Here is a 115,343-nt window from a genome sequence, read left to right on the forward strand (position 1 = left end):
ACCTCCATTAAAATCATAACTGATACTTACGATTTAGAGAGGTGTTTTTTATCGTCTCATTCTCAGGGTTCACTCCACTAATGAAGTGGTAGTTTTTTATTGGAAAATAGAAGTTTGTACCTTACATATTCCATCTGTTTTTAGCATAAGTAATTTTTGTTTTAAACGTATAGCTGAGATTAATTTTTTGTAAAACTTGTCGAAATATAGTTCTATATAACGAATCATTTGTTATGATAGATATGCTGAGAAAATATGAAATAGGGAGAGGAAAATAGCTGTGAAGAAATTGTTAAGTGTCTTTTTATCATTATTACTATTACTATCATTTACTGGAACTTTAGCACAAGCAGAAGAAACTACTTCTATGTCGGTAGAAAAAGCAATTCAAGTATTCAAGCAGCAAGGGAAAACGAAGGAGATAGTGGAAGGATATATTGTCGGATATACGCAAAGTCCTTCTAAGTACACGAAGGATCCGGCTAAGTTTGACGACACAAATGTGGCAATTGCCGATTCACCAAACGAAACAAATCCAGATAAAATCATGCCTGTTCAGTTGCCAAAAGGCGATGTGAGATCGGCAGTGAATGTGAAAGATCATCCTGAAAATATTGGGAAGAAAGTTAGCTTAACAGGGACGCTTGAATTATATTTTAGTAGTCCGGGTTTAAAATCAGTAACAGCTCATAAGTTTCAAGGGGAAGAACAAAACCGTGTTAGCGATGTAGTGGCTTCACCTGGGGGCGGGGAAGTTGCGAAAGGAACAGCGGTAACATTAACAACGAATACAGAAAGAGCAACAATTTACTATACGTTAGATGGTTCTAATCCTACAAATAAAAGCGTTCGCTATAACGGACAAATTGTAGTGAATGAAAATAGTGTAGTGAAAGCAATCGCAGAGAAAGAAGGACTTACTTCTTCGGCGATTTCTACATTTTCATTTATTATCGTAAATAATGAACCAGTTCGTATTCATGATATTCAAGGGAAATCACATATTTCTCTTTACAAAGGGAAGAACGTATACAATGTGGAAGGCGTTGTAACAGCGCTTGATAAAAATGGTTTTTATATAGAAGACAATCAGCCGGATAATGATCCAGCTACTTCAGAAGGTATGTACGTATACAAAAAAGATGCAAATGTAGCAGTTGGAGACCTTATTCAAGTTGATGGAGAAGTAGAAGAATATGTTGGGCCTGGATATGCAGAAAGGTTTGAAACAGACTTAACAACGACGGAAATTAAGGCGAGTCGCGTTGCTGTAATCGCAAAAGATCAACCTTTACCAGCACCCATTGTACTCGGAGAAAACGGTGTGAAAATTCCTGATCAAATTATCGATAATGATGCATTCGGTTTATTTGATCCAAATGAAGATGCAATCGACTTTTATGAAAGTATAGAAGGTATGCGCGTTACGATGCCAACACCAAAAATTATTGCACCTCAGAAAAACGGAAATTTATATGTAACAGTAAAAAATAGCGGGGATAAAGTAGTAACGAAATATGGTACACCTCTTTTAGATGAAAATCAATTAAACCCAGAGCGTCTTTCTGTAAAAGTACCTCGTGATTATGTAGCAAAAGTAGGAGATACTTTCACAGGAGATATAACAGGGGTAGTAGGATATGATTACGGTTCGTTCCGTATTTCGCCAGTGACGGAATTACCATCTGTAGTGGACGGTGGGTTTAAGCGAGTAGGGGCAAATATTCAGCCACGTCTTGATAAATTAACAGTTGCTACATATAACATTGAAAACTTCTCAGCAAATAAAAAAGAAACGACGGACGAAAAAGTAAAAGAGTTAGCGTATTCTATTAAATACAATTTAAAAATGCCAGATATTATCGGTGTAGAGGAAATGCAAGATAATAATGGATCAATTAATGATGGGACAACAGATGCTTCATTAAGCGCAAAACGTATCATTGATGCAGTTCTAGAAATTCGCGGACCGAAGTATGAGTATGTAGAAATTGCGCCAAGCAACAATCAAGACGGGGGAGCGCCTGGAGCTAACATTCGCGTCGGTTTCTTCTATAACCCATCACGTGTGAAATTAGCAACAGTACCGAAGTTACTTGATAAAAATGTAGTTCGTATTGGAGACGAAAATGCATTATTTGATAGTACACGAAAACCGTTAGCAGCAGAATTTACATTCCAAGGACAAAACGTTGTTGTCGTTGCAAATCACTTAAACTCAAAACTAGGAGATGCAACGCCATTTGGAAAAGTGCAGCCGCTCGTATTAAAGAGTGAAGAAAAACGAATTCAATTAGCGCAAGAAGTAAATCATTTCGTACAAGGTATTCAGAAAAAGAATGCAAATGCACCTGTTGTTGTATTAGGTGATATGAACGATTTTGAGTTCTCGAAACCACTAAAAGCATTAGAGGGAACAATCTTAAAAGATATGCTAAACACTGTGCCGAAAGAGAATCGTTACACGTACATTCATGAAGGGAATGCACAAGTGTTAGATCATATTTTAGTAACGAACAACATCGCACCGCACACAGTTGTAGACCCAGTACACTTAAACTCAAACATTATGAAAGAGCATGGACGTGTAAGCGACCACGACCCAGTACTTGCTCAAATTGATTTGAAGAAAGCTTCTTAAAGTGAGAGAACGCTTAGGTAACTAAGCGTTCTTTTTTTGTTTTTGCATCGTCATTTAATTACAAAGAGGGAATTCCTTTTTTTGTAATCTGACGATATAATTAATCGAATATTCTGTTTTGTAGAAAGGGAGGTGTAGATATATGGTAGCCCAACTAAATGGGAAATTAATGAATCAACTAGCGATTTTTTTGAGTGTTTTTATATTGATTCAGTTTGTAGCTGATGTAACAGGTCTTACGCAATCACTAGGTATTCATTATTTAGGTACAATAAGGCAGAGCATCACTTATACAGCATTTGGTTTAGCTGTGATTTTTACTATATTGGGTATGAAAAAGGAATTAAGTAAATATGCAATTATTTCTTTATGTTCGGCGATAGGAATACAAATAATTTATATAGTTGTTATTGTAGTTTTATGGATGTTGGCAGGGACACCGTAAAGTATTGTTCGTTTTTTTATAGAAAAACCTATTATTATGAAGTGCACCTCCAATTGTTAGACACGGTCTAACAATTGGAGGTGCACTTTTATTCCGATTATTAGTCTTCACCAATCGGGCTTTTACGAGCAGTTGATTTCCCACCTGACTTCCTTGTATTCACTGAATTTTGAGGTGGGCATCTAGCTATTTAGAGCTTGATTTCTGTGGGGAATTTTAGGGTTTCTTAAGCAAACCGTAGCGGTGGTCATTTTATTTGGAAAATAGAGTGTAACTAATTGCAAAAGATTATATATAGAAACTCTTTTTTGTAAAATTCATGGTAAAATTAATTGAATATTCAGGTTTATAAAAGGGGGGGCAACGATGCAGGTACAACTAAATGGAAAATTAATGAATCAAATCGCAATCTTTTTTAGTAGTATCGCCATGCTTCAGTTTATAGCTGAAGTAACAGGATTTACGCAAAATTTAGATATTACGTATAACTTAATAAATACAACAACGTCATATATAACATTTAGCTTGGCAGTGATTTTTACTTTAATAGGTGCAAGAAGAGAATTGAGTAAATATGCAATTATTTTATTATGTTTAGTAGTAGCTATTAAAGCGATTTATTTTGTAGCTGTTGTTATTTTATGGGGATTGGCTGGTACGCCGTAAATGAATAAAAAACCTAATTTCCAAGAAGACATGAGGAAATTAGGTTTTTATGCTTGAAACGCTTTTCTACACCGATCCCTTCTTTGCAATCTTCTTTTGTACCTTTTTCTATCACGCTGTACGCCTTTTATATACATGCATAGGCTGAAGAAGAAGAAGAAGGCACATTGTATCGTTAATATATACGATGACATGCCCTGTAACGGTTGCTTTGGATCATATAAATGAATAGGTGCTCCGCCTATTGTAGGGAATATCGTATTGAGCAGGACGTAAGGAATGGAGGTAACTGCAAATGGAAACAGAATCGCCATATAGTCCTTTTGTGACCATGCAGATGCAGCAAGTCCTAAAAGAGCCATTAACCCTGCAAATAAAAAATTAATTCCGATATATACAATAATATAAGTGATGGGGGAGCCGTAATATAAGTTTGCGAACATCCCGTTGTCATTTATAATACCTGAACCCGCTGCGGGTGCTCCGTTTGGAATGGTTAATTTGCAAAATAATAATGATAAGATAAATGGAAACGTATAAAGAAGTCCTCCGCAAAAAAATGTAACGATATATTTCGTTACTGAATAAGGAAGTAACGAAATTTCTTTACTTATAAATGTCTTAAAACCATCTGATTTATCTGAGTTGTAACTTGTACTAAAGGGGATACTTGCAATAACTGGCATTAATAATAAATAAACATCCATTTCATTGTCGCGAAATCCAATCCATTTAAAAGCCGTTGTTACAAACGCATCCGTTCCGTCTCCAATATAACGAATTACATAATAATAATGATAGATAGAGATAAGAGCTAATCCACTAAACATAATAATTAAAGAAACACGATTACAAAAAGCTTGCTTTATACTTAAACGAAGCGCACGCATCATGACTGAAAAAGCCTCCACTATTTTGATAAACTTGTCTATTTTCTATATTACTATTAATTGTAAAGATTTTCTTGTTTTTTTCATTTGATTATTTGAAAAAAGGGAAATTTGTTGTCGTTAAGTAAGGTTTATCTATACATCTTAAGAATACCTTTTCTTTTTTTCTTTCCTTCTGATACACTATGACAGTATTATATGAATGGACTGGAATTTTTTCATACTGGGAATAATTAAAAAAGAGAACTTGTATAGAATGTGAGCGTGTGGTAATATCAAATATGTACTGATTGACTATATTATCCAATTGGTCATTTTTGGAGGTGACGATGTGGCGATAGATCGAAAACGTTCTATTATTGAAGCTGCAACAAAGTCTTTTTCAGCGTTCGGTTATAAAGCAACAACGATGGATCAAGTAGCGAAATTAGCGAATGTAGGAAAAGGAACGATTTATACTTTTTTCAAAAATAAAGAAGAGCTATTTGGCGAAATTATTTCTAATTTAATTACAGAAATGAAGCAAGTTGCAGAAAACGCAATTCGTTCAGATGTTTCATTTTTTGAAAATGTACATAAAGCATTATATAGCATCTTGGAATTTAGAAAAGAACATCAGCTCATGATTAAGTTAATTCAAGAAGAGCGAGATATGGGAACGAAAGAAGTACAAGAAGTGATGCAACAAGTAGATGTGGAAATCGTTTCTGTCATTCAATCGTATTTAAAGATTGCGATTGAAAAAGGTGAAATTAGCAAATGTGACCCAGAAATTACAGCATTTATTATGCTTCGCCTATACGTATCACTCATTTTTGATTGGGAAAAAAATCATGAACCGCTAGAAAAAGAAAAAATTGCAGAATTATTTGAACTTTATTTATTAAAAGGATTGTCAAACTAAGATAATCCTTTTATTATTATAAAAAGTGACCAATTGAACAAAGTAGTCATATATTTATTTTAGGAGGGATAATATAAATATTCACTTCATAGTAAGGAACAGTTGCATAGTATAAATTCGGGGATAAGGCATATGTATGAATAAGTATAGCCTTTTTGTTTGGGTGAAAATGACTAAATGAACATTTTAGTCATTTTGATAAAGGGGGAGAAATGATGAAATGGAATCAGTTACTTCGTAAAGAGTTTACTGAAATTATGAAAAGCAAAAAAATATTAATTCCAATTATCGCGGTTCTATTCGTGCCGATATTATATGCGGGTATGTTTTTATGGGCCTTTTGGGATCCGTATGAACAGTTAGATGATTTACCAGTTGCGGTAGTCAATTTAGATAAAGGTGCAGTATTTGATGGAAAACCAATTGAGGTCGGAAAAGGGCTCGTAGATAACTTAAAAGATAATACAAGTTTTAAATGGGAATTTGTAAGTGAAAAAGAAGCGAAAAAAGGAATGGAAGGCAGAAAATATTACATGTTAGTACGCATTCCTGATGACTTCTCAAGTAACGCTACAACGTTATTAAAAGATGATCCGAAACCATTAAACTTAGAATACATTCCAAACGAAAGCTTAAACTTCTTATCTTCACAAATTGGTGGAACAGCCATTGAAAAAATTAAAGGTGAAGTAGCAAGTACGTTAACGAAAACATATGCAGAGAAAATGTTTGATTCTATTCAAGACGTCTCAAAAGGATTAGCAGATGGAGCGGAAGGTGCAAATAAACTGCACGACGGATCAAGTGAGCTGCATGATGGTTCAAGTAAAGTGACGGATGGCCTTCATACACTTCGAGGGAAGTCTGGGGAGATGAGGGATGGTGTAGGGAAACTATTTGATGGATCTGGAAGAGTGACAGTAGGTTTAAATACGTTAAACGGCAAAACAGGTGAGATGCAAATAGGTATCGGAAAATTAGTAGATGGCTCCGGAAAAGTAACAGATGGTTTACATGTATTAAATAGCAATGCAGGTATCGGAAAATTAGTAGATGGCTCTGGAAAAGTAACAGATGGTTTACATGCACTAAATAGCAATGTGGGTATCGGGAAATTAGTAGACGGCTCCGGAAAAATAACAGATGGTTTACATCTATTAAATAGCAAAACAAGTGAATTGCGTGATGGATCTGAGAAAGTGACCGGTGGCTTGAACAAATTAGTAAGTAAATCCGGTGAATTAAAAACAGGAACAACTGATCTATCAAATGGTATGGGAAAACTTGCTGAAGGGAAAAGTCAATTAGAAAAAGGGTCTCAAGAAATTCAAAAGGGATTGCAAGATTTAAATAGTAACATACAAAAGTCTGCTGCAGGCTTAGAGGAAATGCAGTCGAAAGTTCCTTCTATATTGAATACAGTAAATGAGAAAATAGATGGAGCTGGGGCGAATGTAAATCAGTTAAATGAACTTACACAATCAACAGCAGGAGATGCCAAAAACGCAGCGCAAGAGGTAGCGAATTTACAAAAGCAAATTGAAAGTTTACCAAAAGAATATCAAGAGCAGTTACAACCATTCATAACAAGTGCTGTAAAAAGTACAGCGACAGTTCAGCAAAAAGCTGCCGGAGTAGCAGGTGGAACAAATAAATTAAATGAAGAAGTAAAACAATTAAAAGGCGAAATAGATCAAAAAACAAGTGGATTGCAAAACAAATTACCAAATCCAGCAGGGGTGAAAACTCTAGCAGGTAGTATTGAGAAACTAACGAACGCACAAAATGAATTTGTTAGTAAGTTTCATGGATTTGGTGAGGGATTAGATAATGCAAAAATAGGTGCTGATAAATTAAAAGATGGATCGGTTCAATTAATTGATGGCGTAACGCAATTACAAAGCGGATCAGGAAAAGTGACAGCAGGATTAGGTCAATTATCTGCAGGAGTAAATCAATTAGCAGATGGCTCAAGCCAAGTAACAGGCGGTTTAGGTACATTATCTGTAGGCGTAACGAAATTAGCGGATGGCTCAAGCCAAGTAACAGGCGGTTTAGGTCAATTATCTGTAGGCGTAACGAAATTAGCAGACGGCTCAAGCCAAGTAACAGGCGGTTTAGATACATTATCTGTAGGAGCGGGCCAAATGTCAGGCGGAATAACGCAATTAGAAAATGGTTCCGGTCAAGTGACAACAGGATTAAGTACATTATCAACCGGCTCAACCCAGCTAATCGACGGCGTAAATAAACTAGCAGATGGCTCAGGAAAAGTAACAGATGGCCTCGTAAAAGTAAACGACGGTTCAGGTGAACTTGCTGAGAAGCTTGGCGAAGGGGCAGAGAAAACTGGTGAAGTGAAAGGGACGAATAAAACATTTGATATGTTTGCAAACCCTGTAAAAGTAAAGACAGAGAAACTAGCGGAAGTTCCAAACTACGGAACTGGATTTACACCGTATTTCTTATCACTCGGTTTATTCGTTGGGGCATTACTATTATCTATCGTATACCCATTACGCGATACAGTAGGAGTTCCAAAATCAGGATTTAGCTGGTTTATTAGTAAGTTCGGCGTACTACTATCAGTCGGTATTATTCAAGCGATAGTAGCAGATGTTATATTACTGTTCGGATTAGGTGTAGAAGTGCAAAGCATTCCATACTTCATACTCTTTAGCATCGTTACAAGTTTAGCATTTATCGCATTAATTCAATGTTTAGTAACAGCATTCGGTGATGCAGGGCGATTTATTGCCATCATCACATTAATTATTCAGCTTACAACGAGTGCCGGAACATTCCCACTAGAATTGATTCCGAAGTTTTTACAACCATTTAATACGTGGTTACCGATGACATACTCTGTATCAGGATTGAAAGCAGTCGTATCAAGCGGAGACTTTAACTTCATGTGGCAAAACATAGGAATACTCATGATCTTTATCGTCGTATTATCACTTGGAACAATCGCTTCCTTAACTTGGATGCACAAACGACAATTTAGAAATGTTGTTGAAAATCAATCGATTGAAGTTTAAAAAAAGCACCTTGTAGGTAAATATTTATAATAACGAAACATTGGAATGAAAAGCCTGTATCAATAATTACTCAGTGATTATCGATACAGGCTCTTTTTATTGGATCTGTTCATAAAGATTGTTGTTACTAGAGCATTTTTCTTTTCGTTCTTTCATTCCATTTTTATTCTTTTTAATGCTAATTCAGCTGCCATTTTCCCGTTATGTTGTCCGTGTTCTTTAACCCAATTTAGTTTTTCGCTAGCTGGCACGTATCTATGGAAACCTAGAATTTCAGCCGCTCTCTCTTGTATCCACATATCCGATTCGTCCAAGAGGGGAAGTATTTCATGCAATTGTGTGTAAGGAGTTAAAGCCATAATTGAAAATAAATATTGAGCTCTTTTTTCTTCCGTTAATTCAGGTTTTTTAAGAAGGTTTTTCAATTCTTCAATGGCTTATACATCTTGCTGTAGTTGCAGTTCATCCGTATTTTCTTTGGAACAAGGATAATCTTTAACTTCTAATTGCAGTCTAAACGAAAGAAAAGGACTTACAGCAATTTACAGAGAAAACTAGAATAGGAGAGTTGATATGATGAAACAAAAATCTTGCTTCTATTTTATAATATATCCACTAATCACCTTCTTGGTTTATACACTATATCCGATTTTATTTCACAAAAAAGAACATACGAGCATGAAGGATATATTGGGAATGATTGTAACGTATTACATTTTAATTAGTGGATATTACTTTATTGATTTTTTAAGTGAAAGAATAAAGAAAAACGGTAAAGAAAAACAGTAAAGTTTCATTATTTAAAAGCTGATGGAGAATAACAAAATGACCGAAAGCGAAATGAAATTTAGAGATACGACCATTCGTAACTTTTTCGATAAAGAGGATCGTTTAAAATCGATTCCAGGTCAAAAGAAAAAAAATTAGTGTTATTAGAACATTTGATTAGCAAGTTAAACGTTGAAAATCAATATACAGAGAAAGAAATGAATGTGTTCATAAAACAATATCATGATGATTTTTGTACGATCAGAAGAGAGTTTATCGTGCACGGCTTTATGAATCGGGAGGATAATATGTACCATATAAACGGGAGAGAAGTTTGGACGAGGTGGGAAGAGTTATAAATGTAATAAGGAAGGGGGATTTTCTTGCAAGTTAGTAGTCTTATGTTTGAAGTAATTTCGAGGATATTCACTTCGTCAACTCTGCAATTCAAAAGAATTTGTTATTTGGAATGAACATCCCCCCTGGCCAATTGAAATGGCAATACAATCGAACAGGAAATAGAAGTTAATGAGTGCTGTAGATTGGCTCAACGTACAATATCCGTATTTTGACGTCAGGACCTAAAATAGAAAATAGTGAAAAGTTATTTTATATATTTATAATGAAATGAGAGTCTGATGCTTGATTATTCATAAAAAAGGTACCTTAAGATGTCTCTTCTTTATTTTTAAAAGGGCCTGCTCAATTCATGCTAAAAAATTATGGAAAAAACACTCTTATAAGAGTGTTTTTTCTTTATGAAGATGTAGCCACACAAAAGCACTTATTTATGAGGTTTTGCGACATACCCATCCCCACATAATGAAAATTTCACCTGTTTATAGTTAGTACTGAAAATTCGGCTCATCCTTTTCGTTTTAGAACAAGTAATATTTTAAGTTGATAGATGTGTAATATCACCTACAATGTAACGAAAAAGTGAATTTAATGACGTTAATTCTACTTTCGTTTCATTTCATTTAAAAATATTACGATTGTATTACAAAAACTGTTGATTATATCTAAGTAGCGTAATATAATACTGTTTGTGGAAATAAAAACAAAAATTATTCATTATTTGGGGGATATGGAAAATGAAGAAAGTTATTTTACCAGTTTTAATGTCTGCTATGGTTATAGTTCCGGCGGTATCACATGCTGAAAAACAAGATAATGTAAAACAGACTACTGCAAAAGCAGAGCAGACAATTCAGCAAAGTGGTTGGGTAAAAGTAGGGGATACATGGTATTTCTATGACCAAAAAGGTATGAAGAAAACAGGCTGGTTACAAGATGGTGGAAAATGGTACTATTTTGATGGTAATGGAAAAATGCAAACAGGTCATATTGTATATCAATATGAGGGTTACTTACTGGGAGCAGACGGTACAATGTATGCCAATGAAGGTTGGATTCAGTATGGTGGAAAGTGGTATTATGTACATCAAGGTGGAAAGCTACATTACGGATTGCTTGAATATAATGGGAAAACTTATTTTTTAAATCCAGATAATGGGCAGATGTTTACGAAAGCTTGGATTGGGGAATATCATACAGGCAATTATTTTCTCGAAGATGGATCAATGGCAATAGGTTGGACTTCAATTGATAATAAGTGGTACTATTTTAACGATAAGGGGCTTAGTTATAATGACTGGCTAAGCTATAACGGAAGCTGGTATTATTTTGTAGGTGGTAAGATGCAAACAGGTTGGGTACAAGATAATGGAAAATGGTACTACATGAATACAGACGGCACAATGAAAACAGGCTGGGTAAAAGATAATGGAAAATGGTATTATCTGAACTCAAATGGCACGATGAAAAGTTCAGAAAATGGATGGAAAGACTGTTGGTTAGATGAAGGAGGAAAGCGCTACTTTTTCGATGACAGTGGTGCTATGCGTACAGGGAAACTAGCTGAAGGCGGCACTTCATGGTATTTTAATCCAGATGGATCTATGGTGACTGGATGGGAAATAGTGGATGGTGACTGGTATTACTTTGATGAGAAAAGTGGAGCGAATCATGAAGGTTGGTTAAACTACAATGGCAAGTGGTATTACTTTTATGATGGCCCAATGACAACTGGTTGGGTACAAGTGAATGGCACATGGTACTACTTGAATGAAGATGGAACGATGAAAACAAATTGGTTACAAAAAGATGGAAAATGGTACTATTTACAATCCAATGGTGCAATGGCAGTGGGCAAACATTTCATTAATGGAAAATGGTATTCATTCAAAAATGATGGCGTTATGATGTAACAAAGATTTTTAATTGAATAAATGACAATAGATATCTATTTTAAGATATTTCTATGATGAAAAAAACACCTGTGAAGGTGTTTTTTTCATCTTTACAGTTAGTTATTACTTATTCCTCTTATTCTTGCACTTTTCGTTTTCACTAGTTTATTAGCGAGCATGGCTGGATTTATGCAGGAAATATCTAAACTGTAAGGATATGTGGGAAGTAGAATTATAAAACTTTTGTTTCCAATCTTTCTTTCTGACGAAGATGATGTGCAAAATGCATAGAAATGAGCTGAAACCATTCTGCCGCATTTAAGTAACCAAGCCCAGGGTGTTCGACTTTACAAGCACTTGGAATAGAAGTAATTGTTGGTTCAATGTCTTTAACAACTGTAATTAATTTCAGAAAACGCTCTTGTACTTCTTCTTTGTTAATTGGATTTTCTGGCGTATATCCAGGATGATTTGGTACTTTGATTTGTATGTCTGGGAAAGCACCAAGTTTATATACTTTTTCACCCATATCCGTTTTTTTGTTAGTTACTGATGGTGTTTGGCCTTTACATTTTGTGATTGCATCTAATTGCATGTATGTGGAAGCAATTAAATGATTATACATTTGACCGAGAGACCATTCCTCACTAGAAGGCTTCATCCTAAATTGTTCTATAGAGTACTTTTCTAATTCCCCTATGTAGTACGTTGCTAACTCTTCAAAATTCTTCATATCACTAACTCCTTTTTATGAAACTGTATTTGTTACTACCTACTATAAAGAAGTAATGCTGACAACATTATGTCAGTAGTGAAATATAAAAATTAAAGTTTTAACATTTTTTTTGCTTCATCACGGATTTTCTCAGAAAGAATTTTTGGCTCAAGTACTTGCACTTGGCTCCCAAAGCTTAATACCCACTGAAATACTTCGTCTATGTTTCTTGATTTCAAAAAGACATGGAAACCATTATCTTTATGCTCGTATGAATCTATAAAAAAGTATCGTGACTCAATAATTTTATGTGCAATATGAGATGGAAACAATAAATGAATCGTAACAATACGATTGTTTTCAGGTTGATAGTCTTGTAAAGAAAAGTCTTTCGGTTTTGTAAAAAATTCTTGTTTTTGCTGTAATGTATCCATACGGTCTAAACGAAAATTACGTATTTGTTTCCGAAGTAAGCAATGAGCAACGATGTACCAAATTCCTGAAATATTGACTAAACCGTAAGGATGAACAGTCCGCTCTATTTTTGTGGTTTCTCTTGGCTTACGATAAGAAAAAGAGATTGCTTGCTCGTTTTGAATTGCTTCTTGTAGCAAGAAAAGTTGGTTCTCTAGTTTTTCTTCCTCGGCTTGCTGGTTTGAAAATATAGGAGAAAGGAAACGGAAAGTACCTCGTAACCCCTCAACTTTCTTTTTTTGATCAGTAGGGAGGATAACCTCAAGTTTCTCTTTTGCCGATTGTGCATGTGCAGAAAAAGAAGAAGTGAAAGTTTTCTCGATATAATCACCGCCTAATAAAAGGGTAACAGCCTCTTCAGGCGTAAGCTGAATGGGTGGTAAGAAATATCCATCCATTAATGAGTAGCCGTGGCCGGGCATTGCAAAAATTGGGACACCAGATTCACTAAGTGCATCCATATCTCGATAAATAGTTCTTATACTTGTCTCAAATTTTCCAGCTAAACTTTGTGCTGTAACAGTTTGTTTTCTTTGTAATTCAATTAATATCGCTAATAAACGATCCGTTCGATTCATGAAATATCATCCTTTATTTTTATAAATATGATCACTGTAAATTTCTAAAAGTAATACATTTTCCCCTACTATTAACAGACTTTTCCCTATGTATAATATTAATATAGTAAAATCATAACAACCTATATTGCAGTTTCCAATAATATACTATATAATCAGGATAAGAAAACGTTTTCATGCAAAGGGGGAGAATTTCGTGTCGACTATCGAGGACGTGGCGAAATTAGCGGGGTTATCAAGGACAACGGTTTCTAGGGTGATCAATAATCATCCATATGTTTCAGATGAGAAGAAAAAAAGGGTTCAATTAGCAATGAAGCATTTAGGCTTCGTTCCTAATTCTGCGGCGAGAAGGCTTCGTAAACAAAAAACAGAAACAATTGCGGTGCTTGTTCCAAGGATTACAAATCCTTTTTTTAGTAGATTTATTGAAGCAATCGAGATTGCTGCTTCTGAGCATAAATATAAACTGATTATTTGTCAAACAAGATATTTACCAGAAAAAGAGATGGAGTATTTACAATTATTATCTACGAAACAAGTAGATGGGATTATTCTATGTTCACTAGAAAATCCATGGGAAGATGTAGAGCCGTACTTACAGCACGGTCCAATCGTGTTATGTAATGAATATATTGAGGAAGCAAATGTTCCAACAGTGAAATTTGATCATGCACAAGGAGCATACATAGCTGCCAATCATGTATTAGAACAAGGATATCGTAATCTTATTTTTTGCCGTGGTAACGAAACCAAAGTTGTTAGCCAACAGCGGAAAATGGGCTTTTTACGTGCAATAACTGAGAAGAGCCGCCAAGTAGAAGCGATTGATTTTCTTGAAAACGCTTTCTCTTGGGATGATGGGAAGCGAATATTCCATGAAGTATTAAAGGACAAAAAAAATCCTACCGCGATTTTGGCAGGAGGCGACGAGGTTGCAGCTGGAATTATCTCAGAGGCGAAACGCCATAACTGGAGTATTCCAGAGGATCTCGCTGTTATCGGTTTTGATAATCAAATTTTATCGCAGATTACAGAACCAGGTATTACGACAATGGAACAGCCAATTGATGAAATGGCTCGAAAAGTTGTCGACCTGATGATGGATAAAATCCATACGAAAAATTATCGTAAAAAAGAATTGTATGAGTTTGAACTGGAGCTCTTGGTGAAAGGTTCAACGATGAAGGATACGATGTTATTAGCCTAGTAGACTATGTCTGCTAGGTTTTTTTCTGTTCACAAACTACTATTCTTCGTGAACGCAATCGTCACATTTATTATGGTACGCTTCGTGTTGCTCATCAATTTCCTTCCCACAATGCGCACAAGTTTTCGTCGGTAAATTTCTGAAAAACTCCATTGGTTGATCGATCATGTCAATCCCTCCATTTCCATTTCTTACTATCATTGTATTAGTACAAGGAACAAAAGTCAACAACTGTTTTATAACAAAATTGAAAATTAATGAAAAAGTTTAGGAAATGGATTATAGTTAACAATGTAGGATGTGAGTAAAAAACTTTCTCAAGTACGAGAAAAACTGCATTCCTACTCGGTTTTAGAAAGGATGGATACATATGAAAATGACTGTTGTCGGCTTTTGGGGCGGCTTTCCAGAAGCGGGAGAAGCAACGTCGGGGTATTTGTTTGAACACGATGGTTTTCGTTTACTTGTAGACTGTGGTAGTGGTGTACTAGCACAGCTTCAAAAATATATAACACCATCTCATATAGATGCAGTTGTACTTTCGCATTACCACCACGATCATGTTGCAGACATTGGGGTATTGCAATATGCGAGATTAATTACAAGTGCGACAAAGGGAAAACTACCGGAATTGCCAATATACGGTCATACGTTTGACGAGAATGGATTCCATTCTTTAACGCATGCACCGCATACGAAAGGAATCGCGTACAACCCAGAAGAAACACTTCAAGTTGGACCGTTTTCTATTTCATTCTTAAAAACTGTTCATCCTGTTACATGCTTTGCGATGCGTATTACAGCTGGTAGTAACGCTGTAGTATATAGCGCAGATTCCAGTTATATTCCTGAATTTATTCCATTCACAAAAGATGCGGATCTTTTCATTTGTGAGTGTAATATGTATGCACATCAAGAGGCTGCAAAAGCAGGGCATATGAATAGTACAGAAGTGGCAAGTATTGCGAAAGATGCGAATGTAAAAGAACTTTTATTAACGCACTTACCGCATATAGGAAACCCATCTGATTTAGTAACAGAAGCAAAACAAATTTTCAGTGGCCATATTACGTTAGCTCATAGTGGCTACGTATGGAATTCATGAGGTGATACGATGTTATTTATTGATAATAAAGGGATTACAGATCCTAGAATAAACTTAGCGATTGAAGAATATTGTGTGAAGAATTTAGATATTAACGAAACATATTTACTGTTCTACATTAACGAACCTTCGATTATCATTGGTAAAAACCAAAACACAGTAGAAGAAATTAATGCAGATTACGTAAAAGAAAAAGGTATTCATGTCGTTCGTCGTCTATCAGGCGGAGGTGCAGTATATCATGATTTAGGAAACTTAAACTTCAGCTTTATTACGAAGGATGATGGAGATAGTTTCAGCAACTTCAAAAAATTCACAGAGCCTGTAACGAAAGCGCTTGGTAAATTAGGCGTAAATGCAGAGCTAAGTGGTCGTAACGACATTTTAGCTGAAGGTAGAAAAATTTCAGGTAACGCGCAGTTCTCTACGAAAGGTCGTATGTTCAGTCACGGTACGTTACTATTTGACTCTGAAATCGATCACGTCGTATCGGCATTAAAAGTAAAAATGGATAAGATTCAATCAAAAGGAATTAAATCAATCCGTAGCCGCGTTGCGAACATTACAGAGTTCTTAAACGAAAAAATGACGACAGAAGAGTTTAGACAACTTCTTCTAGAAACCATTTTCGAAGGTGAAACAGAAATTCCAACGTACGAATTAACAGAAGCGGATTGGAAAGAAATACACAAACTTTCTGAAGAGCGCTACCGCAATTGGGATTGGAACTACGGAAAATCTCCGAAGTTCAACTTACAACATTCGCACCGTTTCCCAGTTGGACAAGTTGACGTTCGTCTTGAAGTGAAAAAAGGAACAGTAACAGAATGTAAAATTTACGGTGACTTCTTCGGATCACTAGATGTTCATGACATTGAAGAACGCTTAACAGGCGTACAGTTCGATAAAGATGCATTCACTGCAGCTTTAGAAGGCGTAGATATCGCACGCTACTTCGGTAATATTACAACAGAAGATTTCTTACATTTATTCTTCTAAAAATGGGGGAGGCTGTCATAAAGGGCAGCCTCTTTCTTTTTGTGTGGATTGACAGGTTTTGTCGGTAAGTCGATATAAATCGAGTTGCGCTGATATAAATTGAATTGTGCTGATATAACTGGGAAATTGTTCATATAATTTCATTTACCATAAAACATAAAATCACAGGACATTTGCCCCTCGTAAAGGAATATATATATTCAAAAGGAGGTGGATTGATATGAAAAGGGTAATGTGCGTTGTATTATTGCTCAGCTTCCTCATCGGGATGACAGCGTGTAACAATGAAACCTCCTCAAGTCGTACAACTTTATCTATTGGAAAACCAGCGAAGGATAATGTTATATATTATACGCATACGGATAACAAACGAAAGATAGATGATATACAAACTATGTTTCAAAATAAGAAATGGAAAAGAAATGAAATGTTTAGTACTGTTGGTAAAATACCAGATGTTGTCTTGTCTATAGATGAAGACGATATAGGGTTACCGACACTATATGTTACAGTGTACTTTCATGAAAATGGAGCGGACGCGATAAACTTGTATGGAGAGCATACAAGTTTAAATAAAGAAGAACTTGAAAAGCTTAGAGAAAAGATAGGTGCATATTATCCTAAAATGATTTCTGTCCTCGTTTAATAATTTGCTGGCAAGTGAAAGTACCTTATTTTCCCAAAGTTATTCAATAGGAAGCACGCCGTGTATATGCAGTTAATAGGATATTACTTGCCACTTTAATTTTCTTTTAATATAATTAATTTAGAATTTTTAAATATTCTAAATTTTATAAAGGTGGGGTTTGTGTGAATCTCGTTCAATCTTTGGCTGAAACGGCAAAAAAGAAGGGGGATAAACCGGCTTATGTTTTTATGGATCAGTCGGTCTCATATGACCAATTAAACAAAATGGTCACAAGGTTTTCTAGCAATTTAGCAGAAATGGGCATTGGAAAAGGGGACAATGTCGCATTAGTTGTTGGGAATTCACCACATTTTTTAGTCGGTTTATACGGAACAATGAAAGCCGGGGCAACTGTTATACCAGTTAATCCAATTTATACAGCAGACGAAATGCATTATATTTTACAAAATGGAGATGTAAAAACAATCATCGTACTCGACGTCCTTCTACCTGTTATACAATCTCTTACAACAAGACTTCCTTCACTAGAGAACATCATCATATGCGAAACCTCATCAGATTTTAATCATATAGAAACCGAAAAAATGAAAACGTTTACTAGTTTTATAGGAACTGGAGATGCGACTTACGAAGGTCCGGAACTAGATGAAGAAGATGTAGCGGTTATCCTCTACACTTCAGGCACAACTGGAAAACCAAAAGGTGCTATGTTAACACATAAAAATTTATATAGTAACGCAAGCGATGTGGCGTCGTATTTACAATATACGGCCGATGATCGCGTCGTTGCGGCACTGCCGATGTTCCATGTATTCTGTTTAACAGTTGCGGTAAATGCACCGATTGTGAACGGGGCAACGATTTTAATGTTACCGAAGTTTAGTCCGAAAGAAGTGTTCCGTATTTGTCGTACGTATGAACCAACGATTTTTGCTGGTGTACCGACAATGTACAATTACTTATATTTATTTGAAGAAGCAAGCGCAGAAGACGTGAAGACACTTCGCCTTTGTATTTCAGGTGGTGCGTCAATGCCTGTTGCTCTTCTGCAAAACTTTGAAAAACGTTTTGACGTAATTGTTTCAGAAGGATATGGTTTATCAGAAGCATCACCAGTTACTTGTTTCAATCCGTTAGATCGCCCGCGTAAACCAGGGTCAATCGGCACAAATATTTGGCATGTAGAAAATAAAATTGTGAATGAACTTGGGGAAGACGTACCAGTCGGCGCAGTCGGTGAATTAATTGTTCGTGGACCTAACGTTATGAAGGGTTACTATAATGCACCAGAAGATACAGCTGCGACATTAAAAGATGGCTGGCTATATACAGGAGACTTAGCGAAAATGGATGAAGAAGGTTACTTCTATATCGTTGATCGTAAAAAAGATATCGTCCTAGTTGGTGGTTATAACGTCTACCCTCGTGAAGTAGAGGAGGTACTATATACGCACGAATCAGTAGCTGAAGTTGTCGTAATTGGTGTACCAGACGAAAACTTAGGAGAAGCAGTGCGTGCTTTCGTCGTTCTGAAACAAACGAACGTAACAGAAGAAGAGCTGATGCATTATTGCACGTTACATTTAGCAAAATATAAAGTGCCAATGAGCATAGAGTTTTTAACAGAATTGCCGAAGAATACGACGGGTAAGTTGTTAAGAAGAGCTTTGAGAGAAAAAGCGATGCAAGTGTAAGAATGGGGGCAACCAGCTTTATGAAGTTGGTTGCCTCTATTTTTTTGCATTGGTTAAGCTATGACGCCATATATTTAAACCGTAATATGACTAGTAGGGAGGAGATATACATGGAGCAGAAGGAATTACGTTTGCGGCGAGTGCAATATCTTATTTGTGACATTATGGATGAAATGAACGCTGAAAATGAGAAGAAAAACTTAGAAACACTGCAGAAAGTAATTGACCAGCTTTCAGGAACAATTGGTGATTTAGTAGATCCATCTGGTACGTATTCAATTGATTATTTGGAGAGGAAAGTTCATACAGCGCACTATTTATTATTTAAAAATGATCGTAAAGCATATTTGTGTAATAAATAAACATTCATCATTTGATGGGGTGTTTATTATTTTTGGTATTTATTGATAATTATTATCAATAAAAGGATGAGTACAATGGGTTTAAGACGATAAATTAATCTGCTTATAATTGTACTTATAAATAATAAAGCTCGAAATAAAAGCCTTGCTACACGTTTGTAGTAAGGCTCTTTACAGTTGTTTTGTTCTTAATGAATGAAAGCACCTGCCACTTTTTAGTTGGAAAAGTTACTCATTAGAAGTGTTATTAATCGCTTGAATAGCAAGTTCCAACGATTTAATCCTTCTTTCTAAAAGAGTTCTTTGAGGACTACCAACCTTTGACTTAACGTAAATTTTTTCAATTGATGGAAGCAAACCGGTAAGAACATTGCGAGCTTCTGCTAAATCTTCCTGGTTGTAATGATGAAGTTTTTGATTCCAAACACTATCTAGCATTGCTAAGCCGATACAAGCTGCCTGGAGGCGTTTCTTTACTAACGTAGTATTTGAGCCTTTCTGAGTCATTTGTGACAAGGCACTTTCGAGTTTACGGATTGTTGACTGTAAGGATTTTATTGATTCCTCTTTATGTAAATCTGATACGTTTTCCATGTTAGTACCATCCTTTCTTCGTTTTTAAATGATTTTGTTTAATACGTGATAAAATCGTTAAGGACAGAAACTTACTCGCAATATTTTAACATAAATAACGAACTTTCTTTGAGAGGGAGTCTTAAAGAGCTAGCTCAATTGTTGAAAGTAAGGTAACGAACTATAAAAACCGAACCGTCATCTAAGTGGCGGTTCGGTTTTCTTTATTTTTTCTCTACTAATTTTTTATTCTTCCAATCTAGTGTAAATGATTTATTAAATGTTTTTTGATCAACATCTTTTACGTTGTTTCCAACCCAGTTTGCAGTTCCAAATGTGTAGCCTGGACGAAGTTGATAATCGTCGGTGTGCTTTGTATAAGCGACTTGTAAATTAGATTGATCTGTATTTTTTTCAGAGATAACAACAGCAATCATACCAGGAGAGAAACCGCTATTTGTTAATGCTGGAAGTTGATCCATCGGTATTAAATTACCTTTTGCATCAGATTCATATAGGAATGTGCGAGAGTACATGAACAGTTGGTTCCCATATAAAGAATGGTAGGAATCACGTGTGTAAATACCCCAGTTTTGATTGTTATATCCGTTAAAGAATACGTTCCATTTTACGGTTTTGTTTGTTTGGTCAATTAAATTTGTTTTATAACTAGTTTGTTTATAGCTTACAGAGTCAGACCAAGTTACTTGACCAGTTGCACCAGCTTCACCGCTAGGTCCATTAGGCGTTGCAGAAGCTTTAACAGAACCGCCAAGTTGATAAGAAACGCTAGATGTTACAGTGGTTTCTTCTACAGCATTTGTAGGTGCTACGTTAAAGAAACGAGCGCTGTTATCTTGAAGGTTAAATGCAACATCATATTGTGAAGGATAACGTAATGTTGCACTAGCACCAGGGATTGGGTAGTTATCAATAGGTGCATCACTTATAGTAGGATTTGCTTTTAGAAAACTACCAGTTGTATTAATAACGGCAATCTGTTTATCCGCGCTTGGATCATCGATAAAAGTTACCTTTAAAGACATTGTCATATTATCAGCTTGATCATTATTAAATGTATTATAGCTCGTATGTGTTTTTGCGTTTTGTCCGATATCTGTTACAACTTGTGATGTTGTTTGAGCATAAGCAGCAGGTGTTGAAAGAGTTACAGCGCTACTAGCAAAAACAGCGAATAATGCTAAACATTTTAAGTATGTTTTAGAACGTTTCATACAATCACTTCCTTTTGTTTTTGTCGATATATGTCGTATTATGTGTATATCGTAACATGGAAATAAAAAGTAAATGATGATTATGCATAATTGCATAGGTGAGTTATGAAGGAAAAAGATAATAGAAGTTTATCAATCCTTATTAAGAGAATTGCTGCAGTTTTATTTTAAATATTCCTCATTATCAATTTTGCCTAACACGTAAGATTCTAAAATGCCCATTACAGCAGTTCCTAAAAATTTTAAAACGATGTGCTTATCAATGTTTTTATTGTGAAGATTGCTGTGCTTAATATTTACGTTAAACGTGCATAACAAGTTATAATAGAAGAAATCAATAAGGAGGCTAGCTGTGAAGAATCTTCGTTATTTCAATATATTTACTATGTTAATTATATACACGCTACTTATGTTTTATATCGGCTGGAACGGATGGGTTTGGCTTCATGCAGTATTTGGCTGGGAGTCCTGGGGGTATTATGCTTTCGTAGTCGGATTTATTTCTTATGCGTATATTCTCGTGCAAGTGTTTAAGTTTCTCCCATTCCTTAGAACGATTGGTTCAATTTGGTTTGCAGTCATACAATACGCGCTTATGTTATTGCCGTTAGCTGATATCACAGTCTTTCTTTTACGGTTTTCGGTTGAGAAAGAAACAGCAATTATTTGGACAGGGGCGGCTGTGTTAGCTGCATTTATCTTTATCTTTGCATATGGAGTATTTAATGCGTATAGTCCGGTAGTAAGAAAATATGAAGTGCACATACCGAAAAAGGTGAAGGGGCGCAAAAGTTTACGTATTGCGATGGCTTCAGATATGCATTTCGGTAAATTGTCTGGTGTTTCGCATTTAAAAAGACTTGTCCGTCACGTAAATGAAATGGAGCCTGATATTATTTTACTGCCAGGTGATATTATCGATGATCATCCAGGAGTGTTCATTCAAAAAAACATGGGGCATATAATGAAACAAATGAAAGCTCCATTAGGCGTATATGGCGTTTTAGGAAACCATGAATACTACGGCAGAGCGGTTCCGGAGTTTTTACAAGAGATGGATAAGATTGATATTCGTATTCTTTTAGATGAAGGGATCACAATTGAAGATGACTTTTATCTCGTTGGAAGAAGAGATAAAACAGAGCGAGATCGCCAAAGCTTTGAACAACTTATGAATACAGTGGATAAATCGATGCCTGTTATAGCAATGGATCACCAGCCATTTGAGTTAAAACAAGCAGCAGCGGCAGGTGTAGACTTATTATTATCCGGTCACACGCACCGCGGACAAATGGCACCAAATCATATTGTAACGAGAAGAATGTACGAGCTAGACTGGGGATACGCACAAAAAGGCGCATTCCACGCAATTGTTTCTTCTGGATTCGGATTTTGGGGACCGCCGCTTAGACTTGGTAGTAGGTCGGAGATTGTGCAGGTAGAAGTTACGTTTGAATAAGGTTAAATAAAGGGGATATACATGATTAATATGTATAATCCCTTTTATTTTTTATTTCGTAATCGCGACCTTCACTTGAATATAATCTCAATTAGTTGTTGTGGATGTGCATTAATTAATCCATGAACAATAATAATTACCCATACCTTGCGATAACGCGCCCACAAATATCCAAGGAATAGACCTACGATACCATGGTTTACAATAACCGTAGCTGTATCAATATCCCAATGACCAGAGCCGTGTAATGCAATATGCCAGCTCGCCCATAACAATGATGTAAGAAGTATAGCCGGCCAAGTACCTAGTAATAGTTCCAAACGTGTTTGCAACCAAACTCTATAAAAAAGCTCTTCCAGTACACTATTTATAAGAAATCCTACAAGTAAAATCGTGGGTTCCATTCTCGCTGAAACAAATGGTGTAGAGAATGTAGAAAAGAAGTTGAAGTACCCCCAGATTATAATGACAATCAGTGGTGTAAACCGATACCATCTATTATTTCCTGTTGATTTTACAGGCTTTGGTCGTTCTTTTTCGGGGTTAATTTTATAAAACAAAAGAAGCATGAATGGAGTGAATAATAATAAAACAATTTTAAATATCATAAACCACAATTGTAATGTCATCCCTTCAAAGTTCGTGGTAAGGAGACAAATTGTGAAGAGGAAGCCACTCAAGAATAAAATAACAGTTTGAATTATGATGCGCCTCGGTTCAAATTGTTGAAGGGGATTATAGTTTTTATGGTGAGATGGTAAGAAACGAACAAGGAGTATACCGAAAATAACAGGAATCCATTTGTTCCAAAAAGGCAGTGTGCCCGTATGATCCCCACTGTAACGAATGTTTGTTTCTCCGATCCATATAAGCCAAAGAGATGAAAGTAAAATAAGAAGTATAATGATTCCACCAATGAGCTTCCCCGCTTTTGGAAAATAACTACCCATAGTTATCCGACCTTTCATACTATAATGGTGAAGCGATTTCCAATTATTTCTGTTTTTAAATGAGTATGCATTTATAAATCTATTAAAACAAAAAAGAAGAACTGTAGAAATATTTTAATTTTTATGATTTAACTTGATGAGAATAGAGGACCGCTTTTTTGAAAACAGAACGTTCATATTGGAATGACAGAATAGTATATTTACTCTTCTTCAAAAAAGAGATACTATAAAAAGACTCTGCTTGAAAAGGGGGACTGTAAGTGATCATATCAGATGTACTATACGGAGAATTTGAAGTAGATCAAGTGTTAGAAGAATTAATTTTAAGTAAACCAGTGCAAAGGTTGAAGGGGATTCATCAAGCCGGAGCAAGTTACTTAATGAATGAGAAATGGAATGTAACACGATTTAATCATTCAGTTGGTGTTATGTTGTTAATAAAAAAACTAGGTGGTTCGGTAGAAGAACAGATTGCTGGTTTACTGCATGACGTATCACATACTACTTTTTCTCATGTAATAGATTACGTTTTTGATAATATGAATGAAAGTTATCATGAAGAGATATTTAGCTCTGTTGTGAAAAACTCAGAAATTCCAGCAATTCTTTCAAAGTATGGTTATAACTATGAAGATATTTTGTTAGATGATTCGAAGTGGACGTTACTGGAAAGATCCGCGCCGGAATTATGTGCAGACCGGGTGGATTACACATTACGAGATATGTATACATACGGATATGTTTCTTTAGAAGAAGTTCACAATTTTTTATCGGATGTCATCGAAGTAGATGGGAAAATGGTTCTTCAAAATATCAAAATGGCAGAATGGTTTACAGAAACGTATTACAAAGAAGTAATCGATTTCTTTATGCAACCAACTAATATTTACGGAAATGATATGTTAGCTAAGACGTTAAAGTTAGCTCTTCATAAACAAGTTATTCATGCAGATGATTTTCTTCTTGAAGATCATGAGCTTATAGTAAAATTGCAGCTATGTAACGATTCAGAAGTACATGCTTTATTAAGAAAAGTTCATCCAAATGTAAAAGTAAGAGAAGATAGAAGTGAGTATGATTTACATCAGAAAAATAAAGTCCGTCTTATTGATCCGCCATTACTTCGTGAAGGGAAAATCATTCAGTCATCTGTCGTATCAGAAAAAATAAGAGAGATGAGCGATATCGCTTATGAAAAATCGGTGAGAGGGATGTATGTGAAAGTGATTTCGAATTAAAAAAGAAGTAGCGCATCGTTTCTAGAGCGCTACTTCTTTTTTTAATGATCAAACCAATTCCAAACCTCAATATCTCCAAGAGTCGCATAACGTACGTGCGGGGAGTTTTGTAATTTTAATAATTCTTTCGACGGGCCGGTAATGACAATGCCATATACTTTTACGCCGTTATCTTTTACATATTTATAACGTTTATCTAAGTTTAGTTCTTTCTCAGAAAGCGCAGCTATTTTGCTTACTGTTTTTTTATGGATAGAAAGGACGCGCATCATTTCGATTACTTGATCTTCTTGCGTTTTCTGCTTGTCAGTATCATTATCGAGAAATCTTACATGTTCTGGAAATCCTATAGCTTCTCCGCCATGTAGGATATAGTCATCTACATTTTTTCTGTCTTGCCCTGTATCTAAAGCGTACCATACAGGAGTTGGAGGGAGTTCTTGTGCTTCAAATATGCTATATAAAAGCGGTTCTAATTCTTTTAAAGTGTAAGATTTATCAAAAGAAATTGCTACTTCTGCAACGGTTCCATCATGTACTTTTGCAAGTGTATCCCATACTTTTTTTGAGGAATCCTTTAAATAATCACCCTGCTTTGTTTTAGGATGAACAAAGAAGAGTTTTGGTTGATAGAACGGATTCATCCAAGTTTGTTTCGTGACATCTACAGATGATAAGAAGCTTTTTGTTTCTACTGTACCGAGTGGCATTTCTTTTTTACCGACGGTTCTTACTAAATCAAAGCTGCTGTTCGTACGGAAAAAAGCTTCTACACTTGTTCCGCCCCCCATAACGCGGCTATTTGGGATCGTTGCTTCAAGTGCAAGTGAAGGAACCTCTCTAATTTCTTCTAGCCTTTTATCATTATTAGCTTGAAAATAAAAGGCTGATAATACCCCGCCGATTATATATATAACGATGCAAATGGATAATATAAAACCAAACGTTTGTAACCGATGTTTCCACTTAATTCTCCAAAAAGGAACTTTAAGATCTTTTGGCGGTAATTTTTTCTTTACGGGTTCACTCTTCGTAAGCAATTCATCTAAATGAGCTTCACATTCTGCACAAGTTTCTATATGACTTTCTAACTGTTCTTGCTCATCACGTGTGAGCGTTCCTTTTTCATATTTCTCCCAAAGTTTTTTAAACTCTGCACAACCCATCTGTATCACTCCTTTATGCTTTTTGCTTCTTTTCGTCCGCGGTGTAATTCAATTTTCACTTTCGCTAATGAGAGACCGGTCATTTCTGCTATTTCCTTATAAGAGAATCCGTAGTAATCTCGTAGTAGTAGCACGTTTCGTCTTTCGAGCGGAAGTGAGGATAAACGGTCTAACCAACTAGTAACCTCATGTTTTACGAAATATGCCTGTTCTGTACTTGGCACGTTTGGTAAATGGAATTCTGCAAATTCAGTTGTTTTATATTTCTTTTCTTTTCGATACCAATCGATAAAGGCGTTGTAGGCAATTGTAAATAACCAAGGTCTAATTTCTTCTCCTTTGTAATAGTCAATATGGACGAGCATTCGGTAAAATGTTTCTTGCATAAGATCTTCCGCGTAGTGGGAATCTCCGGTTAGGGAGAGAAGATAGCGAAATAAATCATGCATATGATCTGAATAAATGTCTTCTAATGATTGTTTGCGTTTCACTAATTTCCCTCCCTTCATACATAACAACGAAATACATATAAAAAAGTTACATTCGTTTTTAAAATTATAGTAAAAAACGTCAAGAATTGGATAGGATTCTCTTTTATCATAATACATATAAGGCGGGTGAACAGAGATGGAAAGCTATGAAACACAAATTCAAAGGTCCATTGATTATATTGAGGAAGATGTAATGGAAAAACAGACGCTGCGTAATTTAGCTCGCATTGCAGGTTTTTCTGAGTCGCATTTTCATCGTGTATTTCAGGCGTTAGTAGGTGATACGGTAATGGAGTATGTTCGAAAGAGGAGGTTAGCCCGGGCAGCTTATCAACTTTCTCATACGGATGAAAAAGTTATTGATATCGCATTTGAGCATGGCTTTCAATCTCACGAAACGTTCACGAGAGCCTTTAAAAAATTATTTCAAATGACACCGAGTGAATATCGAAAACAAGAAATAGAAACACCGATGTATTACAGCGTGAATGTAAAGCAAAGAAAATTAAATCCGTATTTAGGGGGCATACAAATGGAATATCGTATTGTAAATAAACCAGAATTTTTAATGGCAGGTTATGAACTGAAGACGACAAGTAAAGAAGGAAAAAACCATCAAGACATTCCAGCATTTTGGCAAGAATATTTACAAAAAGATCTTGGAACGACAATTCCGAATCGTAAAGATACGAGTCAATGGGTAGAGCTTGGATTATGTACTGATTTTAATTTAGAAACAGGGGACTTCACTTATATTATCGGAATGGAAGTTACAGGCTTTGAAAATGTACCAAATGAAATTGCAAAGCGTACATTCCCAGCAGCAACATATGCCGTATTTACAACACCGAAAGTTCCTCATGCAGAAATGGTGTCGTCTATTCATCAAACGTGGAATGCAGTATTCTCAGAATGGTTCCCGCATTCAGGATATGAACATTGCGGCGTTACAGAGTTTGAACTATATGATGAGCGTTCCCACGAAGATAAGAGTGAGTTCGCTCAAGTAGAGCTTTGGATACCGGTGAAGAAAAAATAATAATAGGGTAAAAGCGAATCATTGGGAGATGGTTCGCTTTTTAATAAAGGGGGAAAATGGGAAGATGTTCAAAAAACTAGAATGTGTATCTATACATACGAAGGATATAGAGAAGTCGGTTTCTTTTTATAAAGAAATGGGAATGAAGCAAAACTGGATTATAGAAAGAGAACTAGAAGAAGGGGTTATTTGGACGTTAATAGGATTGAAGTTTCTAGATGAAAAAAGTTCGGAGTTAGTAATAAGTAATCATCCGGATATTAATTTTATGGAAGTCGAAGTATTAGTAGAAGATGTACAACAAACGTATGAAAGTTTAAAAGATAATAAAGATGTAAAATGGATTCGTGAACCATTTCCAACAGAATCAGGACATGTTGCGGTAATGGAAGCGCCTGATGAGAATGTGTTTGTGTTAGTAGGGAAATAGGAGAGAAGACATAGTAAAAATTAACATGGACTTCGTCAAAAGCTTGAATATTTAAAAGAAGAGTTAGAAATACCATACCCATCGGAAGATATAGAAAGAATTGAAGAGGAATATAAGACAGATTCTTTTGTGGATGATTTTTACAGTTATACGTCATTAATAGATGGGAATTTGAGTTATGTTCTTTTTTCTAAAAAAATTCTGGAATTACAAAGAGAGTTGTTGTATAAAAGCTTTTTACAAGCGTATCCAGAATATTTATTTATAGGTATATGGAACAATATGTGGAATTGAATCGCCAACTAAGCATATATGAACAAATCCGGAAGTTATTAATTGTTATCATAGAAGAGTATTAAAGAAAAGGTGCTTTTGTAAAGCACCTTTTTTATGAACGAAACGGAAATACAAGAACAATCGTCGTTCCTTTCCCGAGTTCACTATCAATAGAAATTGTCCCGTTATGGGCATGAACGAGCTGTTTCGTAATGGCGAGACCAAGTCCAGTTCCGATGTTGCTTTCTTCTGTATTAGTCCCTCTGTAATATCGCTCGAATAAAAGTTCTTTCGTTTTATCGTCCATTCCTTTTCCGTTATCTGAAATAGATAGTGTAAATGAATTTACATCCTGCGAAAGCTTTACGATTACATTTGTCGTTTCATTATTATGTTTCACAGCGTTGGCTAGTAAGTTTTCGATAATACGCTGGAACCATTTTTCTTCAATGAAATATTGAATTTTATTTGAGCTCGGTACGAATTCAATATTTTGATTTTGCAGTGTCGGATTATTAATAAATTGTAATAATACTTTTTGGACGAATTGATTCATTTCAATGTTTACGTGCTGGGCAGGAAGGCTGTTATTTTTTAATTGATACGTTAAGCTTAAATCGTCAATTAGTGTAGTCATATATTGAGATTTCTCTTTCATAACGCTGCCGAATTGCTGAATGTCACGATCAGTCCAGTTATACTGCTTTGATTCTAGTAATAATGCGTAGCCATATATAGAGCTAAGTGGTGTTTTTAAATCGTGCGTTAGACCGGTAATCCATTCTTCACGTGTTTGCTGCAGTACTTGCCTCATCGCATCATTTTTTTTGAGTGTAATTGAAAGGTGCTCTAGTGAGCTAGTAACATCTCTAAATAAGCGAAATGACCATTTTTCTTTACCAGATCGCCTGAATCGAACTGGTTTTCCTTTTTTACTAACAGGCTCTTCATATTTTCCACCAGCGATATTTTTAAGCCAACGCATTGCGTGTAGTAACGGTTTCCCAAACTTATTTCCGTACCAAATAGATAGAATGACTAAATAAACAAAGACGATAAGAAGGATTAATCCACATCCAATTAGAAACTTCTTAGTAAATATATCCTCAATTTCATCATCTGGGTAGTAGCGTTCATTTTTTGCGGTAATGACGAGAAGCTGACCGCTATTTGCATCGTAAAAGCTAGACGTGTTTTCTTTATGATTCCACGGTTCTTTTTCGTTAAGAGCAGTCTGTATTGTTGAAAGTGTTTTTTTCTTTCCAGTCGGATAGGAAAAAACCTCTTCGCCATTATGATTAAATATTTGCATTGTTGCTTTTTCTTTAGAGAGTAGCTGTTTTTCTTGTTCCGTTAATGTGAACGAATCTGTAGATACAGAAGGGTGTTCTTTCTTAATTGTTTTTAGTAATGCATTACTTTTTAACATACCGCCATAAATAACAAGTACGTTCTTTTCTTCTACTTCAATTTCCCAATATGTAAATGTATAAGGGCTTTCTATATGATTCTGTATATGTGCGAGTAAAGATGTTTTCGTATAAGAAGTTGGGACATCACTTGGTGTATTAAATTGATAGAGGACTTTGCCGTTTTCTTCTACAATCTGAATCCAATCATTTTTCTCTTTAATTAAATCTGTTACTTCCTTTTTTAACGTAATATCGCCATCTTCTGAAGAGATATATCTTGAAATTGTAAAACTATCAGAATCCGGAATATTAGGTTCGTATGAAATACTAGTAACAAGAAAAATTAAATAAGTGAAAGCAGCGACTACAGCAATAAGTAATGTAACTAAAACAAAAACGTGTTGCAGTATAAATTGGATGATAAGTCGTTTATTAAGATTCATATTGTCACCCTACTTTGTAACGAACTTATAGCCAAGTCCGCGAACAGTTTTTATGTATTCTGGTTTACTTGGGTCTTGTTCAATTTTTTCGCGTAGCTTTCGAATGTGGACCATAACAGTATTGTCATCGCCATTATAGGCGGGTGCTCCCCAAACTTTTTCGTATATTTCTTCTTTCGAAAATACGTAGTTCGGATTCTCACAAAAGAAGAGTAGTAGTTGAAACAGTTGAGCGGAACATTCGACAACGTGTCCATTTACTGTAAGTTCTGCGGAATGTTGATCAATTTCAAATCTCCCAAATGAAATGGAGTGTGCTTTTTGTTCGCGTGGTACGGTTTGTTTCATATGTCTTCGAAGTTGTGCTTTCATACGAGCTACGACTTCTAATGGATTAAATGGCTTCGTAATATAATCATCTGCACCGTATGAAAATCCAGATATTTTATCTAGATCAGATGCCTTCGCTGATAGGAAGAAAATCGGACAATCTGTTTGTTGGCGAATAATTGGACAAATATCAAAACCAGATTGTCCAGGAAGCATGACATCTAAAATAATTAAATCGTAATTGTTTTGTTCGATGAGAGATAAAGCTAATTCAGCTGATGTTGCAGTTGTAATATGAGAAAAACCTTCTTTTTCAAGAATGGTAGTTAGTAGTTGTAAAATTGCTGTTTCATCATCGACGAGTAATATATTTGCTTGATACATAAGAATCCCCCTTAATTTCCTCGAATATCATATCATCTTTTTGTAACATATGGAATTTTTAAGGAAAATTTAAGGTTTTCTTTTATAAAAAATTAAGAATCAAATGATATGATAAAAGTAACATAGGGGAGGAGATGAGTGTGAATCCGTTTCAAATGATGCGAGCTAGATATTTTTTAATTGTATTTGCACTATTAATTTTAGTAGCGAGAAGTAGTGAAAAATTGCTAGAAAGTACATTTCATATACAAAATTCATCTTTTATAAATATACTTATATTTTATATCCTTCCGATTGCATGGATTTTTTATGAGTATAGAAAGCACCGTGTTTCATTTTCATTATTTCTTAATAAAAATGAAACATTTAACTTGGTGCAAGTTATATACATTACGATTATGTTGTGCATGTTCAGTTACGGGTATTTGATTTTGTACATGTACAGCTTTGCATGGATTACACCAGATTTTATTATGAATGCTTTACACGAACCGATTATAGATAGTGCCGGGGGATATATATATCAAATTATTATGGTTGTATTTATCGCACCTATTATTGGGGAATTTGTTTTTCGTGGATTTTTACTTCAGCGCTTTGCTGCGAAATGGGGAACGAGTATAGCGATGATTGCAGTGGCACTTTTATTTGCGATATTACATGTCGATTTTCTCGGTGCTGCCGTATTTAGTATCGTATTATCAATCGTATATATTCGTACGAAAAGCTTACTCATGCCAATTGCGATACATATGTTAAATAATACATTTGTACTTTGTGCATCGTTCCTAGTAAGTAGAGAAAAGATCATGAGTTTTGCAGATTTCTCAAACTATACGACGTTCTTTCCAGGACTGATTATTTTTATAACAGGATTAAATTTAGTACTCATCTTTTTATTTGTTAACCGCAAATACTGGAGTAAAGAAGTGCCAGTTATATACGCAGAGCAGGTAAAGAGTTTTGCAGATGTAGTGGGTGATAAATGAGACGAAGAAAACGATTGAAAAAATATTGAAAGACACTATAGATGCTACGTCTATTACAGATATGTGTGATAAAGGCTTTTGTCATAGGCTTTTTAACCTGTAGTAGATACAATTGTGTTTCCGGAGTATTACTTATTTTCTAGTACTCATTTAAAAGAAAATATTATTTCTCTTCTTATTGTATTAGGGATTTTAATAATATTCGGTCTAATGTTAGAAGCAATGATGAAGCGTATCTTCAGAAAAAATGAAGAGAAGCATGTGCGGGTTCATAAAGTATTCGCGAAAGTAATGGGAGCTTTCCTTTTGTTTTATGGTATGAAAACAATCATTTACTTTATAGCTTTGAGACATCTTTAATTCTAAATTTGAAAGGAATGTATAAAATTATATGAATGAAACAATATCATCAAATAAGTTTTTTTATTTGATTTTACTTAGCATAGTGCTAATAACGACAGTAAATGTTATTCTCCGCTGGGAGGAAGCCTACTTTTTCATATATTTAGCGCTCCATTTATTAGGGGTCTTATGTATAAGTGGTGGCATGGTTACTGAAAAAAAGGGTGGCGAAAGTGTTAACTATATGTGTGTGATCGGTCTTGTTTTACTTTTAGCTGTACAAGGTATTATGAAATATAGTTCTTTTTCTGTACAAGATTTCAGTTTGTTAATAGATGTACTGCCTTAAGGGGGATAAGTACTTATGTTATCGAAGAAACAAATAGGGTATATATTTGTTTTAGTAGGTTTTTTTACGATTATTATAACGACGCTATTTTTTCAAGACTATGAATATGTAAAATATGTAAAAGGCGCTGGTTTAATGTGCTGGTTTGTAAGTGCTTTTCTTATTCCGAATTATGAACCGAGGAAAGTGTCTAAAAATAGGTGAAACTCTTCTTATGTAGAAGAGTTTTTTTTATCCCGCATTAACGGGCAGTAAGACCCCCACCTCAAAATTCAGTGACAGCAAAGAAATTAGGCGGGGGATCAACTGCCCGTAAAAGCCCGATTGGTGAAGGCTAATAATCAGTGGGGGATAAACAAAACCTCCACTGATTAAAGTTTCACTTTATGTAAATAGAAGGCTCTCGAGCAATTCTCGTAATTAGCTTGTTCTAATTTAGCATGTACGAACTTACAATAATAATAGACAGGCAGCATAGAGGAGGGAATAGCGTGAGGAAAGTTATTGGGTGGTCGCTTTTTTTGTACGTTGGATTTGCGTTGCTTATATATTGGTATTTATTTGGATGGAATCATGAACTCATTCCGGACATGTATAAAGGTACGAGTGCGGATCCAGAAACGTTTATGAATGCAAGGGAGCTTACGCTAAGCCAAGATTATTCGCGTGTGAAAAATTTACTGTTCTTTTTAGCGACGCCTCTTGAATGGATTATTTTATTATTTGTACTCGTGCTCGGTATTTCAAAAAAGTTTGAGAAATGGTCAAAGGAAACGACTAAAATAAGTGTCTTACAAGTTGCGATTTATTTCTTTTATTTATCATTACTCACAACGGTACTGGCATTACCGATGCAATGGATTGGGCGTAAAGTGTCGGTTGATTACGGTATTTCCACGCAAAGTACACAAAGCTGGATAAAAGATCACGTTATCGATTTTTGGGTTAATTATGCGACGATGTTACTCATTGTTACAGTTCTTTTATGGCTCATCCGTAAATTTCCGAAGAGATGGTGGCTAGCAGGATGGGCACTCTCTGTACCGTTTACAATTTTCTTAACGTTCGTGCAACCTGTTGTAATTGATCCACTTTATAATGATTTTTCAACGCTGAAAAATAAGGAATTAGAAACGAAAATTTTAGCGATGGCAGATAAAGCTGATATTCCATCTGAACATGTATATGAAGTAAATATGTCGGAAAAAACGAATTCGTTAAATGCATATGTAACAGGAATTGGAAAAAACCTTCGTATTGTAATGTGGGATACAACACTTCAGCAATTAAAAGATAAAGAGATTTTATTTATTATGGCCCATGAAATGGGACATTACGTAATGAAACATATATATTGGGGCGTTGGGAGTTATATTTTACTATCGTTTATAGGTATGTATGTAATTAGTCGAATTTTAAATTTGTGTATTCGAAAATGGGGAGATACGCTGCAAATTTCAAAAGTGGCATGTTTCTCGATTTTACCTTTATTTTTCTTAATTTCTTCTGTACTATCCTTTGCATCACAACCAGCAACAAACTACGTTTCACGAATAGAAGAACGCGCGGCGGATCAATACGCTTTAAATATGACGAAAGATGGGAAATCAGGTGTGAAAACTTTTCAATATTTATCAAAAACAAGTTTAAGTCAAGTGAATCCACCAGCGTTAGTAAAATTTTTCTTATACACACATCCACCAATTTTCGAAAGAATTCATACGTTTGAGCAATATGAGAAACAAAAAAACAAGAAGTAGCGGTTATGCTACTTCTTTTTTATAGAAATATAAGTTTGATATTGGGAATATTTATCATTGCTTTTTATTGTGATTTTGTAAATAATAAGCTATAAAATTCTAAAAATCTATATATAAAGGAATAAAGGTGGAAATATGTATTTTTTACAAAATTTAAAAGTGAAACATAAATTATTCTTACTTATCTCATTAGCAGTTTTGGGCATGACAATTATGAGCTGTGTAGCAATTAATTCTATTAATAAGATTAAGCGCGATACAGAAATTGTAGTAGATGATTATCAAAATTCTGCAGTTATATTAGAAGGAATGCTTCGTACACAAAATTCACTAGAATATAACTTACTAGAATTAATTACAACGTCACAAAATGAGGGGACAAATAAAGAAGGGATTATTAGTAATGTTGAAAAGGATCTTAAAAAATATGATTCTTTATTAAAAGAATATGATGATGGAGTTAATTTAAGTAAGCAAGAGGATGAGCTGTTTCAGAAGATGAAGAAATCTTTGCCAAGTTATATGGAGACATATAAGAAGTTGTTTGACAAAGCGAAGGGAACAAATGAATCTCAAATGGTAAACGAATTTCAAAAGGACTTAAAACCGAAGGGAGTAGAGTTAGCTGGTTATGCTGTAGATATAGAAACTTATGTTTCAAACTTAGCTGAACAAGTATTTAAAGATTCTCAAAAAATGATAGATCGCTCTGTTATTACCTTTATCATTCTTGCAGTAGTTACTACAATCATTATATGTATAGTAAGTTATATTATTAGCAAGCTTATAGTTGCTCCTTTACAAACGGTTAGTCGTATGATGGAAAGAGCAAAAGAGGGAGATTTAACTGTACATGGTGATTATAATGCTAAAGATGAATTAGGTATATTAGTAAGTGATTTTAACGAGATGATTGCAGGGCTAAGAACAAATATGCAAGAAGTAGAGAATAATATTCAGCTTTTATTCCAACATGCAGACGGAGTAGTATCTGCATCAGAAGTATCTAGCGGTGCAGCAAAGAAAATCACTATGGATATTGAAGAAGTTGCCAATGGCGCAGAGAGCCAAATGCAAGCAATGGAACAGACTGCGGGTGCGATGGAAGAGTTGACACAAGGAATGCAGAGCATAGTGAATACATCATCCTCTGTAAATGAATTGTCTGCTCAATCAGCATTAGATGCAGAGAGTGGTAACAAATTAATGAAACAAATGATTCAGCAGATGGATACAATCCAAAATTCAGTACATAGCGGTGTGAAACAAGTAGAGACGATGAAAGAACAATCAGAAGAAATTGTTAAAATCATTGATGTTATGCAAGGTATTACCTCTCAGATTAACTTATTAGCATTAAACGCCGCAATTGAGGCTGCACGTGCTGGAGAAAGTGGTAGAGGATTTGCAATTGTGGCAGATGAAGTACGAAAATTAGCAGAACAATCTAGTGATTCTGCTAAACAAATTGAGAAGCTTATTACTCAAGTTATGGGAACAACGAATCATACGGTACATATGATGGGGAAAGTAGATAATGAGGTACAGGCAGGTACACAAGTAGTAATGCATACAGAAAAAGTATTTGGAACTATTACAGAAAAAGTGCAGCAAGTATCTGAGCAAATTCAAACGGTATCTATGTCTACAGATGAAATTGCAGCGAGTAGTGAGGAGATTTCTGCTTCTACAGAAGATATGGCGCAAATTTCTCAAAGATCATCTGATCGAACTGATAGGGTAAAAGAGTCTATTCAACAGCAAGAAAAATCTGTTCAAGAGATTTCGACTTCAATTGAACATCTGCACAACGTAGCAGGAGGACTAAAACAGATAGTTTCCCAATTTACTCTTCAAAAATAGTAGAGTATATGTAAGTCTTTATAAATATATAGACCTCTCAATACATATAAAAAATCATCCTGTGGAATACAAAAGGATGATTTTTTATTATGAAAATTTTGTGTGGATGTCACTCGTTATATTCTAGTTTTTTACAATTTTTTGATTGTAATATATAATAATAAGTAATGTTTTTAGAATTTTTAGTTTTATAAGAGAGTGATTGTAGGAGGAGAGAAAGGGTGTACAATAAAAAATCAATGCCGGCTATAAAAATGATCCTTTCGATGTCTATTTTCGGATCAATTGGATTTTTTTCTGTCCAAACAGGTTTACCGTCTTTTGAATTAGTATTTGTTCGTTGTATTTGTGCAACTATATTTTTAGCGTTATGTTGGTTAGTGACAGGACAATATAAAAATGAAAAGTGGAATAAAAAAGAGATTGTGCAAATATTAGCGTGCGGCGTATTTCTCGTTTTTAACTGGGTATTTCTATTTAAAGCGTTTGAAGTTATGTCAATTACAATTGCAATTTCTGTCTATCATCTCGCTCCAATTATCGTATTAATGATTGGGAGTATCGTATTTAAAGAGAGGCTAACAGCGTTTGCCGTTATGTCCATTGTCATTTGTTTCCTCGGCACGGTTTTAGTAGCTGGAGTAGATGGAAGTGTGTCGCTCGAGAAACTCATGTCCTCTGGAATGGTATGGGCACTACTTGCAGCGTTATTTTATGCTTTTACGACTTTATTAGGAAAAGGAATCAAGCATACGAGTGCATATGCGATGACATTTGTACAAACGTTTTTAGGTATATTTTTATTGTTACCATTTGTGGATTTCGGACAGTTTCAAGGTTTAACAGAGACGAACTGGATGATGATAACGGCAACAGGACTTATACATACTGGGTTTGTATATTACTTGTTTTTTGACAGTTTAAGAGATTTATCGACGAGACTTATTTCTGTATTAGTGTTTTTAGATCCTGCTGTAGCAATTTTGTTAGATACGGTCTTTACCGGATTTAGACCGACTAGTATGCAAGTTGCAGGGATTGTCCTTATTTTTGTAGGAATGGCACTCACTTTTCGTAAAGGAAGAGAAAAGGAGCTATCGGTGAAGGGAAGTGCTACCTCTGAAATGTAAAGTTGTATTTGATATAATTTCATTTTTAATTTTGGAAGATGTTACGAAAAGGCCGTTGTTGTATAACAGTGGCCTTTTTTGTATGGAATAGAGCACGAAAGAACGGCGTTTTCAAAAAAAATGAAATGAATTTTCAAAAAAAACTTCCTTTTCTGAAGATTTGTTATATAATATAAAACATAAAATCGAATCTGTTATAAAACAGTTTAAGAAGGGGATGCTAATATGTCGACGCAAACTTCACGGGTTACATTGCCCGGAGAAATGTTACCAGCGTACAACGAAATATTGACACCTGAGGTGCTTAGTTTTTTAAAGGAACTACATGAAAATTTCAATGAGCGCCGCACAGAACTATTACAAAAACGTGTAGAGAAACAAAAAAGAATTGATGCAGGGGAGTTTCCGAAGTTTTTAGAAGAAACAAAGCACATACGTGAAACGGATTGGACAATCGCCAAGCTTCCGAAAGATTTAGAGGATCGCCGCGTAGAGATTACTGGACCGGTAGATAGAAAGATGGTCATTAACGCTTTAAATTCAGGAGCTCATCTTTTTATGGCGGATTTTGAAGATTCGAATTCACCAACTTGGGAAAATGCGATTGAAGGCCAAATTAACTTACGAGATGCAGTAAAGGGAACGATCTCACACAAAAATGATAAAGGAAAAGAATATAGATTAAATGATAAAACAGCTGTACTCATTGTGCGTCCAAGAGGATGGCATTTAGAGGAAAAGCATATGCAAGTTGATGGGAAAAATATGTCCGGCAGCTTAGTGGATTTTGGTCTGTATTTTTTCCATAATGCGAAGGCGCTTTTAGAAAAAGGAAGTGGCCCGTACTTTTACTTACCGAAAATGGAAAGTTATTTAGAAGCGAGATTATGGAACGATGTATTCGTATTTGCTCAAAAATACATCGGTATTCCAAACGGAACAATTAAAGCGACTGTGCTATTGGAAACGATTCATGCTTCGTTTGAAATGGATGAAATTTTGTATGAGCTAAAAGATCATTCTGCTGGCTTAAACTGCGGAAGATGGGATTACATTTTCAGCTTCTTAAAGGGTTTCCGTAATCATAATGAATTTTTACTGCCAGATAGAGCGCAAGTCACGATGACGGCGCCGTTTATGCGCGCGTATTCTTTAAAAGTAATTCAAACATGTCATCGCCGTAATGCACCAGCAATCGGAGGAATGGCAGCACAAATTCCGATTAAAAATAATCCAGAAGCGAATGAAGCGGCTTTCGAAAAGGTGCGTGCTGATAAGGAGCGCGAAGCTTTAGACGGTCATGATGGGACTTGGGTTGCCCACCCGGGACTTGTACCGGTTGCAATGGAAGTATTTAATCACATTATGAAAACGCCGAATCAAATTTTTAGGAAACGTGAAGAAATACGTGTTACAGAAAAAGATTTATTAGAAGTACCAGTGGGAACGATTACAGAAGAAGGTCTTCGCACGAATATTAGTGTAGGTATTCAATATATTGCATCTTGGTTAAGTGGACGGGGAGCAGCGCCAATTTATAACTTAATGGAAGATGCAGCAACTGCGGAAATCTCCAGAGCACAAATATGGCAATGGATTCGTCATGAAGGCGGAAAGCTAAATGATGGCCGCAATATTACGCTCGAATTAATGGAAGAATGGAAAGAAGAAGAATTAGTAAAGATAGAAAGAGAGATTGGTAAAGAAGCCTTTAAGAAAGGGAGATTCCAAGAGGCGACAACATTGTTTACAAACCTCGTTCGGAATGATGAGTTCGTACCATTTTTAACATTACCGGGTTATGAAATTTTATAAAGTGAAAAGGGGATGGAATAAATGAAAAACGAAAGAATCGATAAATTACAAGAGAACTGGGAATTAGATACGAGATGGAAAGGAATAACACGTCCGTATTCAGCTGAAGATGTAATTCGTTTGCGTGGTTCGATTGATATTGAACATACAATAGCACGCCGCGGTGCTGAGAAGCTTTGGACATCGCTTCATACGGAAGATTATATTAACGCACTTGGTGCATTAACAGGAAACCAAGCGATGCAACAAGTGAAAGCGGGATTAAAAGCAATTTACTTAAGTGGTTGGCAAGTAGCGGCTGATGCAAACCTTTCTGGACATATGTATCCAGACCAAAGCTTATATCCAGCGAACAGCGTACCAGCTGTAGTAAAACGAATTAACCAAACACTTCAACGTGCGGATCAAATTCAGCATATGGAAGGAAGCGATGATACAGATTATTTCGTACCGATTGTAGCAGATGCAGAGGCTGGATTTGGCGGACAATTAAACGTATTCGAGCTTATGAAAGGTATGATTGAAGCGGGTGCATCAGGTGTACACTTTGAAGATCAATTATCTTCAGAGAAAAAATGCGGACATTTAGGTGGAAAAGTATTACTGCCGACACAAACAGCGGTACGTAATTTAATTTCCGCACGCCTTGCTGCGGACGTAATGGGAGTGCCGACAATTATCGTTGCAAGAACAGATGCAGATGCAGCCGATTTAATTACGAGTGATATCGATCCGGTTGATAAAGCGTTTATTACAGGAGAAAGAACACCAGAAGGATTTTATCGTACGAAAGCAGGACTGGATCAAGCAATTGCACGTGGTTTAGCGTATGCACCGTATGCAGACCTCGTTTGGTGTGAAACGTCTGAACCAAATTTAGAAGATGCAAAACGATTTGCAGACGCAATCCATAAAAAATATCCAGGGAAATTACTCGCTTATAACTGTTCACCGTCATTTAACTGGAAACAAAAATTAGATGAAAAAACGATTGCGAGCTTCCAAAAAGAAATCGCATCTTACGGTTACAAGTTCCAGTTCGTAACACTTGCTGGATTCCACTCATTAAACTACGGCATGTTTGAATTAGCACGTGGCTATAAAGACCGTGGTATGGCAGCATATTCTGAATTACAACAAGCGGAATTCGCAGCAGAGAAACACGGTTACTCTGCAACTCGCCATCAACGCGAAGTAGGAACAGGTTATTTTGATGAAGTAGCACAAGTCATTACAGGCGGTACTTCATCAACGACAGCGTTAAAAGGTTCTACAGAAGAAGCTCAGTTTACGAAATAAAAGGAAGGTGATCACAATTAAGTGATCACCTTTTTTATTACTCTTTATATAAACTGATAACATCTTCTCCCGTTAAATATATTACGGTTACTTTTTTATTATCCTTCTCATAAACTTTCATTCCACCCTCTGCAAAAGTTTTATCCCATCCCTTTAATTTTATATGTATTTGATACCATATAGATAAACCTGATTCAAAACAATCGCCTTTATATACATACTCACCTATCTCCTCAGTAGTATGAATTAATTTAGCTTCATAAGGTATAGGGAATCCTTTAATTTCAGAATCAATGGTCTTATTAAAAACTAGAAGGTATGTTAACGTAATAATAGTAGCCAATAACAAAAATAAAATCTTTTTCATGTATGTAAATCCCCCATGGCAAACGGCCTTGTAATTTTATCCCGCTATTTGCGGCAGTAAGACTCCCGCCTCAAAAGTTGGCTGGAGCAAAGAAGTTACGTGGGAGATGCACAAAACCCTACTGATTAAAGTTTCCCTTTAACTAGTTGCATTATAATATAATATTTTTATAACGTGATTTTAATTATTATAAAATTTTTGTGAAACGAAAAAATGGGCTGAATTCTCTTACATAACTATAGAAAGCTAAAATTTCGTTAGGGGGTATCTCGAGATTTTAGCTTGATAGTGATGTGATAGTTCCGGTAGGAAAAGAAACGATATGAACGATTATTCGGATATATGTAACACAACTTAAAATATATTTACGATTCGAAAAGATATATCGATTTACTAACAAAAATAGAAATAATATTAGATCCACTCTTTCCCATGCTCACGAATAAACGTCATATCTTTTTCATAATGATCTAGATGTCCTTCATCAATCATTCTTTGGAAATTTCCGTCTCCTTCTTGTGCTTTTCTTTTCACATATGTACATAACCCTTCTAAACGTAGTAACACCATTTCGAAGTAATCTTCGTCCATATCTTTATCGTAGGACTGAGCAAACAACTTCACTCTTTCTTTAATACGACCTGCGTGTTGCGATGAGTCGTAATGAACGGCTTCTCCTGATTCTGTATAATACACTCGACTTAAAGGTACACAAGTATAAAGCGTATAAGCGATATCCCACATTCTTGGACCAGGAGCAGCGACGTCAAAGTCAATAATACCGACTGGCTTTTCATTATTGAAAATAATGTTATATATAGCAAAATCATTGTGGCATAAAACCTCAATGTTATGTGGGGTATGATCCATCGGTTTCCAATCATCTAATAACGGAAAGTCACTTACAGCATCATGGTACAGACGGAGCATCTTTGCGATTTCTTTCAGCACATCATTAGACCACATGAATTCTTTTAAAGGATAATTGCCTGCGTCGCCTTCTATAAATGATAAAATCTCTCTATCTTTTTCATCTATGCCCAAAAACTTTGGGGCATAATGAAATCCTTTGTTTTCTAGATGACGTAATAGCTTATGAATTTTTTTACTGTCTGGCTTTAATTCCCGCCGAACAGTATTTTCAGAACGATATACGTTTGAGACGTTTCCCCCTGTTAGCTTTTCTTCTTTTTCGTAGTTTGACATGTGAAAATTCCCCCTATAATTAAAAAATCCAATTCCAAATAGTGAATATACCGACAATAGCAGAGAAAAGAAGGAAAGCAAGGAATACTAGACACCCAAGAGAGAGTAACTTATCTTCCCATGTTTCTTTATATTCATATACTAATTCCTCTGCTACTTTTTTTTGTACTGGAGATAAAGGCTTCTCTTTATACAATTTCTTTATCTTGCTAGAATCGCCTTTGAATTTTAAAGCACGCGCAATATGATAAGGATCATTTCCCATTGATTTTTCAAATAATAAACATGATTCATGCATAATATCTGTTTTATGCTCCTCTAGATACCAATAACGTCCAGCCATTTCTGGATATTGTAATTTATAATAAATGTCTCCGAGTTGTTTTCGAAGATGTAATTCATTTGGATATGTAAAGATGAGACCATGTAATCTTTCTCTTGCCTTTCCAAGATTATTATTTTCAATATCCTCCTCAATTCTCTTTAATGTTTTTTTAGGAATTTTGGTTGTCATGAATTCCTCCTTATATAGAATAGAGATAATTTTATTTTATAAGAAATACTAAAAATTAGAAATTCTATTTTCAAAAAAGATTGTACATTTTATTTTAAGTATGCTATGATGATGTCAGTTGAATAGTTAAATTAAGCAATCCATATATTATCAAGTGCCGAAAACGAACGAGAAAAAGTATGTGAGAACTAGTTTATGTTTCGTGTTTGATAATGTGTGGATTCTTTTTTTATACAGGAAGACTAAAATAATTTGTATTTTCTTAGGAGGAAATAATCATGGCAGTAACAGGACAAGTAAAATGGTTTAACAACGAAAAAGGCTTCGGTTTCATCGAAGTTCCAGGCGAAAACGATGTATTCGTACATTTCTCTGCAATCGAAACTGAAGGTTTCAAATCTTTAGAAGAAGGTCAAAAAGTTAGCTTCGAAATCGAAGAAGGCAACCGTGGACCTCAAGCTAAAAACGTAATCAAACTATAATTTTATAGTTGATGATGGAAAAAAGGATGGCTCATGCCATCCTTTTTTTGTTGTTGAGATATATGTAAATGAAGTTGTACTCGACGTTTATAGAGGTAATGAAGAAGAGTAAAAGGCTTTCCAAAAAGGAAGGCCTTTTACTCTTCTTTCCCTGCTTTTTTCTTCTCGCGTTTTTTACATTCAGGACATTTCGATTTACGAAATGGTTTAGCGAAGAATAGCAAAATGAAAAATAAACCGAATATAATACTAGCTGAGTTTTTCACGATAATGACGCTACTATTTTTCATTTGAATCGATGGTTGGATCTCTTTTTCTTCCATAAGGGCCCTCCATATATTGGATTTATATTTTAATTATAGCAAAGTTAATTGTTGTAATGATGTAAAAAGAGGAAGAGATAATAAATATTTATAGGTAGTATAAATGCTGTTTTTATGGTTATAAAACTATTTAATTTATATATTGTGATTTTATTGTTTGACAAATGTTTGATAAATGATAAAAAATTGTAAAAAAGCGGAACCTGTTACCTATTTCCTTTTCATAGGTGCTAAAATTATATATGCAGCTGCTAATATAAATAGAAAATGAAAAAAGGAGATAATAGGATATGGAAAGTAAAGTAGAACGCTACGTCGAAAATTATGTTGTAACTAAAAATACAATGGCCTTACTTCCTGTTATTCTAAGTGAAAAGAAAATTGTTACGCGAGTTGTTGAAATGGAAGATTCTTTTTTCGTATTTCAAAAGCCTCTAGATATTATAGAGAGAAGTTGTCGTAAGCATGGATCTAGTTTTTTGGGCAGAAAAGAAGGAACGAAAGAGTTAACGCATATTACACATAAAGCACCGATTGCAATCAGTCCGACAGATCAACTTTATTTTTTCCCTACTTATTCTTATTCTAGAAAAGAGTGTGCGTGGCTGTCGCATTTTTATATCGAAAGTAATCGAGAATTAAAAGATGGAAATCTTATTATTCGATTTATAAATGGCCTTGCTGTGAAATTAGAAATATCAAAAAGTAGTTTTGAAAATCAACAAAATCGTACAGCGAAACTGCGTACAGAATATGAAGATCGAAAGAAGAAACAAGGAAATCCTTGTTTTAAAGAAATTGATAAAAGAGATGAATCAACATTAAGACCAGCTTATGAGAAAGTGTATTTTGTTAGGGAAGAAGATGTGTGAGAGGAAAAGGATGAGGAGACTCATCCTTTTTTTATTTCATTATATATACAGTTTACACTGTAAGATTCATAAATAAAACGAGCGAGATGTACAAATATATTGTTCTTTAATGGAACAATATAATGGTAATTTCCTTATATATATTTAATGTAGTGTGAATATATATCGTTTTATATTTGTGGCATACATGATACTTCTTTCTATATAGGTAGAAATACCCTTACGTGCAGTAAGGGTATTTTTTTGAAAAAGACGAATTATTACTTTCTGTAGTTTCTGCTTTTTCATCAAACGTAACCGTTAAGTTACAATTTGTGTATAGTGTCTAAATTATCTTCATATCCTGTCGAATATTGAAAGATTATCATAGCTAAATAATGAAGGAATTCTAATGAAGGACATGGAAACTTAATAATTACATCTCCATATGTCGTATCTACCATTTCCTCTTTCAGAAAAGCAATGATACAGTAGAGGTAGTAATTAGAGTAAAGGGGTAAAGTGTAGAATGGATTTTCAGTCAATCAAAGAGTATTTTTCACCAGAAAATATGGATCATATTGTTGAAAGTTATAAGGCGTTCGGACCGCTTCTTGGCATCGGTTTGCCGATGATAGAGGCGCTTATTCCAGCATTACCACTTATTGTGTTTGTACTAGCGAATGCTGTTGCATTTGGATTTTGGCTGGGTTTCCTTTATTCATGGCTTGGATCAGTAATCGGTGCTATGCTTGTTTTTTTCATTATCCGCCATTTTGGACGAAGCCGTTTCTTTTCTTTTGTAAATAAGCATGAGAAAGTGCGCAAGGCAATGGGGTGGATTGAAAGGAAAGGATTCGCGCCAGTGTTTGTTATATTTTGTTTTCCGTTTACACCGTCTGCGCTTATAAACGTTGTAGCTGGTTTATCTCGCATTAGCGTAAAACAGTTCGGACTTGCGCTCGCATTCGGAAAGCTTGTGATGATTTTTATTTTAACGTACATCGGTCATGATTTAATGTCGTTTATTCATAAGCCGGTGAAATCAGTTATTGTAGCGATTGTTATTTTTATTTTATGGTATGTCGGTAAAAGAATTGAAGTAAAGTTAGAACTACATTAAGAATAGTCTTCTTTGTCCCACTATTTGAGGGCAGTAAAACTTCCTCCAAAAAATTCGGCTGAAGCAGAGAAGTTAGGTGGGGATCAATCTGCCCGATCGGTGCGGGATGAACAACCCCCCCACCGATTAAGTTTCACTTTATAAATGCAAGCTTCATTATTAAAGGGTAAGGGGAGAAGCGGATGAAGAAAACTTTGAAAAAAGAAGGCCTAGAGTGGATACGAACAATTTTAATTGGTGTACTATTAGCTGTATTTTTTCGAACGTTTTTCTTTTCAACGTACGTTGTAGAGGGGAAGTCAATGATGCCGACATTGCAAGATGGCAATATGCTCGTTGTAAATAAGGTGAGTTATCAAGTGGGGGACTTGAACAGATTCGATGTCGTCGTTTTTCATGCGAATAAAAAAGAAGACTATGTAAAGCGAATTATCGGTTTACCTGGAGACCATATTGAATATAAGCATGATAAGTTGTATATAAACGGTCAATTTATTGATGAGCCTTATTTAGAGAAGTACAAGAAAGAGATAAATGGAAGGCAACTAACAGGTGATTTTACATTAGAAGAGTTAACGAAAGAAAAGGTGGTGCCAGCTGGTCATATTTTTGTAATAGGCGATAACCGCCTTGGGAGCTGGGATAGTAGACACTTTGGCTTTGTGAAGGCTGATACAGTTGTCGGTAAAGTCGATTTACGATATTGGCCAATTCAAGAGGTGCAAACGAATTTTTCAAAAGGTTGATATAATGAAGTAGAAGTATAGAAAAGACAAACAACTCCGTTTGTCTTTTTTCGTGTACTATAATACAATTATAGTAGCAAACTAACGTTCGTTGTGTAAGTGAAAGGTGGGGTTACATGTCACTTCGATTGGTGATTGGTAGAGCGGGAAGTGGAAAGAGTACACTTTGTTTACGAGAAGTGCAAGAAGAGTTAAAACAGCGCCCGAGAGGCAAAACAATATTATATCTTGTGCCAGAACAGATGACATTCCAGACGCAGCAGGCGTTAATTGAAAGGGAGGATGTAAGAGGTTCTATTCGGGCACAAGTTTTTAGTTTTTCACGATTAGCTTGGAAGGTGTTGCAAGAAGTTGGCGGAGCGAGTCGTCTTCATATTGATGAAGCGGGTGTGCATATGTTACTTCGTAAAATTGTAGAATCTCGTAAAGATGGATTATCGGTGTTCCAAAAAGCAGCGGAGCAAAACGGTTTCTTTGAACATCTTGGCAGTATGATTGCGGAGTTTAAACGTTACAATGTGACGCCATCTAACGTATATGAAATGTGGCAACAATTAGATGCGCATAGTAGCAGTGCTGAGCAAAAGTTATTAGCGAATAAAGTATATGATTTACAGATATTATATGATGATTTTGAACGTGCTTTAATCGGGAAGTATTTAGATTCAGAAGACTATTTACAATTGCTAGTGGAAAAGCTTCCGCAGTCTGAGTATGTAAATGGTGCTGAAATTTATATAGATGGGTTTCATTCATTTTCTCCGCAAGAACTTGAAATTGTAAGACAGCTCATGATTTGTGGAGCGAGAGTCACAATTACGTTAACGATAGATGAAAAAACATTAGCGCAACCAGTGAATGAACTGGATTTATTTTATGAAACAACGTTAACATATGAAAAAATAAAACAAGTAGCGCGTGAAGAGAAAATAGAAATTGAAAAAACAATTCCACTTATGGAACAACCGCGTTTTCATTCTCCGGCATTAGCTCATTTAGAAACGCATTATGAAGCGCGTCCGAATGAAAAGTATTATGATGAAGCAAGTGTAACAATTAGTACAGCGGCGAATTTACGAGCTGAAGTAGAAGGGGTTGCTCGTGAAATTCGTAGACTTGTCGCGGATGAAACGTATCGTTACCGAGATATTGCAGTACTTCTTCGTAACGGGGAAAGTTATTACGATGTGATGCGAACGTTATTTACAGATTATAATATTCCACATTTCATCGATGAAAAACGCCCGATGTCACATCATCCATTAGTAGAGTGTATTCGTTCTGCCTTAGAAATTATTAGCGGGAATTGGCGTTATGACGCGGTGTTTCGCTGCGTGAAAACAGAGCTTTTATATCCATTAGACGTAAGGAAAGAAATGATGCGTGAAGAGATGGATGAGTTCGAAAACTACTGTTTAGCGTACGGTGTACAAGGGAAGAGATGGACTTCTGAGGATCCGTGGATGTATCGCCGTTACCGTTCACTTGACGATACAAACGGAATGATAACAGATATTGAACGTGAAATGGAAGAGAAAATAAACAGGCTGCGTGACGTTGTAAGAACGCCAGTTATTCGCATGCAAAAAAGGTTAAAGCGTGCGGGAACAGTGATGCAAATGTGCGAAGCGGTTTACTTATTTTTAGAAGAACTTGACGTTCCAAAGAAGTTAGAAGAATTACGTATACGTGCAGAAGAGAGCGGAGATTTCTTATTTGCAACAGACCATGAACAAGTATGGGAAGAAGTAATGAGCCTTCTTGATACGTTTGTAGAAATGCTTGGTGAGGAGAAGATGTCACTATCTATGTTCACGGACGTTATGTCGACAGGACTTGAGGCACTTCAATTCGCTAACATTCCGCCATCATTAGATCAAGTATTAGTTGCCAATATTGATCATTCCAGGTTATCAGATGTGAAAGCAACGTTTATTATCGGCGTAAATGAAGGAGTTATTCCAGCAGCACCGATGGATGAAGGGATGCTTTCTGATGAGGAAAGAGAAGTTCTTGGTGCGGCAGGAATTGAACTCGCGCCAACGACGAGACAAACCTTATTAGAAGAGCAGTTCGTTATGTATCAGATGGTAACGAGAGCGTCTGAGAAATTATATATTTCATGCCCACTTGCAGATGAAGAAGGAAAGACATTACTTGCATCTAGCTTTATTAAGAAAATAAAAAGAATGTTTCCTAATGTGAAAGACTCGTTTGTTACGAATGACGTAAACGACTTATCGCGTTCGGAACAAATTTCATACGTAGCAACGCCAGAAGTGACGTTATCTTATGTCATGCAGCAACTGCAAACGTGGAAGCGATACGGATTTGAAGGGAATCTAGATTTTTGGTGGGACGTCTATAACTTCTACGTCACTTCGGATGAATGGAAACAAAAAAGTAGTCGCGTGTTATCAAGTTTATTCTATCGAAATCGTGCGCAGAAACTAAGTACGGTAGTAAGTAGAGATTTATACGGAGATAAAATAAAAGGAAGCGTTTCTCGTATGGAACTCTTCAACCGCTGTGCGTACGCTCATTTCGCGCAGCACGGTTTATCGTTAAGAGAGCGTGATATTTTTAAACTAGATGCACCAGATATCGGTGAACTATTCCATGCAGCACTGAAGAGAATTGCAGACAGGCTATTACGCGAAAACCGCACTTGGGCGGATTTATCAATAAAAGAGTGTGAGCATCTTTCTGTTTTAGTAATAGAAGAAATCGCACCGTTATTACAAAGACAAATTTTATTAAGCTCAAATCGTCATTTCTATTTAAAACAAAAACTACAACAAATCATTTTCCGTACGTCAATCATTCTTCGTGAACACGCGAAGTCGAGCGGTTTCGTACCAGTTGATTTAGAGGTGCCATTCGGTATGGGCGGTACTGGATCGCTTCCGCCGATGGAATTCTCATTACCAAATGGTGTGAAGATGGAAGTTATCGGCCGTATTGACCGTGTGGATAAGGCTGAAGATGAAAACGGAACATTCCTTCGTATTATTGATTATAAATCAAGTTCAAAAGCGTTAGACTTAACGGAAGTGTATTACGGATTGGCACTTCAAATGTTAACGTATTTAGATGTCGTTACTACAAATGCACAAACGTGGATGAAAAAAGGCCACGCAGCATCACCTGCTGGTGTACTGTATTTTCATATTCATAACCCGATTGTTGAAATGAAAGGTGACGCATCTGAAGCTGAAATTGAAAAAGAAATTTTAAAGAAATTTAAAATGAAAGGCCTCGTACTAGGAGATGCTGACGTTGTTCGTTTAATGGATAACAAACTTTCAACAGGAAGTTCAGATATTATTTCTGCTGGTCTGAAAAAAGACGGTAGTTTTAGTGCGCGTTCTAGCATTGCAAGTGAGCAAGAGTTTAACGTACTGCAAAAATATGTACACCATACGTTTGAAAATATCGGAAAAGACATTACAGAAGGTGTTATTGATATTGCTCCTTACAAAAAGGGGAATAAAGCGGCATGTACGTTCTGTAACTTCAAATCTGTCTGTCAGTTTGATGAATCACTTGAAGATAATCAATTCCGTACGTTAAAAGATATGAAAGATAGTGAAGCGATGGAGAAAATCAGAGAGGAGGTTGACGGAGAATGATAGAAAATTGGCCTAAAAAACCAGAAGGTAGTCAATGGACAGATGACCAGTGGAAAGCCGTTGTAGCGAATGGACGTGACATTTTAGTCGCAGCAGCAGCTGGATCGGGAAAAACAGCAGTATTAGTTGAACGTATGATTAAAAAGATTATTAACGAGGAAAATCCAGTCGATGTCGACCGCCTGCTCGTTGTAACATTTACGAATGCAGCGGCGCAAGAGATGAAAAATCGAATTGGAGAAGCGTTAGAAAAAGTACTAATTGATGAGCCAGGATCTCAGCATGTAAGAAAACAGCTGAGCCTATTAAATAAAGCATCTATTTCAACGATCCATTCATTTTGTTTACAAGTAATTAGAGGGTATTACTACATGCTTGATGTTGATCCTCGTTTTCGTATTGCAAATCAAACAGAAAATGAGTTGTTCAAAGAAGAAGTGCTAGATGACATATTAGAAGAAGAGTATGGAATCGAAGATAATAGTATTTTCTTTGAATTAGTTGATCGCTATACGAGTGACCGTAGTGATGATGACTTACAAAGAATGATTTTAGCGCTTCATACAGAATCAAGAGCGCATCCAAATCCGGAAAAATGGCTCGATAAATTAGTAGAAGCATACGACGTGGAAGGAAAGACAATTGAAGATTTAGTGTATGCTTCTTACTTATTAGAAGATGTGAGATCCCAGCTTGAAACAGCGGAACAACATATTCGTAAAGCAACCGAACTCGCAATGCTTCCTGACGGCCCGGCGCCTCGCGTTGAAACCCTACAAGCGGATGCAGCTTTACTTGGAATGTTATCATCAGCAGCTCGTGAATCGTGGACAAGCGTGTATGAAGCGATGCAAAACGTATCGTGGCAAACGTTAAAGCGTATTAAGAAAAGTGATTACAACGAGGATGTTGTAAAACAAGTAGACTCTCTTCGTAATAAAGCGAAAGATGAAGTGAAGAAATTACAAGAAGAGTTATTTAGCCGCAAACCTGAAAGTTTCTTACGAGATTTTCAAGATATGCATCCTGTATTAGAAAAACTCGTGAAGCTCGTAAAAGTATTTACAGAGCGTTTCCAAGCGATGAAGCGAGATAAAGGAATGGTTGATTTCACAGATTTAGAGCATTTCTGTTTGCAAATTTTAAGTGAACAAAGTGAAAATGATGAAGTGAAGCCATCAGCGGTAGCGCTTCAATATCGTAATAAATTTGCAGAAGTACTAGTCGATGAATATCAAGATACGAACTTCGTACAGGAATCCATTATTAAATTCGTAACGAAAGATTCTGAGAGTGAAGGGAACTTGTTCATGGTTGGTGACGTAAAACAGTCAATCTATCGTTTCCGACTAGCAGAACCAGGCTTATTCTTAGGAAAGTATAAACGCTTCACGCAAGAAGGATCGGGCGGCGGAATGAAGATTGATTTAGCGAAAAACTTCCGTAGTCGTCATGAAGTACTAGCAGGTACGAACTTTATTTTTAAACAAATTATGGGCGAAGAAGTTGGAGAGATTGACTACGACGCTGACGCTGAATTAAAACTAGGCGCTAGTTATCCAGAAGGTGAAGATGTAGCGGCTGAATTATTATGCATTCAGCAAACGGAAGAAGAAGTACTAGAGGGTGAAGAAGGTACGGAAGTCGAAAAGGCGCAACTGGAAGCTCGTCTTATGGCGCAGCGCATTAAAGCGATGGTCGATTCAGGTTATGAAGTGTATGACCGAAAAACGGATAGTATGCGACCAGTGCAATATCGTGATTTCGTTATTTTACTTCGCTCTATGCCGTGGGCACCGCAAATTATGGAAGAGTTAAAACTACAAGGAATTCCAGTATATGCAGACCTTGCGACTGGTTACTTTGAAGCGACAGAAGTAAATATTATGATGAACGTATTCCGCGTTATTGATAATCCGATGCAAGATATTCCACTTGCAGCAGTACTTCGTTCACCGATCGTTGGATTAAATGATGAAGAACTTGCGACGCTTCGTGCCCACGGAAAGAAAGGGTCATTTTATGAAGTAATGAGCTCATTCTTAAAAGGTGCACCGCTTGAAGAAGAACAAGAACTTCATGAAAAACTAGAATGGTTTTATAACTTACTGCAAGGATGGCGTGAATTTGCGCGCCAACAATCACTTTCTGATTTAATTTGGAAAGTGTACGGTGAGACAGGGTATTATGACTTTGTCGGCGGTTTACCAGCTGGAAAGCAAAGGCAGGCAAACTTGCGCGTATTATATGACCGCGCAAGGCAATATGAAGCAACATCATTTAGAGGATTATTCCGCTTCTTACGTTTTATTGAACGTATTTTAGAACGCGGTGACGATATGGGGACGGCGAGAGCTCTTGGTGAACAAGAAGATGTTGTTCGCATTATGACGATTCATAAAAGTAAGGGACTTGAGTTCCCGGTCGTATTTGTAGCTGGACTCGGTCGTCGTTTTAATACACAAGATTTAATGAAACGTTTCTTACTGCATAAAGACTTCGGTTTCGGTTCACAGTTCATTGATCCGCGTAAACGAATTAAATATACGACATTATCACAGCTTGCAATTAAACGTAAAATGAAAATGGAATTAATTGCGGAAGAAATGCGCGTATTATACGTAGCTTTAACGCGTGCAAAAGAGAAGTTAATTTTAATCGGAACAGTTAAGGATGCAAATAAGGGAATGGAAAAATGGCTCGATGCGAGGGAACATAGTGAATGGTTATTACCAGATCACATACGTGCTGGAGCGTCTTGTTATTTAGACTGGATTGCACCTTCATTATATAGACACCGTGATAGTGAAATGCTTCTTGAATTAGGACAAGGAAGTATTCCAGATGAAATTTACGGGTATGACACTAGCTGGAAAGTAGAAGTTGTGGACGGTAACACGCTACTTGCACCAGAGCCAGTTCAAGAAGAGAAACAAGAGTTGTTAGAAGCACTTCGTGAGAAAAAGGCTGTGCCGTTACAAAGTGAACGAAAAGAAGAAGTGTACGATAGGTTAATGTGGAAGTACGGGTATGAGGAAGCAACCTCTCATCGTGCGAAGCAATCTGTTACAGAAATAAAGAGAAATTATCAATCTGAAGAAGGTAGCGATAACGCCTTTATTAAAAAACTACGTGCACCAATTAAAACACGTCCGCGCTTTATGGAGAAAAAAGGATTAACGTACGCAGAGCGTGGGACGGCAGTCCATGCCGTTATGCAACATGTTGATTTGAAGAAGCCGATTACGGTTGAAGTTCTTCAAGAACAAATTGCTGGAATGGTAAATAAGGAATTATTAACATTCGAGCAGGCGGAAGAAATAGCGATTGAAAAAGTAATTTCATTCTTTGACAGTGACTTAGGTAAAAGGGTATTAGCGGCGAAAAGTGTTGAGCGTGAAGTTCCATTTACGATGATGCTATCAGCAGAAGAAGCATATCAAGATTGGCGAGGGAATAGCGGGGAATCGATTCTTGTCCAAGGGGTTATCGACTGCATGATTGAAGAAGAAGATGGTATTACTCTAATCGATTTCAAAACAGATACGATTGAAGGTAAATTCCCAGGCGGATTTGAACAAGCAAAACCAATTTTAGAAGATCGCTATAAAGTGCAGCTTTCGTTATATGCAAAAGCACTCGAGAAAAGCTTACAACATCCTGTGAAAGAGAAATGTTTATACTTCTTTGATGGGAATCATGTTGTGAATATTGAGGAATAGACAACAGAAAGGGGCTATAAAAAATGGCAACGTTAAGAACTTGTGAACAGGGACACGAGTACTATAAAAGTAGCGATTGTCCAACTTGCCCAACCTGTGAGAAAGAGAGAAAGCCAAAAGAAGGTTTTCTCTCTCTTCTTTCAGCACCAGCAAGAAGGGCATTAGAGCACCATGGTATTCACACTGTAGAAGAGCTCTCAAAATATAGTGAAAAAGAAATTTTAAAACTGCATGGTATGGGCCCCGCATCTTTACCAAAGCTTAGAAAGGCTTTGGAGGAGGGCGGATTATCATTTAAATAAATGGTGATGTGATGAATAATTTTCAAAGAAAAGATCCGTTACTATTTCATATAAAAAAGAGGTGTCACCTATAGGAGACACCTCTTTTTTATGCCGTTCCAATCTGGTCTTGATCTGCCACATCAGAATCAAACGTATTTGTTGCACTAACGCCGTTAAAAGTGTTGACGACAAATCCGACATTAGAAGCTCCGGACCCGTTATAAGCTTTCGTGTTTTCTTTCGGAGACACGTTATAAAAATCTCCTAAATTGAAAGAACCGTTACTGTTTTGAACGACGAGATTTCCAACAACCGAAGGCATACCATCCACCTACTTTACTAAGCTTTTTAATTACTATATGAATTATTGAGCGGAAGGTTCATCCGTAATATATTGGCGGATTTGCATAATACGAGAGTTATTAAAAACATAATCAACATTTCCAATTTGAAAGCAACCAGAATTTAAAAGTGTTCGCAGTTCAACGTTATTTACTTCAATAAAAGGGCATTCATTTATAATATTTAATTTGACATCTGTCGTTCGCTTTGGGATTGTAATGTGTTCATCTGTAAAGATTTCAAATGCATCTAAGCGACCTTCACCTTTTATATAACAAGGGATTTCCCTGTGGACGGCAAGAGCTCTACTTTTTAATTCCATTTGATTTGCATCTCCAACTTGAAATACGGCAGCAATCCCTAAAGAAATAATAGAAACATTTTGGACAATAGACACATGATGTAACATAATTTCTCAGTCTCCTTAACCTGGAGTAGGAGGGACATCTGTTACTAATGGTACAAATGGACCCTCTGTAACAGTTTCAAACGGTGTATCAAGAATAGAAGATAAAATGAGGAAATTTGCATCCCCAATTAAAAAGAGAGCGGACGAGGATACACCGTTCATTTTAATCTGTCCGACTTTTAACTCACGATTTACAACGTTAAGATTCATACATACTTACTCCTTTCGGAAATTTCCCGGTATGTGCTGAATAAAGGATAGAAAGGCTTTGTCGATATCTTGTTTCATTGCTTGAATAATGAGGTCTCGTAAATAATCTGGATCTGTTGAAATACCTTCATATGATTGAGCTTGTGATAAATAATAAGGAAGTCTATGCTCCATCTGTTTTTTTATGTCATCAACCATCATTTGTCGATACATTTCATCAAGCGGTGTTCTCTCTTCTTGTTCAAAATGGAGAATTCGATTATATGCTTCTTCATCTAAGTAGCGATGCATTTCTTGAAGGATACCTTGATAAAAGTCAGGGTTGGTGTCAGTTTCAGGATTGACCTTCAATGTTTCTGTATCAACTTGAAAATCTTCAATTTGTTGTCCTTTTGTTGAAAATGGATTTAAACCAATATTTAAAGTGCCATTTAAATTTTCTACTTTTAATTGATCGAATTTGTATTCCACTTTTCCTATAGAAGAGGAGGGGCGACTTTTTAATTCATTAAGCTCTTCTTGTAATTGGCGGACTTGATCTTCTAGGCTAAGGATGGTTGCTTGTTGTATTTGGAGAGCTTGCTGAAGTTGGTGTAAGTAAGTATATATATCTTGATTCATTTTGTGAAACCTCCTTTTCAATAGGGAGGGTAAATATATTCCTGATATATATTTATGACAAGGATGTCTTAAGAAGAACTATTTGATGGTTTGATAGAAATAATTTGTCCTTTCGCCTGTAATGGGCGAAGAGGCTCTGTAAATCCACCCGTATTTGAAAATTTAGATAGAGCTTTAATGCTTCCGGCTGTACCAATTTGGAATACAGAAGAAGTCGTAATGCTATCGATTCTAATACTGTTAATGATAATACTTTGGTTCACGTAAAAATTCAATGCAATTGCCTCCTTTAAGTTGAACCAATTATCGCTTGATCGATTACATCTGAATCATTGACAGTCGTTGCGCTTTGATAATTGTAGACAGAAACATTATCTCCAACGTTAAAAGAGCCGGCCCCAGCGAAAGCACGTGAATAACTAATAGGCCTAATCGCAAATACATCTCCAATGTGAAAAATACCACTTGACCCAATATTGACGATACGAATATGTCCGACCATAGCTGGCATATAAAACACCTTTCGTTTTTAAAATTTTCTTTTCTACTATTGTATGGGCGTTTTCAATAAAATGTGTGTTTTTTTGAAATAAAAGAAACACACACGTTATTGCGTGTGTGTATCGAGTGTTTGATTATGGTGAAAATTCGTATGTACATGCCAAATTACATTTAAGAGCCTGTCCAGTTCTTGGCTACAATCCACTGTTTTTTGAGAAGTCATTCCGTAGCGTTCAGCAAAATAGATCATTTTTTCACGTTTTTTTTCAATAGCTTGCTCAAACATTGAAATCGGCTCCATCTCTAAATGAAATTTTTAGTATATATGTAGTACATATTATACAAAAATCGCATAAAAAAGAAACAACTTCGCTAAAAAAAGTAAAAATTCTACAATTTATGTCAAATAATGAATGAGTAACGAATAAGGCGTGAGAAGAATATTGTAAAAATTAGCGTGCATGAGAAGGTTTTTTTCTTATAGATGCGAATACAATTAAATGGTATGAGTTTTAGGATGGAGAGTGGAAATATTGCGTTTTGTAACGGCGAAGAAAGAGGAAAAGGTATTTGTAGGTATTGTAGACGAAGAGGAAGAAAAAGTACTGCACTTAAGAGAAGCGCAAAGACAAAAAGGGGAAAAGGTTACGATTCCGATTACAATGTTAGAGTGTATTGAAAGAGGGACTGAATGTCTTGAGAAAATATGTGAAATTGTACATTGGGCAAAGGAAAATGAAGGGGTAGCGTATTATCCGTTAACAGAGGTGAAAATATTAGCACCAATTCCAAGGCCAAGAAAGAATATACTTTGTGTTGGGAAAAACTATCGTGAACATGCAATCGAGATGGGCGGAGTAGAGTCTATTCCGGAAAATATAATGATTTTTACGAAAGCACCAACAACAGTTATTGGAATTGATGAGAAAATCAATGGGCATTCCCACGCAACGAATGAACTAGATTATGAAGGGGAACTAGCTATTGTTATTGGTAAGCGCGGGAAGCAAATAAAAAAAGAAAAAGCGCTTGACCATGTTTTCGGATATACAGTTATAAATGATGTAACCGCTCGTGACATTCAAAGGAAACATAAACAGTTTTTCCTTGGAAAAAGCTTCGATACGTTTTGTCCGATGGGACCGTATTTAATGCATAAATCAATGGTTGAAACGCCGAACGCATTACACATCGAAACAGTAGTAAATGGAGAAGTAAGACAAACTTCAAACACAAATAAAATGATTTTTTCAATTGAAGAAATTATTTCAACTATAAGTAAAGGGATGACATTAGAACCAGGCGATATTATCGCAACAGGAACGCCGTCTGGTGTCGGAAAGGGCTTTACACCACCGAAGTTTTTACACGCTGGTGATGAAGTGGTCATTACAGTAGAGGGAATTGGTACTTTGCGAAATGTAGTGAAATGAAGAAAAAAGCTATCTTGTATAAAGATAGCTTTTTCTATGGTCTCGGGTTATAGAGGTAATCGATAACGGCAAAAGTGTAAAGACCAATTAATGCAAGTGTACAAATGCCAAATAATATAACCGCAAGTGCGCTTTTTTCTCGTCCAAATCCAATAATAGTAAGAATAACAGCAGTCCAAAATGATGCTTTCAGTAGTGTGAGTGTAGTAGGAGTTGAGTAATGAAGCCATGTTGTGGAAAGGATGAAACCAAAGAATGTAACTAAAATAAAAGCTGTAGCTAAATAGTTAATATGTTTACCATATCTTAATAGCATGTCGCACCTCCTTTTATGGATTAAAATACAGAAAATTTAAATTTTATTTTAGTATAAATCACCATAAAAAGAAAGAGGTTGTCCTAACGTGTAGGACAACCTCTCTATCATTACGATAATACAGCTTTAATTTTTTGGAATGCCCACTCTAAATCTTCTTCAGAGATTACTAGAGGTGGTGCGATACGAATTACATTTTCGTGTGTTTCTTTACATAATAGACCAGCTGCTTTTAGTTGTTCACAGTAAGGACGAGCTGGCTCGTTTAATTCGATACCGATGAATAAACCTTTACCGCGAACGTCAGTGATCATTGGGTTATCAATTTCTTTTAATTGCCCAACTAATTTTTCGCCTAATTGAAGAGAACGCTCTGTTAATTTTTCTTCTTCTAACACTTCAAGAGCTGCGATAGAAACAGCACATGCAAGTGGGTTACCACCGAATGTAGAACCGTGAGAACCTGGCTCGAATACACCTAAAATGTCGCGGTTTGCTGCAACGCAAGAGATTGGGAATACGCCGCCACCAAGTGCTTTACCAAGTATGTACATGTCAGGAGTTACATCGTCCCAGTCGCAAGCAAATACTTTACCGGTACGGCCTAAGCCTGTTTGGATTTCATCTGCTACAAATAAAACGTTTTCTTTTTTACATACTTCAAGAGCTTCTTTTAAGAAACCAGCTGGTGGAATGTTAATTCCTGCTTCACCTTGAATTGGCTCTAAAATGAATGCTGCTGTATTTGGTGTAATTGCAGCTTTTAACGCTTCTAAATCACCGTAAGGAATTACAATAATGCCAGGAAGCATTGGACCGAAGCCACGCTTGTACTCTTCGTTTGATGACATAGAAACAGCACCCATCGTACGTCCGTGGAAGTTATCTTCACAAACGATGATTTCAGCGCGGTTTGCTTCTACTTTTTTCACATCATAAGCCCAGCGGCGAGCTGTTTTAATTGCAGTTTCAACAGCTTCTGCACCTGTATTCATTGGAAGTACCATTTCTTTATTAGTTAGTTTCGCAACTTTTTCGTACCAAGGGCCTAATTGATCACTATGGAAAGCACGAGAAGTTAACGTAACACGATTAGCTTGGTCAATTAAAGCGTTAATAATTTTTGGGTGACGATGACCTTGGTTAACTGCAGAATATGCACTTAATAAGTCCATATAGCGATTTCCTTCAGGATCTTCTACCCAAACGCCTTCTGCTTTAGAAATAACGATTGGAAGTGGGTGATAGTTATTTGCTCCGTATGTGTCTGTAAGTTCGATAATATCCTTAGTTTGAATCATGATTGTTCCCCCTTTTGTTATTACAAGAAGTTTGTAAATACTCTAAATATTATATCATTTAAATGTAAAAAAGCGAAACATTTCCTGAAAATAAATGAACATGTTATCATATAGAGTGAAAAAGTGTGAAAAGAGGAGGTAGGGGATACGATGGTACATATGCATATTACAGCATGGGCGTTAGGTTTAATTTTATTCTTCGTTGCGTATTCACTTTATTCAGCAGGAAGTAAAGGGAAAGGTGTACATATGGGGCTTCGTCTTATGTACATTATCATTATTGTGACAGGTTTCATGTTGTACATGGGTATTATGAAGACTGCAACAAGTAACATGCACATGTGGTACGGTTTAAAAATGATAGCTGGTATTTTAGTTATCGGTGGAATGGAAATGGTTCTTGTGAAAATGAGCAAGAATAAGGCAACAGGGGCAGTTTGGGGATTATTTATTGTCGCACTAGTAGCGGTATTTTACCTTGGACTGAAATTACCGATTGGTTGGCAAGTATTCTAATAAAAAATAAAACCACCGTATCTCTCAAATGTTTGGGGGATACGGTGGTTTTTATTTTTATGTCGCATCGATATGCAACTCTTCTCCATTTACTTTCGTAAAACGGAAAATATTTTTATTTGAAGAAGAGTGACGAACGAAATGGTGCTGCAGTGTACAGATCATCTCTTCATTATCAAATAAAAGAATATTTACTCCCTCGCATGCTTCCTCTTTCGGTAAGAAGGATAAAAAATTATGGCAATACATGCAATCATATAGAGAGTAATGAAGTGATTGCAATGATTCTGTTAATAACGCAAAAACAGAATCGGGTAATTCCTCAAGCCATTCATGATAGCTAAGGAGTAATTTTTTACGAATGCGTATCATTTCCCCGTTTTGGAGGGGATGTTGTTCATTTGCGATTTGCAATATGTTTTGTTCATAAAAACGGGCTGGTAGCCAGTTGTTGTTATATAAAACCTCAAAGCCATCTTCGGCAATATCTTCTAATAAAAATGCTTCATCATTTTCATCATCAAAGAATACCCATTCATTGTTTATATATTCTACATTACCGACTGAATGAGCACGAGGCTGGTTATATAAAATATGTTTACGTTGTATCATACACGATTTCTCCTTTATGAAAAGTAGTTATTCTTGTTATAGACAGTTCGCGCGTTCTTTATAACTAGACACATCCGGACATAGGTGGGCATACAATAAAACACGTTTTACTGAGTGAAATTACTATTCCGTATACGGATGGTAGGTTATCGTCAAGTTTGTCATTTTTTTGTATCCGCACTTTTAGAGTGGGGATTACTGCACGTTCAGGAAAAGTAATAAGATGGAAGGATGATTTATATGTGCGGGATTACAGGATGGGTGGATTATAAACGCTCATTAGAAGGAGAAAGGGCCGTCGTTATGAAGATGGCTGAGACGTTAGCGAAGCGTGGCCCAGATGATAATAAAGTTTGGATTAAGGGTAATGTCGCGTTTGGGCATAAACGGTTAATCGTTGTTGACCCTGAGGGTGGTAAACAGCCGATGACTTGTTTAAAGGATGAAGCGAATTATGCAATTTGCTATAACGGCGAACTTTATAACACGGAAGACATTCGAAAGGAACTTTTAAGAAGAGGATATACGTTCAAAGGTCATTCTGATACGGAAGTATTATTAGCATCGTATATTGAATGGAAAGAAGAATGTGTCGATCATTTAAACGGTATATATGCGTTTGCTGTATGGGACGAACGGAAAGAACAAGTATTTATTGCAAGAGATCGATTAGGTGTAAAACCGCTATTTTATAAATATGATAGTGGACGATTACTATTTGGCTCAGAGTTAAAAGCGATACTAGCGCATCCTGATGTGAAGGCTGAAGTAACGTTAGAAGGGTTATCAGAAATATTCGGCCTCGGACCATCTAGAACGCCTGGTCACGGTATTTATGCTGGTATAAAAGAATTACGACCGGGCCACGCAATGACATTTTCAAAAAATGGTTTATGTATATGGAGATATTGGAATGTAGAAAGCAAAAAACATGAAGATTCCTTTGAAGAAACAGTAGAGAAAACACGCTTTTTATTACAAGATGCTATTACAAGGCAACTCGTTTCTGATGTACCGTTATGCACTTTTTTATCAGGTGGTGTAGATTCAAGTGCTATAACAGCAATTGCCGCAAAAGAATATGAAAGATCAGGGAAAGGGCCATTACACACGTATTCTATTGACTATGAAGATAATGAAAAATATTTTAAAGCAAATGCATTCCAACCCAATTCAGATGCGCCGTTTATTAACTTAATGACTGAAACGTTTCAAACGACTCACCATCGTTGCGTCATTTCAAATGAACTGCTAGCAGAGTGTTTAACAGAAGCGGTGCTCGTTCGTGATTTGCCTGGTATGGCAGATATCGATTCCTCATTATTATGGTTTTGCCGCGAAATTAAACAAGACTTTGTCGTCGGTTTATCTGGAGAATGTGCAGATGAAATCTTCGGTGGGTATCCATGGTTTTATAGAGAAGATGATTTACAATCAAGTGCATTCCCATGGATGCGCTCTACAGAAGCACGTGAACAACTTCTGAAGAAAGAATGGAGAAGTAAATTAAATTTACAACAATATGTACAAAGGCGCTATGAAGAATCCATTCAAGAAGTTCCTATTTTAGAGGGAGAAAGCCCACTGGAAGCGAAGAGACGACAATTATTTTATTTAAACATGGTATGGTTTATGACAACATTATTAGACAGAAAAGACCGCATGAGTATGGGAGCAAGCTTAGAAGTGCGCGTTCCATTTGCGGACCACCGACTTGTCGAATATGCGTGGAATATTCCTTGGGAAATGAAAATGTATGAAAACCGCGAAAAAGGTCTATTGCGTAAAGCTTTAGAAGGGATACTTCCACATGACATTTTATATAGAAAGAAGAGTCCTTATCCGAAAACGCATAACCCGCATTATACAAAAGCGGTAACAGTATGGCTACAGGATTTATTAACGGATAAAGGCTCAATTTTGCATGAATTGTTTGATAAAGAGCAATTGAATGGATTAATCCACTCAGGCGGAAGTGCATTCCAAACACCTTGGTTCGGTCAATTAATGACTGGGCCGCAACTTCTAGCTCATTTAGCACAAATTCACGTTTGGTTTAAAGAGTATGGGGTAAATATTAAAGAATAGCAGAAAAGCGGCTTACATGTACGTGAGCCGCTTTTTTTATTAAATAAATTGTCATATAAAATTAAAAACCACCTTATAAATAATATTTATTTAGAATTATTATTTTGACGTACTTATTATTGCTTGTTATAATTGGAAACAAACGTTCTTGAAAAAGATTCTCATTTTCAAAAATTGAGGTGTGAAATAGATGGCAAAGAAAAAAATAGGTTTACTCGTAATGGCGTATGGAACGCCGGAGTCATTGGATGATGTAGAAGCGTATTATACACATATCCGTCATGGGCGTAAGCCAACAGAAGAAGCGCTCCAAGATTTAATCGGGCGTTATAAAGCAATTGGTGGAATATCACCGCTTGCGAAAATTACGAAAGAGCAAGCGCATAAATTAACGGATTCAATGAATAATATATTTACAGAGTATGAATTTACTTGTTACTTAGGATTAAAACATATTGCACCATTTATAGAAGACGCAGTAGAAGAGATGAAGAAAGATGGGATTGAGCATGCGATTAGTATCGTATTAGCACCGCATTACTCTACATTCAGCATTAAAGCATATAATGAACGCGCGATTCGTCTTTCAGAAGACATTGGTGGCCCTGTTATTGAACCAATTGAACAATGGTACGATGAACCGAAGTTTATTTCCTATTGGGCAGATCAAATAAAAGAAACGTTTACAAAAGTTAAAGATAAAGAAAAAGCAGTCGTAATTTTTTCGGCGCATAGTTTACCAGAAAAAATTATTGCAGCGGGTGATCCATATGTAGAGCAATTACGGCAAACAGCAGATTTAATTGCTACAGAAGCAGGTGTAAAGCACTATACAATTGGTTGGCAAAGTGCAGGAAATACACCAGACCCATGGATTGGACCAGATGTGCAAGATTTAACGAGAGATTTGTTTGAAGAGCATGGATATGAATCTTTCGTATATTGCCCAGTTGGATTTGTGGCAGAGCATTTAGAAGTTTTATATGACAACGACTATGAATGTAAGGTTGTAACGGATGAATTAAACGCCCAATATTTTAGACCGAATATGCCAAATGCACAACCTGTATTTATTGATTGTTTAGCTGAAATTGTTTCTAAAAAAATGAAGGGAATAGTTGACAAAGATTTAATTTTGAATAATAATTAGTTTATAATAATTTTAAATAAATAATAATTACTACGAAAGAAAGAGGAGGATCCCCAGATGAATCCAAATAATCGCTTAACAACAAACCAAGGTGCTCCAGTTGGAGATAACCAAAACTCTCGTACAGCTGGTCGCCGTGGACCGGTATTGTTAGAAGACTATCATTTAGTAGAAAAACTTGCACATTTTGATCGTGAGCGTATTCCAGAGCGTGTTGTGCATGCGCGTGGTGCAGGTGCTCACGGTGTATTCGTAACGAAAAACAGCATGAAGCAATATACGAAAGCCGCATTTTTACAAAATGAAGGAACTGAAACGCCTGTATTTGTTCGTTTCTCAACGGTTATTCATGGTCAAGGTTCTCCGGAAACAGCTCGTGATCCACGTGGGTTCGCTGTTAAATTTTATACAGAAGAAGGAAATTACGATATCGTAGGTAACCACTTACCAGTCTTCTTCATTCGTGATGCAATTAAATTCCCTGATATGGTGCATTCTTTAAAACCAGCACCTGATACAAACATTCAAACGCCAGATCGTTACTGGGATTTCATGACGTTAAGTCCGGAATCTACACATATGATGACGTGGGTATTTTCTGATTACGGTACACCAGCGAGTTATCGTGAAATGGAAGGTTTCGGTGTCCATTCATTTAAATGGATTAATGCAGAAGGTAAAATCGTCTATATTAAATATCACTGGAAACCACAGCAAGGTGTACGTAACTTAAATGCAAAAGAAGTGCAAGAAGTGCAAGGGAAAGACTTCAACCATGCAACTCGTGACTTGTTCGATGCAATCGAAAAAGGAAATTATCCGAAGTGGGATTTACACGTACAAGTAATGCAACTAGATGAAACGGATTCTTTAGACTTTGATCCACTAGATCCAACGAAAGTATGGCCAGAAGATCGTTTCCCATTAATGGAAGTAGGAACAATGACGTTAAATCGTAATCCGAAAAACTTCTTCGCGGAAGTAGAACAAGTGGCGTTCTCTCCGAGTGCAACTGTAAATGGTATTGAACCATCTGAAGATAAATTATTACAAGGACGTTTATTCTCTTACCCAGATACACAGCGTTATCGCCTTGGTGCAAACTACTTACAAATTCCTGTAAACTGCCCATATGCAGCTGTTCATAACCAACAACGTGATGGTGCGATGCAAATGAATCAAAACCCATCTACAATCAACTACGAACCGAGCCGTCATGCTGAAAATCCGGTTGAAGATCCAACTTACCGCGATTCAACTATGAAAGTAGAAGGCTACGTATCTCGTGAAAAAATTGAGAAACCAAATGACTTCAAACAAGCAGGTGAGCGTTACCGTTCATTTTCTAAAGAAGAGCAAGATAACTTAATTGCAAACTTAACAAACGACTTAAAAGACGTAAATGAGCGCACGAAATTATTAGCTGTTTGTAACTTCTTCCGTGCAGACCAAGGGTACGGTATGCGTTTAGCTCAAGCGTTAAATGTTGATATTACGCAATATGTAGGGAATGCTCCGAAATAAATAGAAAAAGACGACCGGTTTTCGGTCGTCTTTTTATGTGTAAAATAAGCTTTACACGGGGTGTTTTTCGTTTTCATCATGTCGGAATTTGTTGGTAAATCGATATTTTGTGTCGAAACGTCGATATAATGAAAGAATCGCTGATATATTTAAAAAATCGTCGATATATCCGAATAATCGCTGATATATTCATGAATATACCAACTAGGGTATACCACCGACAGTATAATAAAAAGAGATGCAATCTACTAGTAGTAGATTGCATCTCTTTTTTAATTCACTCGCTCAGTATACTCATAAGCCTTCTCACCGTGCATCGAAATATCAAGTCCCATATGTTCTTCGTGCTCATCTACCCGAACAGGGAGGAAGTAGTTGATCGCTTTAATAATGGCGTATGTCATTATAATTGTGAATGCATATGTTGCTCCGATTGCGACAAGTTGTTTAAATAGTAAAGCTGCGTTTCCGTAAAACAGACCGTTAGCGCCATCACCGTTTACAGTAGTAGTTGCGAAAAGTCCAGTTGCAATACCGCCCCAAGTTCCTCCGATGCCGTGACATCCGAATGCATCAAGTGTATCGTCGTACCCGAATTTCGTTTTTAAGAAGAAGACAGCACCGAAACATAATACGCCGCCAATTGCTCCGATAAGAAGGGCGGAGAAAGGTGTAACAAATCCGCAAGCTGGCGTAATTGCGACTAGACCGGAAACAACCCCGCAAGCAGCTCCCATCGCAGTCGGTTTCGATTGGAAGAACCATTCAGATAGCATCCAAGTTAGAGCAGAGGCAGCGGCGGCTATATTTGTATTAATAAATGCAGTTAAAGCGACGTCGTTTAATGATAATGCACTCCCGACGTTAAAACCGAACCACCCGAACCATAGTAAACCTGCACCTAACATCGTAAATGGTAAATGGTGAGGAGAGGTACCGTTTATGTTTTTTCGTTTTCCGAGGAAAATCGCTAATACAAGACCGGCAACACCAGAAGTGATATGAACGACATTACCACCAGCGAAGTCTAACGCGCCAAGTTCTCTTAGCCATCCGCCAACGCCCCATACCCAATGAGCGACGGGATTGTAAACGAGTGTTGTCCATAGAAGAATAAAAATAAGAAAGGCAGAAAAACGCATTCTTTCAGCGAATGCACCTGAAATTAAAGCTGGAGTTAAAATAGCGAACATGAGTTGGAACATCATAAATAAATTGTGAGGAATAGTAGATGAGTAGTCTGGATTTGGTGCGTAGGTAACTCCGTTTAAGCCGAACCAATCGAGATTGCCTATAAGTCCGTGCCAATCTGGTCCGAAAGATAAAGAATAACCGATTACAATCCACTGAATTGAGACGATAGCCATTGCGCTGTAGCTGTGCATCGTTGTGCTCAATACATTTTTACTACGAACCATGCCTCCGTAAAAAAGTGCTAATCCTGGTGTCATTAACATGACCATTACTGTCGTTACAAACATAAAAACTGTATCTCCCGTATTCATTCAATCTCCTCCTGTAATGTTAGAAAATGTTACATTGTTTGTTATGTTTCATATCATATTCGAAATTGAGGTGAAAATCAACTGAATTTTTAGAAAATTTTATTAATCATGTAAGAAAATCTAACATTATGTATTTTTGAAGGAATGAAATCAGCGTATGCGATTTGTTTAGAAAATTGGTATAATATTCTTACAATTAAAAAACTTGGGGGATGCGTGTGGAAAAAATACGGACTAGGAACCTATTCATTTGTTTTTGTTTAGCTGTCGTTTTGTTTGTACCAATACATACTTTTGCAGATGAAAAAAGAGAGTGGCGAGATGAAGTCATATATTCGATTATGATTGATCGCTTCAATAATGGAGAACCGAAAAATGACAAGCAGTTAGACGTTGGTAATTTAGAAGGTTATCAGGGCGGAGATATAAGAGGAATTATAAAAAGGCTGGATTATATAAAAGAAATGGGTTTTACGACTGTTATGCTTTCGCCACTTTTTGAAAGTGGACAGTATGATGGATTAGACGTGCGAAATTTTCAAAAAGTAAATGAACATTTCGGAACAGAAAATGATCTGAAAGAGCTTGTAAAAGAAGCTCACGAAAAAGGAATGAAAGTTGTATTTCAATTTCCATTTGGAGAAAACGAACAACAAGTAATCGACTCGATGAAATGGTGGGTAAAAGAAGTCGATTTAGATGGAAGTTATGTAATACATAGTGAAAAAAAGCCGCGTTCTTTCTGGGGTGACGTTCAAAAGGATATGCAAGTGATAAAGAAAGATTTTCGTATTATGACAAAAGAAGATAGTGAATACAATGAAAAAATAGTAGAATCGTTTTCCGAAGCGGATGTATCGGTGAAATCGTTATATGATGTGAGTAAAAAAGAAGGGGAGTTTGTTACGTTTTTAGATAATCAAGAAACAAAAAGGTTTGCACGTATCGCAAAAGAAAATATGTATTATCCGCCATCACGTTTGAAACTAGCTCTTACCTATTTATTAACATCACCAGGAATTCCGAATTTTTATTACGGAACTGAAATTGCATTAGATGGAGGAAGTGTACCGGATAATCGCCGATTAATGGATTTTAAATCAGATGAAAAGTTTATGCAGCACATAACAAAGCTTGGCGAACTTAGACAAATGAGACCATCTTTACGACGTGGTACGTTTGAACTTTTATATGATAAAGATGGAATGAGTATATTAAAACGAAAGTACAAAGATGAAGTAACATTAGTAGCAATTAATAATACGAAAGAAACACAAAAAGTTTCCTTACCTGCAAGTGCAATTGGTGAAAAACAACAGTTAAGAGGATTGTTAGAAGACGAAATTATAAGAGAAGAAAACGGGAAGTTCTATCTCGTTTTAAAGCGCGAAGAATCGAATGTGTATACTGTTAGTAAAGAAACAGGTGTGAATTGGTTATTTATCTCCTTAATCGTCGGTGTGAACGTATTATTTATTGCGTTTTTAATTGCGGTTAAAAGGAAACGCAGATGAGGTGAGATATTTGCAGAAAAAGAAGTTGCTCGCTCTATGTTCATGTCTTCTTATCGTATTTGTAAGTTTGTATTTTGGGGACATCGGTGACGATAGGGAATTTGTTCGGTGGGGTGATAGTATTCATTCTGTTAACACAGCAGTTCTTAAGAAAAATAATATTCAATACAAAATCGAAAATGATAAAGTGTATATTCCGAAAAAATCATTTGATAAAGCGATATGGTGCTGCTCTTAATAAATACAAAAACTCCTCTAATTAAGAGGAGTTTTCTTTTTAGCGATAGTTAATGAATTGTACGTCAATCGGTAAGTCAGCACTGCGAACGGCTGCGATTACTGCTTGTAAGTCATCACGGCTTTTCGCTGTAACACGTACTTGATCATCTTGTACTTGTGTTTTCACTTTTAATTTCATTTCTTTAATGATGTTGTTAATTTTTTTCGCGTTATCTTTATCGATACCTTGTTGCAACGTTGCGCGTTGGCGAACAGTGTTACCAGTCGCAGCTTCCACTTTTCCATAGTCCAAGTTTTTAATTGGAACGTTACGTTTTACAAGTTTAGAAATTAAGACGTCTTTTACTTGGTCTAATTTGAACTCGTCGTCAGAAGTTAAAACAAGTACTTCTTTTTCTAGTTTAATATCACTTTTACTTCCTTTAAAGTCATATCGGTTTTGGATTTCCTTTAATGCGATGTTAATTGCGTTTGTTACTTCAGGTAATTCTACTTTCGAAACGATGTCAAAAGAACTATCTTTTGCCATAGTTAGCACCTCCAAATAAATTTCTAATCTTTTTATGTACTGTACATACTAAAGTATAGCTGAAAACGAGCTTAGACTTAAGTGTTTTCATACTTATATTCATGTAACCTCACTTTATTATAGTGAATTTTGGGCAGTTGGACAAATAAAGGAAAAATCGTGTTATAATTAACTTTTGTTTGGAATGATAAAAAAGATAACTTTATATATATAGAAGGGAATTAAAAAATATGTATTTGCAATTAGGATCGATTGAACAGGTAACTGTTTTACGCGAAACGGAAATCGGATATATGGTTGGGAATGAAGAGGAAGAAATTTTCCTACATAAAAACGAAGTAGCTGGAGAAATTGAAGAAGGCGATACAATTGATGTATTCTTATACCTTGATCACCAAAATCGTATTTCAGCAACAATGAAGGAGCCAATTATTACAACACATGATTGGAATTGGGTAAAGGTTGTAGAAGTTATTCCTAGTTTAGGTGTGTTTGTTGATATTGGTGTATCAAAAGATATACTAATTCCACTTGATGAGTTCCCGATTTATATGCCAGTATGGCCAGAAGTGGGCGACGAATTATATTGTACGTTAAAATTAACGAATCGTGATCGTTTAATCGCTCTTCCAGCAAGAGACAGTGATATGCAAGAAATTATCGTAGATGCGACGCCATCTATGCGTAATAAAAACGTCAATGGACGTGTGTATCGTTCACTTCAAGTTGGTTCATTCATACTAACTGATGAGCATTTCCGTGCTTTCTTACACCATACAGAAAGAAAAGAACAAGTCCGCATCGGTGAGCGTGTAACAGGTCGTATTATTGACGTGAAAGATGACGGTACAATCAACATTTCACTTCTTCCTCGTAAAGAAGAAGGAATGGAAGATGATGCTGCAGTAATTTATGAATATATGGAAGAAAGAGGCGGAGCAATGCCGTTTTGGGATAAGAGCCACCCAGAAGACATTAAAGAACGTTTCAATATGAGTAAAGCTGCGTTTAAGCGTGCGCTTGGTAAAATGATGAAAGAAGAAAAGATTTACCAAGAAGAAGGTTGGACTTACTTTAAGAAATAAAGTGAATGAAAAAGAACTATTTTTTCTCTAAATTTTTAAGAGAAAAAATAGTTCTTTTTTTTATTATAAAGTAGATAAAAAGTAAATAAGGTGTAATAAAACGTTTAATCTACAAATATTTTACTGTATTTATAAGGAAAAAAGAATATAAGATGGTAAATTGTCGGAAAATATACATTTTTAGAAAAAAAGACACAATATTGTCGTTTTTATATTGAAGACCATCAGAAAATTCTTTAAATTGTTAATTGTAAGAATGAAAACAGATGAGAATGGCCACGTACGTACGTATATCGCACCGAATGATGCTGGTGCAACGTATAATTATGATCAAACAGGGAAACTATCGGATTTAGCTATTGCAACACCAAAGCAAATGCTACTATTAGAGAAATATGAGTATGACAAAACAGGAAACCGTACGAAGATTAAACATGAAAGTTCTGATGGGAAAATAACGGAAACAAATTACGTATACGATCCAATTAATCAATTATTAAAAGAATCTACACCAAATGGAACAGTTAGAGACTACACGTATGATGGATTTGGCAATCGTACGTGTGTGAAAGTAACAGAAAATGGAAAAGAAACGAAATCAGTAATCGCAACATTTAACGAAGGAAATCAACTTCTAAAATTCGGAAACGAATCGTTAACGTATGACGCAAATGGTAACCGTACATCTGATGGGAAATACACATACACATGGAACGAAGCAGACCAACTTGTTGCTGTAACGAAAAAAGGGGAAGGCAAACCGTTCGCAACATATAAATACGACAACGAAAACCGTCGTATTGAAAAGAACGTAAACGGACAAGTAACCCGTTACTTCTACGACGGTGACAGCATTAACCCGCTATACGAAACAGACGGAAACGGAAAAGTCCTCCGACAATACGTTTACAACAAAGACGGCGTCCGCCTAGCAATGAAAATACAAGATCAATCGGTATATTAACATTATAACTCTCGTGGTGATGTAATTGCGATGACAGATCAAAATAGAGAAGTTGTCGCAACGTATGAATACGATGCATGGGGTAACGTCCTAAAGAGTGAAGCAAAAGGAATCGCAGCGGACAATCCATTCGGATATAAGGAGAAAATATGGATAAATATATTGAAATACACAAACCTGCAACGGAAAAAAACGAATATTTTCTAGTATTAGATGAGCATGATAATTTTGAAAATGATAAAATTTTGAATTTGTTATCAACAATTAATAGATATATAGTTGATGTTGATACAAGCATGGAACAATTTATGGAAACAATGATGTCGAAATTTCATTTATATCTTTTAGTGAATTGTGAAGGGGTTCAAGAAGAATTAACAAAGGTGCAAAATTATATTTGGGAAAAAGAATTAAAAGAGTTAAACTGGAAAAAGTCGATCGTAAAGAGCGCAATTTTAATAAACCAGTATGATCCTGCAACTGATATTTTCGATGTGATTTCTCCTGTATGTATGGAGGGAAGCCTCATGTTCCTTTTCTCTGAAAAGGAAGTAAACGAAAATGAGTTAGAGAGTATCATAAAGTATATGAAATTTGATCGGACAAGAGTATATTTCAATAAAGAAACAATTGAACTGGCGGGGGAAATGGGTTATATAGTAGGGCATTTTGAAGATGAGTATTATATAGTATCTTTACGTTCGGAAAAGCAAGTATTTGTTTGCTATGCAGAAGAATGTATCATAGGCTAGAATACAAGCAATAAAACATGAAATAAAAAAAGCACAGTCTTATCTTTTTAAATAAGACCGTGCTTTTTTTAGTTTCCCCGCTCAAATATAAGAGAAAATGTATCGTTTAATTCACTATCATTTATTTTAATATTTGCCTTTTTTAATTCGTCTTGTAATAGTTTTTGACTGAATGTAGGGTCAGCGATACGTTCTTCTTCTAAGTTTTTACGAATGGAGTCTTTCACTTCATTGTAAGGCTTTAAATCCTTTTTATCAGTTAATTTAATAATGTGATAGCCGTTCGTTGATTTGACGGGATTGCTAATTTCGCCAACTTTTAGTTTGTAGGCAGCTGTTTCAAATTCAGGCGCCATTGTACCTGAATTAAAGTATCCGAGGTCTCCGCCTTTTTCTTTTGATAGTAGATCTTGTGATTCTTGTTTTGCTAATTCTTCAAATGAAGCACCAGCGTCTAGTTTTTTCTTTATTTCTTTCGCTGCATTTTCATCGCTTACTAAAATGTGACTCGCTTTAATTTCTGGTTTATAGTGGTCTTTCACGTCTTTTTCTGTAACGCTTTTCTTAACCGCTTCATGCAGAGCGAGTTTGAACTTCATTTGATTTTTGAAATCAGCCTCATCTTTTAAACGATTGTTTTCTAAAAATCCTTTGAATTGGTCTCCAAATTGATTTTTTACTTTTTGGACCTCGTTATCTACATCATCGTCAGATACTTTATATTTTTTCGTAATAACGTCGTATGCCATCATTTCGTATAGCATGTCTTTTCCGTAACGATCTTTCAATTGTTTTTCGAAGTCGCTCTTCGTAATGGTTGAGTCTGTTGCTGTAGCGACTGTAGCTGAGCCATTCTTTTGTCCGCAAGCAGAAAGCATTAATATACTTATTAGTGCAGTAATAATGAAAATATGTTTCCCTCTCATGCTAACACCTCATCCGAATATGTTATCGCTATTGTAGAATATAGAAGTGAACATGAAGTGAATTTTTAATGTTTTTTCCTGTGAAATGTAAAAAAAGTACATCAACAATTATGTTGATGTACGATGGGATCAAAGGTGATCAGTCTTCTTGGAATATGCGCGCTTGCCCTGCTGAATATTTTTTTGCTCTTGCTCATTTTTTTGCGTGCGTTTTGCATTATTATCGCGAGCTTTTTTGTCGTTATCACTCGTATGTGGCATATGTATCAACTCCATTTCTAAACGTTGTACGTTTATCATTTCCTTTTTCGTAAAGACTATGTATAGCGGTGCATTTATGAAGGGTAAAGGTGGATTAGAGATGGATTTGAAGTTGAATTATACCGAACTTATTAAGAAATTAATCGTTGTAATTATCGCAGGCTTATTAAATGCGATTGGAATGAATTTGTTTTTAACACCAGCGAAAGTGTACGCGAGTGGCTTTGCTGGATTGTCTCAATTATTATCACAAATATTAGGTGATTTTTTATCTATTCATATATCTACAGGAGTATTGTTTAGTTTGTTTAATATTCCTGTCGTTATTTTAGCGTGGAAAAAGGTTGGGAAGGCTTTTACGTTTTTTAGTTTTCTATGCGTTATATTTATGACCTTGTTTTTAGAAATTATCCCAGTTCGAGCGGTTTCGAACGATATTATACTAAATGCAATTTTTGGCGGCATTATTTCAGCGATTGGGGTAGGGGTTGCGTTAAAATGGGGTGCTTCTACAGGTGGTTTAGATATCATTGCGATGATTTTATCTAAGATAAAAGATAAACCTGTCGGTACATACTTTTTCTTTTTTAATGCAATTATTATTATCGCTGCGGGTTATGTATATGGGTGGGAGAAAGCGTTATATACGTTAGTAACTTTATATGTATCAACGAGAATTATTGATGCCATCCATACTCGCCATGTGAAAATCACAGCGTTAATCGTTACGAAAAATGGTGCAGACGTACGAAAGGCGATTCACTCACGGTTAGTGAGAGGGATTACAACTATACCTGCAACAGGTGCTTACACAAATGAAAATAAGGAAATGTTAATGATGGTTATTACTCGTTACGAGTTGTACGAATTAGAAAGGGTTATTAAACAAGTAGACCCAGGTGCGTTCACAAATATACTGCAAACGGTCGGGGTATTCGGATTGTTTCGAAAAGATTAAAGAGGACCAAAGCTGGTCCTCTTTTTTAATGCAAATTCGTAATGTTTTGCAACTGCTCCTGCATCTCGCGTAGCTGAACTTTCTCAGCAGTTGAAGAGTTTGCATAAGCGGATTGCAAAGCGTTTTTTGCTGTATATACGAGATCTTGTTGTTCAGCGCCGCTTGAACAAGATACGGCATTTGCAACAGCATCTCTAGCTTGTTGGAATAGTAAGTTCCCCATTTAAACCCCTCCAAAAGAAGAGTTACTTCTCGCTTTTTCTGCCTCAGCTAATGTACCTCTGTACGGGAATCTTGCATCATGCTTCATAACAGCATCGGCTCCTTGTTGGATAAAACGTTTTGATTTGTTCTTTTTACCCATTCGAAAAACCCCCTTTATTTAGCTGAAAACAATCGACGCGTTAACTCGGCGTCTAATTATAGTATGAGCGTTTGGCGAGAAACTATAAGCAGGGAATTTTTAGATTACAATCCAAGAACCTCTTCTAAATATAGAGCGATGCCATCTTCTTCATTTGTTAATGTCGTATGATTGGCGAGTGATTTTAATTCAGGTATTGCATTACCCATTGCGATACCGTGACCAGCAAATTCAATCATTTCAAAATCATTATCTTCATCACCGAAAGCGATAATTCGCTCTTTTGGAATGTTGTAATGACTAGAAATTTTTTGCAATCCGACCGCTTTATTTAATCCGCTTTTTACAATTTCAATAATTGGCCAAGGTGCGCCCCATTTTCTATGATCGATCACTTCAGCGTGCATATCAGTTAAATGTTGACGAATTGCAACGGAATGATCATCGTGTGCGTCAATTAATAAACAAGTCGGATGGTCGTTTAAAATATTTAATAAATCTCCTGTGAAAATCTTTGGAGAACCAAATTCGAAAATGTGTTTTTTATCTTCATCAATTTCACGAACGTACACATCATCCATCACTTCAGCGTATATATTTTTTACGCCGAAATCAAAGCAAGCTCGGACAATTTCTTGGGCTGTTGCTAGCTCAAGTGGAGAGTGATGTGTGCCCCAATTTGAATCAAGAGGGTGATGCACGTAAGCACCATTAAAGTTTACAATCGGTGTATTAAGATTAAGTTCTTTATAATAATCAAAACTAGCACGGAATGGACGTCCTGTTGAAATGACGACGATATGCCCTTGTTCCTTTGCTTTTGTAATTGTCTGTTTCGTTCGAGTGGAAATTATTTTGTTGTCTGTTAATAAAGTGCCGTCTAAGTCTAATGCGATTAAATGTTGTTTACTCATAATTTCACCTCTTATAATAATTTTTTTGTATCTATCTGTATTTCCGTTTTTAATATGCAGAAATAAGAGGTTAGACTGGGTGAGACCACCATAGATGGAAAGTTCACTATATATCCATCTTACGTCGCAAAGTACTGTGGTGTCTACTATTTCTCGTTGGAAATCAAGAAAAGTCAATGTCTTTTTAGAAAGTTCAAACAATGTTTCTTTCATTATGTACAAATTGTGAAAAGGGTTACATTGCCCGTATGAGGAGGCTTATAATAAACATGTAATCTTCTCGTATATGTTTGACTCTCCTTTGAAGCTAGCCTACAGGTAGGTTGGTTTCTTTTTTTCTACAAGTAAGGAAGTAATCCCTGCTTAAGCTTGTGTAATTATATATATTGTAAATCGGTGAACTGTAGTACTTGTTTCCTAAACATGACAGAAAAGCTTTCTTTTAAAATGGATATACTAATGAGGCAAGACGTCATGGAAGGAGAATGAAGATGGGACAAAATCGCAGGTTTCGTTCTGGACAAAAAGCGCCAAATGATGGCGTTTACGTAGAAATTGGTGAAACGGGAAGTATGGTAAAAAATCCGCAAATGGTACAATTAACTGCCGGTGAAAAGTTTCCAGATAACACGAATCATAACCGTCAGTGGACATATAAAAGAAAACCGTAACAGAAGCCGCAATCTTTATTGCGGCTTTTTTTTGTTACATAATATAATTTCATTTACTGTACTTTTTTAAGTAGCATAATGAATGCTCCCTTTTTCTTTTTCCAATAATAAGTTTGAAAATACATAGGCAAATTTATTGTATAAAAAAGTAAGTTGGCGTATAATCAAATCAAAGGTCAAAGAAAGTCAAACTTTTGGAGGGCTGTAAAGATGGACTTAAATCAAATGACAACGAAAACACAAGAGGCGATTATGAGTGCCCAATCTTTAGCGGTATCTCATCATCACCAAGAGGTGGATACTGTTCATCTATTACTTGCATTATTAGAGGAGCAAGATGGATTAGCAGTACGTATATTTCAAAAAATGAATGTTGATATAGAAGCATTGAAGCAAGATGTAGAAAATGTAATTAAAAAGAAACCTTCTGTAACGGGAAGCGGAGCAGAAGTTGGGAAATTGTATATAACAAGCAATCTGCAGCAACTGCTTGTAAGAGCAGGGAAAGAAGCAGAAAAACTGCAGGATGATTACATTTCAGTAGAACATGTATTGCTTGCTTTTTCTGAAGAAAAAGGCGATATCAATCATTTATTTACAAGATTGCATATTACGAAAGATAACTTATTACAGTCTTTAATGACAGTTCGGGGGAATCAAAGAGTGACTAGTCAAAATCCAGAAGCAACTTATGAAGCGTTAGAAAAATATGGCCGTGATTTAGTGGCGGAAGTGAGAGCAGGGAAAATTGATCCTGTTATCGGACGAGATAGTGAAATTCGCCGCGTTATTCGCATTCTTTCACGTAAAACGAAAAACAACCCTGTTTTAATTGGTGAGCCAGGTGTTGGTAAAACAGCAATTGTTGAAGGATTAGCACAGCGTATCGTGAAAAAAGATGTACCAGAAGGGTTAAAAGATAGAACAATCTTTGCATTAGATATGAGTGCACTTGTAGCCGGAGCAAAATTCCGTGGTGAATTTGAAGAGCGCCTGCAAGCTGTATTAAATGAAATTAAAAAGAGTGAAGGCCGTATTTTATTATTCATTGATGAACTTCATACAATCGTCGGTGCTGGTAAAACAGAAGGTGCGATGGACGCAGGGAATATGTTAAAACCGATGCTTGCTCGTGGTGAACTGCATTGTATCGGGGCAACGACATTAGATGAATATCGTAAATATATTGAGAAAGACCCAGCGTTAGAAAGACGTTTCCAACAAGTATTAGCAGAGGAACCGACTGTTGAAGATACAATTTCCATTTTACGTGGTTTAAAAGAGCGTTTTGAAATTTATCACGGTGTAAATATTCATGACCGCGCGATTGTAGCAGCATCTGTTTTATCAGATCGATATATTTCAGATCGCTTCTTACCGGATAAAGCAATTGACCTTGTTGACGAAGCATGCGCAACAATTCGTACAGAAATTGATTCTATGCCAACAGAATTAGATGAAGTAACGCGCCGTATTATGCAGCTGGAAATTGAAGAAGCCGCTCTTGGAAAAGAGAAGGACTTTGGTAGCCAAGAACGTCTAAAAACATTGCAACGTGAATTATCGGATTTAAAAGAAGTTGCAAGTAGCATGAGAGCGAAATGGGAGAAAGAAAAAGAAGATATTCACAAAGTTCGTGACTTACGTGAACATTTAGAGCGTCTGCGCCGTGAATTAGGAGAAGCAGAAGGTAATTACGATTTAAATAAAGCAGCTGAACTTCGTCACGGAAAAATTCCTGCAATTGAAAAAGAGTTAAAAGAAGCAGAAGAAATGGGCGCGAATAATAAACAAGAAAACCGTTTATTACGTGAGGAAGTAAGTGAAGAAGAGATTGCTGATATTGTTTCACGCTGGACTGGCATTCCTGTCGCAAAACTCGTTGAAGGTGAACGTGAGAAATTATTACGATTAGAGCAAATTTTATCAGAGCGTGTCATCGGACAAGAGGAAGCGGTAAGCTTAGTATCAGATGCAGTTCTTCGTGCGCGGGCTGGTATTAAAGACCCGAATCGCCCGATTGGTTCTTTCATTTTCCTAGGACCAACTGGTGTTGGTAAAACAGAACTTGCAAAAACGTTAGCACAGTCTTTATTCGATAGTGAAGAGCAAATGATTCGCATCGACATGTCTGAGTACATGGAGAAACATGCTGTGTCACGCTTAATTGGTGCACCTCCTGGATATGTTGGATATGAAGAGGGCGGTCAATTAACGGAAGCAGTAAGACGTAAACCGTATTCCGTTATTTTGTTAGACGAAATCGAAAAAGCGCATCCAGAAGTATTCAACATTTTATTACAAATGTTAGATGATGGACGCATTACAGATTCGCAAGGACGTACAGTAGACTTTAAAAACACGGTTATTATTATGACTTCAAATATTGGATCTGCTCATTTATTAGATGGATTAGAAGCAGATGGTTCCATTAAAGAGGAATCAAGAGAACTTGTCATGGGACAATTAAGAGGACATTTCCGACCAGAGTTTTTAAATCGTGTCGATGAAATTATTTTATTCAAGCCTCTTACAACGAATGAAATTAAAGGTATTGTTGATAAAATTGTAAAAGAATTACAAGGTCGTTTAGCTGACCGTCATATTACGGTAGAATTAACGGATTCTGCAAAAGAATTTGTTGTAGAAGCTGGCTTTGATCCGATGTACGGAGCTCGTCCATTAAAACGATACGTACAGCGTCAAGTGGAAACGAAATTAGCGAGAGAATTAATTGCAGGCACAATTACGGATAATAGTCACGTAGTTGTTGATGTAGAAAATAACGAATTAGTTGTTCATGTGAAATGAAAATAAAAAAGAGTTCGGATAAAATCCGGACTCTTTTTAGTGTTGTTCTACTGGCTCGTTTGGAATTGCAGCTGAAATCGCTAATACTAATACCGCAAGAACAACTGAGAAAATAGACGCTTGGTTAAAATCGTATGTACCGCCAGTCATAGAGCCGATTACGTAGCTCATCATATGTACAAGCGCGAACGACCAAATTAATGCCCAAATGAAACGCATATTTTACACCTCTATTCGTTCAATCTGTCCTTATTGTAACACAATTGAAAAAAGAATATAGAAAAATATTTGTAGATTTTTCAACGCAAATTTGCATTCCGTTCATACATTATAAAAGAGTGGTTTTATACGTTTAGAAAATAAGGCGGGGGAAAAATGAGTATTACGGAACGTTTTTTTTACTTAGAAAAAGAACCATGTGTCATTTATTTACCGGAGAAGCCAAATGGGTTTTCAGTTATGCTCCTCGGTGATTACAACTACTTTATTGAGAATGGTACAAGTTTATGGACACAGCATGCGGGAAGATCTTATTTTTTACATGGCCTTATTGAGGAAGGCTACACGGTCTTTTCTTCTAATTTATATGGAAGACACTGGGGGAATGACCAATCTGTTCGTCTAGCGAAACGTTTATATGATGTTGTTTTGAGAAAAGAGACATTAAATACGAAAATGCACATTATGGCAGATGGTATGGGTGCGCTTGTAGCGCTTGAAATGATGAACAAATACCCTGAAAGTATACGTTCTGTCATTATGTTAAATCCGTGTTTAGATTTGCCAGAATATGTGGAGTTCGAAAAAGAGCATAAGTTTTTTTACAAAAGATTAGTGAAGGAATTAAGTTTGGCGTACGATTCCAAAGAAGAAGAATTAGAATCAAAAATAAATAAGAAATCTTTTACGCTTCTTCCGTCTTGTGTACCTGTTAAAATTTTCGTATCAACACAAGAAAAAAGAGGAAGAAAACAGTTGTTACGTAAATACGAGAAAATGAGGCAATTCAATCAATGTGATACTTCTGTCTTATTCCATCTCCAAGATGTGAAATATAAAATGGTTAGACAAACAACGGATTTCTTTAAAAAATATGAAGAAGAATTGTGAGGCTCCCATATACATAAATGAGGAGCTATTTGTTTCAAGGGGAAAGGGTTGGTGGTATGGAACGCGTGCTGATTATAGGTGCACTTACGTTTGTAGGTTATCACCTTGTGAATAAAATGATTGCAGAAGAAGTAGAAGTGTATGGTCTTGATTTTGATGAATATGATAGTATGACAAAAATTAATGAAGAGAAGTTATTGTTAATTGGGCGAAACGCTTTATTTACGTACTATCCAATAAGAGATGAAGATGGATGGAGATTAGTAGAGGAAGAGAATTTCGATGCAGTTTACTTTTGTTTGTGTGAACCAAACCAGCAAAGTGGCTTTCGGAATGAAAGAGTCATATTACAATATTTAAAGCGGATTATAAAAATGTGTGAAGAAAATAAAGTAAAGCTAAATCTAATTTCTTCTATTGAGGTAGGATGCACAGGGGAATCCGAAAATAAACGCCTATTTTCGAAAGTAGAAGAAGGGTTAAAAAAAGGGGAATTACAATATAGTGTATTTCGAGTTCCTACATTATATGGTCCGTGGCAACCATCCTTTATGATGTATCATCAACTCATTTTATCAGAACTGGATGAGAAAGAGTGCCGTTGTACGAGTGAGGAAAAAGGAAGCGATTTACTTTACATTGAAGATGTATGCGAATACTTATGGGGAAATGGAACGAACGGAGAGCATCTCGGTATATACAATTTACTTAGTGGTAAACGGTCGTTATGGGAAAAAGGGATGAATCTTTTACGTGCAGATGATAAAGTGAATAAAAATAATAAGGAAGAAAGAGATGAAGCGACCGAGGATATTCCGATAAAAAGAAATACCCCGTTAGAATACGGTTTAAATAAACAATTGGCACATATGAAAAAATATAAAGAGTTATACGAAGGATAGTGCACGTGTTACACTATTGTATGGATTATGAATTGAAAGTTTTAATGGAGAGGAAGAGTATAATATGAACGAAAAAAGCATGCAATTTTTACAAATCGCAATGAAGCATTTACCAGAGGCAAAGGCAATTTTAGATTCGAATGGAATTGAGCTTGATATGGAGAAGGCACAACCAGTGTTAGAGTTATTAATGAAAGTTATGAATGAAGCATATGAGCTTGGGAAAGCAGACAAAGAATAAAACCCTTCTTTTTGAGGGGAGAGAGGCTCGAACCGTGAGTAGAAGCGGTTCGGGTCTTTTTATATTTCGAGCGAAGTAAGGGGAGGAATAGGGGAAGGTATGTTTTCGTTGTTTTTACTGAAAAATAAAGAGAATAAAACGCTAGCTTTCTGTTTTAGCTGAAATATATTCTAGACAAAAGTAAATTTATGTTTTAAAATTAGTACCAAGTCATAATAATTGATATAAAACGGAGGGCTGCGATGTGAACGTGGGCATTTTAGGGATCGGAAGATATGTGCCAGAAAAAGTAGTCACAAATCACGATTTAGAGAAAGTAATGGATACATCCGATGAATGGATTCGTACGAGAACGGGAATTGCAGAAAGACGCATTGCCGATGAGACAATAGATACTTCATATATGGCCGTAGAGGCTTCTAAAAAAGCACTTGAAGATGCAGGGATTAGCGGAGAGGATATCGATCTTATTTTAGTGGCAACAGTAACGCCAGATCGTGCTTTTCCAGCAGTAGCTTGTGTGATTCAAGAGGCAATTGGAGCGAAACACGCAGCGGCAATGGATTTAAGTGCAGCGTGTGCTGGTTTTATGTACGGAATGATTACAGCACAGCAATTTATTCAAACTGGAACTTATAAAAATGTATTAGTAGTTGGTAGTGATAAACTATCTAAAATTGTAGACTGGAATGATCGAAACACAGCAGTACTATTTGGAGACGGAGCTGGCGCTATCGTAATGGGAGCTGTTTCAGAAGGAAGAGGCGTTTTATCTTTCGAATTAGGAGCAGACGGAAGTGGCGGCAAGCATCTTTATCAAGACGAGTATGTTATGATGAATGGCAGAGAAGTCTTTAAATTTGCTGTTCGTCAACTTGGAGATTCTTGTCTTCGTGTGTTAGATAAAGCTGGTCTTACGAAAGAGGATGTGGATTTCTTAGTACCACATCAAGCGAATATTCGTATTATGGAATCTGCGAGAGAGAGATTAAATTTACCACAAGAAAAAATGAGTATGACAATTGAAAAGTTCGGTAATACATCAGCTTCTTCCATTCCAATTGCAATGGTAGAGGAATTGCAAAATGGACGTATTCAAGACGGTGATTTAATTATACTTGTTGGTTTCGGCGGTGGATTAACATGGGGAGCAGTAGCTCTTCGTTGGGGTAAATAAGGATTGAGAGAAAAAAGGAGTGTATTTTGTATGGAAAAAAAGAGGGTCGTAATTACAGGACTAGGAGCTGTTACACCGATCGGAACAGATGTTGAAACAGCTTGGGAAAACATAAAAAAGGGTGTATCTGGAATCGGGCGACTTACAAGAATTGATCCGGAACTATTTCCAGCAAAAGTAGCAGCAGAAATTAACGACTTTGAAGTCGAGAAATATATTGATAAAAAAGAAGCGCGCCGTATGGATCGCTTTACACAATATGCAGTAGCAGCAGCGAAAATGGCAGTTGCGGATGCAAAGCTTGAAATTACAGAAGAAAACGGACCTCGAATTGGTGTATGGATTGGTTCTGGTATTGGTGGTATGGAAACATACGAAGAACAATTTAAGATTTTTACTGAGAAAGGTCCACGCCGCGTGAGTCCATTCTTCGTACCGATGATGATTCCAGACATGGCAGCGGGTCAAGTATCTATTGCGACTGGAGCGAAAGGAATTAACACTTGTTCTGTAACGGCTTGTGCATCTGGTGCAAACTCAATTGGTGATGCATTTAAAGCAATTCAGCGCGGTGATGCGGATGCAATGATTACAGGTGGAGCAGAAGCACCGTTAACAAGTATGGCATTCGCAGGATTTAGTTCAGCGAAAGCATTAACATTTAATGAAGATCCAGCAACTGCTTGCCGCCCATTTGATAAAAATCGTAGCGGTTTCGTAATGGGTGAAGGTTCAGGGATTCTAATTCTTGAAGAATTAGAGCATGCATTAGCACGTGGTGCTCACATTTATGCGGAAATCGCTGGTTATGGCGCAACTGGAGATGCATTCCATATTACAATGCCTGCTCCTGGCGGTGAAGGCGGAGTGCGTGCAATGCGTCAAGCTTTAGCGGATGCAGGTCTAGAGCCAGAAGATATCGATTACATTAATGCACATGGTACAAGTACAGATGCAAATGAAAAATACGAAACGATGGCAATTAAAGAAACTTTCGGTGAGCATGCATATAAAGTAGCCATTAGCTCAACGAAATCTATGACAGGTCACTTATTAGGTGCAGCTGGTGCTGTTGAAGCGATCTTCTCTATTAAATCAATTACGGACGGAGTAATTCCTCCAACAATTAACTATGAAACACCAGATCCAGAATGTGACTTAGATTACGTACCGAATAAAGCGAGACAGCAAGAAGTAAAAGCTGTATTAAGTAACTCACTAGGGTTCGGTGGTCATAACGCAGTATTAGTATTTAAATCGTATAAATAATAGATGAAATAAGGTGTTTTTTCGTAATAAACTACGAAAAAACACCTTATTTATTTTTACGCCTTTTTCTTCTTTTGCATATACATAAGAAAAAGGGGGGGATAAAGATGGGGGTTGTTGAAACAGCCGAGTGGTTACATCTATATTATGGACGGCCAGAAAAGCTTTGTGAGAAATTTACGAAGTATATTCCACTACCAAAAGAAAGGTTGTATCGCTTTTTAATTTCTAAAGGTATGTATCGCCCAGTAATGCGAGGAGAACGTGAAATTAAAGAATTAGAGAAAAAAGAAATTTGGAAAGAGTTACGTATGGAGTATGATAAATTGAAAAATTGGTTAAAAGGTCCGGATGTCCCTATCTTTATTTTATTATCAGATTCGTATAATCGAACTGTACAAGAAGAGTATAACGGAAAAGCTGGATTATCTATGCGTCACGTTATTTTCTTATTCGTATGTGGACGGAATTCGGTGGAAGAATTAAAAGTGTTATTGGCACATGAATATCACCACATATGCAGGTTACATCAAATTGAGACAAAAGAAACAGAGTATACGTTACTTGATACGATGATTATGGAAGGGTTAGCTGAGCAAGCAGTAACGGAAAGATATACAGAAAAAAATAATGCACCGTGGACGAAATATCTTTCAAAAGAAGAGGCGATTTATTATTGGCAAAACGTTGTTCAAGAAAGAATAAGTATAAAACGAGGAACGAGGGAGCATGACGTATTATTAAACGGACTTCATTCTTATCCGAAAATGCTTGGTTATGCGCTTGGATTTCACATTGTAAAAGATTGTGTAGCGTTTGAAGGGGAAGATACACTGTCTTTATTACCTATAGATGCGAAAGAAATATTGAGTAAAGCAAATACATTTCGTATTCCATGAAAAACAGGAGGTCTACCTCCTGTTTTTTTAGATATTATAGAAGGAAAAATAATAATTAGAATATATTTCCTTAAGTGGAATAAAGTTAAGCGAAAATGAACATAATGATTGGTACAAACAGTAGTGAAGTGAGGGATAGAGAATGTTATATCTACATGATGTATGGGTAAATTGGTTTGAAGGTGAAGAAAATGGGTATAACGTTTGTCATTTTTACGAATGGCGGAAAGATGATACGATTGAACTATTAGATCAAGTGCCATTATTAAAAGTAGATGCCACATTATATCATTACATCGAGAACGAATTGTTAGAGCTTCCGCAAAAGTTGTTGGAAGACGTACATCATAAGGCTTATATTCGTAAAAATCATGAACGTTTGCAGCAAGAGTATTGCTTTGTTGTTACAGATGGAAAAGGAATTATTGCGATTGATACAATTGGTTACAATGTACCAATTAGAAAAAGTAGACTTATACCTCGCCAAGAGCAGATGGTATATGAGATGGTGGAAAACGTACAAGCAGAAAAGTATGAGTTCCAAGTAGAGGAAACAGAAAAGGAACATCATATTTTATCACCATCGCCTTTCATTATGAATGGCTTAACTCGTAAAGAGAGACAGCTAAAACAATTATTATTTATGGCGTTAGATCAATTACATACAACGAAAAACACAGCGGAAATTCGCTATTGGTACACAGAATGGGATCCGTCAGCATATGGAACGGTCCAACATATGGAATTTGAAGATATTTGGGCAAGACTATATGATGAAGCGAAATCAGGCTGGTCTGAGAAGCACGAACAATTATGCGAGCGCCTTGTAAAAGGACAGCCGTTTTTTGAAAAGTTATGGGAAATGGAAAATGAGCAAAAGGTAAATTAAAAAACCGCCAATTGGCGGTTTTTTAATTTGATGAAATCTAGCTTCAGCGGCAAGAATGTTCGGTGGCTTCGCGCCTTCCTGCGAGGCAAAAAGCGCCTCTACGTCAGGAGCTCCATCCCCCTCACATTCTAAACGAGCCGCCTCCGCTTTATATATTATCTACGCTTTCTGCTTAGTCCCATTGCGTTTTCTACTTTGCGTAGTTGTTTGAATGCAACGCGGTTTGCTTTTTCGGCACCTTTGTCTAGAATTTCGTCTAGTTCTGGGGAGCTGATTAGTTCGTTATATTTGTCTTGGATTGGGCGAATTGCTTCTACGACTACTTGTGCTAAGTCGCCTTTAAAGTCGCCGTATCCTTTTCCTTCGTACATTGCTTCTATTTCTTCAACTGTTTTTCCTGAGAATGAAGAGTAAATTGTTAATAGGTTAGAGATTCCAGGTTTATTTTCTTTATCGAATTTTACGATACCTTCTGAATCTGTTACAGCACTTTTAATTTTCTTTTCAATTGTTTTTGGTTCATCAAGCATACTGATCATTGATTTTGGATTCGGATCAGATTTACTCATTTTTTTCGTAGGTTCGGTTAATGACATAACGCGAGCTCCTACTTTTGGAATACGAATTTCAGGAACTATGAACACTTCACGGAAGCGTTTGTTGAAACGCTCTGCTAGATCACGTGTTAATTCCATATGTTGTTTTTGGTCATCACCAACAGGTACGATTTCTGTGTTATAAAGTAAAATATCAGCAGCCATTAATGGTGGATACGTAAGTAATCCAGCTGGAACTGAATCTCTACCTGAAGCTTTATCTTTATATTGTGTCATACGCTCTAATTCTCCAACGTAAGCAACAGATTGCATGATCCATCCTAGTTGAGCGTGTGCAGGTACTTCTGATTGTACAAATAAAGTAGCTTTTTCAGGATCGATGCCGCATGCTACATAAAGTGCAGCAAGACTACGAATGTTTTTGCGAAGTTGTATAGGATCTTGAGGTACTGTAATGGCATGTTGGTTTACAATACAGAAATAGCAATCGTGTTCGTTTTGAAGCTCTGTAAATTGCTTCATAGCCCCTAAATAGTTTCCAAGTGTAATCGTTCCGCTTGGCTGAATACCAGAAAAGATAACTGACATAATTATTTCCTCCTAAATTTGAATGCGTGATAGGGAAGAGAAGGCAAACAAAAAAGCCCATTCATCCCAAAAAACTATAGGGACGAATGGACCGCGGTACCACCCTAATTATTTCACTACTGTGAAATCTCTCTAATCCATAGTAACGTCTGGATATAACGCCAAGGCCTACTACTTTCGGTTCGGTTTGGTGCTCAAAAGCCCATTCCACATTGTACAATTACTTGTTCACACCAGCCACAAGCTCTCTGAAATTGTTTCAATATGTACTCTTCTTTATCATCGCATACATATAAATTTATTTATTGTTAACTGAGCTCTTTTAATATGAAAGAACTAAAGTTTTATAACAAAATGTTTTGCTGATAATTATATCATATGGGATAGTGTTTGCAAACTACATCAAAATAGTAAAGCTAATGAGAGTCGAGAACGCTCCGAGTATGATACCTGTAATACAAATAGGATATGTCCATTTGAATGAATATGTTTTATAAATACGTTCTTTCTTATTCACCGGTTCCTCGGATTCTTCAATTAACGAGTCTATTTTTTTGTTCGTGCCAAATACTCTCTGGAAAGCGTAAAGAGTTACATTGAAAAATCCATTTTGAAATATGAATAAAAAACCACCTATCAGAATAAAAAATAGCGCGATATAAAACGAGATGTTGACAAAGTTCAACAAAAATTGAGATGAAATGAGGAATGCACCAATACTAGAAGCAATCATCGCTATAAAAATTAGTATACAAGTATGAAAAAAAACTTTATTCAAAATATTCCCCTCCGTCAAAATATTACTAGAATTATTATACTATAAAAGCTATAATAAGTACTAGGGATAATTTTTTGAAAATTATACGCAATTAAAGGTCTGATTTTAAGATGATGGTAGCAATGTTAACGTATCCCTTTACGAAAAATTAAAAATATAAACATTTTATTAAAAATTTTAACAAAAAAACAAAAAACTATATTCACAATCGTCGTATTATATGTATAATGAAAATTGTAGAAACTTGGAGATTATTCTTTCAATTCTACTTTTTAACAAGTGAGGGTACAGGAAGTGCAATTAGGGGAGGCAACACAACATGAAGAAAAAGATACCGTTATTACTTGCATCAACTTTAACTGCAAGTATGTTGCTTGGCGCGTGTAGCTACCAAAAAGATGACGCAAAAGCAAAAGGGAAAGAGAACGCTACGAGTAGTAGTAACGGAAAACAGATTCTTAATTTAACAGAGTTATCTGAAATTCCGTCAATGGATGCATCATTAGCATCTGACTCTTCATCTTCTACAGCATTAAATAATACGATGGAAGGTTTATATCGTATTGGCAAAGATCAAAAGAGAATGCCTGGCGTTGCAGAAGATGTCGAAAAGCTAGATGATGGGAAGAAATACATATTTAAATTAAGAAAAGATGCGAAATGGTCAAATGGGGAACCTGTAACAGCTAAAGACTTTGTGTATTCATGGAAAAGAGCCGTAAATCCAGATACAAAAGCAACGTATTCGTACATTATGTTCGATATTAAAAATGCAGAGAAAATTCATAAAAAAGAATTACCTGCTGACCAATTAGGTGTAAAAGCGATTGATGATTATACATTAGAAGTGGAATTAGACAATCCCGTTCCTTACTTTATCGATTTAACAGTTTATCCAGTATTTTACCCGCTAAATGAAAACTTTGTAAAAGCACAAGGTGATAAGTTTGGTTTAGAGGCAAATACAACATTATATAACGGTCCATTCGTTATGAGTGATTGGAAACATGAACAAAGTTTCCAATTCAAGAAGAATCCTTCATATTGGGATAATAAAACGGTTAAAATCGAAGAAATCAACTTTAATATTGTAAAAAATACAGCAACTGATGTAAATTTATATGAGACAAACGCGATTGATCGTGCGGCTTTAACGTCTGAATTTGTTGATAAGTTTAGACAAAGCCCAGAGTTCCAAACAAGAAAAGAAGCAGGGGTTGCTTACTTAAGATTTAATCAAAGTAATCAGTACTTAAGTAATAAAAACTTAAGAAAAGCAATTTCAATGTCCTTTGACCGTGATAACATTGCGAAAGTTATTTTAAATAACGGTGCAATTGGAGCTTACGGATTTGTTGGAAAAGATTTCGCTGAAGGTCCGAATAAAAAAGATTTCCGAGCTGAAAATGGAAAGCTAGTTGAAACAAATCCAAAAGAAGCGAAAAAGCTTTGGGAAACAGCGAAGAAAGAGCTTGGAACTGATAAAATCGAACTAGAATTCTTAAACTTTGATAATGAAGATGCTAAAAAAGTTGGTGAATTCTTAAAAGGTGAGATAGAAAAGAACTTACCAGGTTTATCAATTAAAATTAAACAGCAACCATTCGCACAAAAAAATAAATTAGAAGATTCTCAGCAATATGATATTGCGTTTGGTATTTGGGGACCAGATTTCCCAGATCCAATCTCATATTTAGATATGTTTGTTACGAATGGTTCTCAAAATAAAACAGGGTATTCTAATCAGAAATATGATGAGTTAATCCTAAAAGCTAAAACAGATACAAAAGATTTACAAGCTCGCTGGAACAATCTTCTAGAAGTAGAGAAGATGTTAATTAAAGAGGATGCAGTTATCACTCCAATCTTCCAAAAAGGTTCAGCGTATGTAGTAAAAGGTGCCGTAAAAGATATTATCCCAATTAACTATGGTGGTAAATTAACTTACAAATGGGCATCTGTTGAACAAAAATAATCTTTTTTTCCATCGTTTACAAGGGTATATGCCTATGATGGGCATATGCTCTTATTTTAAAAAAATAAAAGTAAGAATATTTTAAACTATCTTATTGCTTTTGAGAAAAACGGGGAGGTGCTTGACTATGGGACGTTATGTATTAAAACGTTTCGTGTACATGGCTTTGACATTATTTTTAATTACTACACTGACTTTCTTTTTGATGAAATTACTTCCGGGTTCTCCGCTTAAAAACCAGGAGAAGCTATCACCGGCACAAAAAGAAATCATTCTTGAAAAATACGGATTGAATGATCCGGTACCAGTTCAATACGCACGTTACTTAGGTAACTTAGCAAAAGGTGATTTAGGGGTATCATTCCAATATGATAACCGACCAGTAACAGACATGATTGTGGATCGTATTGGACCATCAGCCCAATTAGGTTTACAAGCGATTATATTAGGGACATTTATCGGTTTAATTTTAGGTATTGTTGCCGCACTTCGTAATAATACGTGGGTGGATTATAGTGCAACAGTTATTTCGGTACTCGGAATGTCGGTACCATCATTCGTATTCGCCGCATTACTACAATATTTCGTAGGGGTAAAACTTGGTTGGTTCCCGGTAGCATTCTGGAAAGGGCCAGAGTTTACTGTAATGCCTACAATTGCATTATCGATGGGAGTTATCGCAACAATCGCACGTTTCTCTCGTGCAGAATTAATTGAAGTTATGCAGTCAGACTATATTTTAACAGCGAAAGCAAAAGGAATTAGTCAAGGCGTTATCATTGTAAAACACGCACTTCGTAACGCGTTAATTCCAGTTGTAACAATTTTAGGACCAATGGTTGCGGCATTAATTACAGGAACACTTGTTATCGAGCAAATTTATGCTGTACCAGGACTTGGGGAACAATTCGTTAAATCGATTACTTTAAATGACTATACAGTTATTATGGGAACTACGATTTTCTATAGTGCAATCTTCATTTTAGTTATTTTCATTGTCGATATTTTATACGGAATTATTGATCCTCGTATTCGTTTAGCGGGAGGGAAAAAATGATGAAAGATGTACAAAAATTATCTCCAGATTTATTTCAACAAGCCAATCAAAATAATGTTGATAATGAAGTCATTGCCCGTCCAAGCTTAACGTTTTGGCAAGATGTAAGAAGACGTTTGTTCCAACATAAAGGTGCGATGCTTGGCCTTGTATTATTAGTAATCATTGCGCTATTAGCGATTTTTGGACCGATGGTAAGTAAACACTCGTATAAAGAGCAAGATTTAGGTCGTGCGAAATTACCACCAAAAATTCCAGTTATTGAAAATGTTCATTGGTTACCATTTGACGGTACAGATCAATATGGTGTTGACCAATATGAAAAACGTGATATTAAAGAGTACTTCTGGTTTGGTACAGATGATCTTGGCCGTGACTTATGGACAAGAACATGGGAAGGTACACGCGTATCATTATATATCGCTCTTTTAGCAGCAGCAATTGACTTAGTAATTGGGGTTGCATACGGAGGTATTTCAGCATTCTACGGCGGTAGAGTAGATAATATTATGCAACGTATTATGGAGATTATTAACGGTATTCCATACTTAATCATCGTTATTTTAATGGTAATCATTATGGGATCTGGTATTTGGTCAATCACACTCGCGATGGCGATTACGGGTTGGATAGGGATGTCGCGGATTGTTCGTGGACAAATCCTAAAGTTAAAAAACCAAGAATATGTATTAGCATCTCGTACATTAGGTGCAACAAATACACAATTAATTGTGAAACATTTAATTCCAAACGTAATGGGACCTATTATCGTAATGACAATGTTCACAATTCCATCAGCGGTGTTTGGTGAAGCGTTCTTAAGTTTCATTGGTTTAGGAATTCAGCCACCATTCGCGTCACTTGGTTCTCTTGTAAATGATGGTTATAAATCTATTCAAACGTATCCACACATGATGTTCATCCCTGCGGTTGTCATCAGTATGTTAATTCTAGCATTCAACTTAATGGCAGATGGATTACGCGATGCGTTAGATCCAAAAATGCGTAAGTAAACGAGGAGGGAGAAGTAAAAATGAAAACATTGTTAGAGGTAAAAGATTTACAAGTCTCCTTTGATACACATGCAGGTGAAGTACAAGCAGTGCGCGGAGTTACTTTTGATTTGAAAAAAGGGGAAACATTAGCGATTGTAGGAGAGTCTGGTTCTGGGAAATCAGTTACTTCTAAAGCGCTAATGGGGTTAATCCCAAATCCTCCAGGCCGTATTAAAAATGGAGAGATTGTATTTGACGGTCGTGATTTAACGAAATTAACGGAAAAAGAAATGCAGCAAGTTCGTGGTAAAGATATCGCAATGATTTTCCAAGATCCAATGACATCATTAAATCCAACGATGACAATTGGGAATCAAATTATGGAAGGTCTTATTAAACACCAAGGGATGAGTAGAGGAGACGCACGTAAAGTTGCGTTAGAATTAATCGACCTTGTAGGTATTCCAAATCCAGAAGCACGTTTAAAACAATATCCTCACCAATTCTCAGGTGGTATGAGACAGCGTGTAGTTATTGCGATGGCGTTAGCTTGTAACCCGAAATTATTAATTGCCGATGAGCCGACAACAGCGCTAGACGTTACGATTCAGGCGCAAATTTTAGAGCTTATGAAAGACATTCAGCAAAAGACAGAAGCAGCAATCATTTTCATTACGCATGACTTAGGTGTAGTAGCAAACGTTGCTGACCGAGTTGCGGTTATGTATGCTGGTAAAGTTGTTGAAATTGGAACTGTAGATGAAATTTTCTACAACCCAAAACATCCGTACACATGGGGCTTAATCGCATCTATGCCAAGCTTAGATGGATCAGAGGAAGAGCTATATGCGATTCCAGGAACGCCTCCTGACTTATTAAAACCGCCAAAGGGTGATGCTTTTGCACCACGTAACCCACAGGCGCTGAAAATTGATTTTGAAATGGAACCACCTTTATTTAAAGTAAGTGATACACACTATGCGGCAACTTGGTTACTTCACGAGCAAGCACCAGAAGTAAAACCGCCGGCAGTTGTTGAAAAACGTATTCTTCAAATGAAAGCAGGTGAACAACATGACTAAACAACGTGAGAAATTAATTGAAGTAAAAAATGTAAAACAACACTTCGACGTGAGTGGTGGTGTTGTCAAAGCGGTTAATGATATTTCATTTGATATTTTCCGCGGAGAAACATTCGGGCTTGTAGGAGAATCTGGTTGTGGTAAATCAACAACTGGAAGAACGATTATTCGTTTATATGATGCAACTGCTGGTGAAGTGTTGTTCGATGGTGAAAACGTACATGGTAAGAAATCACGCGCAGAACTGAAGAAGTTCAACCGTAAAATGCAAATGATTTTCCAAGATCCATATGCATCATTAAACCCTCGTATGACAGTAGGGGATATTATTGCAGAAGGTATTGATATTCACGGATTAGCAAAAAGCAAAAAAGAACGTATGGACCGTGTTCATGAACTGTTAAACACAGTTGGTTTAAATAAAGAACACGCGAACCGTTTCCCGCACGAATTCTCGGGTGGACAACGTCAACGTATCGGTATCGCTCGTGCGCTTGCTGTAGAACCTGAATTTATCATTGCCGATGAGCCAATCTCAGCACTTGACGTATCGATCCAGGCGCAAGTTGTAAACTTACTGAAACAGTTACAAAAAGAAAAAGGTTTAACATACTTATTCATTGCCCATGATTTATCAATGGTAAAATACATTAGTGACCGCATCGGCGTAATGTATCGTGGTCAAATCGTTGAGTTAACAACAAGTGATGAGTTGTATGCGAATCCAATTCATCCATATACAAAATCACTATTATCAGCGATTCCGCTTCCAGATCCAGATTATGAGCGCAATCGTAAACGTATCGTATACGATCCATCGCAGCATGATTATGGTAATGAAGCACCAACAATGCGTGAAATTCGCCCAGGACATTTCGTATTATGTTCTGAAGCAGAGTACAAGAAATATAAAGAGATTTATCAATAAAAAAAAGGTCATTCTTCCGTTACGGAAGAATGACCTTTTTTACTATATTTGTCGATAAGTCGATATATTTAAAGAATCACCGATATAAAGTGTATTTATCAATAAATGCACCTTAATCAAAGAAGTGCTACTGCGCCTGAACAGAAACATTCTCTTCTTGCTCATTCGGCTTAACAAGTGCGTAACTTTCCCATGCTCTACTTCTCCAGCGGAAGAACATAATAATTGCCCGCGTCCATTCATCGATAGCAATCGCTAGCCAAATGCCAACGAGCCCCATATCTAAATGGAAGGTGAAAAAGTAACCGAGTGGTAAACTCATTAACACCATAGAGAACGCACCAATTAAAACTGGATATTTTGCATCACCGGCTGCACGAAGGGAATTAATGATGACGATGTTCATCGTACGTCCTGTTTCGAGTAGTACACTTAGTAAAAGAACGCTTGCCCCTAGAGCGATAATATGAGGATTATCAGTAAATACCCCCATTAATTGTGTGCGGAATGTAATAACAAGAGCGACCATAAATAAAGTCACGCCAATTGCCCATTGTACACTTTTCCATACACGTGTGTATGCTTCATCTTTTTCATTTCCGCCAACTAGGCGTCCCACGATAATAGCTGTTCCCATACCGATAGCAATCGCAAATAAATAAGTAAACATGGAAATGTTAGTAGCATATTGTCTAGCAGCTAACGATTCTGTTCCTAAGTAAGTTGCGTAGTACAGGAAGACAATTTGGCAAGCTTGATACATGACTTGTTCAAAAGCAGATGGAATGCCAATTTTTAAAATTTTCCCCACGTATTCTTTTGATAAGGTGAAGTAATATTGTAATTTTACACGGTATTCCATAACGCGGTATAGTAACCAGAAGAACACAATCAGTGCCAGTAGTCGACTGACAGCAGAAGAAATCGCGGCCCCTTGTACACCAAGTTCAGGGAAACCGAACTTCCCGAAAATAAGTACGTAGTTTCCGGCGATATGAATAATATTCATTCCAAGCGAAACAAACATTGCTTGCTTTGTAAAGCCGTGAACGCGGATAATTGCGGCTAACGAGTTAATAATAGCTTGAAGGAAAATGGCTCCTCCGACGATGGATAAATAGCTTTGTGCATACGTTAGTACATCGCCTTGTAAATTCATTGCCATCATCATATGTTTTGAAAATAAAAGAAAACCAGCACTTATAACGAGTCCGACCACTAAATTTAATGTGACGGCTAATGCTGATATTTTAGATGCTTCCATAAAACGTTTGGAACCGAGGTATTGAGATACGACGATCGCAGCGCCATTCCCGATTACTTCTAGTACCAAAATAGCGATATGAAGATATTGATTCGCTGCACCAACCCCAGATACAGCATCGTCTGATAATGCACTTAACATGAAAGTATCAGCGATCCCCATCAACATAAAAAGAAAAACTTCTAGAAAAATAGGCCATGTTAATAAGAATAAACTTAATTTTTCTGTCGGCCCGTTTTTTGAGTGAATTGCTGTCATGTCCGTCCCCTCTTTACCGATATCTATTTTTAGCAAAGTGTATCGTAACATACTTTCTTATCCTTTGCACTCATTTTAACCTACATATTTTTAATATGAAGAGACCTTCATTTTATGCTAAAAAGAGAAGGATAATTATACAAAAAATATTATAAAATATAAAATTTGTTTTTCTCTGATAATTTAGAAAAGTGTAAAATTTGTTATTTCCGACACTTCAGTCGGGTAAACTGGTAATATGAAACGTTTTCAAAGATTTATTTTTTCACAGAAAATTTTAATAAGATAGAAATATAAATATACAAAAAATATATTTGTGTGTATAATATGAATTATTAGAACATATATATATTTCTTTTTGTTTGAAAATGAAAGGGCTAACATTTTTATGGAGGGTGGAAATATGAAAAAAAAGATGCCGGTTTTTGTATTATCAACGGTAGCAATGAGCATGATTTTAGGGGCATGTAGTTATCAAAAAGATGAACAATCGCAAGCGAACGCAAAAGGGGATAGCGGGAAGAGCGGTGCGAAGCAAGTTATTAACTTAATTGAAACACAAGAAATTCCAACGATGGATCCAGCATTATCAGCTGATGCAGTTTCTTCAAGAGTAATGACTAATACGATGGAAGGCTTATACAGTTTAGGAAAAGATGATAAGCTAGTTCCAGGTGTAGCGAAGGAATTCAAAAAGTCAGAAGACGGTAAAAAATATACATTTAAATTACGTGAAGACGCAAAATGGTCAAATGGTGAGCCTGTGACGGCGAAAGATTTCGTGTACGCATGGCAAAGAGCGATTAACCCAGACACAGCTGCGAAATCAGCGTACATTATGTATGATATAAAAAATGCAGAGAAAATTAATAAAAAAGAGATGAGTCCAGACCAATTAGGCGTAAAAGCAATTGATGACTATACATTAGAAGTGGAATTAGACAATTCAATTCCATATCTTGTAGATTTAATGGTATATCCAATCTTCTATCCTGTGAATGAAAAGTTTGTAAAAGAGCAGGGGACGAAGTTTGGTTTAGAAGCAAATACAACACTATATAATGGACCGTTTACACTAAGTGATTGGCAACATGAACGTAGCTTTAAAATGACAAAGAGCCCATCTTATTGGGAAAATAAAGAAGTGAAGATTGAGGAAGTAAACTTTAATATTGTAAAAGATACGTCTACGCCAATCAATTTATATGAAACAAACGCAGTCGATCGAGCGTCGTTATTAGCAGAGTTCATCGATAAATATAAAGGAAAACCAGATTTCCAAACAGTAGAAGATACATCTGTATTCTTCCTTCGTTTAAATCAAAAAGATCCAGCGTTAGCAAATAAAAATATTCGTAAAGCAATTTCTCTTGCTTTTGAACGTAAGCCGTTTGTTGACACGCTATTAAATAACGGTTCTAAGCCAGCGACAGGATTAATTCCTGATAACTTCATTAAAGGACCGGATAAAAAGGACTTCCGTGCTGTAAATGGAGATATTGTAAAACCAAACGTGAAAGAAGCGAAGAAGTATTGGGAAGCTGGTAAAAAAGAGCTTGGTAAAAATGAAATCGAATTAGAGCTATTAAATGAAGACGTTGAATTATCGAAGAAAACTGGTGAATATTTAAAAGGTGAGTTAGAAAAGAATTTACCAGGTTTAACAGTGAAAATTAAACAACAACCATTTGCACAAAAACTAAAATTAGAAGATGCGGGCGATTACGTCATGTCATTCTCTGGATGGAGTGCAGACTTCCCAGATCCAGTTACATACCTTGATATGTTTGTAACGGACGGATCACAAAATAAAATGAAATATTCTAATCCGAAATATGATGAGATTATCATGAAAGCGAAGAAAGATGGAAGCGATGTAAATGCTCGTTGGAAAAACTTACTAGAAGCAGAGAAAATGTTACTTGATGATGCTGCGATTGTTCCAGTATATCAACGTGGTAGAGCATACTTACAAAGAGATTCAATTAAAAATATGTACAACCATAAATATGGTGGCGATTTAAGCTTTAAATGGGCGTCAGTAGAGAAATAAGAAAAAAGCAGGTGATTACCTGCTTTTTTTTTAATACGTACGTTTCTTATAAATACCTTTCCCACCAACTTGGTTCCATCCGGATTGTACATCCAAACTTTTGTTAACAAACTTCATTTTTTCTTTTCCGCCAAAGAGTTTTTCACCGATGCTATTTGAAATGACACCAATCAATGCTGTTATTCCGATGATGAGGGCAGCAACAGTAACAAAATCAATAAAAAAAGCAATCATTTGCAAATTCCCCCTTTGCCTGTCTGTATTTTTATTGTATGAGATAAAAGATAAAAAAGAAAGAAATGTCAGAAAAATATTCGGTTTACTTTAGAAATCGTGTAGACAGGAGGGAGAATGTTTGTTAAAATAAGAACAAATGTTCCTTTCGATTCTCATTTATATAGTCTTACATTTCTTAATTGATTTATCAAGAAAAAGTAAGAAAACGTTCTCTTTTTTTAGGTGAAATTATAGATAAATAACTATATATTATATGAAAAATCAATGGGAAGTGAGTATTAAAAGGTTTGAAGGTCATTGTTAAAGTACAGCTAAAGTGAGCGTAATCATGTTACATAGCAGTGGAATACGCGGAAGAGTTTTCTCAACTAGTAGGAAATTTACTGTATATTTCTTGCAAAATCTATTGTATAATGATTATAGAAGTTACTTATTAAAAGTAATTGTTGTTTATTATAAGTTGTTGCTTACATGAAATGCGATTTTTGTACTTTGTTATAAGACAAGTTATCGCGAAAAATTACTGAAGTTAGAATTTTAAACTGTAATTAGTACAGAATTTGTACTCTTTAAGGAGAGTGAGCTTTGTATGGTAACATTATATAGTTCTCCAAGCTGTACGTCTTGTAGAAAGGCGAAATTATGGCTAGAGGAAAATCATATTCCTTATACAGAACGTAATATTTTCTCAGATCCATTAACGATTGAGGAAATTAAAGAGATTTTACGTATGACAGAAAGCGGAACAGATGAGATTATTTCTACTCGTTCGAAAGTTTTCCAAGAATTAAATGTAAACTTAGAGTCTTTACCACTTCAAGATTTATATAAGATGATTCGTGACTATCCAGGGATTTTACGTCGTCCAATTATGATTGACGAGAAGCGTCTTCAAGTAGGTTACAATGAAGATGAAATCCGTCGTTTCTTACCACGTACAGTAAGAACGTTCCAATTACGTGAAGCACAACGTCTTGTAAATTAATTATAATAATATGAAAACCTTCTACCTATTATATAGTAGAAGGTTTTTTTTATTGTTTCACATTTCGTATGCGAACTTGTTGAACGATAATACCGATGCATAGAACAGTGAAAATGAACAAGAAAGGAATGCTTGTAGTGAAACTTGGGTTGTTATGAAAAAAGGTTGCAAGTCTGTCTTCGTGTGTAATCATCTTTCCAGCTGTATAGGCGAGTATCGCTGCTCCGCAATAAATGAGAAGTGGAAAGCGTTCCATAAGGATTAAAATAAGTTTGCTGCCCCAAATAATAATCGGAATAGAAATGAGTAACCCGATTATGACGAGTAATAATCTTCCGTGAGCTGCACCTGCAATAGCGATGACATTGTCAAACCCCATAACGAGATCCGCGAATACAATTGTACGCACAGCTTGGAATAAAGTTGTTTTCCCTTGAATAGAAGAAAGATCGTTGCTATTATCAGTTAATAAATTTACTGCAATGAATGTAAGTAAAACGCCGCCGATAAGCTGTAAAAATGGAATGTCGAGTAAGTAGACAGCTATTATTGTAAGAAGAATTCGTAGCACAATTGCTAAAAGAGTACCGATCAAAATGGCTTTATTTCGTTTTGCTTCAGGTAAATTCCGGCTAGCTAATGCAATGACAATTGCATTGTCACCACCTAATACAACATCAATACCGACAATCATTAGTACAGATGTTAAAAACTCTAAGTCCATTCGTCTGCCTCCATTTATGATGTTTTAATAAGCGAAATATATGTATGTGATGAAGAAAGTGGGAACTAAATAATCTCCTCTAATAGAAGTTTCACTTTATTACAGTGTACGGGGGAATATAGAAATGTATGTCCAAATTTTTCGTGTGTAAAGAATTGTCATAATGATATATTTATGTAGACAATCGAATAAAGATAGGCATATAACTATTTTTGTAAAATAAATCGATTTTATTTCCCTTCTGGAGAATCTTATCATAAAATGAGAGTACAAGAATCTATTGATTTGTCATATGAGTGGGGGATCCCTTCATAACAATTCTAAACAGGAAGGGAGAGTTGTATTTTGGAAATTGAAAGAATTAACGATCATACAATGAAGTTTTTTATTACGTACATTGATATAGAGGACAGAGGGTTTAATCGTGAAGAAATTTGGTATGACCGCGAACGTAGTGAAGAGCTCTTTTGGGAGATGATGGACGAAGCTCGTGATCATGATGACTTCTTTATTGATGGACCGTTATGGATTCAAGTGCAAGCAGTCGATAAAGGGATTGAAGTACTTGTCACGAAAGCCGAGCTCTCAAAGGATGGACAAAAGCTAGAGCTACCGATAGGTGTAGACAAAATTATAGACATTCCTTTAGATGAGGGTATCGAGTCATTATTCCAGCAAGAATTAGTGGAAGAGGTAGAAGAACAAACAGGAACAAACTTTAATGAAGATGGTACGTTTGGCTTTTTAATTAAGTTTAATGATTTTGAAGATGTTATTTCATTAAGTCATCGTCTTATCTTTGAAGATATAAAAGATGAGCTGTATTCATTTGATGACCGCTATTATGTATATGTGGAATTCGATGAAGTGCTACATGATGAAGAAGAAATTGATCGTATTTTAAGTATTATTTTAGAATATGGAGAAGAATCAACTTTAACAATTCATCGTGTGAGTGAGTATGGGAAACAAATTGTGAAAGAGCGTGCGCTTGAAACAATTCGCAATAATTTTCCTGCTAAAACGTAGGCCGATTTCTGTAGTATGAAATCGGCTTTTTATATGAAGAATAGGAAAGCTTTCTTAGTAAGGAGGTAAGAGATGAAAAATACGTTAAAGTTGATTTTCTTTGTTCTACTATTGTTCGCATTATTTGTTTCGTTACGTATGTTTATTGATGTAGCATTTTATTCGGATGTAATTGGGATAAAAGATGTTTCGATTTTAGGTATTATTAGTATTTTATTTACGGTATCTGCATTTTTAATTGGCTGCGTTATTTTCTTAGAAAACCGTCATCCGTCTAAAACACTTACATGGCTCATTGTGTTAGGTATTTTTCCGGTATTTGGATTCTTCGCTTATTTATTATTTGGACAAAACTTTCGGAGAAAGAGAATGTTCCAAAAGAAGGCGTTACTGGATGAACAGGCGTTTTTACAATATAAGGGACATGAAGATTATGAAGAACGGATGTTACGTAATCATAAGCATCAAGAGCTGTTATTTCGTTTAGCGGACCGCTTAGGTGCTTTAAATATTTCATTTCAAACGGAAACGAGAACATTAACAAATGGGGATGAAACGTTTCAGGCCATTTTAGATGGATTAAAACGAGCGAAACACCACATTCATATGGAATATTACATTGTGCGTGATGATAAGCTTGGAACAGAAATTAAAGATATTTTAATACAAAAATCAAAAGAAGGCGTAGTCGTTCGGTTTTTATATGATGCGGTTGGAAGTTTTAGGTTATCGAATTCGTATATTGAAGAATTAAATGACGCAGGTGTCGAAATGATTCCGTTCTTTCCTGTGCGCTTTCCAATTTTAAACGATAAGATTAATTATCGAAACCACCGGAAAATTGTTGTTATTGATGGAAATGAAGGGTTTGTAGGTGGGTTAAATATTGGAGATGAATATTTAGGGAAGGATAAATATTTCGGTTTTTGGCGAGACACACATTTATATTTGCGTGGTGAGGCTGTTCAAAGTTTACAGCTTATTTTCCTTCAAGATTGGTTTTATATGACTGGTGAGGCAGTGCTGGCTCCAGAATATTTACAGGCAAAAGAAGTTGAAGGTGATCATTGGGGCGGAGTTCAGCTAATTGCAGGTGGACCAGATAATAAATGGGAAACGATTAAACATTTATATTTTGCAATGATCTCTTCTGCTCGGAAATCTATTTGGATTGCAACACCGTATTTCATTCCGGATGATGATATTTTATCTGCATTAAAGGTAGCGGCACTTGCTGGTATTGATGTTCGTTTATTAATGCCGAGTAAGCCTGATAAGCGCACTGTCTTTTATGCATCAAGATCATATTTCCCTGAGCTTTTAGATGCAGGAGTAAAGATATATGAATACGAAAAAGGTTTTCTTCATAGTAAAGTTGTCATCGTTGATTCTGATTTAGCTTCAATTGGGACAGCAAATATGGATATGAGAAGTTTTCATTTGAACTTTGAAGTGAATGCCTTTTTATATGATACAGATAGCATTCGAAAACTCGTTCAAGACTTTAAAGATGATTTAGAAGAATCAAGTGAAATTCATGTCGATCGTTTTCATAAAAGACGTCTTCATAGACGAATTGTTGAATCGACATATCGATTATTATCACCTTTATTATAAAAAGAGATGTCCGAAATTGGGACATCTCTTTTTTAAAAGGGATTTGTAATAAATTGTAGAATATAAGGAGCTGAAAGGGTGTGATTATAATGTTTATCGCTAAAAGAGAAAACGGAGAGAAAATTCATCTACTCTATAATCGAAATGAAGAGCTTTTACAACGTATGCGTAAAAGGGAGCGTTTCTTTTGTATAGCTTGTGGAAAGGAAGTACAAATGAAATTAGGGAAACAAAAAAGTTGGCATTTTGCTCATAAGAAAGTGGAGTCATGCCTTGCTTTTTATGAAGCAGAATCTATATATCATATGCACGGTAAAGAATTGCTATATAGATGGTTGAAACGTCAAAATTTCCATGTGGATATAGAGCGTTACCTTCCAAAAATCCAGCAAAGACCAGATATTTTCGTAGAGAGAGCAGGTAGGGAAATTGCGATTGAATATCAATGCGCCAATCTCTCCATAGAACAACTTTCTAAACGAACATACTCGTATTGGCAAGCGGGCATTCAGGTCATCTGGATCATTGGTGGAAATCAATTAAAAAAGCAAGCTGCATATTGGATGAAATTTTCCTCACTTCTGGCTTTCTCCTTACAATCTTATCCTCAGCCATTTCTTATTTTCTTCTGTCCGAAACAAAAATCATTTATGAAATGTGCCTTTATCACTCCGTTTTCTACAAACGTCTCTTTCTCACATATTATGTATTTACCAAACGATACAACTACTTTTGAATTACTCTTTTCCCCTGTTCCTTTCCGGAAAGAAATATTAGGACAGGAATGGAAGAAGCGAAAGGACTACTTTCGGCAAAATGCCCTGTCTATTTGGAATTATAATCATAAGTCACTATTACGCCTCTTATATCAATTTAAATGTACTCCAGCGAGCTTTCCTTCTGAAATTGGTGTGCCACTCCCGTCTTCATTTGCTTTTCAAACAAATCCATTTACATGGCAAGCTTTTCTATACATGAAGTGTATAGAAAAGCTTGCGGTAGGGAATTGCATTTCCCTTCAATATGTGTGTAGTTATGTAAAAAAATATACGAAAAGGCGCTTACTTCCGTACTTTTCACAACATATATGGAAAGTAGCGGTTACTGAATATATGACTTTTTTATGTTTTGTAGGCGTGTTGCGTAAAGTAGGAACTTATACGTACCGAAAAATGAGGAATATAGTTATGTTACAGACGGAGGAGGAAGTTAGGAAATATGATGAGATTTGCCTAACTTATGCGCTATCTCTATTTGAGACAAAGTTCAACATGGGAGAAGAAAAAGGGGATATAATAAAGAATGAACGTGAAGGAATTACATAAGAAAAACAGAATTGTACTTAAGTAGAGATATTTAAAGGAGGGCTTACAGAATGTCTGAACAAAATAAAGCAAAAACATTACCAGATCGCAATGAGATTGAAGAAGCAAGTACGTGGCGATTAGAAGATATTTTCCAAACAGATGCAGAATGGGAAAAAGAATTTCAAGCGATTAAAGAGTTACTACCGCAGTTAACTGAATTTAAAGGGAAGCTTGGTGACTCTGCGAACAACTTACTTGAGGCACTGCAATATGAAGATGAAATTTCAATGCGACTAGGTAAGCTATATACATATGCTCATATGCGTTACGATCAAGATACAACAAACTCTGTGTATCAAGCTTTAAATGATCGTGCGACGAATTTATATTCACAAGTATCTAGTAGCACAGCGTATATCGTACCTGAAATTTTATCTATTTCAGAAGATACACTACAAGCATTTTTAAAAGAAAATAGAGACTTAAGTGTATATGAACATGCATTAGAAGAAATTACACGTCAACGTCCACACGTATTATCTGAGGCTGAGGAAGCTTTATTAGCGGAAGCATCTGAAGTAATGAGTTCATCAAGTAATACATTTGGTATGTTGAATAATGCGGATTTGAAATTCCCGTCTATTAAAGGCGAGGACGGAGAAGAAATAGAAATTACGCATGGTCGTTACATTCAGTTTTTAGAAAGTGATGATCGTCGTGTTCGCGAAGATGCATTCAAAGCTGTATTTGAAACGTATGGGAAATTTAAGAACACATTTGCAAGTACGTTAAGCGGAGCAGTGAAACGTAATAATTTCAATGCACGTATTCGTAAATATGACTCTGCTCGCCAAGCTGCATTGAGCAATAATAATATTCCTGAAGCAGTTTACGATCAACTCGTTGAAACGGTAAATGATCACTTACATTTATTGCACCGTTACATCGATATTCGAAAGCGTGCGCTAGGACTTGATGAACTTCATATGTACGATTTATATACACCACTTGTACAAGAAGTGAAAATGAATGTGAAATATGAAGAAGCACAAGACATGTTATTAAAATCTTTAAACGTACTTGGTGATGAGTATGTTGAAATTTTGAAAGAAGCATATGAAAATCGCTGGGTAGATGTGTATGAGAATAAAGGAAAACGAAGCGGAGCATATTCATCTGGTGCATACGGAACAAATCCTTATATTTTAATGAACTGGCATGATAATGTAAATAATTTATTTACACTTGCTCATGAGTTTGGTCATTCTGTGCATAGTTATTACACAAGAAAGACACAGCCGCACGTATACGGTGATTATTCAATCTTCGTTGCAGAGGTAGCGTCAACTTGTAATGAAGCGCTTCTAAATGATTATTTATTAAAAACGACAGAAGATAAAAAAGAGCGCCTATATTTATTAAATCATTATTTAGAAGGATTCCGTGGTACTGTATTCCGTCAAACGATGTTCGCAGAGTTTGAGCATATTATTCATAAGAAAGTACAAGAAGGACATGCTGTTACGCCAGATATGTTAACGGAGATCTACTACGATTTAAATAAGAAATATTTCGGTGACGCTTTAGTAATCGACGAAGAAATTGGGTTAGAATGGTCTCGCATTCCGCACTTCTACTACAACTATTACGTATATCAATACGCAACAGGATTTAGTGCAGCAACGGCTCTATCTAAACAGATTTTAGAAGAAGGGCAACCAGCGGTAGAACGTTACATTAATGAATTCTTAAAAGCAGGAAGCTCTGATTATCCAATTGAAGTGCTGAAAAAAGCAGGAGTTGATATGGCATCTCCTGAACCAGTGAAAGAGGCACTACAAGTATTTGAAGAGAAATTAAATGAATTAGAAGCGTTATTATTTGAAGAAAAGTAATGAGAAAAGACGAGGGATTTTATCCTCGTCTTTTTTGTTTAAAAATACAATTTGTCGATATTTGTCGAAATAAAAATCGGTTTTCCTTACTATTTCTAAATTTGAAGACAGTTTTATAGTTAATTTTTGAATTCAAAATCCTTTAAATCGTTTTCTATGGTTGAAATAAGAGAGAGCGATGACGATGACTCCGAATAAAAGAGGAAAGGCGATAATTTTAGGAAAAGCTTGTAATAGAGAGAGAATGTACAAGAAAAAAGAAACAAGGACACATGAAAAAATTAGTAAAATATAGGATTTCTTTATGAAAAACACCTCCTAAAGGGCTTTTATATAGCTTATTCAAAAATGAAAACGTTTAGAATGTGACAAAAGTGTGAAATTCGACAAAAGGGGTTGTCATCTGACGTCGAATCTTGTAATATAATAAGCGTGAACGAATTCACATACAAACATATACCCCTTTGTTTGAACGTGAAAATTTCTCCCATCCCCTTTAATATTTTTATAAGCCGTAAAGAAAAAGACCTGGTGTTTACACCAGGTCTTTTTCTATTGCTATCCATTTCCAATAACGCTCACATTTTACGTCAATCATTTGTACTTTGCGTTTCAGTTGTAATTTTTTTAGTTCGCGCTCGATCTCTTGTTGCGAGCAGTCATATATAAATGCTACTTCTTTTGAAGATATAAATTGCGTTGCTTCTAGTAACATTTCTAAAGGCGGTAATGGTTCTGGCTCGATTTCACATTTTACGAGCTCTTTTAATAATTGTACGTATACATCATAGGAATAAGTTCCAGCGATTTTAATACCTTCTTCATCTGAGTTCGCATGAAAAAAGACGAGGGAAGGTATTTCTGTAATATGCATTTCATTTGTGAATTTTAAGTCACATTGGAAAGCTTTTTTTGCGCTGGCGGAATGTAGATCTTTTTTAAATTCTTCTACATCAATATTGCTATCTTTTGCACATGCAAGCAATAATTCGCAGTCAGGGTTTGATACATTTTCAAGGAAAATGTATTCTTGGAGTTTTCGCAAAAACTTCGAACCTGCTTTTCGGCCTTGTAACTCCGCTGCCTTAATTGCCATCGAAACTAAATATGGTGTTGATGATGCCTCTTGCATATGTACTTTTCCATCACATGAAAAACCTTGTAAACTTGTCGTCTTTTCCCACACAAATCGAATATTAGCAGGTTTATTCCATTTGTGTGAGGAAGCGTTCGTTCCGTCCACTTTTCCAGTTACAATATGACGAATAGAGAAGTATTTCCCGTATTCAAGCCATAGTTTAATAATAAAGGGTTCAATTTCCCAGCAATCTTTACAAAGTGGATCAATAAATAAATATGCTTCTACAGACTTATGCTCACATGCGGAAGGAGATGGCATATTGATATGCTTTGCTTCCTGTTTATCCATTATATTTCACCTGTTTCGTTTGGAGTATTAACCATATGCTGAGCAGTTAATGCTAAACGTTCAAAAACGAACTCTCTTATATGACCGTGCACTCCTGTGTCATCCATTGCTTGCTCCATACATGATAGCCAAGCCTCTGCTCGTTTTGGCGTAATCTCAAACGGAAGATGGCGTGCTCTTAACATAGGATGACCATGTTCTTCAGTGTACAAATTAGGACCACCTAAATATTGTGTTAAAAATTGTTTTTGCTTCCTAGCTGTTTCTGTTAAATCATCCGGGAAGATGGGAGATAAGTCAGGGTGTTTACTGACATAGGAATAAAATGTGTCTACTAATATTGCAATGCATTGTTCACCGCCAATTGCTTCAAATGGTGTCATCGGTTGCTTGCTCATCCTTTATAAACTCCTTTTTCCATGAAATGTATATCTATTGTAGCAATGGAATGTTCGAGAGGGCAAATAAACAGCCTTCCTAACATTCTTTGCTTCTTCTACAGGTGTAAATGAACCTTTTACTTTTTAAGAAGTGAGATGTATCCACTAGTAGAACGGATTCACTAGTGGAATTTTCACTTTAGCGTGCTTTGTTTTGTTTGGCAAGGAAAAAGCGTTTTACTTTGTTATTTGTATGGCGAACTGGTACGTTATGCTGTGTTAACAAATGAATAAATGCAGCTTTTCCTGTTTCTTCGTCTTGCACTTCATATTCAATTTCATAATCATCGTGATTGTAATAGGAACTATGATCAAAGACAAGCGTTCCGCCTTCAAATAATGTTTCAGCTCTTTCAGTTGTTAAACTGCCCATATAAGTTAAAGCGGAAACAGGAATTTGTAATTTGTGTAGTTGGTCTACTACAGCACCTTGAATGATTGTGTTTGTTTCCATCATCATTTTTGCTTCGGCCTCGGTTACAACTTGATGCGTTTCTAACAAGCCGATTTCTGCAGGTTGTTTTAACGTTAATGTATAAGTTTCCCCTTTATGACGAATACGAAGTGCAGAACCAGCTTCTTTTAATGAAAAGTCGGGCGTTTCAAAGTAGTGATTCACTTGTTTCGTGAAAGCTTCAATAGAAAAAGATTTGCATAATGATTGGAATTCTTCTTCTGTAACGATATTTTTAAATTCAATTTCAATTTCTTGTGTCATTGTATGCGCTCCTTTTGAAAAATAATTCTTTACACATTATCGCTTTTTCACAAATTTGGTTCAATGTTTTATTTGTTTGCGTCCATGTTATGATACAATAATACTGTTAAGTAAGACAGGAAGTTGAGATGGAGGAGTTCGAGCATGCAAAATAAAATTCAAGTAAAGAGCGTAGAAATGAGAGAGAATGCGCTTATTTTTTGTGCGGAAAATACTGAAATAGAGGTAAAGGAGTTAAGTGCGCGTAATCACGTACTTGTAGACTCAGACAATTTATCATTTTTATATATCTTAGAAAACGAATCATCTTTCATATATGTAAGTATTCCGCATACATGCTGGGAAGCAATGCGTGAAGCAATGAATAAAGATACAGCGATGTTTATTCAAGTGAATGATGTTGAAATGGAATTAGAAGGTTTAAAAGAAGAAGTAGAATATTTAGTTGAAAATATTGAAGGTAATGCAAATTACGGAGAAGAACTAGTAACTGCTGTAGAAAAAGTATTTCTATAAGCAAATGGATTGATTTTGGTGGTGGTTGAAATGAATCGAAATTGGGAAGAATTTTTAGCACCTTACCATCAAGCGGTGGCAGAGCTGAAAGTGAAACTAAAAGGAATGCGTACTCAATTTGCAATGTTAACAGAGCATTCTCCAATTGAGTTTGTAACAGGAAGGGTAAAGTCGGTTGCAAGTATCATTGATAAAGCGGAGAAGAGAAATGTACCGCTAGACCGGCTCAGAGAAGATATGCAGGATATCGCGGGCCTTCGAATGATGTGTCAATTTGTTGATGAGATTAAGCCTGTTGTAGAATATCTCCGAAAACGAAATGACTTTGAAATCGTGGAAGAGCGTGATTATGTTACGCAAAAGAAAGATAGCGGTTATCGCTCTTATCACGTTGTTATTAGTTATCCTGTTCAAACGATTCAAGGGGAACAAAAAGTATTGGTAGAAATCCAAATACGCACGCTAGCAATGAACTTTTGGGCAACGATTGAGCATTCTTTGAATTATAAATATAGTGGGCGTTTTCCTGAAGATATTAAAATACGCTTGCAACGTGCAGCGGAAGCGGCGTTTTTATTGGATGAAGAAATGTCTTCTATTCGTCTTGAAATTCAAGAAGCACAAAAGGCTTTTTCAAGAAAGCAAGAAACGAAAGATTCCGAATCATAAACTAAAGGGTGTTGGCGATGAAATTTACAATTATGTCAAAGGGAGATCAATCATCAGATACACTAGCAAGCACGATGAAAGAGTACTTGCTAGATTTTGGATTCATTATGGATGAAAAGGAACCCGATATTGTAATTTCTGTTGGGGGAGATGGAACGCTTTTATATGCGTTTCATCGTTATTATAATCGATTGGATGAAACAGCATTTGTTGGTGTACATACAGGGCATTTAGGTTTCTATGCAGATTGGTTACCGACAGAAGTAGAGAAATTAGTAATTGCGATTGCTAAAACGCCATTCCAAGTGGTGGAATATCCGCTTTTAGAAGTGATTATTCGCTATGTGAATGGAAGTAAAGAGTCACAGTATTTAGCGATGAATGAAGCGACTGTAAAAAGTGCAGAGGGCACATTAGTAACAGAAGTGGAAATACGGGGAGAGTACTTTGAAACATTCCGCGGGGATGGTCTATGTATCTCAACTCCTTCAGGAAGTACTGCCTATAATAAAGCACTTGGCGGTGCAATTATTCACCCTTCTATTGAAGCAATTCAAATTGCAGAAATGGCATCCATTAACAACCGTGTGTTTCGTACTGTAGGCTCGCCGCTTGTATTGCCGAAGCATCATACATGTGTGTTGAAGCCGGCTCCAGGGATGAACTTACAAATTACGGTGGACCATTTAACGATGGTTCATCAAGATGTGAAATCAATCCAGTATCGCGTTGCAAACGAGAAAGTGCGATTTGTTCGTTTCCGCCCGTTCCCATTCTGGAAACGTGTCCGTGACTCGTTTGTTGCAGATAAATAGAAGGGGTTTATATATTGAACAGATTTACATTGAAATGGGATATAGAGTCAGCTGAAGAGGGAACTTTAGTTAGAGAATTTTTGAAAACAAAAGGGATTTCTAAAGCTGCTTTAACGGATATAAAATTTCATGGCGGAGCCATTGAAGTAAATGGTCAATATGCAAGCGTTCGTCATCAACTACAAGCGGGCGAACAATTACGTGTTTTTTTTCCAGTGGAAGAAAGAAGTGAAGGGATGATTGCGGAAGATATCCCACTATGCATTGTATATGAAGATGATGCAGTTCTTGTCATCAATAAAGAAGCGAACATGTCAACGATTCCGTCTAGAGAACATCCAGAGGGAAGTGTTGCTAACGCGCTTTTGTCTTATTATGATAAGCAGCATCTTGCCAGTACGGTGCACATTGTAACAAGGTTGGATCGTGATACGTCAGGACTCATGCTTATTGCAAAAAATCGTTTCGTACATCATCTTTTATCGAAACAACATCAACAAAAAGCTGTGAAACGAACGTATGAAGCAATTGTTCATGGAGAGATGATAAAACGTGAAGGAACGATTGATGCACCGATTGGTAGAAAATCAGATAGCATCATTGAACGAACAGTTTGTGAGGATGGACAGAGGGCAGTTACTCATTTTAGAGTGATTCATAGTTCCTCGCAAAAGACGCATGTATCTCTTGAACTTGAGACAGGAAGAACGCATCAAATCCGCGTGCATATGGCTCATATAGGACATCCGTTACTTGGTGATGACTTATATGGAGGAAGAAGGGATGAAATGAAACGACAAGCACTTCACAGTACATCTTTGGCGTTTTATCATCCTATTTTAGAAAAGGAAATGTCTTTTGCTACGACGATTCCAAGCGATATGCAGCAGTTATTAATGCACGCTTAAAAAGGGACCAAAATTCTTATGTAATGAAGAATTTTGGTCCCTTTTTTCTTAGCGGAATAATATTAAAATTTGATTATCATCCGTACGCTTAATAACGAAAAATCCACTTTCAGCTTTTGTAGCAATGCCGTCATCATTTGGACGACAATATCCATGCGGTTCGCAAGTGCCATCATCACGTACTAACATTTGTCCAATTAATCCGACAGGAAGCCAACCAGAACGGTCTTTTCTTGCTATATATTTGCAAGCTGGATCCCATTCTGTATTTAAAAGTGGTTGTATTTCTTGTGTTTCTGTACGTACATATTGACGCTTTCCAAAGTTATCTGTTTTATAGCGCTTTTGCCAACTTAAAGCACCACTATTTCCTATAATAGCGGGGGTTGCACTAGATATTCCTAAAATGAAAGAATCGTTTGAAGTAGCTATCCGAATTTTTTCTTCGCTACTAAATGTAACGAAATAACCGACATCAATAGCTTTATGGTCCGCTGCTTCAAACATTTGTGCAAAATCCGTTCCGCCTGCATTGTAAGAAGCACCCTCAATGTACATTTCTCCATTATGAGCAAGCCATTTAGCACCGATATTATGATCGGTATCGTTTGTTCCATTTGCAATAAACCAAGAATAGGCTTCTTCGGCCGTGCCGAATCGTCCCATAATATGGCTTCCTGCAAAATGAGCTGTTGATGTATGATTACCTTCCGCATGAGAAGAGAATCCACTAGCGATAGTTGCGGTTCCTTCTGCGTGTGCTGCTTCGCCTAAAGCAATCGTATGTTTACCTTCCGCGTGAGAATAAGAGCCGCCTGCTGTCGTTTCACTTCCTTCACTATGCGAACTATGTCCAGTTGCTTTTGTTTTCGATCCTTCTGCATGGGAGCAAGTTGCTTTTGCGTGTGTAAGAAGTCCTTCTGCATGTGAAACTGTACCCTCTGCATGAGAGTGAAGCCCCTCTGCATGTGAATATCGGCCTTCTTTTTTTACTTTCGTATTTTCAGGTGCAGGAGTCTGAATTATGATCGTTTTTTCTGTTTGTATATTATTTGATGGAGTTAATGCTTCTTTTATTTTTTTTACTTGGTTTATAATATCGGTTGGAATTTCTGGTTGTATTTTTTTATTTATTGCTACAGGAATGTTCTCTTCCGTATTTTCCTGTTTTTCTTCAGAATGCAGTATTTGTTCATCGTGATGAGAGAGATGTTTATTTTTTTGTTGCATCTTTACTTTTCTACGATTGATTATGCGACTCATTACAGCATTTTCTAAAGAGACATATTTTGTTTTAGCTTTGCTCTTTTTTGATGACTCTTGTTCTTCTAGTTCTTCTATAGCTGCAGCTCGAATGCCGCACCAGTTGTTAATTCCATACATGGGCTGATATAAAGGGTGGAATTTTCTTTTTTGTTTAGAAGATTTTTTCTTCATTCTGTCACCTCCTGCGACATTATATGTCGTGCAATTAAAAAAAGATGCACTTTATTGCATCTTTTTTTAATTGCTTTACCTAGATTTATATAGGATACATCTAGAAAATATGATAATCTCTCGTTATTCGTGAATTGTACGAAGTAGAGAGGATTATGAAATTGGGCGGAATTTCTCAGGGACAAAAGGAAGGGAAGAAGGGACAGAAACGGTCTCCATTTCAGGATAACGTAATCCAGTTAGTTTACCTCCAAATACAGCGCCAGTATCGATATTGACTGTATGATTTACAAAACGAGGTTCTTTTACTGGTGTATGTCCATATATAATCCAAGCGTCGCCCTTATATTCTTTCGCCCAGTCGCGACGGACAGGAGAGCCATCATCATGTTTTTCACCTGTAATATCCCCATATAATACAAACGTTTGTACTTTTTTATCTTGCCTTCCGATGTAATCTTTCCGAATGCCAGCGTGACATACAATTAACCTTTTCTCATCGAGCACGTGATATAAAGGGGAATTTTCATAAAGGGTGATGAACTTTTCTTTTATGATTTGCTGTTTTTGAAAAGATAGTGCTTCGTATTCAGCAGCAGTTGTTTCAAGTCCGTGAGCGATTGTCACATTACGTCCGAGGAAAAATCGGTACAGCTTATTACAGTGATTTCCAGGAGCGTAATAAGCCTCTTTTTTATGTATGACAAGTTCCCATACAAGTTCAATCATATGTAATGAATGAGGGCCACGGTCTGTAATATCACCAACGAATGCCAGCTTTCGCTCGTCGGGATGAACTGGCATGCCACTATTCCATTTATATCCTAGTTTCGTCGTTAAGTTTTGAAACTCTTGGAAGCAGCCATGAATGTCACCTATAATGTCATATTTCATATGTAAACCTCCAGCCTATTTTTCATTAGTATAACTAAAAAAGGATAGAGATAAAAATATCGTTTTTTGCACGATTTATTTAAACATAAAAACTTTCGTTCGTGAGCGAACGTTTAAAATAAATCCAATTGCAATCATGTATGTAAGCAACGAACTTCCTCCGTAGCTCATAAGGGGTAATGTGATTCCTGTAATAGGTAGTAATCCGATTGTCATCCCGATATTTTGAAATACTTGAAAAGTAAACATTCCGATTGTACCAGCGCAGATGTAACTACCGAAAGGGTCATTACTTTCTAAAGCGATATGAATCATGCGGAAAATAAGTAGGAAAAAAAGTGCAATAATGACACTTGCGCCTAAAAATCCGAATTGCTCAGCGACATTAGTGAAAATAAAATCTGTATGTGGTTCTGGAAAATATACTTGTCCATTTTCCCATCCTTTTCCTTGCATTTCTCCTGATCCAGTAGCTAAGAAAGCTTGTCTTAATTGATAGCCTTGCGCGTCATATTCGTAAGGGGCCAGCCAACCATAGAAGCGGTTTAATTGGTATTCTTTTAAGATATGCTCCTTAAAGAATTCTGTATGAGCAATATAAATATACGTTAAGGTAACACCTGCTGTGAAAATAACGGAGACTAATCCGAAAATAAAGCGCCAACGTATACCGGAAACTAGTATCATTGCTGCCAGCATCGCTGAAATTACCATTGTGTTTCCTAAATCAGGTTCTTTTGCAATAAGTAGTAGCGGTGGCAAACTCGTTGCGAATATTTTCCCGAGTAAGATAAAATCTTCACGAGGTGTTCGAAAAAAATATTTTTCGTTATGATTAGCTATAATTCGTCCAATGACGATAATTAAAAATAATTTCATAATTTCTGAAGGTTGAAAATTTCCGATGCCTGGGAGCCTGTACCAAGCGGTAGCCCCTTTAATTGCAACGGCACCTGGAACCTGAAGTTCTAGCCCGATAAGTAATATCATTGCAAAGCTATATAAATACCAAGCAATTTTTTGATACCGATCGAAATCGATAATCATAATAACACTAATAGCGACAAATCCAATGAAGTACCATTGTATTTGCTTGAGTGCAAAATTTACATTTTGTAAAAATGGTGGTAAAGAGGTTTGCGCACTTGCAATAGCAAAGCAACTAACAGTCCCAATGGCAAATAAAATGAATAGTAATACGTAGTCTATTTGATATTGAGAATTTGGATCTTTCAATGTGTGTATTCCTTTCTATCGCCTAGTAAGTATACGGATCATGTCATGATAAAAATAATATACAAGCAGACTATGCATACATTTATTCCACTATTTGTGGGAAGTCATACATCACACGGAAGGAATAGTACCTACCGTGTGATGGACTATATGGCACGGAGTTCTTTTGTAACTATATTCAAACAATGAGAAAGGCGTATATGTGTATCGGTCGTTGGAATGAGCTCTGGATATAGCTGATAAAATGTTGTAGCATTTTTATACCATTCGCAAGCTTTTAACAGACTCGTTTTGTAATAGTCAATCTCTTGTAGGAAACCATATTTTTTTGAATTTAAAACGAGATGTGAAAAATCTTCGCAGCCTTCAAGGTATTTGTGATGTACTTGCTGTCCAGTATGAAGGCGGAAAGAACTTAAAGGTTCCGTGATGTAGATCGCATCACCTTTGGAAAGTAAACTGATCCAAGAGGCCATATCAACACTACAATTATAATTTCTCCCATTTAAAGTACCGAAAGGTTCTGTTAATAGGCGTTTTCGAAAGAGTACAGTCGTAGGTTCACCGATAATATTTTGTCCTAGTATAAGCATATGGTTTCCAAGATCTGTCCCATTTAGTAGAGTATCTTCATCATATAATCTTTTCATGGAGGGATGTTGTTCAATTATCTCTCCATCGTCATTAATCCAAGTACGATAAGATGTAATAAGTGCGAGATTTTGATCTAAGTCTTTTTGGAAATAAAACATCATTTTTTCAATTTTACTATTATAAAATATATCATCATCCATTAAGAAATTTATGTACTCTCCATGGGACTGCTTTAATAGCATAAGTGAGTTATTAAATTGTCCTAGAGTAGTGGCATTTCGAATGTACGTTATGTGTTTATGATTAGGTAAATAATGTGTCTGCATTAGAATCTCTGTTTCATCATTTGTACTATCGTCTCCTATAATAATTTCAATATTTGAATACGTTTGTGCTAATGCACTTTCTAGAGCAATTTTAAAATAATATGGTCGATTATAGGTGGGAATAAGGATGGAAACGAGAGGTGGATTTTTTATATTATCCATATACAACTACCTTTCAGAAATTTTTTGTGTAAGAATAATATCTTGATAACTTGTGTGTTCAGTTCTGCTACACCATGAACCATAATGGGGAGGAGTCTGCAATTCTAGTCCATACTTATTTAATAGGGTACGAATATCTTCCTCAGGATAGGCAACTGCGAAATTTGGGATCTCTTTATTTAGAACATAACAATTGTCAATTTGATGATAAAAACCTAACGTACTTAGACCTGCATTTAAATAATAGGAAGACTCAGGGTTAATTAAAAAGAAAGTAATAAAACATCTCCCATCTTTTTTCAAAACTCGAGAAATTTCACTTAAGTAATGCTCTAATTCTTTCGGGAGAAGATGGGTAAATACAGACGTTAAAAAAATAAAGTCAAATGATTCATCTTCATATGGAAACTTGTATTGGGAAGCATCTTCTTTTCCATCGGGATTGTAGAATTGGTTATATATATCGACATGTTCAAAATGAAAATTGTTACGGCGTGTTGAAATGTTATTTTTGCACCATGTAATTCCCTTATTAAATAAGTCAAATCCATAATAAGTACCATCATCGCTTAAATAGTTCATTAATGGAACCGCCATCCGGCCGATACCGCATCCTACATCTAACACTGTTTCATTTGATTTTAAATTGCCAATTTCAATAAAATACTGTATAAACTCTTTTCCGACTTCTTCAAAGTCACCACCTACATATTGAACGAGTTCTGGAGGTGGAATTAATGTGATTTTTTTCTCATTTTCGTTCATACATTCACTCCGTCCTTGTAGTAAAGTAAGAAATTTTTATTGCATATACAAGTTAATCATTTATAGTGAGGGGAACTTTACACGATTGGTTCTTATGAATCCGTAGTGTGATAGCCCCCCTCAAAAGAATAAAATTGTATTCTATTCCTTTCGCCAATAAATACCGAAATCATCAATTTGAGTCATAGGAGCTTTTATATTTCTTTCACTTCTGAAATCTGTTACAGCCTCTGCGCATGTTATCAATCCATAATCATCAATAATAATAAAGCCACCTGTTGAAACTTTATCGTATAAATTTACAAGACTATCCATCGTTGATTCATACATATCACCATCAAGGCGAGCAATTGCAATTTTTTCTATCGGTGCTGAAGGCAATGTATCTTTAAACCAACCCTTTAAAAATTTCACCTGATCATTTAATAAATCATATTTTCTAAAGTTTTCTTGCACTGTTTCTAAAGAAACTCGTAAGTAATCGA

The 115,343-nt window shown here is 36.1% G+C and carries 116 protein-coding genes, 4 pseudogenes and 1 other annotated feature (1 of these 121 running past the window's edge); of the genes and pseudogenes, 71 read left to right on the top strand and 49 right to left on the bottom strand.

Translation table 11 applies throughout. The annotated features are described in order from the left end of the window. The first annotated feature begins 274 nt into the window (after window positions 1–274). The 3 genes from JDS81_RS14110 (at window position 275) to JDS81_RS14120 (ending at window position 3,752) form a co-directional block, all read left to right on the top strand. Window positions 275–2,641, top strand: coding sequence for a DUF6359 domain-containing protein (locus tag JDS81_RS14110; protein WP_097953175.1), 2,367 nt, complete (start codon window positions 275–277; stop codon window positions 2,639–2,641). Between the two features lie 142 nt (window positions 2,642–2,783). Further along, window positions 2,784–3,086 carry a hypothetical protein gene (locus JDS81_RS14115; RefSeq protein WP_000226526.1) on the top strand — a complete coding sequence of 101 codons (303 nt, stop codon included), beginning with the start codon at window positions 2,784–2,786 and terminating at the stop codon, window positions 3,084–3,086. 366 nt (window positions 3,087–3,452) lie between these two features. Beyond that, on the top strand, window positions 3,453–3,752 hold the full coding sequence (locus JDS81_RS14120) for a hypothetical protein (RefSeq protein ID WP_001198065.1): 300 nt from the start codon (window positions 3,453–3,455) through the stop codon (window positions 3,750–3,752). Between the two features lie 47 nt (window positions 3,753–3,799). On the opposite strand, the gene JDS81_RS14125 is transcribed toward JDS81_RS14120, so the two are convergent. Then, on the bottom strand, window positions 3,800–4,645 hold the full coding sequence (locus JDS81_RS14125; RefSeq protein WP_097953176.1) for a hypothetical protein: 846 nt from the start codon (window positions 4,643–4,645) through the stop codon (window positions 3,800–3,802). 328 nt (window positions 4,646–4,973) lie between these two features. Between JDS81_RS14125 and JDS81_RS14130 the strand changes: the two genes are divergently transcribed. After that, window positions 4,974–5,546 (top strand): TetR/AcrR family transcriptional regulator, encoded by a 573-nt coding sequence (locus JDS81_RS14130; RefSeq protein WP_000963370.1) that lies wholly within the window; start codon window positions 4,974–4,976, stop codon window positions 5,544–5,546. Window positions 5,547–5,761: 215 nt separating this feature from the next. Continuing rightward, window positions 5,762–8,587, top strand: a complete 2,826-nt coding sequence (locus tag JDS81_RS14135; RefSeq protein ID WP_097953177.1) for a YhgE/Pip domain-containing protein — start codon at window positions 5,762–5,764, stop codon at window positions 8,585–8,587. 152 nt (window positions 8,588–8,739) lie between these two features. Here JDS81_RS14135 and JDS81_RS14140 read toward each other — a convergent pair whose 3' ends face one another. Further along, entirely contained in the window at window positions 8,740–8,886 is a 147-nt protein-coding gene (locus JDS81_RS14140) for a hypothetical protein (protein WP_000264964.1), read from the bottom strand. Window positions 8,887–9,160: 274 nt separating this feature from the next. On the opposite strand from JDS81_RS14140, the gene JDS81_RS14145 reads away from it, so the two are divergent. The 4 genes and pseudogenes from JDS81_RS14145 to JDS81_RS14160 all read left to right on the top strand — a co-directional run. Beyond that, on the top strand, window positions 9,161–9,376 hold the full coding sequence (locus JDS81_RS14145) for a hypothetical protein (protein WP_097953178.1): 216 nt from the start codon (window positions 9,161–9,163) through the stop codon (window positions 9,374–9,376). 36 nt (window positions 9,377–9,412) lie between these two features. Further along, window positions 9,413–9,714, top strand: a pseudogene (locus JDS81_RS14150) (DUF2087 domain-containing protein). Between the two features lie 735 nt (window positions 9,715–10,449). Further along, complete coding sequence (locus JDS81_RS14155; protein WP_097953179.1) at window positions 10,450–11,625, top strand: glucan-binding protein; 1,176 nt, start codon at window positions 10,450–10,452, stop codon at window positions 11,623–11,625. 108 nt (window positions 11,626–11,733) lie between these two features. Next, window positions 11,734–11,820 (top strand): annotated as a pseudogene (locus JDS81_RS14160) (YknW family membrane protein); the annotation flags it as partial. Window positions 11,821–11,839: 19 nt separating this feature from the next. Here JDS81_RS14160 and JDS81_RS14165 read toward each other — a convergent pair. Further along, window positions 11,840–12,340 carry a DinB family protein gene (locus tag JDS81_RS14165; RefSeq protein WP_097953180.1) on the bottom strand — a complete coding sequence of 167 codons (501 nt, stop codon included), beginning with the start codon at window positions 12,338–12,340 and terminating at the stop codon, window positions 11,840–11,842. 92 nt (window positions 12,341–12,432) lie between these two features. Continuing rightward, window positions 12,433–13,374: a helix-turn-helix transcriptional regulator gene (locus JDS81_RS14170; RefSeq protein WP_097953181.1), complete on the bottom strand. Its 942-nt coding sequence runs from the start codon at window positions 13,372–13,374 to the stop codon at window positions 12,433–12,435. A 196-nt stretch (window positions 13,375–13,570) separates the two neighbouring features. Here JDS81_RS14170 and JDS81_RS14175 point away from each other — a divergent pair, with 196 nt between their 5' ends. Beyond that, entirely contained in the window at window positions 13,571–14,584 is a 1,014-nt protein-coding gene (locus tag JDS81_RS14175) for a LacI family DNA-binding transcriptional regulator (RefSeq protein ID WP_097953182.1), read from the top strand. Between the two features lie 39 nt (window positions 14,585–14,623). On the opposite strand, the gene yhfH is transcribed toward JDS81_RS14175, so the two are convergent. Beyond that, entirely contained in the window at window positions 14,624–14,752 is a 129-nt protein-coding gene (gene yhfH, locus JDS81_RS14180; protein WP_000567010.1) for a protein YhfH, read from the bottom strand. 202 nt (window positions 14,753–14,954) lie between these two features. Between yhfH and JDS81_RS14185 the strand changes: the two genes are divergently transcribed. The 5 genes from JDS81_RS14185 to JDS81_RS14205 all read left to right on the top strand — a co-directional run bounded on the left by JDS81_RS14185 (window position 14,955) and on the right by JDS81_RS14205 (window position 19,393). Beyond that, window positions 14,955–15,689, top strand: a complete 735-nt coding sequence (locus JDS81_RS14185) for an MBL fold metallo-hydrolase (protein ID WP_097953183.1) — start codon at window positions 14,955–14,957, stop codon at window positions 15,687–15,689. Between the two features lie 9 nt (window positions 15,690–15,698). Continuing rightward, the gene (locus tag JDS81_RS14190; protein WP_097953184.1) at window positions 15,699–16,688 is read left to right on the top strand and encodes a lipoate--protein ligase; all 990 of its coding nucleotides are present in this window, start codon (window positions 15,699–15,701) and stop codon (window positions 16,686–16,688) included. Between the two features lie 220 nt (window positions 16,689–16,908). Next, entirely contained in the window at window positions 16,909–17,334 is a 426-nt protein-coding gene (locus JDS81_RS14195) for a hypothetical protein (RefSeq protein ID WP_097953185.1), read from the top strand. 164 nt (window positions 17,335–17,498) lie between these two features. Beyond that, window positions 17,499–19,031 (top strand): fatty acid--CoA ligase family protein, encoded by a 1,533-nt coding sequence (locus JDS81_RS14200; RefSeq protein WP_001055192.1) that lies wholly within the window; start codon window positions 17,499–17,501, stop codon window positions 19,029–19,031. Between the two features lie 110 nt (window positions 19,032–19,141). Further along, the gene (locus JDS81_RS14205; RefSeq protein ID WP_097895919.1) at window positions 19,142–19,393 is read left to right on the top strand and encodes a hypothetical protein; all 252 of its coding nucleotides are present in this window, start codon (window positions 19,142–19,144) and stop codon (window positions 19,391–19,393) included. A gap of 228 nt (window positions 19,394–19,621) precedes the next feature. Here the strand turns inward: JDS81_RS14205 and JDS81_RS14210 are convergent, their stop codons facing one another. From JDS81_RS14210 to JDS81_RS14220, 3 genes are all read right to left on the bottom strand, one after another. Beyond that, window positions 19,622–19,987, bottom strand: a complete 366-nt coding sequence (locus tag JDS81_RS14210; protein WP_097953186.1) for a hypothetical protein — start codon at window positions 19,985–19,987, stop codon at window positions 19,622–19,624. 203 nt (window positions 19,988–20,190) lie between these two features. Continuing rightward, the gene (gene cytK2 / locus JDS81_RS14215) at window positions 20,191–21,201 is read right to left on the bottom strand and encodes a beta-channel forming cytolysin CytK2 (RefSeq protein ID WP_097953187.1); all 1,011 of its coding nucleotides are present in this window, start codon (window positions 21,199–21,201) and stop codon (window positions 20,191–20,193) included. 162 nt (window positions 21,202–21,363) lie between these two features. Further along, window positions 21,364–21,519: a TetR family transcriptional regulator gene (locus JDS81_RS14220; RefSeq protein WP_097953188.1), complete on the bottom strand. Its 156-nt coding sequence runs from the start codon at window positions 21,517–21,519 to the stop codon at window positions 21,364–21,366. A 34-nt stretch (window positions 21,520–21,553) separates the two neighbouring features. Between JDS81_RS14220 and JDS81_RS14225 the strand changes: the two genes are divergently transcribed. Next, entirely contained in the window at window positions 21,554–22,660 is a 1,107-nt protein-coding gene (locus JDS81_RS14225; RefSeq protein ID WP_097953189.1) for a metallophosphoesterase, read from the top strand. 71 nt (window positions 22,661–22,731) lie between these two features. Here JDS81_RS14225 and JDS81_RS14230 read toward each other — a convergent pair whose 3' ends face one another. Then, window positions 22,732–23,610, bottom strand: coding sequence for a CPBP family intramembrane glutamic endopeptidase (locus tag JDS81_RS14230; RefSeq protein WP_097953190.1), 879 nt, complete (start codon window positions 23,608–23,610; stop codon window positions 22,732–22,734). A gap of 260 nt (window positions 23,611–23,870) precedes the next feature. On the opposite strand from JDS81_RS14230, the gene JDS81_RS14235 reads away from it, so the two are divergent. Further along, entirely contained in the window at window positions 23,871–24,848 is a 978-nt protein-coding gene (locus JDS81_RS14235) for an HD domain-containing protein (RefSeq protein ID WP_097953191.1), read from the top strand. Between the two features lie 41 nt (window positions 24,849–24,889). Here the strand turns inward: JDS81_RS14235 and JDS81_RS14240 are convergent, their stop codons facing one another. Together JDS81_RS14240 and JDS81_RS14245 are read right to left on the bottom strand one after the other, a co-directional pair. Continuing rightward, the gene (locus JDS81_RS14240) at window positions 24,890–26,014 is read right to left on the bottom strand and encodes an anti-sigma factor (RefSeq protein WP_097953192.1); all 1,125 of its coding nucleotides are present in this window, start codon (window positions 26,012–26,014) and stop codon (window positions 24,890–24,892) included. A 5-nt stretch (window positions 26,015–26,019) separates the two neighbouring features. Continuing rightward, on the bottom strand, window positions 26,020–26,505 hold the full coding sequence (locus JDS81_RS14245; protein WP_097953193.1) for an RNA polymerase sigma factor: 486 nt from the start codon (window positions 26,503–26,505) through the stop codon (window positions 26,020–26,022). A gap of 136 nt (window positions 26,506–26,641) precedes the next feature. Between JDS81_RS14245 and JDS81_RS14250 the strand changes: the two genes are divergently transcribed. The 3 genes from JDS81_RS14250 to JDS81_RS30420 all read left to right on the top strand — a co-directional run bounded on the left by JDS81_RS14250 (window position 26,642) and on the right by JDS81_RS30420 (window position 28,268). Further along, a complete protein-coding gene (locus JDS81_RS14250) occupies window positions 26,642–27,544 on the top strand; it encodes an AraC family transcriptional regulator (RefSeq protein WP_097953194.1) in 903 nt (300 codons plus the stop codon). 64 nt (window positions 27,545–27,608) lie between these two features. After that, window positions 27,609–27,974, top strand: coding sequence for a VOC family protein (locus tag JDS81_RS14255; protein WP_000473635.1), 366 nt, complete (start codon window positions 27,609–27,611; stop codon window positions 27,972–27,974). Window positions 27,975–28,064: 90 nt separating this feature from the next. Beyond that, entirely contained in the window at window positions 28,065–28,268 is a 204-nt protein-coding gene (locus JDS81_RS30420) for a YxiJ-like family protein (protein WP_257138510.1), read from the top strand. A 94-nt stretch (window positions 28,269–28,362) separates the two neighbouring features. Here JDS81_RS30420 and JDS81_RS14265 read toward each other — a convergent pair whose 3' ends face one another. Together JDS81_RS14265 and JDS81_RS14270 are read right to left on the bottom strand one after the other, a co-directional pair. Further along, on the bottom strand, window positions 28,363–30,105 hold the full coding sequence (locus JDS81_RS14265; protein WP_097953195.1) for an ATP-binding response regulator: 1,743 nt from the start codon (window positions 30,103–30,105) through the stop codon (window positions 28,363–28,365). Window positions 30,106–30,114: 9 nt separating this feature from the next. Continuing rightward, window positions 30,115–30,819 carry a response regulator transcription factor gene (locus tag JDS81_RS14270; protein WP_097953196.1) on the bottom strand — a complete coding sequence of 235 codons (705 nt, stop codon included), beginning with the start codon at window positions 30,817–30,819 and terminating at the stop codon, window positions 30,115–30,117. Between the two features lie 140 nt (window positions 30,820–30,959). On the opposite strand from JDS81_RS14270, the gene JDS81_RS14275 reads away from it, so the two are divergent. From JDS81_RS14275 to aceA, 9 genes and pseudogenes are all read left to right on the top strand, one after another. Then, the gene (locus JDS81_RS14275; RefSeq protein WP_141499321.1) at window positions 30,960–31,808 is read left to right on the top strand and encodes a CPBP family intramembrane glutamic endopeptidase; all 849 of its coding nucleotides are present in this window, start codon (window positions 30,960–30,962) and stop codon (window positions 31,806–31,808) included. A gap of 61 nt (window positions 31,809–31,869) precedes the next feature. Further along, window positions 31,870–32,168 (top strand): annotated as a pseudogene (locus tag JDS81_RS14280) (malate synthase). 31 nt (window positions 32,169–32,199) lie between these two features. After that, complete coding sequence (locus JDS81_RS14285) at window positions 32,200–32,499, top strand: hypothetical protein (RefSeq protein WP_097953198.1); 300 nt, start codon at window positions 32,200–32,202, stop codon at window positions 32,497–32,499. Window positions 32,500–32,514: 15 nt separating this feature from the next. Next, a complete protein-coding gene (locus JDS81_RS14290; protein ID WP_000949414.1) occupies window positions 32,515–32,703 on the top strand; it encodes a hypothetical protein in 189 nt (62 codons plus the stop codon). A gap of 287 nt (window positions 32,704–32,990) precedes the next feature. Next, on the top strand, window positions 32,991–34,259 hold the full coding sequence (locus JDS81_RS14295; protein ID WP_141499320.1) for a M48 family metallopeptidase: 1,269 nt from the start codon (window positions 32,991–32,993) through the stop codon (window positions 34,257–34,259). Window positions 34,260–34,394: 135 nt separating this feature from the next. Next, a complete protein-coding gene (locus JDS81_RS14300; RefSeq protein ID WP_097953200.1) occupies window positions 34,395–36,122 on the top strand; it encodes a methyl-accepting chemotaxis protein in 1,728 nt (575 codons plus the stop codon). 221 nt (window positions 36,123–36,343) lie between these two features. Beyond that, on the top strand, window positions 36,344–37,252 hold the full coding sequence (locus JDS81_RS14305; protein ID WP_000282397.1) for a DMT family transporter: 909 nt from the start codon (window positions 36,344–36,346) through the stop codon (window positions 37,250–37,252). Between the two features lie 225 nt (window positions 37,253–37,477). Further along, window positions 37,478–39,067, top strand: coding sequence for a malate synthase A (aceB, locus tag JDS81_RS14310; protein ID WP_097953201.1), 1,590 nt, complete (start codon window positions 37,478–37,480; stop codon window positions 39,065–39,067). Window positions 39,068–39,088: 21 nt separating this feature from the next. After that, window positions 39,089–40,366, top strand: a complete 1,278-nt coding sequence (gene aceA, locus JDS81_RS14315; RefSeq protein WP_000787332.1) for an isocitrate lyase — start codon at window positions 39,089–39,091, stop codon at window positions 40,364–40,366. A gap of 37 nt (window positions 40,367–40,403) precedes the next feature. Here aceA and JDS81_RS14320 read toward each other — a convergent pair whose 3' ends face one another. From JDS81_RS14320 to JDS81_RS14330, 3 genes are all read right to left on the bottom strand, one after another. Then, window positions 40,404–40,733: a hypothetical protein gene (locus JDS81_RS14320; protein ID WP_000721808.1), complete on the bottom strand. Its 330-nt coding sequence runs from the start codon at window positions 40,731–40,733 to the stop codon at window positions 40,404–40,406. Between the two features lie 414 nt (window positions 40,734–41,147). Then, window positions 41,148–41,939: a phosphotransferase gene (locus JDS81_RS14325; RefSeq protein ID WP_097953202.1), complete on the bottom strand. Its 792-nt coding sequence runs from the start codon at window positions 41,937–41,939 to the stop codon at window positions 41,148–41,150. Between the two features lie 19 nt (window positions 41,940–41,958). Then, entirely contained in the window at window positions 41,959–42,453 is a 495-nt protein-coding gene (locus tag JDS81_RS14330) for a DUF6584 family protein (protein WP_097953203.1), read from the bottom strand. Window positions 42,454–42,731: 278 nt separating this feature from the next. On the opposite strand from JDS81_RS14330, the gene cspA reads away from it, so the two are divergent. Beyond that, on the top strand, window positions 42,732–42,935 hold the full coding sequence (cspA, locus tag JDS81_RS14335) for an RNA chaperone/antiterminator CspA (protein WP_000301522.1): 204 nt from the start codon (window positions 42,732–42,734) through the stop codon (window positions 42,933–42,935). 137 nt (window positions 42,936–43,072) lie between these two features. Here the strand turns inward: cspA and JDS81_RS14340 are convergent, their stop codons facing one another. Then, window positions 43,073–43,258 (bottom strand): hypothetical protein, encoded by a 186-nt coding sequence (locus JDS81_RS14340; RefSeq protein ID WP_000391370.1) that lies wholly within the window; start codon window positions 43,256–43,258, stop codon window positions 43,073–43,075. Window positions 43,259–43,548: 290 nt separating this feature from the next. On the opposite strand from JDS81_RS14340, the gene JDS81_RS14345 reads away from it, so the two are divergent. The 6 genes from JDS81_RS14345 to JDS81_RS14370 all read left to right on the top strand — a co-directional run bounded on the left by JDS81_RS14345 (window position 43,549) and on the right by JDS81_RS14370 (window position 53,634). Then, window positions 43,549–44,130 (top strand): competence protein ComK, encoded by a 582-nt coding sequence (locus tag JDS81_RS14345; RefSeq protein ID WP_000444437.1) that lies wholly within the window; start codon window positions 43,549–43,551, stop codon window positions 44,128–44,130. A 508-nt stretch (window positions 44,131–44,638) separates the two neighbouring features. Further along, window positions 44,639–45,232, top strand: a complete 594-nt coding sequence (locus JDS81_RS14350; protein ID WP_000347508.1) for a TVP38/TMEM64 family protein — start codon at window positions 44,639–44,641, stop codon at window positions 45,230–45,232. A gap of 182 nt (window positions 45,233–45,414) precedes the next feature. Continuing rightward, a complete protein-coding gene (gene lepB, locus JDS81_RS14355; RefSeq protein WP_000751914.1) occupies window positions 45,415–45,978 on the top strand; it encodes a signal peptidase I in 564 nt (187 codons plus the stop codon). Window positions 45,979–46,094: 116 nt separating this feature from the next. Further along, window positions 46,095–49,610 carry a helicase-exonuclease AddAB subunit AddB gene (gene addB, locus JDS81_RS14360; protein ID WP_097953204.1) on the top strand — a complete coding sequence of 1,172 codons (3,516 nt, stop codon included), beginning with the start codon at window positions 46,095–46,097 and terminating at the stop codon, window positions 49,608–49,610. Then, complete coding sequence (gene addA / locus JDS81_RS14365; RefSeq protein ID WP_097953205.1) at window positions 49,607–53,332, top strand: helicase-exonuclease AddAB subunit AddA; 3,726 nt, start codon at window positions 49,607–49,609, stop codon at window positions 53,330–53,332. The genes addB and addA overlap by 4 nt, the downstream gene beginning before the upstream one ends. A 23-nt stretch (window positions 53,333–53,355) precedes the next feature. Then, window positions 53,356–53,634, top strand: coding sequence for an RNA polymerase alpha subunit C-terminal domain-containing protein (locus JDS81_RS14370; protein ID WP_000224035.1), 279 nt, complete (start codon window positions 53,356–53,358; stop codon window positions 53,632–53,634). A gap of 88 nt (window positions 53,635–53,722) precedes the next feature. Here the strand turns inward: JDS81_RS14370 and gerPF are convergent, their stop codons facing one another. The 7 genes from gerPF to JDS81_RS14405 all read right to left on the bottom strand — a co-directional run bounded on the left by gerPF (window position 53,723) and on the right by JDS81_RS14405 (window position 55,985). Continuing rightward, window positions 53,723–53,938, bottom strand: a complete 216-nt coding sequence (gerPF, locus tag JDS81_RS14375) for a spore germination protein GerPF (RefSeq protein WP_001141566.1) — start codon at window positions 53,936–53,938, stop codon at window positions 53,723–53,725. Between the two features lie 42 nt (window positions 53,939–53,980). Beyond that, on the bottom strand, window positions 53,981–54,367 hold the full coding sequence (locus JDS81_RS14380; RefSeq protein ID WP_000902321.1) for a spore germination protein GerPE: 387 nt from the start codon (window positions 54,365–54,367) through the stop codon (window positions 53,981–53,983). Between the two features lie 15 nt (window positions 54,368–54,382). Continuing rightward, a complete protein-coding gene (gerPD, locus tag JDS81_RS14385) occupies window positions 54,383–54,577 on the bottom strand; it encodes a spore germination protein GerPD (protein WP_001052804.1) in 195 nt (64 codons plus the stop codon). A 6-nt stretch (window positions 54,578–54,583) separates the two neighbouring features. Further along, on the bottom strand, window positions 54,584–55,198 hold the full coding sequence (gene gerPC, locus JDS81_RS14390) for a spore germination protein GerPC (RefSeq protein WP_001070753.1): 615 nt from the start codon (window positions 55,196–55,198) through the stop codon (window positions 54,584–54,586). A gap of 68 nt (window positions 55,199–55,266) precedes the next feature. After that, entirely contained in the window at window positions 55,267–55,473 is a 207-nt protein-coding gene (gerPB, locus tag JDS81_RS14395; RefSeq protein WP_001012514.1) for a spore germination protein GerPB, read from the bottom strand. A 14-nt stretch (window positions 55,474–55,487) separates the two neighbouring features. Next, on the bottom strand, window positions 55,488–55,709 hold the full coding sequence (gene gerPA, locus JDS81_RS14400; protein ID WP_001111187.1) for a spore germination protein GerPA: 222 nt from the start codon (window positions 55,707–55,709) through the stop codon (window positions 55,488–55,490). A gap of 96 nt (window positions 55,710–55,805) precedes the next feature. Then, complete coding sequence (locus JDS81_RS14405) at window positions 55,806–55,985, bottom strand: aspartyl-phosphate phosphatase Spo0E family protein (protein ID WP_000462852.1); 180 nt, start codon at window positions 55,983–55,985, stop codon at window positions 55,806–55,808. Window positions 55,986–56,232: 247 nt separating this feature from the next. On the opposite strand from JDS81_RS14405, the gene JDS81_RS14410 reads away from it, so the two are divergent. Beyond that, window positions 56,233–57,132 (top strand): fumarylacetoacetate hydrolase family protein, encoded by a 900-nt coding sequence (locus JDS81_RS14410; protein WP_176281010.1) that lies wholly within the window; start codon window positions 56,233–56,235, stop codon window positions 57,130–57,132. Between the two features lie 34 nt (window positions 57,133–57,166). Here JDS81_RS14410 and JDS81_RS14415 read toward each other — a convergent pair whose 3' ends face one another. Both JDS81_RS14415 and rocD read right to left on the bottom strand, forming a co-directional pair. Then, window positions 57,167–57,448, bottom strand: coding sequence for a hypothetical protein (locus JDS81_RS14415; protein ID WP_000926856.1), 282 nt, complete (start codon window positions 57,446–57,448; stop codon window positions 57,167–57,169). A gap of 110 nt (window positions 57,449–57,558) precedes the next feature. Further along, window positions 57,559–58,749 (bottom strand): ornithine aminotransferase, encoded by a 1,191-nt coding sequence (gene rocD / locus JDS81_RS14420; RefSeq protein ID WP_000616647.1) that lies wholly within the window; start codon window positions 58,747–58,749, stop codon window positions 57,559–57,561. 150 nt (window positions 58,750–58,899) lie between these two features. Here rocD and JDS81_RS14425 point away from each other — a divergent pair, with 150 nt between their 5' ends. Next, on the top strand, window positions 58,900–59,265 hold the full coding sequence (locus tag JDS81_RS14425; protein ID WP_097953206.1) for a YisL family protein: 366 nt from the start codon (window positions 58,900–58,902) through the stop codon (window positions 59,263–59,265). 57 nt (window positions 59,266–59,322) lie between these two features. On the opposite strand, the gene JDS81_RS14430 is transcribed toward JDS81_RS14425, so the two are convergent. Then, on the bottom strand, window positions 59,323–59,877 hold the full coding sequence (locus JDS81_RS14430) for a DUF2777 domain-containing protein (protein ID WP_097953207.1): 555 nt from the start codon (window positions 59,875–59,877) through the stop codon (window positions 59,323–59,325). A 240-nt stretch (window positions 59,878–60,117) separates the two neighbouring features. Here JDS81_RS14430 and asnB point away from each other — a divergent pair, with 240 nt between their 5' ends. The 3 genes from asnB (at window position 60,118) to katB (ending at window position 64,639) form a co-directional block, all read left to right on the top strand. Next, window positions 60,118–61,965, top strand: a complete 1,848-nt coding sequence (gene asnB / locus JDS81_RS14435) for an asparagine synthase (glutamine-hydrolyzing) (RefSeq protein WP_000333956.1) — start codon at window positions 60,118–60,120, stop codon at window positions 61,963–61,965. A 190-nt stretch (window positions 61,966–62,155) separates the two neighbouring features. Next, window positions 62,156–63,115 carry a ferrochelatase gene (gene hemH, locus JDS81_RS14440; RefSeq protein WP_088055481.1) on the top strand — a complete coding sequence of 320 codons (960 nt, stop codon included), beginning with the start codon at window positions 62,156–62,158 and terminating at the stop codon, window positions 63,113–63,115. A gap of 57 nt (window positions 63,116–63,172) precedes the next feature. Then, the gene (katB, locus tag JDS81_RS14445; RefSeq protein WP_097953208.1) at window positions 63,173–64,639 is read left to right on the top strand and encodes a catalase KatB; all 1,467 of its coding nucleotides are present in this window, start codon (window positions 63,173–63,175) and stop codon (window positions 64,637–64,639) included. Between the two features lie 272 nt (window positions 64,640–64,911). Here the strand turns inward: katB and JDS81_RS14450 are convergent, their stop codons facing one another. Further along, a complete protein-coding gene (locus tag JDS81_RS14450; protein ID WP_097838065.1) occupies window positions 64,912–66,144 on the bottom strand; it encodes an ammonium transporter in 1,233 nt (410 codons plus the stop codon). A gap of 218 nt (window positions 66,145–66,362) precedes the next feature. Between JDS81_RS14450 and JDS81_RS14455 the strand changes: the two genes are divergently transcribed. Both JDS81_RS14455 and JDS81_RS14460 read left to right on the top strand, forming a co-directional pair. After that, window positions 66,363–67,658 carry an alpha-amylase family glycosyl hydrolase gene (locus tag JDS81_RS14455; protein WP_252199166.1) on the top strand — a complete coding sequence of 432 codons (1,296 nt, stop codon included), beginning with the start codon at window positions 66,363–66,365 and terminating at the stop codon, window positions 67,656–67,658. A 10-nt stretch (window positions 67,659–67,668) separates the two neighbouring features. Next, entirely contained in the window at window positions 67,669–67,896 is a 228-nt protein-coding gene (locus JDS81_RS14460) for a hypothetical protein (protein ID WP_097953210.1), read from the top strand. A 39-nt stretch (window positions 67,897–67,935) separates the two neighbouring features. On the opposite strand, the gene JDS81_RS14465 is transcribed toward JDS81_RS14460, so the two are convergent. Continuing rightward, window positions 67,936–68,427, bottom strand: coding sequence for a YajQ family cyclic di-GMP-binding protein (locus JDS81_RS14465; RefSeq protein ID WP_001040146.1), 492 nt, complete (start codon window positions 68,425–68,427; stop codon window positions 67,936–67,938). A 230-nt stretch (window positions 68,428–68,657) separates the two neighbouring features. Here JDS81_RS14465 and JDS81_RS14470 point away from each other — a divergent pair, with 230 nt between their 5' ends. The 3 genes and pseudogenes from JDS81_RS14470 (at window position 68,658) to JDS81_RS14480 (ending at window position 71,228) form a co-directional block, all read left to right on the top strand. Beyond that, window positions 68,658–69,512: a CvfB family protein gene (locus JDS81_RS14470; RefSeq protein ID WP_000281281.1), complete on the top strand. Its 855-nt coding sequence runs from the start codon at window positions 68,658–68,660 to the stop codon at window positions 69,510–69,512. Between the two features lie 241 nt (window positions 69,513–69,753). After that, window positions 69,754–70,614: pseudogene (locus tag JDS81_RS14475) on the top strand (RHS repeat domain-containing protein); the annotation flags it as partial. A gap of 11 nt (window positions 70,615–70,625) precedes the next feature. Then, the gene (locus JDS81_RS14480; protein WP_016108001.1) at window positions 70,626–71,228 is read left to right on the top strand and encodes a hypothetical protein; all 603 of its coding nucleotides are present in this window, start codon (window positions 70,626–70,628) and stop codon (window positions 71,226–71,228) included. A 68-nt stretch (window positions 71,229–71,296) separates the two neighbouring features. On the opposite strand, the gene prsA is transcribed toward JDS81_RS14480, so the two are convergent. Both prsA and JDS81_RS14490 read right to left on the bottom strand, forming a co-directional pair. Continuing rightward, complete coding sequence (gene prsA, locus JDS81_RS14485; RefSeq protein ID WP_097953211.1) at window positions 71,297–72,154, bottom strand: peptidylprolyl isomerase PrsA; 858 nt, start codon at window positions 72,152–72,154, stop codon at window positions 71,297–71,299. A gap of 129 nt (window positions 72,155–72,283) precedes the next feature. After that, entirely contained in the window at window positions 72,284–72,415 is a 132-nt protein-coding gene (locus JDS81_RS14490) for a DUF3941 domain-containing protein (RefSeq protein WP_001120851.1), read from the bottom strand. Window positions 72,416–72,515: 100 nt separating this feature from the next. Here JDS81_RS14490 and JDS81_RS14495 point away from each other — a divergent pair, with 100 nt between their 5' ends. Then, window positions 72,516–73,373 (top strand): YitT family protein, encoded by an 858-nt coding sequence (locus JDS81_RS14495; protein WP_000364440.1) that lies wholly within the window; start codon window positions 72,516–72,518, stop codon window positions 73,371–73,373. Between the two features lie 25 nt (window positions 73,374–73,398). On the opposite strand, the gene JDS81_RS14500 is transcribed toward JDS81_RS14495, so the two are convergent. The 3 genes from JDS81_RS14500 to JDS81_RS14510 form a co-directional block, all read right to left on the bottom strand. Next, window positions 73,399–73,596: a DUF3813 domain-containing protein gene (locus tag JDS81_RS14500; RefSeq protein WP_000527396.1), complete on the bottom strand. Its 198-nt coding sequence runs from the start codon at window positions 73,594–73,596 to the stop codon at window positions 73,399–73,401. Further along, a complete protein-coding gene (locus tag JDS81_RS14505) occupies window positions 73,597–73,737 on the bottom strand; it encodes a hypothetical protein (RefSeq protein WP_000516816.1) in 141 nt (46 codons plus the stop codon). Window positions 73,738–73,841: 104 nt separating this feature from the next. Beyond that, window positions 73,842–74,651, bottom strand: coding sequence for a Cof-type HAD-IIB family hydrolase (locus tag JDS81_RS14510; protein WP_000043171.1), 810 nt, complete (start codon window positions 74,649–74,651; stop codon window positions 73,842–73,844). A gap of 491 nt (window positions 74,652–75,142) precedes the next feature. Here JDS81_RS14510 and JDS81_RS14515 point away from each other — a divergent pair, with 491 nt between their 5' ends. Together JDS81_RS14515 and clpB are read left to right on the top strand one after the other, a co-directional pair. Continuing rightward, entirely contained in the window at window positions 75,143–75,322 is a 180-nt protein-coding gene (locus tag JDS81_RS14515; RefSeq protein ID WP_016082481.1) for a YjzC family protein, read from the top strand. A gap of 210 nt (window positions 75,323–75,532) precedes the next feature. Further along, window positions 75,533–78,133 carry an ATP-dependent chaperone ClpB gene (gene clpB, locus JDS81_RS14520; RefSeq protein ID WP_097953213.1) on the top strand — a complete coding sequence of 867 codons (2,601 nt, stop codon included), beginning with the start codon at window positions 75,533–75,535 and terminating at the stop codon, window positions 78,131–78,133. 36 nt (window positions 78,134–78,169) lie between these two features. Here the strand turns inward: clpB and JDS81_RS14525 are convergent, their stop codons facing one another. Continuing rightward, complete coding sequence (locus JDS81_RS14525) at window positions 78,170–78,352, bottom strand: YjzD family protein (RefSeq protein WP_001211112.1); 183 nt, start codon at window positions 78,350–78,352, stop codon at window positions 78,170–78,172. A gap of 156 nt (window positions 78,353–78,508) precedes the next feature. On the opposite strand from JDS81_RS14525, the gene JDS81_RS14530 reads away from it, so the two are divergent. From JDS81_RS14530 to JDS81_RS14560, 7 genes are all read left to right on the top strand, one after another. Further along, entirely contained in the window at window positions 78,509–79,243 is a 735-nt protein-coding gene (locus JDS81_RS14530) for a lipase family protein (protein WP_000028709.1), read from the top strand. 29 nt (window positions 79,244–79,272) lie between these two features. Beyond that, on the top strand, window positions 79,273–80,145 hold the full coding sequence (locus JDS81_RS14535) for an NAD-dependent epimerase/dehydratase family protein (protein WP_142311392.1): 873 nt from the start codon (window positions 79,273–79,275) through the stop codon (window positions 80,143–80,145). Window positions 80,146–80,209: 64 nt separating this feature from the next. Then, a complete protein-coding gene (locus tag JDS81_RS14540; RefSeq protein WP_001003338.1) occupies window positions 80,210–80,386 on the top strand; it encodes a ComZ family protein in 177 nt (58 codons plus the stop codon). 244 nt (window positions 80,387–80,630) lie between these two features. Continuing rightward, window positions 80,631–81,563: a beta-ketoacyl-ACP synthase III gene (gene fabH / locus JDS81_RS14545; RefSeq protein WP_001100553.1), complete on the top strand. Its 933-nt coding sequence runs from the start codon at window positions 80,631–80,633 to the stop codon at window positions 81,561–81,563. A 30-nt stretch (window positions 81,564–81,593) separates the two neighbouring features. Then, window positions 81,594–82,832 carry a beta-ketoacyl-ACP synthase II gene (gene fabF, locus JDS81_RS14550; protein ID WP_000412641.1) on the top strand — a complete coding sequence of 413 codons (1,239 nt, stop codon included), beginning with the start codon at window positions 81,594–81,596 and terminating at the stop codon, window positions 82,830–82,832. Between the two features lie 107 nt (window positions 82,833–82,939). Next, on the top strand, window positions 82,940–83,731 hold the full coding sequence (locus JDS81_RS14555; protein WP_000539318.1) for a DUF2268 domain-containing putative Zn-dependent protease: 792 nt from the start codon (window positions 82,940–82,942) through the stop codon (window positions 83,729–83,731). Between the two features lie 142 nt (window positions 83,732–83,873). Next, the gene (locus tag JDS81_RS14560) at window positions 83,874–84,620 is read left to right on the top strand and encodes a YjbA family protein (RefSeq protein ID WP_000966122.1); all 747 of its coding nucleotides are present in this window, start codon (window positions 83,874–83,876) and stop codon (window positions 84,618–84,620) included. 155 nt (window positions 84,621–84,775) lie between these two features. Here JDS81_RS14560 and trpS read toward each other — a convergent pair whose 3' ends face one another. Both trpS and JDS81_RS14570 read right to left on the bottom strand, forming a co-directional pair. Further along, window positions 84,776–85,765 carry a tryptophan--tRNA ligase gene (gene trpS, locus JDS81_RS14565; RefSeq protein WP_000110979.1) on the bottom strand — a complete coding sequence of 330 codons (990 nt, stop codon included), beginning with the start codon at window positions 85,763–85,765 and terminating at the stop codon, window positions 84,776–84,778. 75 nt (window positions 85,766–85,840) lie between these two features. Continuing rightward, window positions 85,841–86,057 (bottom strand) — a binding site (T-box leader). A 105-nt stretch (window positions 86,058–86,162) separates the two neighbouring features. Next, a complete protein-coding gene (locus JDS81_RS14570) occupies window positions 86,163–86,543 on the bottom strand; it encodes a DUF3899 domain-containing protein (RefSeq protein ID WP_001045000.1) in 381 nt (126 codons plus the stop codon). A 319-nt stretch (window positions 86,544–86,862) separates the two neighbouring features. Between JDS81_RS14570 and JDS81_RS14575 the strand changes: the two genes are divergently transcribed. The 5 genes from JDS81_RS14575 (at window position 86,863) to JDS81_RS14595 (ending at window position 92,580) form a co-directional block, all read left to right on the top strand. Beyond that, complete coding sequence (locus tag JDS81_RS14575) at window positions 86,863–88,518, top strand: peptide ABC transporter substrate-binding protein (protein ID WP_000727209.1); 1,656 nt, start codon at window positions 86,863–86,865, stop codon at window positions 88,516–88,518. 127 nt (window positions 88,519–88,645) lie between these two features. Continuing rightward, window positions 88,646–89,575, top strand: coding sequence for an oligopeptide ABC transporter permease (gene opp3b, locus JDS81_RS14580; RefSeq protein ID WP_000534168.1), 930 nt, complete (start codon window positions 88,646–88,648; stop codon window positions 89,573–89,575). Beyond that, window positions 89,572–90,588: an oligopeptide ABC transporter permease gene (gene opp3C, locus JDS81_RS14585; protein ID WP_000974107.1), complete on the top strand. Its 1,017-nt coding sequence runs from the start codon at window positions 89,572–89,574 to the stop codon at window positions 90,586–90,588. The genes opp3b and opp3C overlap by 4 nt, the downstream gene beginning before the upstream one ends. Window positions 90,589–90,608: 20 nt before the next feature. Further along, complete coding sequence (locus tag JDS81_RS14590; RefSeq protein ID WP_000854341.1) at window positions 90,609–91,652, top strand: ABC transporter ATP-binding protein; 1,044 nt, start codon at window positions 90,609–90,611, stop codon at window positions 91,650–91,652. Next, window positions 91,645–92,580, top strand: a complete 936-nt coding sequence (locus JDS81_RS14595; RefSeq protein ID WP_000166337.1) for an ABC transporter ATP-binding protein — start codon at window positions 91,645–91,647, stop codon at window positions 92,578–92,580. The genes JDS81_RS14590 and JDS81_RS14595 overlap by 8 nt, the downstream gene beginning before the upstream one ends. A gap of 127 nt (window positions 92,581–92,707) precedes the next feature. Here JDS81_RS14595 and JDS81_RS14600 read toward each other — a convergent pair whose 3' ends face one another. Further along, the gene (locus JDS81_RS14600) at window positions 92,708–94,153 is read right to left on the bottom strand and encodes an MATE family efflux transporter (RefSeq protein WP_141499319.1); all 1,446 of its coding nucleotides are present in this window, start codon (window positions 94,151–94,153) and stop codon (window positions 92,708–92,710) included. A 352-nt stretch (window positions 94,154–94,505) separates the two neighbouring features. Between JDS81_RS14600 and JDS81_RS14605 the strand changes: the two genes are divergently transcribed. Beyond that, window positions 94,506–96,155 carry a peptide ABC transporter substrate-binding protein gene (locus tag JDS81_RS14605; protein WP_000728606.1) on the top strand — a complete coding sequence of 550 codons (1,650 nt, stop codon included), beginning with the start codon at window positions 94,506–94,508 and terminating at the stop codon, window positions 96,153–96,155. Between the two features lie 30 nt (window positions 96,156–96,185). Here JDS81_RS14605 and JDS81_RS14610 read toward each other — a convergent pair whose 3' ends face one another. Further along, window positions 96,186–96,389, bottom strand: coding sequence for a hypothetical protein (locus tag JDS81_RS14610; RefSeq protein WP_000559975.1), 204 nt, complete (start codon window positions 96,387–96,389; stop codon window positions 96,186–96,188). A gap of 592 nt (window positions 96,390–96,981) precedes the next feature. Between JDS81_RS14610 and spx the strand changes: the two genes are divergently transcribed. Next, window positions 96,982–97,377, top strand: coding sequence for a transcriptional regulator Spx (gene spx / locus JDS81_RS14615; protein ID WP_000258267.1), 396 nt, complete (start codon window positions 96,982–96,984; stop codon window positions 97,375–97,377). Between the two features lie 49 nt (window positions 97,378–97,426). Here the strand turns inward: spx and JDS81_RS14620 are convergent, their stop codons facing one another. Further along, window positions 97,427–98,101 (bottom strand): TerC family protein, encoded by a 675-nt coding sequence (locus tag JDS81_RS14620; protein ID WP_000362596.1) that lies wholly within the window; start codon window positions 98,099–98,101, stop codon window positions 97,427–97,429. 345 nt (window positions 98,102–98,446) lie between these two features. On the opposite strand from JDS81_RS14620, the gene mecA reads away from it, so the two are divergent. From mecA to pepF, 4 genes are all read left to right on the top strand, one after another. After that, window positions 98,447–99,130, top strand: a complete 684-nt coding sequence (gene mecA, locus JDS81_RS14625; protein WP_000402125.1) for an adaptor protein MecA — start codon at window positions 98,447–98,449, stop codon at window positions 99,128–99,130. 72 nt (window positions 99,131–99,202) lie between these two features. Next, window positions 99,203–100,747 carry a cardiolipin synthase gene (locus tag JDS81_RS14630; protein WP_097953215.1) on the top strand — a complete coding sequence of 515 codons (1,545 nt, stop codon included), beginning with the start codon at window positions 99,203–99,205 and terminating at the stop codon, window positions 100,745–100,747. A gap of 80 nt (window positions 100,748–100,827) precedes the next feature. Further along, window positions 100,828–102,072: a competence protein CoiA gene (locus JDS81_RS14635; protein ID WP_002093814.1), complete on the top strand. Its 1,245-nt coding sequence runs from the start codon at window positions 100,828–100,830 to the stop codon at window positions 102,070–102,072. A 50-nt stretch (window positions 102,073–102,122) separates the two neighbouring features. Next, on the top strand, window positions 102,123–103,949 hold the full coding sequence (pepF, locus tag JDS81_RS14640) for an oligoendopeptidase F (protein WP_000003362.1): 1,827 nt from the start codon (window positions 102,123–102,125) through the stop codon (window positions 103,947–103,949). A gap of 535 nt (window positions 103,950–104,484) precedes the next feature. On the opposite strand, the gene JDS81_RS14645 is transcribed toward pepF, so the two are convergent. The 3 genes from JDS81_RS14645 to JDS81_RS14655 form a co-directional block, all read right to left on the bottom strand. Continuing rightward, window positions 104,485–105,378: a ClpXP adapter SpxH family protein gene (locus JDS81_RS14645; RefSeq protein WP_000360648.1), complete on the bottom strand. Its 894-nt coding sequence runs from the start codon at window positions 105,376–105,378 to the stop codon at window positions 104,485–104,487. Further along, window positions 105,378–105,776, bottom strand: coding sequence for a globin domain-containing protein (locus tag JDS81_RS14650; RefSeq protein ID WP_000043381.1), 399 nt, complete (start codon window positions 105,774–105,776; stop codon window positions 105,378–105,380). Before JDS81_RS14650 ends, JDS81_RS14645 begins: the two co-directional genes overlap by 1 nt. Window positions 105,777–105,957: 181 nt before the next feature. After that, window positions 105,958–106,536 (bottom strand): CYTH domain-containing protein, encoded by a 579-nt coding sequence (locus JDS81_RS14655; protein WP_097953216.1) that lies wholly within the window; start codon window positions 106,534–106,536, stop codon window positions 105,958–105,960. 144 nt (window positions 106,537–106,680) lie between these two features. On the opposite strand from JDS81_RS14655, the gene JDS81_RS14660 reads away from it, so the two are divergent. The 4 genes from JDS81_RS14660 to JDS81_RS14675 are packed head-to-tail and all read left to right on the top strand — an operon-like array spanning window position 106,681 to window position 109,444. Next, window positions 106,681–107,052, top strand: coding sequence for a UPF0738 family protein (locus JDS81_RS14660; protein WP_001180013.1), 372 nt, complete (start codon window positions 106,681–106,683; stop codon window positions 107,050–107,052). 30 nt (window positions 107,053–107,082) lie between these two features. Then, on the top strand, window positions 107,083–107,721 hold the full coding sequence (gene yjbM, locus JDS81_RS14665; protein ID WP_001081482.1) for a GTP diphosphokinase: 639 nt from the start codon (window positions 107,083–107,085) through the stop codon (window positions 107,719–107,721). A gap of 17 nt (window positions 107,722–107,738) precedes the next feature. Then, window positions 107,739–108,536 (top strand): NAD kinase, encoded by a 798-nt coding sequence (locus JDS81_RS14670; RefSeq protein WP_000673191.1) that lies wholly within the window; start codon window positions 107,739–107,741, stop codon window positions 108,534–108,536. Between the two features lie 14 nt (window positions 108,537–108,550). Beyond that, window positions 108,551–109,444, top strand: coding sequence for an RluA family pseudouridine synthase (locus JDS81_RS14675; RefSeq protein WP_001079113.1), 894 nt, complete (start codon window positions 108,551–108,553; stop codon window positions 109,442–109,444). Between the two features lie 48 nt (window positions 109,445–109,492). On the opposite strand, the gene JDS81_RS14680 is transcribed toward JDS81_RS14675, so the two are convergent. The 6 genes from JDS81_RS14680 to JDS81_RS14705 form a co-directional block, all read right to left on the bottom strand. Continuing rightward, entirely contained in the window at window positions 109,493–110,881 is a 1,389-nt protein-coding gene (locus JDS81_RS14680; RefSeq protein ID WP_097953217.1) for a peptidase G2 autoproteolytic cleavage domain-containing protein, read from the bottom strand. A gap of 153 nt (window positions 110,882–111,034) precedes the next feature. Next, on the bottom strand, window positions 111,035–111,775 hold the full coding sequence (prpE, locus tag JDS81_RS14685) for a bis(5'-nucleosyl)-tetraphosphatase PrpE (protein WP_000872707.1): 741 nt from the start codon (window positions 111,773–111,775) through the stop codon (window positions 111,035–111,037). Between the two features lie 75 nt (window positions 111,776–111,850). Continuing rightward, the gene (locus JDS81_RS14690) at window positions 111,851–113,011 is read right to left on the bottom strand and encodes an FtsW/RodA/SpoVE family cell cycle protein (protein WP_097953218.1); all 1,161 of its coding nucleotides are present in this window, start codon (window positions 113,009–113,011) and stop codon (window positions 111,851–111,853) included. A gap of 146 nt (window positions 113,012–113,157) precedes the next feature. After that, window positions 113,158–114,093 carry a glycosyltransferase family 2 protein gene (locus tag JDS81_RS14695; protein ID WP_097953219.1) on the bottom strand — a complete coding sequence of 312 codons (936 nt, stop codon included), beginning with the start codon at window positions 114,091–114,093 and terminating at the stop codon, window positions 113,158–113,160. 6 nt (window positions 114,094–114,099) lie between these two features. Next, entirely contained in the window at window positions 114,100–114,858 is a 759-nt protein-coding gene (locus JDS81_RS14700) for a class I SAM-dependent methyltransferase (RefSeq protein WP_097953220.1), read from the bottom strand. A 141-nt stretch (window positions 114,859–114,999) separates the two neighbouring features. Next, window positions 115,000–115,343 carry the end of a TylF/MycF family methyltransferase gene (locus tag JDS81_RS14705; RefSeq protein ID WP_097953221.1) on the bottom strand. The gene runs 502 nt beyond the window's last position, so the window shows 344 of its 846 coding nt (coding positions 503–846); its start codon lies off the right edge, out of view; its stop codon occupies window positions 115,000–115,002.

This window comes from Bacillus cereus group sp. N31 (genome assembly GCF_016483245.1).
GTDB lineage: Bacteria > Bacillota > Bacilli > Bacillales > Bacillaceae_G > Bacillus_A > Bacillus_A toyonensis.

Excerpts from the sequence above, each read along its gene's own strand:
- JDS81_RS14325 (WP_097953202.1), bottom strand. The coding sequence starts at position 41,939 with ATGTCAAACTACGAAAAAGAAGAAAAGCTAACAGGGGGAAACGTCTCA.
- JDS81_RS14125 (WP_097953176.1), bottom strand. The coding sequence starts at position 4,645 with ATGATGCGTGCGCTTCGTTTAAGTATAAAGCAAGCTTTTTGTAATCGT.
- JDS81_RS14120 (WP_001198065.1), top strand. The coding sequence starts at position 3,453 with ATGCAGGTACAACTAAATGGAAAATTAATGAATCAAATCGCAATCTTT.
- JDS81_RS14510 (WP_000043171.1), bottom strand. The coding sequence starts at position 74,651 with ATGAGTAAACAACATTTAATCGCATTAGACTTAGACGGCACTTTATTA.
- JDS81_RS14250 (WP_097953194.1), top strand. The coding sequence starts at position 26,642 with ATGGAAAGCTATGAAACACAAATTCAAAGGTCCATTGATTATATTGAG.
- JDS81_RS14560 (WP_000966122.1), top strand. The coding sequence starts at position 83,874 with ATGTTATATCTACATGATGTATGGGTAAATTGGTTTGAAGGTGAAGAA.
- gerPA (WP_001111187.1), bottom strand. The coding sequence starts at position 55,709 with ATGCCAGCTATGGTCGGACATATTCGTATCGTCAATATTGGGTCAAGT.
- JDS81_RS14530 (WP_000028709.1), top strand. The coding sequence starts at position 78,509 with ATGAGTATTACGGAACGTTTTTTTTACTTAGAAAAAGAACCATGTGTC.
- cspA (WP_000301522.1), top strand. The coding sequence starts at position 42,732 with ATGGCAGTAACAGGACAAGTAAAATGGTTTAACAACGAAAAAGGCTTC.
- JDS81_RS14115 (WP_000226526.1), top strand. The coding sequence starts at position 2,784 with ATGGTAGCCCAACTAAATGGGAAATTAATGAATCAACTAGCGATTTTT.
- JDS81_RS14285 (WP_097953198.1), top strand. The coding sequence starts at position 32,200 with ATGAATGAAACAATATCATCAAATAAGTTTTTTTATTTGATTTTACTT.
- prsA (WP_097953211.1), bottom strand. The coding sequence starts at position 72,154 with ATGAGAGGGAAACATATTTTCATTATTACTGCACTAATAAGTATATTA.
- JDS81_RS14415 (WP_000926856.1), bottom strand. The coding sequence starts at position 57,448 with ATGCTATTAAGATATGGTAAACATATTAACTATTTAGCTACAGCTTTT.
- JDS81_RS14495 (WP_000364440.1), top strand. The coding sequence starts at position 72,516 with ATGGATTTGAAGTTGAATTATACCGAACTTATTAAGAAATTAATCGTT.
- JDS81_RS14210 (WP_097953186.1), bottom strand. The coding sequence starts at position 19,987 with ATGGAAAACGTATCAGATTTACATAAAGAGGAATCAATAAAATCCTTA.
- JDS81_RS14480 (WP_016108001.1), top strand. The coding sequence starts at position 70,626 with ATGGATAAATATATTGAAATACACAAACCTGCAACGGAAAAAAACGAA.
- opp3b (WP_000534168.1), top strand. The coding sequence starts at position 88,646 with ATGGGACGTTATGTATTAAAACGTTTCGTGTACATGGCTTTGACATTA.
- JDS81_RS14540 (WP_001003338.1), top strand. The coding sequence starts at position 80,210 with ATGAACGAAAAAAGCATGCAATTTTTACAAATCGCAATGAAGCATTTA.
- JDS81_RS14630 (WP_097953215.1), top strand. The coding sequence starts at position 99,203 with ATGAAAAATACGTTAAAGTTGATTTTCTTTGTTCTACTATTGTTCGCA.
- JDS81_RS14505 (WP_000516816.1), bottom strand. The coding sequence starts at position 73,737 with ATGGGTAAAAAGAACAAATCAAAACGTTTTATCCAACAAGGAGCCGAT.
- spx (WP_000258267.1), top strand. The coding sequence starts at position 96,982 with ATGGTAACATTATATAGTTCTCCAAGCTGTACGTCTTGTAGAAAGGCG.
- JDS81_RS14430 (WP_097953207.1), bottom strand. The coding sequence starts at position 59,877 with ATGATACAACGTAAACATATTTTATATAACCAGCCTCGTGCTCATTCA.
- JDS81_RS14270 (WP_097953196.1), bottom strand. The coding sequence starts at position 30,819 with ATGTATCAAGCAAATATATTACTCGTCGATGATGAAACAGCAATTTTA.
- JDS81_RS14155 (WP_097953179.1), top strand. The coding sequence starts at position 10,450 with ATGAAGAAAGTTATTTTACCAGTTTTAATGTCTGCTATGGTTATAGTT.
- asnB (WP_000333956.1), top strand. The coding sequence starts at position 60,118 with ATGTGCGGGATTACAGGATGGGTGGATTATAAACGCTCATTAGAAGGA.
- JDS81_RS14680 (WP_097953217.1), bottom strand. The coding sequence starts at position 110,881 with ATGAAGAAAAAATCTTCTAAACAAAAAAGAAAATTCCACCCTTTATAT.
- JDS81_RS14610 (WP_000559975.1), bottom strand. The coding sequence starts at position 96,389 with ATGATTGCTTTTTTTATTGATTTTGTTACTGTTGCTGCCCTCATCATC.
- trpS (WP_000110979.1), bottom strand. The coding sequence starts at position 85,765 with ATGTCAGTTATCTTTTCTGGTATTCAGCCAAGCGGAACGATTACACTT.
- JDS81_RS14515 (WP_016082481.1), top strand. The coding sequence starts at position 75,143 with ATGGGACAAAATCGCAGGTTTCGTTCTGGACAAAAAGCGCCAAATGAT.
- JDS81_RS14605 (WP_000728606.1), top strand. The coding sequence starts at position 94,506 with ATGAAAAAAAAGATGCCGGTTTTTGTATTATCAACGGTAGCAATGAGC.
- JDS81_RS14370 (WP_000224035.1), top strand. The coding sequence starts at position 53,356 with ATGGCAACGTTAAGAACTTGTGAACAGGGACACGAGTACTATAAAAGT.
- JDS81_RS14345 (WP_000444437.1), top strand. The coding sequence starts at position 43,549 with ATGGAAAGTAAAGTAGAACGCTACGTCGAAAATTATGTTGTAACTAAA.
- clpB (WP_097953213.1), top strand. The coding sequence starts at position 75,533 with ATGGACTTAAATCAAATGACAACGAAAACACAAGAGGCGATTATGAGT.
- JDS81_RS14500 (WP_000527396.1), bottom strand. The coding sequence starts at position 73,596 with ATGGGGAACTTACTATTCCAACAAGCTAGAGATGCTGTTGCAAATGCC.
- JDS81_RS14290 (WP_000949414.1), top strand. The coding sequence starts at position 32,515 with ATGTTATCGAAGAAACAAATAGGGTATATATTTGTTTTAGTAGGTTTT.
- JDS81_RS14240 (WP_097953192.1), bottom strand. The coding sequence starts at position 26,014 with ATGGGTTGTGCAGAGTTTAAAAAACTTTGGGAGAAATATGAAAAAGGA.
- JDS81_RS14620 (WP_000362596.1), bottom strand. The coding sequence starts at position 98,101 with ATGGACTTAGAGTTTTTAACATCTGTACTAATGATTGTCGGTATTGAT.
- JDS81_RS14465 (WP_001040146.1), bottom strand. The coding sequence starts at position 68,427 with ATGGCAAAAGATAGTTCTTTTGACATCGTTTCGAAAGTAGAATTACCT.
- pepF (WP_000003362.1), top strand. The coding sequence starts at position 102,123 with ATGTCTGAACAAAATAAAGCAAAAACATTACCAGATCGCAATGAGATT.
- JDS81_RS14140 (WP_000264964.1), bottom strand. The coding sequence starts at position 8,886 with ATGTGGATACAAGAGAGAGCGGCTGAAATTCTAGGTTTCCATAGATAC.
- JDS81_RS14660 (WP_001180013.1), top strand. The coding sequence starts at position 106,681 with ATGCAAAATAAAATTCAAGTAAAGAGCGTAGAAATGAGAGAGAATGCG.
- hemH (WP_088055481.1), top strand. The coding sequence starts at position 62,156 with ATGGCAAAGAAAAAAATAGGTTTACTCGTAATGGCGTATGGAACGCCG.
- JDS81_RS14650 (WP_000043381.1), bottom strand. The coding sequence starts at position 105,776 with ATGAGCAAGCAACCGATGACACCATTTGAAGCAATTGGCGGTGAACAA.
- aceA (WP_000787332.1), top strand. The coding sequence starts at position 39,089 with ATGAAAAACGAAAGAATCGATAAATTACAAGAGAACTGGGAATTAGAT.
- JDS81_RS14195 (WP_097953185.1), top strand. The coding sequence starts at position 16,909 with ATGAAAAGGGTAATGTGCGTTGTATTATTGCTCAGCTTCCTCATCGGG.
- JDS81_RS14655 (WP_097953216.1), bottom strand. The coding sequence starts at position 106,536 with ATGACACAAGAAATTGAAATTGAATTTAAAAATATCGTTACAGAAGAA.
- JDS81_RS14380 (WP_000902321.1), bottom strand. The coding sequence starts at position 54,367 with ATGTTACATCATGTGTCTATTGTCCAAAATGTTTCTATTATTTCTTTA.
- JDS81_RS14170 (WP_097953181.1), bottom strand. The coding sequence starts at position 13,374 with ATGAATCGAACGGATCGTTTATTAGCGATATTAATTGAATTACAAAGA.
- katB (WP_097953208.1), top strand. The coding sequence starts at position 63,173 with ATGAATCCAAATAATCGCTTAACAACAAACCAAGGTGCTCCAGTTGGA.
- yjbM (WP_001081482.1), top strand. The coding sequence starts at position 107,083 with ATGAATCGAAATTGGGAAGAATTTTTAGCACCTTACCATCAAGCGGTG.
- addA (WP_097953205.1), top strand. The coding sequence starts at position 49,607 with ATGATAGAAAATTGGCCTAAAAAACCAGAAGGTAGTCAATGGACAGAT.
- yhfH (WP_000567010.1), bottom strand. The coding sequence starts at position 14,752 with ATGATCGATCAACCAATGGAGTTTTTCAGAAATTTACCGACGAAAACT.
- JDS81_RS14575 (WP_000727209.1), top strand. The coding sequence starts at position 86,863 with ATGAAGAAAAAGATACCGTTATTACTTGCATCAACTTTAACTGCAAGT.
- JDS81_RS14265 (WP_097953195.1), bottom strand. The coding sequence starts at position 30,105 with ATGAATCTTAATAAACGACTTATCATCCAATTTATACTGCAACACGTT.
- JDS81_RS14490 (WP_001120851.1), bottom strand. The coding sequence starts at position 72,415 with ATGCCACATACGAGTGATAACGACAAAAAAGCTCGCGATAATAATGCA.
- fabF (WP_000412641.1), top strand. The coding sequence starts at position 81,594 with ATGGAAAAAAAGAGGGTCGTAATTACAGGACTAGGAGCTGTTACACCG.
- JDS81_RS14425 (WP_097953206.1), top strand. The coding sequence starts at position 58,900 with ATGGTACATATGCATATTACAGCATGGGCGTTAGGTTTAATTTTATTC.
- rocD (WP_000616647.1), bottom strand. The coding sequence starts at position 58,749 with ATGATTCAAACTAAGGATATTATCGAACTTACAGACACATACGGAGCA.
- addB (WP_097953204.1), top strand. The coding sequence starts at position 46,095 with ATGTCACTTCGATTGGTGATTGGTAGAGCGGGAAGTGGAAAGAGTACA.
- JDS81_RS14405 (WP_000462852.1), bottom strand. The coding sequence starts at position 55,985 with ATGTTTGAGCAAGCTATTGAAAAAAAACGTGAAAAAATGATCTATTTT.
- gerPF (WP_001141566.1), bottom strand. The coding sequence starts at position 53,938 with ATGCCTTCGGTTGTTGGAAATCTCGTCGTTCAAAACAGTAACGGTTCT.
- JDS81_RS14700 (WP_097953220.1), bottom strand. The coding sequence starts at position 114,858 with ATGAACGAAAATGAGAAAAAAATCACATTAATTCCACCTCCAGAACTC.
- JDS81_RS14320 (WP_000721808.1), bottom strand. The coding sequence starts at position 40,733 with ATGAAAAAGATTTTATTTTTGTTATTGGCTACTATTATTACGTTAACA.
- gerPD (WP_001052804.1), bottom strand. The coding sequence starts at position 54,577 with ATGAATCTTAACGTTGTAAATCGTGAGTTAAAAGTCGGACAGATTAAA.
- JDS81_RS14670 (WP_000673191.1), top strand. The coding sequence starts at position 107,739 with ATGAAATTTACAATTATGTCAAAGGGAGATCAATCATCAGATACACTA.
- opp3C (WP_000974107.1), top strand. The coding sequence starts at position 89,572 with ATGATGAAAGATGTACAAAAATTATCTCCAGATTTATTTCAACAAGCC.
- JDS81_RS14190 (WP_097953184.1), top strand. The coding sequence starts at position 15,699 with ATGTTATTTATTGATAATAAAGGGATTACAGATCCTAGAATAAACTTA.
- JDS81_RS14600 (WP_141499319.1), bottom strand. The coding sequence starts at position 94,153 with ATGTTACGATACACTTTGCTAAAAATAGATATCGGTAAAGAGGGGACG.
- JDS81_RS14255 (WP_000473635.1), top strand. The coding sequence starts at position 27,609 with ATGTTCAAAAAACTAGAATGTGTATCTATACATACGAAGGATATAGAG.
- JDS81_RS14695 (WP_097953219.1), bottom strand. The coding sequence starts at position 114,093 with ATGGATAATATAAAAAATCCACCTCTCGTTTCCATCCTTATTCCCACC.
- JDS81_RS14470 (WP_000281281.1), top strand. The coding sequence starts at position 68,658 with ATGTATTTGCAATTAGGATCGATTGAACAGGTAACTGTTTTACGCGAA.
- JDS81_RS14330 (WP_097953203.1), bottom strand. The coding sequence starts at position 42,453 with ATGACAACCAAAATTCCTAAAAAAACATTAAAGAGAATTGAGGAGGAT.
- gerPC (WP_001070753.1), bottom strand. The coding sequence starts at position 55,198 with ATGAATCAAGATATATATACTTACTTACACCAACTTCAGCAAGCTCTC.
- JDS81_RS14555 (WP_000539318.1), top strand. The coding sequence starts at position 82,940 with ATGGGGGTTGTTGAAACAGCCGAGTGGTTACATCTATATTATGGACGG.
- JDS81_RS14165 (WP_097953180.1), bottom strand. The coding sequence starts at position 12,340 with ATGAAGAATTTTGAAGAGTTAGCAACGTACTACATAGGGGAATTAGAA.
- JDS81_RS14135 (WP_097953177.1), top strand. The coding sequence starts at position 5,762 with ATGAAATGGAATCAGTTACTTCGTAAAGAGTTTACTGAAATTATGAAA.
- JDS81_RS14350 (WP_000347508.1), top strand. The coding sequence starts at position 44,639 with ATGGATTTTCAGTCAATCAAAGAGTATTTTTCACCAGAAAATATGGAT.
- JDS81_RS14230 (WP_097953190.1), bottom strand. The coding sequence starts at position 23,610 with ATGGGTAGTTATTTTCCAAAAGCGGGGAAGCTCATTGGTGGAATCATT.
- JDS81_RS14645 (WP_000360648.1), bottom strand. The coding sequence starts at position 105,378 with ATGGATAAACAGGAAGCAAAGCATATCAATATGCCATCTCCTTCCGCA.
- JDS81_RS14300 (WP_097953200.1), top strand. The coding sequence starts at position 34,395 with ATGTATTTTTTACAAAATTTAAAAGTGAAACATAAATTATTCTTACTT.
- prpE (WP_000872707.1), bottom strand. The coding sequence starts at position 111,775 with ATGAAATATGACATTATAGGTGACATTCATGGCTGCTTCCAAGAGTTT.
- JDS81_RS14525 (WP_001211112.1), bottom strand. The coding sequence starts at position 78,352 with ATGCGTTTCATTTGGGCATTAATTTGGTCGTTCGCGCTTGTACATATG.
- JDS81_RS14145 (WP_097953178.1), top strand. The coding sequence starts at position 9,161 with ATGATGAAACAAAAATCTTGCTTCTATTTTATAATATATCCACTAATC.
- JDS81_RS14340 (WP_000391370.1), bottom strand. The coding sequence starts at position 43,258 with ATGGAAGAAAAAGAGATCCAACCATCGATTCAAATGAAAAATAGTAGC.
- JDS81_RS14185 (WP_097953183.1), top strand. The coding sequence starts at position 14,955 with ATGAAAATGACTGTTGTCGGCTTTTGGGGCGGCTTTCCAGAAGCGGGA.
- cytK2 (WP_097953187.1), bottom strand. The coding sequence starts at position 21,201 with ATGAAACGTTCTAAAACATACTTAAAATGTTTAGCATTATTCGCTGTT.
- aceB (WP_097953201.1), top strand. The coding sequence starts at position 37,478 with ATGTCGACGCAAACTTCACGGGTTACATTGCCCGGAGAAATGTTACCA.
- JDS81_RS14595 (WP_000166337.1), top strand. The coding sequence starts at position 91,645 with ATGACTAAACAACGTGAGAAATTAATTGAAGTAAAAAATGTAAAACAA.
- lepB (WP_000751914.1), top strand. The coding sequence starts at position 45,415 with ATGAAGAAAACTTTGAAAAAAGAAGGCCTAGAGTGGATACGAACAATT.
- JDS81_RS14450 (WP_097838065.1), bottom strand. The coding sequence starts at position 66,144 with ATGAATACGGGAGATACAGTTTTTATGTTTGTAACGACAGTAATGGTC.
- JDS81_RS14590 (WP_000854341.1), top strand. The coding sequence starts at position 90,609 with ATGAAAACATTGTTAGAGGTAAAAGATTTACAAGTCTCCTTTGATACA.
- JDS81_RS14205 (WP_097895919.1), top strand. The coding sequence starts at position 19,142 with ATGGAGCAGAAGGAATTACGTTTGCGGCGAGTGCAATATCTTATTTGT.